Origin of the sequence: Corynebacterium pseudokroppenstedtii (genome assembly GCF_019754945.1) — a bacterium.
In the GTDB taxonomy this organism is placed as follows: domain Bacteria; phylum Actinomycetota; class Actinomycetes; order Mycobacteriales; family Mycobacteriaceae; genus Corynebacterium; species Corynebacterium pseudokroppenstedtii.
Genome location: NZ_JAEUWU010000002.1, coordinates 346,030 through 461,372, shown reverse-complemented (window position 1 = coordinate 461,372; position 115,343 = coordinate 346,030). Strand labels below are relative to the sequence as shown.

Annotated in this window: 106 protein-coding genes, 2 tRNA genes and 1 riboswitch (2 of these 109 only partly in view); of the genes, 55 read left to right on the top strand and 53 right to left on the bottom strand. The window is 56.8% G+C overall.

Going from position 1 to position 115,343, the window contains the following annotated elements; translation table 11 throughout:
• Together JMN36_RS05035 and crgA are read left to right on the top strand one after the other, a co-directional pair.
• Positions 1 to 1,521, top strand: the 3' portion of a protein-coding gene (locus tag JMN36_RS05035) for an LssY C-terminal domain-containing protein (protein WP_204087780.1). The gene continues 126 nt to the left of window position 1, outside the view; only the last 1,521 of its 1,647 coding nucleotides appear in the window; its start codon lies off the left edge, out of view; its stop codon occupies positions 1,519 to 1,521.
• Positions 1,522 to 1,771: 250 nt separating this feature from the next.
• Entirely contained in the window at positions 1,772 to 2,044 is a 273-nt protein-coding gene (gene crgA / locus JMN36_RS05030; protein WP_012730727.1) for a cell division protein CrgA, read from the top strand.
• Between the two features lie 40 nt (positions 2,045 to 2,084).
• On the opposite strand, the gene JMN36_RS05025 is transcribed toward crgA, so the two are convergent.
• From JMN36_RS05025 to JMN36_RS05005, 5 genes are all read right to left on the bottom strand, one after another.
• Positions 2,085 to 2,693 (bottom strand): histidine phosphatase family protein, encoded by a 609-nt coding sequence (locus JMN36_RS05025; protein ID WP_204087779.1) that lies wholly within the window; start codon positions 2,691 to 2,693, stop codon positions 2,085 to 2,087.
• 895 nt (positions 2,694 to 3,588) lie between these two features.
• Positions 3,589 to 4,440 (bottom strand): CbtA family protein, encoded by an 852-nt coding sequence (locus JMN36_RS05020; RefSeq protein WP_204087778.1) that lies wholly within the window; start codon positions 4,438 to 4,440, stop codon positions 3,589 to 3,591.
• A 55-nt stretch (positions 4,441 to 4,495) separates the two neighbouring features.
• Positions 4,496 to 4,741, bottom strand: a complete 246-nt coding sequence (locus JMN36_RS05015) for a CbtB domain-containing protein (RefSeq protein ID WP_204087777.1) — start codon at positions 4,739 to 4,741, stop codon at positions 4,496 to 4,498.
• 265 nt (positions 4,742 to 5,006) lie between these two features.
• A riboswitch (cobalamin riboswitch) is annotated at positions 5,007 to 5,231 on the bottom strand.
• A gap of 55 nt (positions 5,232 to 5,286) precedes the next feature.
• Complete coding sequence (locus JMN36_RS05010; protein ID WP_221923951.1) at positions 5,287 to 6,123, bottom strand: rhomboid family intramembrane serine protease; 837 nt, start codon at positions 6,121 to 6,123, stop codon at positions 5,287 to 5,289.
• 165 nt (positions 6,124 to 6,288) lie between these two features.
• Positions 6,289 to 6,828, bottom strand: a complete 540-nt coding sequence (locus tag JMN36_RS05005; RefSeq protein WP_012730722.1) for a peptidylprolyl isomerase — start codon at positions 6,826 to 6,828, stop codon at positions 6,289 to 6,291.
• A 112-nt stretch (positions 6,829 to 6,940) separates the two neighbouring features.
• Here JMN36_RS05005 and JMN36_RS05000 point away from each other — a divergent pair, with 112 nt between their 5' ends.
• Both JMN36_RS05000 and JMN36_RS04995 read left to right on the top strand, forming a co-directional pair.
• The gene (locus tag JMN36_RS05000) at positions 6,941 to 8,584 is read left to right on the top strand and encodes a hypothetical protein (protein ID WP_221923950.1); all 1,644 of its coding nucleotides are present in this window, start codon (positions 6,941 to 6,943) and stop codon (positions 8,582 to 8,584) included.
• A gap of 496 nt (positions 8,585 to 9,080) precedes the next feature.
• Entirely contained in the window at positions 9,081 to 10,172 is a 1,092-nt protein-coding gene (locus tag JMN36_RS04995; protein WP_204087774.1) for a phosphatase PAP2 family protein, read from the top strand.
• Here JMN36_RS04995 and JMN36_RS04990 read toward each other — a convergent pair.
• The 8 genes from JMN36_RS04990 to JMN36_RS04955 all read right to left on the bottom strand — a co-directional run bounded on the left by JMN36_RS04990 (position 10,169) and on the right by JMN36_RS04955 (position 18,553).
• Positions 10,169 to 11,338, bottom strand: coding sequence for a hydroxymethylglutaryl-CoA synthase (locus JMN36_RS04990; RefSeq protein WP_204088826.1), 1,170 nt, complete (start codon positions 11,336 to 11,338; stop codon positions 10,169 to 10,171). The two genes, JMN36_RS04995 and JMN36_RS04990, sit on opposite strands and share 4 nt — an antisense overlap.
• Before the next feature lie 20 nt (positions 11,339 to 11,358).
• The gene (locus tag JMN36_RS04985) at positions 11,359 to 12,468 is read right to left on the bottom strand and encodes a hydroxymethylglutaryl-CoA reductase (RefSeq protein WP_204087773.1); all 1,110 of its coding nucleotides are present in this window, start codon (positions 12,466 to 12,468) and stop codon (positions 11,359 to 11,361) included.
• A gap of 136 nt (positions 12,469 to 12,604) precedes the next feature.
• Entirely contained in the window at positions 12,605 to 13,870 is a 1,266-nt protein-coding gene (locus tag JMN36_RS04980; RefSeq protein WP_204087772.1) for an alpha-hydroxy-acid oxidizing protein, read from the bottom strand.
• Entirely contained in the window at positions 13,867 to 15,066 is a 1,200-nt protein-coding gene (locus tag JMN36_RS04975) for a phosphomevalonate kinase (protein ID WP_204087771.1), read from the bottom strand. The genes JMN36_RS04980 and JMN36_RS04975 overlap by 4 nt, the downstream gene beginning before the upstream one ends.
• A 5-nt stretch (positions 15,067 to 15,071) precedes the next feature.
• Positions 15,072 to 16,244, bottom strand: coding sequence for a diphosphomevalonate decarboxylase (gene mvaD / locus JMN36_RS04970; RefSeq protein ID WP_236881673.1), 1,173 nt, complete (start codon positions 16,242 to 16,244; stop codon positions 15,072 to 15,074).
• Positions 16,211 to 17,284: a mevalonate kinase gene (gene mvk / locus JMN36_RS04965; protein ID WP_221923949.1), complete on the bottom strand. Its 1,074-nt coding sequence runs from the start codon at positions 17,282 to 17,284 to the stop codon at positions 16,211 to 16,213. The genes mvaD and mvk overlap by 34 nt, the downstream gene beginning before the upstream one ends.
• A 718-nt stretch (positions 17,285 to 18,002) precedes the next feature.
• Entirely contained in the window at positions 18,003 to 18,338 is a 336-nt protein-coding gene (locus JMN36_RS04960; protein WP_204087769.1) for a hypothetical protein, read from the bottom strand.
• Positions 18,335 to 18,553, bottom strand: a complete 219-nt coding sequence (locus JMN36_RS04955) for a CopG family transcriptional regulator (RefSeq protein ID WP_204087768.1) — start codon at positions 18,551 to 18,553, stop codon at positions 18,335 to 18,337. Before JMN36_RS04955 ends, JMN36_RS04960 begins: the two co-directional genes overlap by 4 nt.
• A 179-nt stretch (positions 18,554 to 18,732) precedes the next feature.
• Between JMN36_RS04955 and gyrA the strand changes: the two genes are divergently transcribed.
• From gyrA to JMN36_RS04915, 8 genes are all read left to right on the top strand, one after another.
• Positions 18,733 to 21,306, top strand: a complete 2,574-nt coding sequence (gene gyrA / locus JMN36_RS04950) for a DNA gyrase subunit A (RefSeq protein WP_221923948.1) — start codon at positions 18,733 to 18,735, stop codon at positions 21,304 to 21,306.
• Complete coding sequence (locus JMN36_RS04945; RefSeq protein WP_204087766.1) at positions 21,306 to 21,788, top strand: DUF3566 domain-containing protein; 483 nt, start codon at positions 21,306 to 21,308, stop codon at positions 21,786 to 21,788. The genes gyrA and JMN36_RS04945 overlap by 1 nt, the downstream gene beginning before the upstream one ends.
• A gap of 166 nt (positions 21,789 to 21,954) precedes the next feature.
• Positions 21,955 to 22,031 (top strand) — tRNA-Ile (locus tag JMN36_RS04940).
• 41 nt (positions 22,032 to 22,072) lie between these two features.
• A tRNA-Ala gene (locus JMN36_RS04935) sits at positions 22,073 to 22,145 on the top strand.
• 461 nt (positions 22,146 to 22,606) lie between these two features.
• Positions 22,607 to 24,295, top strand: a complete 1,689-nt coding sequence (locus JMN36_RS04930) for a sodium-dependent transporter (RefSeq protein ID WP_221923947.1) — start codon at positions 22,607 to 22,609, stop codon at positions 24,293 to 24,295.
• A 2-nt stretch (positions 24,296 to 24,297) separates the two neighbouring features.
• On the top strand, positions 24,298 to 24,456 hold the full coding sequence (locus tag JMN36_RS04925; RefSeq protein ID WP_012730707.1) for a methionine/alanine import family NSS transporter small subunit: 159 nt from the start codon (positions 24,298 to 24,300) through the stop codon (positions 24,454 to 24,456).
• Positions 24,457 to 24,875: 419 nt separating this feature from the next.
• Positions 24,876 to 25,082, top strand: a complete 207-nt coding sequence (locus JMN36_RS04920) for a hypothetical protein (RefSeq protein WP_204087764.1) — start codon at positions 24,876 to 24,878, stop codon at positions 25,080 to 25,082.
• Between the two features lie 500 nt (positions 25,083 to 25,582).
• Positions 25,583 to 26,056: a hypothetical protein gene (locus tag JMN36_RS04915; RefSeq protein ID WP_204087763.1), complete on the top strand. Its 474-nt coding sequence runs from the start codon at positions 25,583 to 25,585 to the stop codon at positions 26,054 to 26,056.
• A gap of 64 nt (positions 26,057 to 26,120) precedes the next feature.
• Here the strand turns inward: JMN36_RS04915 and JMN36_RS04910 are convergent, their stop codons facing one another.
• From JMN36_RS04910 to nrdI, 3 genes are all read right to left on the bottom strand, one after another.
• Positions 26,121 to 27,161, bottom strand: a complete 1,041-nt coding sequence (locus JMN36_RS04910) for an ABC transporter substrate-binding protein (protein WP_204087762.1) — start codon at positions 27,159 to 27,161, stop codon at positions 26,121 to 26,123.
• A gap of 285 nt (positions 27,162 to 27,446) precedes the next feature.
• Positions 27,447 to 28,499: a class 1b ribonucleoside-diphosphate reductase subunit beta gene (nrdF, locus tag JMN36_RS04905; protein ID WP_204087761.1), complete on the bottom strand. Its 1,053-nt coding sequence runs from the start codon at positions 28,497 to 28,499 to the stop codon at positions 27,447 to 27,449.
• Positions 28,500 to 28,512: 13 nt separating this feature from the next.
• Complete coding sequence (gene nrdI, locus JMN36_RS04900) at positions 28,513 to 28,956, bottom strand: class Ib ribonucleoside-diphosphate reductase assembly flavoprotein NrdI (protein ID WP_204087760.1); 444 nt, start codon at positions 28,954 to 28,956, stop codon at positions 28,513 to 28,515.
• Between the two features lie 241 nt (positions 28,957 to 29,197).
• Here nrdI and JMN36_RS04895 point away from each other — a divergent pair, with 241 nt between their 5' ends.
• A complete protein-coding gene (locus JMN36_RS04895; RefSeq protein WP_204088824.1) occupies positions 29,198 to 29,626 on the top strand; it encodes a pyridoxamine 5'-phosphate oxidase family protein in 429 nt (142 codons plus the stop codon).
• Positions 29,627 to 29,732: 106 nt separating this feature from the next.
• Here the strand turns inward: JMN36_RS04895 and JMN36_RS04890 are convergent, their stop codons facing one another.
• From JMN36_RS04890 to JMN36_RS04880, 3 genes are all read right to left on the bottom strand, one after another.
• A complete protein-coding gene (locus JMN36_RS04890; protein WP_204087759.1) occupies positions 29,733 to 31,421 on the bottom strand; it encodes an L-lactate permease in 1,689 nt (562 codons plus the stop codon).
• Positions 31,422 to 31,824: 403 nt separating this feature from the next.
• Positions 31,825 to 33,081, bottom strand: coding sequence for an alpha-hydroxy acid oxidase (locus JMN36_RS04885; RefSeq protein WP_204087758.1), 1,257 nt, complete (start codon positions 33,079 to 33,081; stop codon positions 31,825 to 31,827).
• 239 nt (positions 33,082 to 33,320) lie between these two features.
• Positions 33,321 to 34,565, bottom strand: coding sequence for an MFS transporter (locus tag JMN36_RS04880; protein WP_204087757.1), 1,245 nt, complete (start codon positions 34,563 to 34,565; stop codon positions 33,321 to 33,323).
• Positions 34,566 to 35,131: 566 nt separating this feature from the next.
• On the opposite strand from JMN36_RS04880, the gene JMN36_RS04875 reads away from it, so the two are divergent.
• Positions 35,132 to 35,842 carry a serine protease family protein gene (locus JMN36_RS04875; RefSeq protein WP_204087756.1) on the top strand — a complete coding sequence of 237 codons (711 nt, stop codon included), beginning with the start codon at positions 35,132 to 35,134 and terminating at the stop codon, positions 35,840 to 35,842.
• A gap of 87 nt (positions 35,843 to 35,929) precedes the next feature.
• On the opposite strand, the gene JMN36_RS04870 is transcribed toward JMN36_RS04875, so the two are convergent.
• The gene (locus JMN36_RS04870; protein ID WP_204087755.1) at positions 35,930 to 36,733 is read right to left on the bottom strand and encodes an esterase/lipase family protein; all 804 of its coding nucleotides are present in this window, start codon (positions 36,731 to 36,733) and stop codon (positions 35,930 to 35,932) included.
• Between the two features lie 125 nt (positions 36,734 to 36,858).
• Here JMN36_RS04870 and JMN36_RS04865 point away from each other — a divergent pair, with 125 nt between their 5' ends.
• On the top strand, positions 36,859 to 37,710 hold the full coding sequence (locus JMN36_RS04865; RefSeq protein ID WP_204087754.1) for an arginase family protein: 852 nt from the start codon (positions 36,859 to 36,861) through the stop codon (positions 37,708 to 37,710).
• On the opposite strand, the gene JMN36_RS04860 is transcribed toward JMN36_RS04865, so the two are convergent.
• Complete coding sequence (locus JMN36_RS04860) at positions 37,690 to 39,063, bottom strand: M18 family aminopeptidase (RefSeq protein WP_221923946.1); 1,374 nt, start codon at positions 39,061 to 39,063, stop codon at positions 37,690 to 37,692. The genes JMN36_RS04865 and JMN36_RS04860 overlap by 21 nt on opposite strands.
• A gap of 127 nt (positions 39,064 to 39,190) precedes the next feature.
• Here JMN36_RS04860 and JMN36_RS04855 point away from each other — a divergent pair, with 127 nt between their 5' ends.
• Entirely contained in the window at positions 39,191 to 39,637 is a 447-nt protein-coding gene (locus JMN36_RS04855; protein WP_204087752.1) for a DUF6918 family protein, read from the top strand.
• 354 nt (positions 39,638 to 39,991) lie between these two features.
• Here the strand turns inward: JMN36_RS04855 and JMN36_RS04850 are convergent, their stop codons facing one another.
• The 6 genes from JMN36_RS04850 to dnaA form a co-directional block, all read right to left on the bottom strand.
• Positions 39,992 to 41,416 (bottom strand): amino acid permease, encoded by a 1,425-nt coding sequence (locus tag JMN36_RS04850; protein ID WP_204087751.1) that lies wholly within the window; start codon positions 41,414 to 41,416, stop codon positions 39,992 to 39,994.
• A 390-nt stretch (positions 41,417 to 41,806) separates the two neighbouring features.
• Positions 41,807 to 43,855 (bottom strand): DNA topoisomerase (ATP-hydrolyzing) subunit B, encoded by a 2,049-nt coding sequence (gyrB, locus tag JMN36_RS04845; RefSeq protein ID WP_204087750.1) that lies wholly within the window; start codon positions 43,853 to 43,855, stop codon positions 41,807 to 41,809.
• 176 nt (positions 43,856 to 44,031) lie between these two features.
• Positions 44,032 to 44,736, bottom strand: a complete 705-nt coding sequence (locus JMN36_RS04840) for a DciA family protein (protein ID WP_204087749.1) — start codon at positions 44,734 to 44,736, stop codon at positions 44,032 to 44,034.
• Entirely contained in the window at positions 44,729 to 46,003 is a 1,275-nt protein-coding gene (gene recF / locus JMN36_RS04835) for a DNA replication/repair protein RecF (RefSeq protein ID WP_204087748.1), read from the bottom strand. The genes JMN36_RS04840 and recF overlap by 8 nt, the downstream gene beginning before the upstream one ends.
• A gap of 51 nt (positions 46,004 to 46,054) precedes the next feature.
• The gene (gene dnaN, locus JMN36_RS04830) at positions 46,055 to 47,239 is read right to left on the bottom strand and encodes a DNA polymerase III subunit beta (RefSeq protein WP_204087747.1); all 1,185 of its coding nucleotides are present in this window, start codon (positions 47,237 to 47,239) and stop codon (positions 46,055 to 46,057) included.
• 658 nt (positions 47,240 to 47,897) lie between these two features.
• Positions 47,898 to 49,715: a chromosomal replication initiator protein DnaA gene (gene dnaA, locus JMN36_RS04825; protein ID WP_204087746.1), complete on the bottom strand. Its 1,818-nt coding sequence runs from the start codon at positions 49,713 to 49,715 to the stop codon at positions 47,898 to 47,900.
• Between the two features lie 978 nt (positions 49,716 to 50,693).
• Here dnaA and rpmH point away from each other — a divergent pair.
• The 11 genes from rpmH (at position 50,694) to JMN36_RS04770 (ending at position 59,742) form a co-directional block, all read left to right on the top strand.
• The gene (gene rpmH, locus JMN36_RS04820; protein ID WP_012732704.1) at positions 50,694 to 50,837 is read left to right on the top strand and encodes a 50S ribosomal protein L34; all 144 of its coding nucleotides are present in this window, start codon (positions 50,694 to 50,696) and stop codon (positions 50,835 to 50,837) included.
• A 241-nt stretch (positions 50,838 to 51,078) separates the two neighbouring features.
• Positions 51,079 to 51,477: a ribonuclease P protein component gene (gene rnpA, locus JMN36_RS04815; protein WP_221923945.1), complete on the top strand. Its 399-nt coding sequence runs from the start codon at positions 51,079 to 51,081 to the stop codon at positions 51,475 to 51,477.
• 286 nt (positions 51,478 to 51,763) lie between these two features.
• Complete coding sequence (gene yidD / locus JMN36_RS10710; protein WP_236881726.1) at positions 51,764 to 52,114, top strand: membrane protein insertion efficiency factor YidD; 351 nt, start codon at positions 51,764 to 51,766, stop codon at positions 52,112 to 52,114.
• 93 nt (positions 52,115 to 52,207) lie between these two features.
• Complete coding sequence (gene yidC / locus JMN36_RS04805; RefSeq protein WP_046203502.1) at positions 52,208 to 53,182, top strand: membrane protein insertase YidC; 975 nt, start codon at positions 52,208 to 52,210, stop codon at positions 53,180 to 53,182.
• A 258-nt stretch (positions 53,183 to 53,440) separates the two neighbouring features.
• Entirely contained in the window at positions 53,441 to 53,938 is a 498-nt protein-coding gene (locus JMN36_RS04800; RefSeq protein ID WP_204087743.1) for a Jag family protein, read from the top strand.
• Positions 53,939 to 54,020: 82 nt separating this feature from the next.
• Positions 54,021 to 54,782 carry a 16S rRNA (guanine(527)-N(7))-methyltransferase RsmG gene (rsmG, locus tag JMN36_RS04795; RefSeq protein WP_204087742.1) on the top strand — a complete coding sequence of 254 codons (762 nt, stop codon included), beginning with the start codon at positions 54,021 to 54,023 and terminating at the stop codon, positions 54,780 to 54,782.
• Positions 54,783 to 54,917: 135 nt separating this feature from the next.
• Positions 54,918 to 55,862 (top strand): ParA family protein, encoded by a 945-nt coding sequence (locus tag JMN36_RS04790; protein ID WP_046203499.1) that lies wholly within the window; start codon positions 54,918 to 54,920, stop codon positions 55,860 to 55,862.
• Between the two features lie 354 nt (positions 55,863 to 56,216).
• Positions 56,217 to 57,632, top strand: a complete 1,416-nt coding sequence (locus JMN36_RS04785) for a ParB/RepB/Spo0J family partition protein (RefSeq protein ID WP_412728556.1) — start codon at positions 56,217 to 56,219, stop codon at positions 57,630 to 57,632.
• Between the two features lie 4 nt (positions 57,633 to 57,636).
• Complete coding sequence (locus tag JMN36_RS04780; RefSeq protein ID WP_204087740.1) at positions 57,637 to 58,362, top strand: hypothetical protein; 726 nt, start codon at positions 57,637 to 57,639, stop codon at positions 58,360 to 58,362.
• Positions 58,363 to 59,090: 728 nt separating this feature from the next.
• The gene (locus JMN36_RS04775) at positions 59,091 to 59,366 is read left to right on the top strand and encodes a ribbon-helix-helix domain-containing protein (protein ID WP_204087739.1); all 276 of its coding nucleotides are present in this window, start codon (positions 59,091 to 59,093) and stop codon (positions 59,364 to 59,366) included.
• Between the two features lie 208 nt (positions 59,367 to 59,574).
• Positions 59,575 to 59,742: a hypothetical protein gene (locus JMN36_RS04770; RefSeq protein WP_204087738.1), complete on the top strand. Its 168-nt coding sequence runs from the start codon at positions 59,575 to 59,577 to the stop codon at positions 59,740 to 59,742.
• Between the two features lie 109 nt (positions 59,743 to 59,851).
• Here JMN36_RS04770 and JMN36_RS04765 read toward each other — a convergent pair whose 3' ends face one another.
• From JMN36_RS04765 to JMN36_RS04730, 8 genes are all read right to left on the bottom strand, one after another.
• Positions 59,852 to 61,030: an N-acetylmuramoyl-L-alanine amidase gene (locus JMN36_RS04765; protein WP_221923944.1), complete on the bottom strand. Its 1,179-nt coding sequence runs from the start codon at positions 61,028 to 61,030 to the stop codon at positions 59,852 to 59,854.
• Between the two features lie 92 nt (positions 61,031 to 61,122).
• A complete protein-coding gene (trxA, locus tag JMN36_RS04760) occupies positions 61,123 to 61,446 on the bottom strand; it encodes a thioredoxin (protein ID WP_204087736.1) in 324 nt (107 codons plus the stop codon).
• A 199-nt stretch (positions 61,447 to 61,645) separates the two neighbouring features.
• Positions 61,646 to 62,572, bottom strand: coding sequence for a thioredoxin-disulfide reductase (gene trxB, locus JMN36_RS04755; RefSeq protein ID WP_204087735.1), 927 nt, complete (start codon positions 62,570 to 62,572; stop codon positions 61,646 to 61,648).
• A gap of 29 nt (positions 62,573 to 62,601) precedes the next feature.
• Entirely contained in the window at positions 62,602 to 63,426 is an 825-nt protein-coding gene (locus tag JMN36_RS04750) for a hypothetical protein (RefSeq protein ID WP_221923943.1), read from the bottom strand.
• 172 nt (positions 63,427 to 63,598) lie between these two features.
• Positions 63,599 to 64,273 carry an RNA polymerase sigma factor gene (locus JMN36_RS04745; RefSeq protein ID WP_204087732.1) on the bottom strand — a complete coding sequence of 225 codons (675 nt, stop codon included), beginning with the start codon at positions 64,271 to 64,273 and terminating at the stop codon, positions 63,599 to 63,601.
• Positions 64,274 to 64,499: 226 nt separating this feature from the next.
• Positions 64,500 to 68,108 (bottom strand): murein biosynthesis integral membrane protein MurJ, encoded by a 3,609-nt coding sequence (locus JMN36_RS04740; protein ID WP_221923942.1) that lies wholly within the window; start codon positions 68,106 to 68,108, stop codon positions 64,500 to 64,502.
• A gap of 142 nt (positions 68,109 to 68,250) precedes the next feature.
• Positions 68,251 to 70,983, bottom strand: coding sequence for a hypothetical protein (locus JMN36_RS04735; RefSeq protein ID WP_221923941.1), 2,733 nt, complete (start codon positions 70,981 to 70,983; stop codon positions 68,251 to 68,253).
• Positions 70,977 to 71,867 carry an NUDIX hydrolase gene (locus tag JMN36_RS04730; protein ID WP_236881677.1) on the bottom strand — a complete coding sequence of 297 codons (891 nt, stop codon included), beginning with the start codon at positions 71,865 to 71,867 and terminating at the stop codon, positions 70,977 to 70,979. The genes JMN36_RS04735 and JMN36_RS04730 overlap by 7 nt, the downstream gene beginning before the upstream one ends.
• A gap of 151 nt (positions 71,868 to 72,018) precedes the next feature.
• Here JMN36_RS04730 and JMN36_RS04725 point away from each other — a divergent pair, with 151 nt between their 5' ends.
• Genes JMN36_RS04725 through JMN36_RS04710 form a run of 4 tightly spaced genes read left to right on the top strand, consistent with a single transcriptional unit; the run spans position 72,019 to position 75,337 of the window.
• Positions 72,019 to 73,530: a CCA tRNA nucleotidyltransferase gene (locus tag JMN36_RS04725; protein ID WP_412728555.1), complete on the top strand. Its 1,512-nt coding sequence runs from the start codon at positions 72,019 to 72,021 to the stop codon at positions 73,528 to 73,530.
• A complete protein-coding gene (locus JMN36_RS04720; RefSeq protein ID WP_204087728.1) occupies positions 73,527 to 74,132 on the top strand; it encodes a YqgE/AlgH family protein in 606 nt (201 codons plus the stop codon). The genes JMN36_RS04725 and JMN36_RS04720 overlap by 4 nt, the downstream gene beginning before the upstream one ends.
• Before the next feature lie 42 nt (positions 74,133 to 74,174).
• Positions 74,175 to 74,975, top strand: a complete 801-nt coding sequence (locus JMN36_RS04715; protein WP_236881678.1) for an AzlC family ABC transporter permease — start codon at positions 74,175 to 74,177, stop codon at positions 74,973 to 74,975.
• On the top strand, positions 74,972 to 75,337 hold the full coding sequence (locus tag JMN36_RS04710; RefSeq protein ID WP_204087727.1) for a branched-chain amino acid transporter permease: 366 nt from the start codon (positions 74,972 to 74,974) through the stop codon (positions 75,335 to 75,337). The genes JMN36_RS04715 and JMN36_RS04710 overlap by 4 nt, the downstream gene beginning before the upstream one ends.
• Before the next feature lie 24 nt (positions 75,338 to 75,361).
• Here the strand turns inward: JMN36_RS04710 and JMN36_RS04705 are convergent, their stop codons facing one another.
• Entirely contained in the window at positions 75,362 to 76,339 is a 978-nt protein-coding gene (locus JMN36_RS04705; protein ID WP_328145848.1) for a bile acid:sodium symporter family protein, read from the bottom strand.
• Positions 76,340 to 76,616: 277 nt separating this feature from the next.
• On the opposite strand from JMN36_RS04705, the gene JMN36_RS04700 reads away from it, so the two are divergent.
• Positions 76,617 to 77,519 carry an ATP-binding cassette domain-containing protein gene (locus JMN36_RS04700; protein ID WP_204087726.1) on the top strand — a complete coding sequence of 301 codons (903 nt, stop codon included), beginning with the start codon at positions 76,617 to 76,619 and terminating at the stop codon, positions 77,517 to 77,519.
• Positions 77,509 to 79,638, top strand: a complete 2,130-nt coding sequence (locus JMN36_RS04695) for a YhgE/Pip domain-containing protein (protein WP_204087725.1) — start codon at positions 77,509 to 77,511, stop codon at positions 79,636 to 79,638. Before JMN36_RS04700 ends, JMN36_RS04695 begins: the two co-directional genes overlap by 11 nt.
• Before the next feature lie 116 nt (positions 79,639 to 79,754).
• Here the strand turns inward: JMN36_RS04695 and JMN36_RS04690 are convergent, their stop codons facing one another.
• The 4 genes from JMN36_RS04690 to JMN36_RS04675 all read right to left on the bottom strand — a co-directional run bounded on the left by JMN36_RS04690 (position 79,755) and on the right by JMN36_RS04675 (position 82,739).
• Entirely contained in the window at positions 79,755 to 80,279 is a 525-nt protein-coding gene (locus JMN36_RS04690; protein WP_204087724.1) for an NUDIX hydrolase, read from the bottom strand.
• A 70-nt stretch (positions 80,280 to 80,349) separates the two neighbouring features.
• Positions 80,350 to 80,805, bottom strand: a complete 456-nt coding sequence (locus JMN36_RS04685; protein ID WP_204087723.1) for an SdpI family protein — start codon at positions 80,803 to 80,805, stop codon at positions 80,350 to 80,352.
• 23 nt (positions 80,806 to 80,828) lie between these two features.
• Complete coding sequence (locus tag JMN36_RS04680; protein WP_204087722.1) at positions 80,829 to 81,551, bottom strand: SDR family oxidoreductase; 723 nt, start codon at positions 81,549 to 81,551, stop codon at positions 80,829 to 80,831.
• Positions 81,552 to 81,602: 51 nt separating this feature from the next.
• The gene (locus JMN36_RS04675) at positions 81,603 to 82,739 is read right to left on the bottom strand and encodes a hypothetical protein (protein ID WP_221923940.1); all 1,137 of its coding nucleotides are present in this window, start codon (positions 82,737 to 82,739) and stop codon (positions 81,603 to 81,605) included.
• Positions 82,740 to 82,823: 84 nt separating this feature from the next.
• Between JMN36_RS04675 and JMN36_RS04670 the strand changes: the two genes are divergently transcribed.
• Both JMN36_RS04670 and lepB read left to right on the top strand, forming a co-directional pair.
• Positions 82,824 to 85,949 carry a leucine--tRNA ligase gene (locus JMN36_RS04670; protein WP_236881679.1) on the top strand — a complete coding sequence of 1,042 codons (3,126 nt, stop codon included), beginning with the start codon at positions 82,824 to 82,826 and terminating at the stop codon, positions 85,947 to 85,949.
• 24 nt (positions 85,950 to 85,973) lie between these two features.
• Positions 85,974 to 86,732 carry a signal peptidase I gene (gene lepB / locus JMN36_RS04665; protein WP_221923939.1) on the top strand — a complete coding sequence of 253 codons (759 nt, stop codon included), beginning with the start codon at positions 85,974 to 85,976 and terminating at the stop codon, positions 86,730 to 86,732.
• 60 nt (positions 86,733 to 86,792) lie between these two features.
• On the opposite strand, the gene JMN36_RS04660 is transcribed toward lepB, so the two are convergent.
• The 3 genes from JMN36_RS04660 to JMN36_RS04650 are packed head-to-tail and all read right to left on the bottom strand — an operon-like array spanning position 86,793 to position 88,868.
• On the bottom strand, positions 86,793 to 87,281 hold the full coding sequence (locus JMN36_RS04660; RefSeq protein ID WP_012732674.1) for a hypothetical protein: 489 nt from the start codon (positions 87,279 to 87,281) through the stop codon (positions 86,793 to 86,795).
• Positions 87,282 to 87,311: 30 nt separating this feature from the next.
• Positions 87,312 to 88,229, bottom strand: a complete 918-nt coding sequence (locus JMN36_RS10985; RefSeq protein ID WP_204087719.1) for a universal stress protein — start codon at positions 88,227 to 88,229, stop codon at positions 87,312 to 87,314.
• 51 nt (positions 88,230 to 88,280) lie between these two features.
• A complete protein-coding gene (locus tag JMN36_RS04650) occupies positions 88,281 to 88,868 on the bottom strand; it encodes a MarR family winged helix-turn-helix transcriptional regulator (protein ID WP_221923938.1) in 588 nt (195 codons plus the stop codon).
• A gap of 238 nt (positions 88,869 to 89,106) precedes the next feature.
• On the opposite strand from JMN36_RS04650, the gene JMN36_RS04645 reads away from it, so the two are divergent.
• The 11 genes from JMN36_RS04645 (at position 89,107) to JMN36_RS04595 (ending at position 100,252) form a co-directional block, all read left to right on the top strand.
• Entirely contained in the window at positions 89,107 to 89,508 is a 402-nt protein-coding gene (locus JMN36_RS04645; RefSeq protein ID WP_204087717.1) for a DUF5318 family protein, read from the top strand.
• Between the two features lie 5 nt (positions 89,509 to 89,513).
• Complete coding sequence (locus JMN36_RS04640) at positions 89,514 to 91,691, top strand: transglycosylase domain-containing protein (RefSeq protein ID WP_221923937.1); 2,178 nt, start codon at positions 89,514 to 89,516, stop codon at positions 91,689 to 91,691.
• 26 nt (positions 91,692 to 91,717) lie between these two features.
• On the top strand, positions 91,718 to 93,295 hold the full coding sequence (locus JMN36_RS04635) for a glycosyltransferase family 87 protein (RefSeq protein WP_221923936.1): 1,578 nt from the start codon (positions 91,718 to 91,720) through the stop codon (positions 93,293 to 93,295).
• Entirely contained in the window at positions 93,292 to 93,480 is a 189-nt protein-coding gene (locus JMN36_RS04630; RefSeq protein ID WP_204087714.1) for a hypothetical protein, read from the top strand. Before JMN36_RS04635 ends, JMN36_RS04630 begins: the two co-directional genes overlap by 4 nt.
• 184 nt (positions 93,481 to 93,664) lie before the next feature.
• Positions 93,665 to 93,952: a 30S ribosomal protein S6 gene (gene rpsF / locus JMN36_RS04625; protein ID WP_204088819.1), complete on the top strand. Its 288-nt coding sequence runs from the start codon at positions 93,665 to 93,667 to the stop codon at positions 93,950 to 93,952.
• Positions 93,953 to 94,031: 79 nt separating this feature from the next.
• Positions 94,032 to 94,610: a single-stranded DNA-binding protein gene (locus JMN36_RS04620; RefSeq protein ID WP_221923935.1), complete on the top strand. Its 579-nt coding sequence runs from the start codon at positions 94,032 to 94,034 to the stop codon at positions 94,608 to 94,610.
• Between the two features lie 28 nt (positions 94,611 to 94,638).
• Positions 94,639 to 95,091 (top strand): 50S ribosomal protein L9, encoded by a 453-nt coding sequence (rplI, locus tag JMN36_RS04615; protein WP_012732665.1) that lies wholly within the window; start codon positions 94,639 to 94,641, stop codon positions 95,089 to 95,091.
• A 941-nt stretch (positions 95,092 to 96,032) separates the two neighbouring features.
• Positions 96,033 to 97,523, top strand: coding sequence for a replicative DNA helicase (gene dnaB / locus JMN36_RS04610; RefSeq protein WP_204087713.1), 1,491 nt, complete (start codon positions 96,033 to 96,035; stop codon positions 97,521 to 97,523).
• A gap of 332 nt (positions 97,524 to 97,855) precedes the next feature.
• Positions 97,856 to 99,445, top strand: a complete 1,590-nt coding sequence (locus JMN36_RS04605) for a cation:proton antiporter (RefSeq protein WP_204087712.1) — start codon at positions 97,856 to 97,858, stop codon at positions 99,443 to 99,445.
• Between the two features lie 7 nt (positions 99,446 to 99,452).
• Complete coding sequence (locus JMN36_RS04600; protein ID WP_236881680.1) at positions 99,453 to 99,917, top strand: fluoride efflux transporter FluC; 465 nt, start codon at positions 99,453 to 99,455, stop codon at positions 99,915 to 99,917.
• Positions 99,914 to 100,252, top strand: coding sequence for a fluoride efflux transporter FluC (locus JMN36_RS04595; RefSeq protein ID WP_221923934.1), 339 nt, complete (start codon positions 99,914 to 99,916; stop codon positions 100,250 to 100,252). Before JMN36_RS04600 ends, JMN36_RS04595 begins: the two co-directional genes overlap by 4 nt.
• Before the next feature lie 76 nt (positions 100,253 to 100,328).
• Here JMN36_RS04595 and JMN36_RS04590 read toward each other — a convergent pair whose 3' ends face one another.
• Complete coding sequence (locus JMN36_RS04590) at positions 100,329 to 100,529, bottom strand: heavy-metal-associated domain-containing protein (RefSeq protein WP_204087710.1); 201 nt, start codon at positions 100,527 to 100,529, stop codon at positions 100,329 to 100,331.
• A gap of 420 nt (positions 100,530 to 100,949) precedes the next feature.
• On the opposite strand from JMN36_RS04590, the gene JMN36_RS04585 reads away from it, so the two are divergent.
• The 7 genes from JMN36_RS04585 to JMN36_RS04555 all read left to right on the top strand — a co-directional run bounded on the left by JMN36_RS04585 (position 100,950) and on the right by JMN36_RS04555 (position 106,732).
• Positions 100,950 to 101,237 (top strand): hypothetical protein, encoded by a 288-nt coding sequence (locus JMN36_RS04585; protein WP_221923933.1) that lies wholly within the window; start codon positions 100,950 to 100,952, stop codon positions 101,235 to 101,237.
• Complete coding sequence (locus JMN36_RS04580; protein ID WP_221923932.1) at positions 101,215 to 101,574, top strand: hypothetical protein; 360 nt, start codon at positions 101,215 to 101,217, stop codon at positions 101,572 to 101,574. Before JMN36_RS04585 ends, JMN36_RS04580 begins: the two co-directional genes overlap by 23 nt.
• Positions 101,575 to 101,690: 116 nt before the next feature.
• A complete protein-coding gene (locus tag JMN36_RS04575; RefSeq protein WP_221923931.1) occupies positions 101,691 to 101,981 on the top strand; it encodes a hypothetical protein in 291 nt (96 codons plus the stop codon).
• The gene (locus tag JMN36_RS04570) at positions 101,978 to 102,889 is read left to right on the top strand and encodes an ABC transporter ATP-binding protein (protein ID WP_204087707.1); all 912 of its coding nucleotides are present in this window, start codon (positions 101,978 to 101,980) and stop codon (positions 102,887 to 102,889) included. The genes JMN36_RS04575 and JMN36_RS04570 overlap by 4 nt, the downstream gene beginning before the upstream one ends.
• A 227-nt stretch (positions 102,890 to 103,116) precedes the next feature.
• Complete coding sequence (trxA, locus tag JMN36_RS04565) at positions 103,117 to 103,491, top strand: thioredoxin (protein ID WP_204087706.1); 375 nt, start codon at positions 103,117 to 103,119, stop codon at positions 103,489 to 103,491.
• A 600-nt stretch (positions 103,492 to 104,091) separates the two neighbouring features.
• On the top strand, positions 104,092 to 104,889 hold the full coding sequence (locus JMN36_RS04560; RefSeq protein ID WP_221923930.1) for a PspA/IM30 family protein: 798 nt from the start codon (positions 104,092 to 104,094) through the stop codon (positions 104,887 to 104,889).
• 187 nt (positions 104,890 to 105,076) lie between these two features.
• Positions 105,077 to 106,732, top strand: coding sequence for an alpha-keto acid decarboxylase family protein (locus JMN36_RS04555; protein ID WP_221923929.1), 1,656 nt, complete (start codon positions 105,077 to 105,079; stop codon positions 106,730 to 106,732).
• Between the two features lie 56 nt (positions 106,733 to 106,788).
• On the opposite strand, the gene JMN36_RS04550 is transcribed toward JMN36_RS04555, so the two are convergent.
• From JMN36_RS04550 to JMN36_RS04530, 5 genes are all read right to left on the bottom strand, one after another.
• The gene (locus tag JMN36_RS04550; protein WP_204087704.1) at positions 106,789 to 107,550 is read right to left on the bottom strand and encodes a decaprenylphospho-beta-D-erythro-pentofuranosid-2-ulose 2-reductase; all 762 of its coding nucleotides are present in this window, start codon (positions 107,548 to 107,550) and stop codon (positions 106,789 to 106,791) included.
• Between the two features lie 91 nt (positions 107,551 to 107,641).
• Complete coding sequence (locus JMN36_RS04545) at positions 107,642 to 109,075, bottom strand: decaprenylphosphoryl-beta-D-ribose oxidase (RefSeq protein WP_221923928.1); 1,434 nt, start codon at positions 109,073 to 109,075, stop codon at positions 107,642 to 107,644.
• A 214-nt stretch (positions 109,076 to 109,289) separates the two neighbouring features.
• Complete coding sequence (locus tag JMN36_RS04540) at positions 109,290 to 109,526, bottom strand: hypothetical protein (protein ID WP_012732651.1); 237 nt, start codon at positions 109,524 to 109,526, stop codon at positions 109,290 to 109,292.
• Positions 109,527 to 109,647: 121 nt separating this feature from the next.
• Positions 109,648 to 110,235: a DJ-1/PfpI family protein gene (locus tag JMN36_RS04535; RefSeq protein ID WP_041628950.1), complete on the bottom strand. Its 588-nt coding sequence runs from the start codon at positions 110,233 to 110,235 to the stop codon at positions 109,648 to 109,650.
• Between the two features lie 40 nt (positions 110,236 to 110,275).
• Complete coding sequence (locus tag JMN36_RS04530; RefSeq protein ID WP_204087702.1) at positions 110,276 to 111,550, bottom strand: esterase-like activity of phytase family protein; 1,275 nt, start codon at positions 111,548 to 111,550, stop codon at positions 110,276 to 110,278.
• Between the two features lie 29 nt (positions 111,551 to 111,579).
• Here JMN36_RS04530 and JMN36_RS04525 point away from each other — a divergent pair, with 29 nt between their 5' ends.
• Together JMN36_RS04525 and JMN36_RS04520 are read left to right on the top strand one after the other, a co-directional pair.
• The gene (locus tag JMN36_RS04525) at positions 111,580 to 112,047 is read left to right on the top strand and encodes a TetR/AcrR family transcriptional regulator (RefSeq protein ID WP_221923927.1); all 468 of its coding nucleotides are present in this window, start codon (positions 111,580 to 111,582) and stop codon (positions 112,045 to 112,047) included.
• A 177-nt stretch (positions 112,048 to 112,224) separates the two neighbouring features.
• Positions 112,225 to 112,869, top strand: coding sequence for a hypothetical protein (locus tag JMN36_RS04520; protein WP_221923926.1), 645 nt, complete (start codon positions 112,225 to 112,227; stop codon positions 112,867 to 112,869).
• 51 nt (positions 112,870 to 112,920) lie between these two features.
• On the opposite strand, the gene JMN36_RS04515 is transcribed toward JMN36_RS04520, so the two are convergent.
• The 4 genes from JMN36_RS04515 to JMN36_RS04500 form a co-directional block, all read right to left on the bottom strand.
• On the bottom strand, positions 112,921 to 113,835 hold the full coding sequence (locus JMN36_RS04515) for an alpha/beta hydrolase (RefSeq protein ID WP_204087700.1): 915 nt from the start codon (positions 113,833 to 113,835) through the stop codon (positions 112,921 to 112,923).
• Between the two features lie 58 nt (positions 113,836 to 113,893).
• The gene (locus JMN36_RS04510; protein WP_221923925.1) at positions 113,894 to 114,229 is read right to left on the bottom strand and encodes an alpha/beta hydrolase; all 336 of its coding nucleotides are present in this window, start codon (positions 114,227 to 114,229) and stop codon (positions 113,894 to 113,896) included.
• 12 nt (positions 114,230 to 114,241) lie between these two features.
• Positions 114,242 to 114,796 (bottom strand): alpha/beta hydrolase, encoded by a 555-nt coding sequence (locus JMN36_RS04505; protein WP_221923924.1) that lies wholly within the window; start codon positions 114,794 to 114,796, stop codon positions 114,242 to 114,244.
• 97 nt (positions 114,797 to 114,893) lie between these two features.
• Positions 114,894 to 115,343: the 3' portion of an SDR family oxidoreductase gene (locus tag JMN36_RS04500; RefSeq protein ID WP_204087698.1), read on the bottom strand. Its footprint extends 189 nt past the window's final position; the window shows 450 of its 639 coding nt (coding positions 190-639); the start codon falls outside the window, past its right edge; its stop codon occupies positions 114,894 to 114,896.

Here is a 115,343-nt window from a genome sequence, read left to right as displayed (position 1 = left end):
GCTGCCATTTGGTTAGCGGGGGAATACTTCAAACTTAGTTTTGTTTTAGATTTTCGTTTGTTGTTGATCATTCCTGCGTGGGGTGTGATTGCTTATCTCACTCTCCCCCGGCTTCATCGAATTTTGACGCGAATTTACGTCCCCAATTACTTCATCGGGCGCACTCGGACTTCGGATGGATTACTGGGCGATCCGGTCAATATCGCGTTCGACGGCACTGCCGAGCAGCTCCACCGCTCGATGACCGAAGCGGGTTGGACGTTGGCAGATCCGGTGACGTTTCGGTCGTCGGCAAAAATTGTCTGGAGCTCCATTACTCGCGCGTCCTATCCAGCGGCGCCGGTGAGTCCGCTGATCCTCTTCGATCGTGAGCAAGACCTCGCCTACCAGCAGGAAGTGGATGGTTCTCCTTCCCGACGACACCACATTCGGCTCTGGCGATGCCCCAAAGACTGGCCGCTCCCCGGTGGCCACCGCGTGGACTGGGTCGGTTCCGCTAGTTATGACACGGCCGTCGGCGTTAGTTTTTTCACCTTACAAGTAACCCATCGCATTGCTGCCGATATCGATAGGGAACGCGACCACGTCGTCTCGACCGTTCGTTCTTATGTCCCCGAGAGTTCGGTATCCATGATTGAGGATTTCTCGACGGGCTATCACCATGTCAACGGCGGTGGCGACAAAATACACACTGACGGTGATCTTCCCATTGTCGACGTCAGTCGGGTCGGGTTGCGCCCGGGTTCATCCGGTGACGACAGTGCTCGTGCGGAGGAGAAAGCGCCCGAGGAGCTGCCCGACGAGATCGAGGAGGCCACCGCTAAGAGCGACAACCCGTCGGAAATTACCGAGAACGACGCCGAGGAAAACGCCGAAGCGGAAAACACCGTCGAGGAAAGCAGCGATGCTGAGCCGGTCACAGCACACAGTTCGGACAATATGGACTCGACCATTAACGGAACTCGCTACACAGGCCGGGCATCCACGCACTACGACGACGATATTTCCGACGAAGAACGTGCTGCTCGGCGTCCCAAGAACGTGCGACGCACACCGCGGCCACCGAACCTGATGCTGTCCATGGGGATGCTATTCCTCGTCGTTGCATGGCAAAGTGTCGTCCTGCTGTACAAAGCGGATCAGCACCGTTTTATCCCCGGCGCCTTACAGAACATGGGTTTCAGCCACCACACCGCCTACGTCGCGACGCAGTGGTACGTCGGCTTATTAACACTGGGCACCCTGATTCTGGTTCTGCTCACGCTCGGCGGATTTACTCACGCGCGCGACGCTCTGATGCTATTCCTCACCATTGCCATCGTGATCTCAATCCTTGATCGCAATGGGATGCGCATGATCGCAGCTGGCCACAACAACTTGCTGCTCACAACAGCGACCATTATTGCCCTGCTAGCACTGTCTTCCGACGACGTTCGCAACTGGATACGTGGCCACGAACCCGCCGCCGTGTGGGGCCCGGTGAGGAAAATTCATCTGCCGATTGATGATCATTCTCGGTAGACGCGACGACGATTGACGACGGTTATGGCATCGCGGGGCTTCTCAAGCGTCGTCATATCGCCGCTCTACCGGCACCGTGTCAGTGGTTTCACCAGCATTACCGTATTATGGTGACGCTAAAGCTGTTATGTCGAAGTCCATGACATCGTGTAACAGGGCCACATACCGCCGATGTATGCGCTGCCCCTAACCTTGCATGGCAGACAACACCATCGTTCGTGCGCTGCCACGCGGAGTCAGAAAGGTTGATATGCCGAAGTCAAAGGTAACTGAGTCCTCAGAGTCGAGGCCCGCGTCGTCATCGACGTCCACCCGTACCCCGGTCAAGCTCAACAACGCGTCCACCCCGCTGTGGTACCGCATCATCATGTTCGGCTTCATCATTGCTGGGCTTCTATGGCTGGTGGTCAACTACATCGCTGGGCCGCAAATCCCGTTCATGCAGGACCTCAATGCATGGAACTACGCCATCGGTTTCGGGCTCTTCGTCGTCGGACTCTTAATGACTATGGGATGGAAATAGGCACATCTGTTTAACGTCCCCTAACGGATTTATCGCAGCATTATCGCAGCATTCCCGACGACGCCGGATCGACGGATGCAAGGCCGCGGAGAGTCCACATTTCTTTGTCACCGCTGCGCCGACGGTGGAATCGCATCTGCCACTCGGGGGGAATATCGCAGCGCCAAAAGGCGTCGGGCGAGGCGTCCAGGGCATGGACGAGTAGGGCGCGCCCCAGCGATTGGTCGCTGACCGTGACGTATTCCCCTGGTTTCAGCTCGTCAGCCCACTTCGCCACGCGGTCGATATAGGTGCGTAGCGATTCCCCACCGTGCCCGACGTAGTCCGGGTTTTTCCTCCACTGCGCAATCTTCATTGGCGACACAAGAGGCAAAGGCTTTCCCGCCCACTCCCCCACGTCCCAGGGGCCAGGGTTGCCGACGAAAACGCGCGAAGAGGTGGATTCGGCCGCGTCTTCCGTGTCCGGACCCGCGTCGTTAATATCACTGAATTCCTCGTAACGACGCAGCGTGTGCCGGTACTCTGCCCACCGAACTGTGTCTTCTGACGACGCGAACCGCGGCAGATGCGTGCTCGCAAGCGGTGCCGAGACAACGATGAGTCGCACCACGCGGATGGTGGTGCGACTCTGCCGATAAAAACGCCTCATACTAAGGATTATCCCACTGAGAGCGTCCCACCACGAGGCGGCTTCTCCATCGATACAACGTATCCCCAATTGGCGATTGTGGTGGTGGCATGGTCACGCGGTCACTGCATGCTCTCTAGGACCTTGGTGCCGGGCTGGTGGCCCCTGGCGGTGCAGTGAGATTCCTTCATCTCAAGAACGGAAAGTGATCTTCGGCGTACCGCAGCCCAGCGCATGTTAGCGAGCTGGCTAGCGGGCATGTGAAGGCGTATGGGCACACATGCCCTGTTTCCATTGCTGTTCAATCCCACTTCTCATGGCCGGCAATGGGGCGTTCGAATTTGCTATGGTCACTTTCGGCCTTGACGTGTTGTCAAGCCCCCTTTCGTTGCTGCGCGGCTGTCCCGCGTGAAGCACGTGGGGCCTCCTATCAGCGATGAAGGGGACCTCCAATTTAACGGAAGGAGGTGATGGTGTGGATAGGAAACCTGTTCCCAGAGGCCGTGAAGGCTGGCTGGAAGGCATAAGCAAAGCCAGGGCCGTGATCGTACGGATCCTCGCCCTGGCTTTAAAATATGGGCCTTTGGCTGGCCACTTAGCAGCTTTATTCGATTTGAGCGAGAAGCTCTGCTAAGAGGGGTTTGCCCCGAGTAGGTCATCGTGTAGCAGCGCGGTGGCCTACTTTTTAAACCACCACCATACGGTGGTGCTATTTCTCACAATAAGGTCTTCGTCGTTTGTCTGCAAGCTATGTTGGCGCCTAAATAGCTGTGTGCCGGCCGGTATCGGAACAGACAGGTCACAAATCCCGATGATCCCACAGATATACCGGTACACACGATATATCTACCAATATGACAACGCGTAGCTACGCATTGCACTACATAGCTACGCGAAACGGTTGCGGGATCTAATTTTAGGCCGCGACTTTTTCTTTTTCCGCCTGAACAGCGGCTTTATGAATGGCCTTCTTAGACACCAACGCGGTGCCAAATCCGATAACGCCCCAAAGGATGCACTGGGCCATGAATGAGTAGACGCGGAAATAGTACAGGTCATCGGCAGGGAACCCTGGGTACACGATCTTCCCGTCCGGGTCTGTCAGCGGGCGAGGCGTCTCAGAGTTGTGTCGGCCGAACTCGTCGATGTCGGCATGCAAATGTCCCAACGACGGCAGCAACCGGCTAAACGCGTACATGATGACCGCGAAAACAACAGCCGAAATGAGGAAAGCAACCCACGAATCCATGCGCGTGGACAGAACCTTGTGCAGGAAAACTACCCCGATCATGACGACCACAGACGCGATAATCATCGTAAGGAAAAGCCATGTGCGCTGTTTAATTGTGTCCGGGTTACCGACGGCGGGCGGATTCGCCGGATACTTCAAACAGGGCACGACATAGAGGCAGGCAAACATGGCGGCTGCAACGCCGATAGCCGCACCACGAATGTTGGTTGGCTTGGCATACCGAAGGTAAAGGCTGAACACAACCGCGTACAGCAAGCCGAGGGCAAGCCCCATCAAGACCATGCCAGTACCGATTCCCACGGTCGATTGAATTGAGCGGCTGAACAGTTCGGTCTCATCGCCACCCGTGGCGATACCAGCTGCTTTATCGAGGGCCTCTTGGGCCTCGTCACGTCCGCTTTCGTAATCGATGGCTCGGCTGATGATGGGCTCTGCCCACAGCTTGGCGAAAATGAAGGACAAAAGTCCGGCCAGTAAACCGAATCCCCCGCAACGTAGAACGAATTGGCGTTCCATTTTTTAACTCCAAATATGGGCGTGCACCAGGAAAAACCTGGTGATGACGCGAAGATTAGTGGCAGGGGAATCCCAAGAAGTGGCGGGAATCGTGCACCCACTCGTGGATGTGCATGTCGTTACCGAAGACGCTGGTCGCACCCTGGTCAATACCAATGAAGTAGTACACCAACAGACCAATGACCAGTGCAGAGAACAACCACACAAATGACGAAGGAACATCAATGGCCTCTGCAAGTGAACGTGCCGACGTCCGAGATGACGATGCTTGCTGAGCAGCATGAAGTGATGAATCGGTCATAACAAATACTTCCTCTTCCGGAAAATAAACAATGCGTATTCTTACGCGAGTGTAGACCTCAATTATGAAAGTGAAGAAACGCCCTGGCATACGAGACCACGCGCCTGCCTGGGCGTTTCGTTATGGAGTAACAACACTAGAAGAAAAGAATTTTCCTAGTTTGAGAATTTGTGATGGGCGTGAGTTAACCTCCGCCTGCTTTCACAAGAGAAAAGAATATAGTTTAGCCAACAGCAGCAACTCCTTTTGATATGACGCGTAACAAAGAAAGTAAATACAAAACGCGAGTATCTGGCTGCTTCGTTAAGCGCGATCCCAACCTGGAGTTTTCACCCCAGCAGATCCAATAATCGGGCTGTCCCTTCCTGGAACGACCAGGTTGACCAGGCGTACTGCCCAACCGCTAACGAAGTCACAGTGGCGCGACCGCCCCGGATTCTCACCGGGTTCCTCATCGTCTTGTACACAACAACTGTAGACCCCATCCTCACCTTTTGGTAGCCCAGCTGCCGATTTTCGTCGGGAAATACACCCAATTCGAGAATTTATACCCCCAGTGCGGAGTGAACCTGCGCGATGTAGACCACCATCGCTCCACAACCGACCACAAACACAGCTACCGACGCTGACAATCGCGCGATAAGCCTTCGCTGCGATCCACCGGCACCCATCATGGCGCCTCCAGCACCACCGAGCAATGAGGTGCCACTCGACATCGAACCAACACCGTGCGCCATACCCGCGGTGCCTAGACCAGCAGCGACGAACCGTCCCACACGTCGGCCTGGCCCGCGAACGCCGGTCACAATCTGTGCTCCGTAGATCGCGACGGCCATCAGGGCACCCGTCAGCAATCCCCCAATGTGCCCCCACAAGGAGATGCCCGGAGTGATTAATGAATACCCCAAGTTCACCACAATGAGGACGATAAGCGCCCTCATCTGCGGTTTATTGTTCAGATACATGCCTGCGGCAACGGCCATCAGGCCATAGATCACTCCGGATGCCCCCACGGTCAGGGACAGGGGGTCGCGCCACTGGATCATGGCGGCCGATCCGTAGCTTGTGCCCGCAAAAATGATCGCCATCGCCAGCGAACCGTAGGTGCGCTCGATGCCGACCCCGAACACCCACAGCATCACCCCATTGAACAAGAGATGCGTCAAACCGGAGTGGAGAAAACTGAAAGTCAGACCACGGAGGAGAGCTTCGTTGTCGGGCGTCAGCGCGGGTAGATACAGCCACCAGGACGCCGCTAAGGACGATTCACGCGTGTTGCCCTCCAGGGACCCGGATTGCACAACGGTCACCAGGTACACAACGATGCAGGCAATCAGCGCGCCCGAGGTCACAGGGGTTTGGCGAATCGTCCGGGTCAGCACGTCATCACACGTTACACGTACCAACGCAGTACACGTACCGGAACGCTACCGGTACTGACACGGTCGCCGCATTACTCGTCGTTAATCGTCGGTACTAGATAGATCGGTACTAAATAGATTGCCGACGACACACAGCCGGCGGCTCAATCTAGCCGGCGGGACAAACTAGTTCTCGACGATCTCCACGGAGTCAATCACGATGTCGTCCAGCGGACGGTCGAAGCGATCGGTCTTTGTTTCCGCGATCGTGTCGACGACCTTCTGAGAATCCGCATCGGTGACCTCACCAAAAATGGTGTGGTGGTTGTTCAGGTGCGGCGTCGGTGCGACGGTGATGAAGAACTGGGAACCGTTGGTACCCGGGCCGGCGTTCGCCATGGCCAACAGGTACGGGCGGTCAAACTGCAGTTCAGGGTGGAATTCGTCACCAAAGCGGTAACCGGGGCCACCACGGCCTGTTCCCGTCGGATCCCCACCCTGGATCATGAAACCATCGATGACACGGTGGAAAATTGCGCCATCGTAGAACGGGCCCTCTTCTCCACCCGAAGCATTGCGCTCCGAGTAATCCTTCGTGCCCTTAGCCAACCCGACAAAATTATCGACGGTCTGGGGAGCATGATTACCGAAGAGGTCGATAGAAATATCGCCGCGATTAGTGTGCAAAATCGCGGTTGCTGTCTTCTGCGTACTCACGACACTCATTGTACGTAGTTACTAGACGAACCGCCCCCTCACCCCACTACAGTAGTAAAAGACACGTTATAAAGATCCGCCCCTGACCAAGAAACCGGTAAGGAACCGATAAGGAAGAACCATGAACTCCTCGGACACAACCATGTTTTTGCGCGCGGCACGCAACCTCTCCGACGCCCGCAAACAGCGAAAAGACAATAAGGAAGCTCGCGACTTCGACCCCGTCGAGCGCCTTGTTGAATACGCAAAAGCGAAGGAATCCAACCCCGGGAAACCGCGTGGTCAGGGCGATAACGGTAAGGTAGATAAGAACGCCAACGATTCGTCCTCTGATAATTCCTCCGAGGCTAAGGGGAAGAAGGACAAGAAAGCGGCTAAAAAAGCTAAAAAGCAAGAGAAGACGAAGGACAAGAAAGCGTCCTCCCAAAGCTCATCCAAGGAGAACTCGGCCATGTCAAAGAAGAAGTCCACTCTGGAGCAGCTGCGCGCTTCAGCGAACCCCACTGCCGTGGCTGTCGTTGATCGCATCCGCGAAGAGAGCGAACGCGCTTATGACCTTGCATCAGACAAAGCGGATAAAGCTGGCAAGAAGTTAAATAAAGCCCGCGCCAAGGCAGAAAAGAAAGCTAAGAAAGTTCAGAAGAAGGCGGATAAGAAAGCCTCCAAGGCCCGTAAGCAGAACGCTAAGGAGGCCGATGCTCTTCAGAAGCGCGCTGAGGCTTTCCAGAAGAAGGCCGCAGAGTTTGCGGACAAGGCCACTGACAAGGCCAGCGAGTTTGCGGACAAGGCTTCAGACAAAGCGAGCGAGTTCGCCGGAAAAGCCCAGGACACCGCGTCCGACGTGCGGGGCAAAGCTGCAGAGACCGCCAGCAACGTTGCAGCCGCTGCATCAAACAACCTGCCTGATTCCGTCAGCGATCGTCTGCCCGACTCCGTGACCGATTCACTGGATCAAGCGGCTGGGAAGAAGACGAAGCGCAGCAAGAAGCCTTTATTTATCGTCTTGTTCGTTGCACTCGTTGCCGGCGGATGGGCAACGTACAAGTCTCGTTCCTCCAAGAACGTATCGACGGAACCGCCGAAGAACAACGACGAGCCCCGCTTGGTGTACAAGACGGAAACCCCGACGTCGGACTCCTCTGCCGACAGCAAAGAGGACAAAGTGGAGGATGCCAAGGAGAAGGCAGCCGACGCTAAGGACGACGCTCAGGCCGCGGCGGCGGAGAAGGCCGATCAAGCCAAGGAGAAAACCGACGAGGTTAAGAAAGCTGCCCAGAGCAAGGCTGAAGAGCTGAAGGATGCCGCCAAGGACAAGGCGGAGGACCTTAAGGCTGCTGCTTCCGACGTTGCCGACCGGGCTGCAGATAAAGCCGAGCAGGCTAAAGCTGATGCCAAAGACGCCGCTTCCCGCGCCGACGACAAGGCCGACGAGGTCAAGAAAGCCGCTCAGGATAAGGCGGAAGACCTGAAGAAGGAAGCTAAGGACGTCAAGGCTCAGGCGGAGAAGAAGGCCAAGGACGCCAAGAAGTCTGACGGCAAGAAGTCCGCTCCCAAGAACAGTGCGCCGAAGAACAGCGCTCCTCAGGCACCGAGTGCCAAGGCTAAAGCTGGTAAGGGTTCTAGCAAGGGCAATGCGTCCAAGAACAATGGTGCTCAGAAGCCCAGCGCACCGAAGAACAACGGTGGCCAGAAGAAGGGCAACAATGGTAAGGGCAACTCCCAGAATGGAACCGGCCGCCACGCCCTGAAGGACGACAAGAAATAGGGCTATCTTCACGGTCGGGTCTAACCCCTGATCCAATGCCCGATCCATCACCTGATCCACCGTCTAGGAAGGTTTCCTAGGTGGTCGGGTTCCCCGCCATATCGCTCCGGCGTATGGCGGGTTTTTGTGTTATACGACGAAATTGTGTCCGCGTGCGGGAAAACTGCTGGGGCATATAGGGGTCGGTGGTGAAAACTGCGGGGGAATATGGGCGAAAAATGGCCGAAAATTGACCATATTCCCCCGCACTTTTATTTGAGGACGCATATCCCCGCACACTTTTGGGCTCCAGGTGCAGCATTCCCCCGCAGTTTTCCGTCTACCGGCTCCTTGTTCCGTGCGTCGGTGCTTCGCGCCCCAGGAATTGGGTTCTTCCTGGGGTTATACGACAAAAGGCGGTGCGGCACATCACCACCCGCCATTGTTTCCCCCGAGCTTCACTTAGTGTTCATGTTTACGTCAGTGGGACGTTAAAGAAGCTTGATACACCATACGTATGGCACAAGCACCTAGTCTCCCCACTCACCAGGCCGATGACAGCCAGGCCTGGACGTCATCACCGCAGCCGGATGCGGCTCGCACCACTCCCCCGCCAGGCCACAACCCGGGCACGACCCCACGTCGTCAACACGACGGGGGTGGCGTCAATACCACGGCGGTCACCGCGTTACTCGGCGTGGCCACCGTCTTGCTGATTATCTTCACGTTCACTGACAAGCAGGTCAGCGATGCTGTCATCAATCATGACAGCGTGTTCGGCACACTGTTCCAGTCCTATGGCGAGTTCCCTCCGGCGGTGCTGAGTGCGCTGGCTATGCAGGTCCTCGCGGGATGCCTCCTCCGTTCCTCTCTTCCGGGGATCGCGCGGGGGCTGGGCAGCATTTTGCTCACATGGGCGAGTTTCCTGTCGGTCCTTGGCTGGTCAGAGCAGGCTGAGTCGTATCGTCGGTCGTGGAGCGCAAACCTTGCGGCTGGCACCCCGATCGGCGTCGCCAATAATGATGATTCGGACACGATGACCTGGTCGCAATTCGCCCCCGCCATGTTTATGGATATTGTCCTTCTGATCATCATTTCGATCGTGGCGTGGCTACTGGTTCGGAATTTGTCGGCTGAGACTTTGCGCCTGATCGCGATCTCGGCTGTGATTATGCTCGCGATTGTGTGGGCTGGGCACGGGGTGAACGACGGGATGAAGAGCCTGTGGGGTCGGTTCCGCCCCTATGAGGTTGATGCTGGTAAAGGCCCCTATCAGCCGTGGTATCACATCAATTTGCCTAATGGACACCGCTCGTTCCCGTCGGGCCACACTCAAGAGGGCACCACTCTTGCAGCCTTGGCTATCGTGTTGCGCCCGCTCGGTGGCAAAGCCTGGCGGATTGCGCTGTGGGTCGGAACGGTGTGGGGAATTCTCATGGCTGCCAGCCGCGTGATCATCGGTGCCCACTGGGCTACTGACACGGTCGCCAGTTTCATCCTGACCTACGGCCTCATTTTGGTCGGATTGTGGTTGACGACGTGGGTCGCCAGCCGTTTGAATTCCACCACCATTACTAACGACGCTGGTACGCCGGTTCGCACTTCCTAGCGACGCTGGTAAATCCGCGAGTGGTCTTTCACGCCGGCAAAACGGAATGGCGCATCGGTGACCTCCGGTGTGTCGTAATCCGTAATGTCGGCTACACGCGTTCCGGGGTGAAGATCGCGGTAAGCGTCGTAGGTGAGCGGCTCGCGTGAATCCAGCGCTTTCTTGTGCTCATCGGCGTGGAGCCGCTTTTGGTATCCGTCGACAATGGTGCCGGTGAAGAATTCGGCAACCGCACCGGACCCGTAGGACAGGACGCCGACGCGCTTTCCGGCGAGGTCGTCGGATTCGGTCTCGAGCAACGACATTAATGCCAGGAACACGGATGCCGTGTAGGAGTTACCAATCATGCGGTTGTAGTGCATGGTGGTCTCGAGTTCGGCGGCTGTTTCGGCTTTATCCGCTGATAGACCCACATGCTCGCGCAACGCCATGTGCGCTTTTACCGCCATCTTCGTAAACGGCTGGTGGTAGCAGAAGCGGTCAATCGCGGCGAAGTCGGCCCCACCGTGATCGATGAAGTCGTCGTAGGCTCCGCGAACGGCGTCGAGGTAGGCGTCGATGGAAAGTTTGCCGTCAACCAGGGCGGTGTGCCGGTCGTTGGGCCGCCAAAAGTCCTGCACATCGTAGGTGTACACGCCGGATGCCGGCTCGACGGCCAGGATGCCGGGGTTGGCCTGGACCAGGAACGCAGCCGCTGCCGCGCCTTGAGTGGGCTCACCGCCCGAGTTGAGGTCGTAGCGCGCAACGTCGGAGGCGACAACCAGCACTTTTTCCTGCGGGTTACGGGAGACGATCCCCAGCGCGACTTGCAGCGCACCGACACCGGAGTAGCACGCCTGTTTCATTTCGATGGTTCGCACCTGGGCGGGAAGGCCGAGGAGCCCGTGAACGTACACGCCGGCGGATTTGGACTGGTCAACGCCAGATTCGGTAGCGAAGAGAAGAGTACGGATTCCGTCGGTTCCGTTGCGGTCGATAATCCGCTTGGCGGCGGTGGCTGCCATGGTGACGATGTCTTCGTCGGCAGCGGGCTGGCTCATGATCTCTTGGCCGATGCCTTTGTGGAACTTGCCCACGTCGATCCCGTGTTTGTCGGCTAGGGTTTCGAGGGCGAAGCTGTGGTGTCCCGTGGCGAAAGTGATGTCATGGATGCCAATGGGGTTCACAGCTGTGTTCACGGGTGCGTTCACTCGCCTTTCCTTTCAATTTTCACGTGGGCGGCCATCAGTTCGCCCGGATTCGTTTGTGCGGCCAGCAGTGATAGTTCGCCGCAGAAAACAGATGCCGCACACAGTACTGCAAGTCGGCGTGCGTTATCCCCCGCTGGGCGGTCTTCACGGCATCCGAGGCGTCGCAAGTTTTCTTCGACAACCTCCAAGCCCTGGCCTTTGCCGTTCCCTACTGTACCCACAATGAGGTTGGGGAGGTTGCATGAGAAGTAGAGGTCTCCGTCACGCACTTCGGCATGGGTGATGCCCTGCGATCCCTCGACAATGTTGGCCGCGTCTTGCCCAGTTGCCAGGTAAAAGCCCAGGAGCATATTGGCATAGTGCGCGTTCGCGGTGCGCAACCCGCCAGCCAAGGTGGTGCCGACCAGGTTCTTCCGGACGCTGAGGTTCGCGATCTGTTCCGGTGTCGTTTTGAGTCGTTCCTTGACGACGTTGCGCGGGATGAGCATTTCAGTGACGACGTTCTTTCCACGCCCGAGGATGCCGTTGACTGCGGTGGCTTTCTTGTCGGAGCAGTAGTTGCCGGAGATCGATCCGTAGCGCAGTTCCGGGTATTGCTGGAGGATCCACGGCATGAGGTTGTCGGAGGCGAGGGTGACCATGTTGTGGCCGGAGGCGTCCCCGGTGGTGAATTCGAATCGAACGAAGAGGAGGTTTCCGGCGTATTGGACGTGCAGATCGATGAGCTTGGCAAAACGAGATGCCTGAGCGACGACAGCCTGCAGCTCATCGCGACGCCGGTCGAGTTCGGTGGCCACACGAAGGGCGACTCCGGCGTTGGGGGCTTCGAAGTACACGGATCGTGTCATTCGCTCGTCGACGAGTGTGGCGCGGATTCCGCCTTCGACGTAGCGCGATACTTTTGCCCCGCGGCCGACGGATGGCCAGAGTGGCGTTTCGTAGGTCGCCATGGGAATGGAGACGGCTTCGTAGCTGGCACCAGATTCCGGGGTTTGCGTGTCCTCCTCGGAGTTCCATCCCGCTGTCTCCCCCGAAACAACATTGCCTGAGATGTGGACGGGGCCGATCCATGACATGGGGATAGGCGCATATAAATTGTCCCTCATTACGTTTCCTCTTCTTATTCGTAAATGTGTTGTCAGGTGTTTATTTGGGGCCTTATCTGAGCCCTTATTCGTGAATTGTTTTTAAATTGTTGCTCTCGACGGAGCCTGGCTAAAACGTGCGTACCAATCATTAGTTTTATCGACGACGGTTGGCGACGGTGGTGAGATCAATCCCACGCGCGCGAGCCGACTCCGCCAGGGGCCCAGTGATGAGGGCGTCGGTGTTGTGCAGGTCGCTCGTGCTGGTTGCGCCGACCATTTCGTAGAGCGCCTGAAGGTGCTCCGCCCACCGGTTGATTTGGCTGGTCAGCGCGTCGACGGCGGCGTCGACGCCTTGGGCGCGTTCCTGTGGCGAGCGGACGGCGTCCCCCACGCCGGTGCTCAACGCGGTGTGAAGGAACGTTCCAGCGACGCCCACGGCGTCAGCTCCGAGGGCGAGACCTCGGAGGACGTCGTAGGGTTGCCGAACTCCGCCTGAAGCGAAGAGTGTGGGCAACGTGTCGAGGTCCGCGGTGGTCGCGTCGAGAAGGGAGAATGCGGCGGATTGTCCGAACCCGGTGAGGTACGAGAAATCCCGGTCGGATCGTCGGTCATTTTCGATGCGCGCGAAGTTGGTTCCTCCGCGGCCGGAGACGTCGGCGATGGATACGCCCAGGTCATGGAGCTGCTGGAGTGTGTTCCGGGTCATGCCGAAGCCAACTTCTTTAACGATGACCGGCGTGTGGGTGACCTCGAGCGCGTTAACGATGGCTTCGATGTTGCGTGGCCAGGAGGCGTAGCCGCGCGAGCCTTCCGGCATGACGGTTTCTTGCACGGCGTTGACGTGGATTTGGAGGGCGTCGGCCTGGAGGGCGTCGACAACTCGGGCGGCGTCGTCGGGTGTGGCGTCGGCACTGAGGTTTGCCCACACGGTGCCGTGAGGGTTGCGGTCGCGGAGGATGCGGAAGGTGGGGAGGGTGTCGGGTTCGCGCAGGAAGATGGACATGGAGCCGGTGGCGACGGCGATTCCGGTGCGTGCCGCGGTTTCGGCGAGGACGCGGTTGACTCCTGCGGTGAGTTCGGATCCTCCGGTCATCCCGTTGATGTAGAACGGCAGTCCCCAGTGCAGCGGCTGTGCTGTGTGCACGCCGCTGCTCGTGTTTCTACCGCTGCGATCCGTCGGGATGTTGGTGGAAATATCAGCTTGACCTGGGTCTATTCCGGCCAAGGAGTGGTGGAGGATGCGGACGTCGTCCCACGCACAATATGTCGAGTCACTCCCGGCAGGGCGGGGTGAGGATACGGAGGATGCGTCGTCGGGAGCTTGGGATGTGGCGTCGGTGGGCTGTGGAGGTTCGCCGTGAGCCTCGCGTTGTTGCCTGGCGGCTAGGGCCAGGTGGTCGTCTTTCCGGCTGCCACTCATTTCCCATCTCCTTCCGTTGGTGTGTCATCTGGGGCGATGTCTGCTCCGGTGGGCGAAACATGCAAGTTCAGAGGGCGGATTCCTGCCGCCGTCCATCGCTCATGGAGTGCGTGTGCGTCGACGCCCGGCGCGGCGAGCGCGATTCCGCAGTCGCCCCCTCCTGCTCCTGACGATTTCGCCCACCACCCCTCGTCGAGCGCAGTGGTGATCAACGTGCGCAGCGCTGGGGTTTCGATGGCCACCCCTCGTTGCGTTGCGATCTCTCCTAAGACCTGTCGGGCTTGCGCAACGGCGTTCCCGGTTGCCGACGTCGCCCTGTCGTCTGAATCAGCTTCACGTCCACCATTGTCGCTGGTGAGCGCTTCAACAAGACCGCCGACGGCTGCGTCGCTTCGCTGGAGAAGGTCGTCGGGTAACGCGGTTTTCTTGACGACGTGCCCGACGAGCTCGGTGGTGTCGGCGGGGGTTCCTGTCCAGCCGACGCTGAGTTGGATTCCCGGCGCGGCGGGTGTGATGCGGCGGAGTGCTAAACCTGGCCACTCCCCTGTCAGCAGGTCGCTGATTGTTGTCGTGCGGGAACCAGAACCCCAGGCGTGGTCTTCCAGCCATGCTCGATCCGGCGAGCGGTATTCGACCCATCCGCCGAGTGCGCTGGCAGCGACGTCGCCTCCCGATGTTTTTGTCGTAACCCGCACTGTTGCGATGGCCGCGAGTCGGTAGATCTGTTCGGGTGTGGGCTGTAGTCCGTGGTGACGGGCCGCGGCAGCGACGGTCGCGACGGTGACTGCGGCTGACGATCCGAGCCCGAATTTCGCGCCGCTCGTGGCGTCGTCAAGGTGGCTCGAGATGTCAATATCGTATCCGCTGGTGGGAAGGTGTTTTTCTGCTCGCCAGCGTTCGACGGTGAGGACCGCAGCCGCGACGTATTTATGGAATCCGGTCTCGTCGCTGTGGAACCGGGCGGCTGCTGCGAGATCGGAGCTGGCTTCCCAGTGAACTGGTGCTTCGTCGGGTTTCGTGGGGTCGCTCGCGTCGGATCGTAGTGTTCCGACTTCGGTGCCCGTGGGCGTGAGCGTGACGTGCACGTACCTGTCGACGGCGATGAGTAGCGCGGCGTGTCCGGGGTGGACGACCGCGTATTCTCCGGCGATGTACAGCTTTCCGGGTGCCGAGGCGTGGACGGAGGTCTGTGTCACGGCTGTTACTCCTGACGGTTCGCTGCGTCGTGAGCCTGTGCGGGTTGTCCTCCGTCTGCGCTGTTCTGCTCATGTCCGCCCGTCTCCGCGATGGGCGTCAGGTGAGCCCCCGATCCCGCGCGAGCAGGAATGAGCTCGATGTCGGGGAACCGTTCGTGGAGGGCTGCACGGGTTGCGTCGAGGTCCTTAGCCTGACAGAGCGCAACGACGTTGGGCCCGGCGTCCGCGGTACCGTACACTTCCAACCCGTCGTTCCGCAGCTGCGCGATGGCGTCGAAAATGGCGACCGACGTTGGCGCTAAGTACCGGACGGATGGCCGGTTGCCGTTAATCGCCGCGTGCATGCGCAGTGCGTTGGATTCTGTTATTTCTCCGACGCGCGTGTAGTCGCCCTCAACCAGGGCTTGTTGCATATCGACGAGGTCGCGCTGCGTGCTGCTCACCCACCCGTCAAAGAAGGGCGATGTCCGAATGGTATCGGCCATGGCGACGCGGGACGACACGGCTTTTTGTGCGCCCGAGACGACACAGATGACCATGGCAAGGTCGGGGCCGGGGACGCTTTCCGCGTACGACGTGAGGTCAGCGTGTTCATCGTCACCGTCGCCTGGGCGCCAGATGACGAGGTTACCCAGGATGGATCGTGTGGCGGACCCGGAGCCTCGGCGGGCTAGCCGCGAGAGTGATCGCGGGTCGCCGGAAAGTCCGTAGGCTTTCGATGCAGCGGTGGCGAGCGCGGCAAATCCCGATGCCGACGACGCTAGCCCTGCCCCGGTGGGCACGGAGTTGATGGAGTTGACCCGCGCGTACGTGTGCGCAAGTTCGGGCTTCTCCTGGCCGGAGCCCTGTTCCGCACTGCGCTGACGCACCAAATCAAGGAATGCACTAACCCTGTGCGTCGGCGTCCCCGGCGCTGGCTCACCATTGAGCGTGAAAATATCGCTGTTCAGACTCGGATCCGGGTTGACGACGGTATCTGTGGGATAGATATCAAGCGTCAGTGACAAACTACCGGTCGCGGGCAGAACTAAGTCGGCGTTGCGCTTACCCCAGTATTTGACTAGCGCGATATTGGGGTGGGCGGTGGCTCGCGCGGTGTGAGGCGTGATCGGCCCGATATCGCCCATGCTGGGGTGTGTGGCGGTCACCGTTGAAACTCCGAGGGGTGCATAAGCCATGTGCGACGTGCACCCGCGGCGCGGAGTGCGTCGGACAACGCGATCGCGTGGTTTTCGTCTTTAGATAGCGCGATGATGCAACCACCCCGGCCGCCACCGGTGAGCTTCGCACCAAGCGCCCCCGCATTCCGCGCAGCCGAGATAAGGTTTTCGAGCTCAGGACTGGAAACGCCCAGGTCAGCGAGGTGTTCATGGACGGCGTTCATCCGCTCACCCAGGGAGGCCCGGTCGTCGAGAGCGAGGTCAATCCGCGCTTCGACGGTGTGGTGACGGATGGCGTCGACATTCCGGGTAAAACGCTTCTTGTGGGTGCGCCGTAATTCGTCGACACCCCGGACGGCCGAGAGCGTATCGCCTGGTTGTCCGGTATCGGCGACAACGAGCGGCGACCCGAGGCTGACGGTGATGGGTTCGCTGCGTCCGCCCTGGAAGAGCACGGGGTGGGTGTTCAGCACGGTGTGGGCGTCGAGGCCGCTCGCACTACCGTGAGCGACCCGCTCCCCGATCTGCACAAGTTCATATCGGCTGTGGTAGTCGACATCTTTGCCACTGAAATCGATGATGGAATCCACCATCGCTGCCGACGCCGCTGCGCTGGAGCCGAGCCCGCGTGCCGGCGGGACGTTGCCTCGGCACGAAATGTGCATCCCCGACTGCGGGTATTCAAGCAGGTCCAGGCAGGCTTTAATCGTGGCGCCGACTGGGGACAGGAACGTGGGGGCGTCGGCAAGAGGACCGTCGTAATTGTTGGCGGTCAGCCACAATTCCCCATCACACGGCTCGGCCGTGGCGCGCAGAGTCAGGCACTGCATGGGGAACGCGATGGCCGGCTCCCCGAAGACAACGGCGTGCTCGCCAAACAGAATGATCTTGGCGTGAGCGCGGCCGAACCCCCTGGCCTCGTCCGCCAAGGCGGAGTAATGAGGCCCTTCCGCAGGTTGTTTATACCGTTGACTCTCGTTCACACGTGCATAATCGGGAGCCTCGCTGCGACGCGAGGAAGTAATAACGTCTGCGTCGGAATGTCTCAGTGGCTGCACCAGTGCTCCTATACGGAATGAATCAAACCCTGCCGTCGCTCCACCTTAACTACAGCACCCGACAAACCTCCTCAGATCCCGTCGGGCAAATCCCATTGGGCATAGACCCCATCGGGCGTGGCTCAGCCGAGTGTGGCCAACGGCAAACGCTGCTACTCTACCACGACTCAGAGTAGTCCTCGTTTCTTATCGACTACGACGCTCCAGCTGGCCCAGGGCTTTTCTTGGTGGATTCAGGAGGCTAATCGAGCCCGGAGTAACGGGTTTGTCGTGTATATTTTAAACCTAACCGAAGTGTTTTTCAGTGTTTTCAAGGGCGAAATACTCGGCGAGGAACACCCGGCGACGGAGAATAACTCTGGAAGGTCGCGACCATGTCCAAACCTCTCTTCAAGTTCCCCTTAATCGAAGCAATTATTACTGTTATCTCTTTTGTTTTCTTAGCGCGCTCTCCCGGAACAACTGCATTCGTTTTCGCAGCATTTGCACCGGCGATGTTTTACCACTTCGTGCTCATGCTCTTTAAAGTCCAGCACTTAGCTGTGTGGATCGCATTAGCTGGCGTCGTGACTGTTGTTGGCATTATCGACTTCATTGTGGGTCCGATGGGATTTTTAGACGTATATATTCTGCCCGCCGGAATTGGGCTCTTCATTGCGTGCGCGTTGTACGCCGTGTGGCTGAAAATTGGCCGCGATGCGGGAGGGAAGCCAGCGCATCAGCGTCGCATAGTCATAATGTCGACCACTAATTCAGCTAGTTTTCCGTTGGCCTTATTCAATGGCTTCAGCCGCGTAATCGCCTCACCCACGGCATCGAGCATCTCCTTTTCATTCCGGTGCGTCGGAATGCCACCAATACGCCCTTGCCCGGCCGCGACGATCGCCGCACATGCCCACGGGCGCACGAGGTACACACCGGACCCGGCCGCCGCGCGAAATTCGTCGATAATAATAAGGAGTTGTTCTGCGCTTAGTGGTTGGGCACCAAAAGCAGCCCGGACATTCAGTTCATCATCCACCCCATACGGTCCACCCACTCCCGGCGCGGTCATCGTCGAACCTTCTTAGCCCGGACCTTCTTAACTAGTTCCGCATATTCGGGAACTCGGGACCTGGCCAGCTGCCGCACTTCTTCGTTGTCCACCGTTCGCGCCGCCGTCGACACGATTGCGCGCACAGCAGCTTCGTGCTTCGAGGTGCCCGTCATCTCTGCCAGCAGCGTCAGGGCGCGGTCTTGGTCCTCCGTGAGCCGTAGGGTCATTGCCATAATCACTATTCAACCATTGATCCACCGTCAAGTGATACCACAGCGATACCACCAACCAGACGACGTTCCCGGTAAAACGCCTCAGAAAACCCACAGAAGCACTCCGTCGAAAAGATCAGCCCCGAACAGCCCGCCGACGCACAGCTCCCATGTCCACCCTGTGAGGTAAGGTAGAGCGCATGAGTGATGACAGCGGAAATACCGGGGGCAATGACCTTTTCGATCGCGTCAGCCCGATCGACATCCAAGAAGAAATGCAATCGAGCTACATCGATTACGCCATGAGCGTCATCGTTGGACGTGCTCTCCCCGAGGTTCGCGACGGCATGAAACCCGTCCACCGCCGCATCATCTACGCGATGTACGACAACGGCTATCGCCCGGAGCGCAGCTACGTCAAGTCCGCCCGACCCGTCGCAGACACGATGGGTCACTTCCACCCCCACGGCGATAGAGCCATTTATGACACGTTGGTCCGCATGGCCCAGCCGTGGTCCATGCGCTATCCGCTGGTCGATGGCCAGGGTAACTTCGGCTCCCGCGGCAACGACGGCCCCGCCGCCATGCGTTATACAGAGTGCCGCCTCACACCGTTGGCCATGGAGATGGTTCGCGATATCCGCGAAAACACCGTCGACTTTGAACCCAACTATGACGGCAAAACACTAGAGCCGACGATTCTCCCGTCGCGTGTTCCCAACCTGCTGATGAACGGTTCCGGCGGTATTGCCGTCGGCATGGCGACGAATATTCCGCCGCACAATCTCACCGAGCTGGCCCAGGCGATTTTCTGGTGCCTCGACCATTACGACGCGGACGAGGCCACCACGCTCGAAGCCGTCATGGAACGGGTGAAGGGCCCCGACTTCCCCACGGCCGGGCTCATCGTCGGTGATAAGGGTATTAAGGACGCCTACACCACCGGCCGCGGCTCCATCAAAATGCGCGGCGTGACCTCCATTGAGGAAGAGCGCGGGCGCACCATTATCGTCATCACCGAGCTTCCGTACCAGGTAAACCCCGATAACCTTGTCTCCAGCATTGCTGAGCAAGTGCGCGACGGGAAGATCGCCGGCATCTCCAAGATCGACGACGAATCCTCCGACCGCGTCGGCATGCGCATCGTCGTCACACTGAAACGCGACGCCGTGCCGCGCGTTGTGCTCAACAACCTCTACAAGCATTCCCAACTGCAGACCAGCTTCGGCGCGAACATGCTGTCTATTGTCGACGGCGTCCCCCGCACTCTCCGCCTGGACCAGCTGCTGCGTCTGTACGTCGATCACCAAATCGACGTCATCGTCCGACGCACCCAGCACCGCCTGGATGAGGCCGAAAAGCGCGCCCACATCCTGCGCGGATTGGTCAAAGCGCTGGATATGCTCGACGAGGTCATCGCGCTGATTCGCGCGTCCCAGACCCCGGAGATCGCACGAACCGGACTGATGGATCTCCTGGATATCGACGAACTCCAAGCCGACGCCATTCTGCGGATGCGGCTGCGCCAACTCGCGGCCCTCGAGCGGCAGAAGATTATCGACGAGTTGAAGGAACTCGAACTCACCATCGCCGACCTCAAGGACATCCTGGCCCGGCCGGAGCGCCAACGGCAGATTGTGCGCGATGAGCTTGAGGAGATCGTCAACAACTACGGTGATGAGCGCCGCACGAAGATCATCGCAGCTACCGGCGATGTCACTGAAGAAGATCTCATCGCGCGGGAGAACGTCGTCGCCACCATTACCTCAACCGGGTACGCCAAGCGCACCAAGGTAGATCTCTACCGCAACCAGAAGCGTGGCGGGAAGGGTGTCCGCGGGGCTGAACTCAAGCAGGACGACGTCGTCCGACACTTCTTCGTCACCTCGACGCACGATTGGATTTTGTTCTTCACCAACTTCGGGCGCGTGTATCGCCTCAAGGCCTACGAGTTGCCCGAGGCGTCCCGGACCGCGCGCGGGCAGCACGTCGCTAACCTTCTGGAGTTCCAGCCTGGCGAGCACATCGCCCAGGTGATCCAGCTGCAGACCTACGAAGACGCGCCCTACCTGGTACTCGCCACCAAACAAGGCCGCGTGAAGAAGTCGAAGCTGACCGATTATGACTCGGTGCGGTCCGGTGGATTGATCGCCATCAACCTCAACGAGGGCGACTCACTGATCGGCGCACAGCTCTGTTCCGCCGACGATGACCTCCTGCTGGTTTCCGAAGAAGGCCAGGCTATGCGCTTTACTGCCGACGACGACACGTTGCGCCCGATGGGCCGCGCCACTGCCGGCGTCAAAGGCATGCGCTTCCGCGGCGAGGACGCGCTGCTGGCGCTGACTGTCGTCCGCGAGGATTCCTATCTCATGGTCGCCACGGCCGGCGGCTACGCCAAGCGCACGAAGATGGAAGAATACCCGACGAAGGGCCGTGGCGGACTCGGCGTCGCCACGTTCAAGTACAACAAGAAGCGCGGCAAGCTGATCGGCGCACTCGTCGTCGACCAAGATGACGAAATCTTCTGCATTACTACCGATGGTTCCGTCGTCCGGTCCAACGTGAAGGACATCCGGCCCAGCTCGCGGCAGACGATGGGCGTGCGGTTGGTCCACCTGGACAAGGGTTCTGAGCTGCTCGCCATCGACCGCAACGTCGAGGACGAAGGCGAGGAGCACGCGGCGAAGACTGCGGAGAAGGGGAACGCCCCCACCGATCCGGCCGAACCGGACCCGAACGGCCCCTCCTCCGACGCTAAGGATGGCAAGTAATGACGGGGCCGGGACCGCACGGGCTGACGCCCGAGGGAAACCAGGCTGGCCAGGCTGATCAGGATCTGGGCACGCGACACTGGACGGGCAACTTAGCCGACGACGCCACTGCCAGTCCGGCGTCCAACTCCCCCGGGATGCCTCAAGGAGAACGTGTTGTAGAGGTAACCCATATTGACCTCCACCGAGCTGCCCGGATCTCAGGCGCGGTCAGCGCGATCATTGCGCTTGTCTGGGTACTCGCTGCCCTCCTCATATTCGGTCTCCTAGCGGGAATGGGAGCATGGGGAAACATGAACGACGCCCTTAACGACGTCGCAGACACCTCAGTTCCAACAAGCATGGTGATTATTGCGATCATTGCGCTCGCTGTTTTTGAAGCCATCATCGGCACGCTGTTGGGCGTTGTTGCCGCAGCTATTTACAACGGATTGGCTCGGATGGGCGCTGTTGGTGGAGTGAGAGTGGTGGTACGGGACTAACGATCCGCGGTCCGTGCGATCGCGGGGCCGTGTGATCCGGGGCCTGTATGCGGTCACTCGGGCCACCACATCAATCGAGCGGGCAGACTTTTATTCGATCTATTTACACTGTGACCTGCAGATTTGGTAAACCCCATTTTCCTGGGTAAAGTTCTGCACGGTTCATGGGCCTATAGCTCAGGCGGTTAGAGCACTTCGCTGATAACGAAGGGGTCGGAGGTTCAAGTCCTCCTAGGCCCACCACGAAAACCACTTCGGTGGGGTTCGGGTGGTGAAAACCACAGGGGGCGTTAGCTCAATTGGTAGAGCACTTGCTTTGCAAGCAAGAGGTCACGAGTTCGATTCTCGTACGCTCCACAGGAAATCCCTGGTTACACTTCGGTGGCCAGGGATTTTGTCGTATCACAGGTCAGGGCGGATTCGGGTTAAACGACACAAGTGTGTCTGCTCGTCGGCGTGGGTTTCGTCGCAGAAAATGAATGGTACTGCGACTTGGTGTCCATTTAGCCTTGTGAGGTGAGGTAGGCACCTCACCTGACCCTCTCCTAGACCATGCGGTATGCTCTGTACCCGTGAGCGCACAAGTAACCTTCAACCGAATTATTAACTGAGCGTCTGGCTACCCTTTACCAGACGCTCCCCCGGCCTGCGGAAAACAACCGCACCGGGGATTTTTGCTATTCAGACCCGCTAACAGAGGACCGCGGCCTACATCCAGGTTTCACCGGCCCAGTTGGCGTCGGAAAGGAAAATCGAAAACCCTCGCCTGTGACCACCGGAAACCCCGAGGGCCAGGCACGATCATCACGGAGCAACCCATGCCCCAGAACACATCCGTATCCAGCGGGGACGAACCCGCCTCTGCTGCTAACTCCCCAGCAAACAAGCCAGCGAAACGAGCTACCTTCGGCGGCCGGTCCATGTTTATCTTCGCCGCAATCGGTTCCGCCATCGGGCTCGGCAACATCTGGCGATTCCCCTACATTTCCTACGACAACGGCGGAGGGGCCTTCCTTTTCCCCTACGTCATCGCTCTGCTGACCGCAGGGGTGCCGGTCCTGATTCTCGATTACGTCCTCGGCCACCGCTTTCGTGGTTCCGCACCGCTCGTGTGGCGTCGTATTTCCCGGAAAACCGAGGCCATTGGGTGGGTGCAGACCGGCATCACCTACATCATCGCCGTCTACTATTGCGTGATCCTCGCTTGGGCGGCCATGTACACCTGGTTTTCGTTGAAACTGGCATGGGGACAGGACCCGGAGAAGTTCTTTACCGGGGACTTCCTACACGCTGACACCACAAGCCTGACCAGTGCGAATGTGGTGTGGCCGATCGCGATCGTGCTAGCCCTGGTATGGGCAGCGATCACAGCGGTCATGGTACTGGGGGTTCGTAAAGGCACCGGGTTGCTCTCCTCGATCTTTGTCCCGCTGCTCATCATCATGTTCATCATTCTGGTCATTCGTGCACTGTTTTTGCCAGGTGCTGCTGAGGGGCTCGAGGCCTTCTTTACCCCGCAGTGGGGCGCTCTGCTTGATCCCCAAGTCTGGATTGCCGCCTATGGCCAGATCTTCTATTCCCTGGCGATCGCCTTCGGCATCATGATGACCCAGGCTTCCTACCTACAGAAACGAGCAAATCTTTCGGGACTGGGTGCTGTGGTCGGCCTATCCAATAGTGCCTTCGAGGTGCTAGCGGGTATCGGTGTGTTCGCAACCTTGGGTTTTATGGCTGTCACCCAGCATGTGGCCGTCGCCGACGTTGCCACCAACGGCATCGGCCTGGCTTTTATCGCCTTCCCGACGATCATCAACAACATGACCGGCGGCCCGATCTTCGGCATCCTGTTCTTCGGCTCCCTCTTTATCGCGGGCTTTACCTCGCTGGTCACCATCGTGGAAGTTGTTTTGTCCTCGGTGCAGGAAAAATTCGGACTCTCCCGACGTCGCGCTGCCGTTTATGTCTGTGTGGCCTGCGCGGTCCCGTCGCTCGTGTTTTTCCCAGTGTCGACGGGCCTTGCCATGCTGGATATCGTCGATAAGTTCGTGAACGTCATCGGTATTGTTGTCATCGCTGTGGTGGCGATCATTGTCATCGGCTGGGTGCTTCGACGCTTGCCGGAGCTGCGGCAACACGTCAACCAGATCAGCAGTCTGCAGCTTGGCCGATGGTGGGATTTCTGCCTTCTGGTGCTTACCCCGCTGGTTTTGGGGACGACGTTTGTGTTGGAGATCATCACGCTGGTTCGCGACGGATACGAAGGCTATCCGACGACAAAAGTGGCTATCTTTGGCTGGGGTTTGGCCGTGCTCTTCTACGGTGGTGCCCTCCTGATGTCGCGAGTTCCGTGGCCACGCGGAACGATTCTCGACGGCCCGCCGGTCAGCGATTATGGAGTGCCGCTGACCGGGAAGGGAGCGCCCTTCGGCCAGCATCTGGATAATCCCTATGAATCTATTCGCGACCGTGAGCGTCGGCTCGAAGTCGCTGGCCTGAAGGAGGCCTAAACATGGATGCTGTCACTATCATCGTCATGATCCTCTACTTGGCCCTGGTGTGGGGATTGTTGATCATTGCTGCGATTCACTTAACCAAGCACCCGGATGAGAACAGCGGAAAGTTGGGGACGACGGATCTCGACGACTTGCCGCAGTACACCAAGGTGTAGACGATCCCCGCGGGCTTGGTGTGGCCACTCCGGGAACCACCGCTCTAAAAACGCGTCAGTACTCCATGTCGAACAACACTCACGGAGTAGACAGGGGGTAAACGGCACGGATACAGAAGCGTGGCTTCGACTGGTGCAACTGATCATTGCCGGTGGCGGCCTGATTGCTGTTATCTTGACGCTGCAACAAAAGACAAACAGTGACAACCGCAGTGAATGGTCGAGACGATTCACCTGGGCGGTAGAGACCGTAGACAACGATAAAGCTACCGAACAGTGCCGAAGAGCGGCAGAAATTCAATTAGACTGCTTATCAGAAAGCCCGCTAGCCAGCCCATCGGAAAGCGAGCTAATAGTACTTTTCTATAGACAGAGGCCAAACGAGACCGATAATGTGAAAGAAGAGGACGGTGAAAACAATGACAACGTGGACTGATGGCACACCAGAAGCGCGCAATAAACGCAACCTTCAAAAAGCGATCAAAGGCGCTCAAAAGCTGGGAATGACCCCGCCTAGAGAGTTCTACATCGACGCCGGACTCACACCACCCAAAAAAGCCACCGACGAGTTCCAGCAGCCCTCACTATGGAGGAAAATGATCAACTTCTGGCGACCCGTCTGGTAAATACACTCACCACCAACCCCGCCACCACGGCGGGGATTCCTTATCTCCACTCGCATGTATGCGCGCCCGACGGTGAATAGCTCATTGCTAAAATTGCACTGCCTTGCAGTCTCGTGTGGATCCTCAGGCAATTGATGTATTCGGCTAGAGACACTGATGCCATCAAAGATGGTTAAAAGCCAACGCTAAGTGACTCAGCCTTACGGATGCAGTCGAAACTTCTGAAACACACCTTCTACTACTCACTCACATGTCGTCCTACTATCTACCCGTATAAGGGTAACTTTCCTGAGTCTATAGGCATCTGCAATTGAACATGATGAACTATGTTCAGTGTTCTCAACATTTTCGATATTCGTTTCCCTATGTAGGAGGAGTCCAGGTTCCGCCGTAGCATATTTACGGCTTGAGTGATGGGCGCCTACATGGCTATTGCACTCACATAGGTATGGCGGCAAGGGAAAGCTATTTTCCCTAACCCAAGGACAGGAGTTTAATTCGTGAGTTCAGCGACAAAACGAATTCTGGGCGTAGGCGTGGTCGGAATTCTCATGATTATTGTGGCTTTTGTAGGAGGTGTAATCATCGGCACAGATAACGCTACGACTGCATCTTCTGCCTTCTTAGACATGCTCTTTATCGGGGGTCTGGGCGCTATTTTCGGCGCTATCTTTGCCGGCATCTTTAAGAAGACTTCGGCACACGTTAAATCAGTGCTAGGTATTGTGGGGTTAGTTGTAGCGCTCTTTTGTCAGTCCAGTCATGGACCAGCAACGAGACTCGCCAGAGATCTTTGCTCCAGCGCTTCTGATGTATCCAGCTCTGAGTCTAGTGATCATGTGCGCCATACATCCGTTGATCAAATCTCGAAACGACCACTAGCCCGCTTGGCGCACAGAGTCGCATTCTGGTTTAACGCCCTGCAGGCTGGGCAGATGTGCCCTGTCCGCACGCCGAGCTCTACCCTCAACTGAGGATAGAGCCATCGCCTATCGGGTTTTATTTTGTTGCCCGCTTTAAGAGGTTGGGGGAGGCGGACTACTTAGCGGCGTTTTCTAACTCTGGCCGTAGCTCTTTGAGCAACCATTCGCGACTTAATGAACTCGGGACGTTAAGCCCCTGCACAAGAGCACTGTCCCCAACTTTCGTCGCCTTTTTCTTAACCTGGGTCAAATCGGTGTACCCGGGAATCTGTCGCATCTCCTCATCTGAACCAGACTGGGCGTAAATTGCCATGAAGTCTGCATTTAAAGCGCTGATGTTTTCACTTGCCACCATTGCACGCCCTGAGCTGTTTGACGGTAACTTCTGGACTGATTCAGGAACAGACATTCCCAAGTCATAGAAGAAAGCGTTGCCCGGTTCCTTCGGATCTGTCACGACGCCGAACTGATGACTATCCCCAACGAACTGAGCCACAATCCCAGTCTTTCCTTTCAAATCTGGGATAGCTTTTTTCATTTCCTCAAAGCGCTTGTGGTCGGCATCAACAATCTCTTTGGCTTTTGCTTCCTTACCGTAGAGCTTACCTAACTGCTTTAATTGTGATGCCCACCCTATTTCTCCACCCTGGGTACCGGTGGCACCTAGTGTCGGCGCAATATCCTTCAAAACCCCATAACTTTGTTCTGTGATTCGCCAGTAATCACCAACAATGAAATCCGGGTGTATAGCTGCAATCTTCTCGACAGGCAGCTCGCCATCATTTGTTGCATCGATGATTTCAACGCCCTCGAGCTTTTCTTTCTGCCATGGGCGTTCTTTGTCAGTAGGGGTGTGAATAATGGCCGTCGGTTTGATTCCTAGCGCGAGTAAGTTATCTACAGCCGTACCTGTCGCAACTACACGTTCAGGTTTCACTGGGTAGCTCGCTTCGCCCCACGAGTTCTTTAGTGTGATCTCGCCAGACTGTGTGGCTTCGGAGGACGAAGACTGACTTGTCTGGCTTTCGCGATTCGAAGCGTCACTACTGTCACTAGTGCAACCAACTAGCAGGAGCGAAGCGGAAGTAAGCACCGCGAGCCCAAAGGTATACTTCCGCTTATGCTTATTACATGACGGGAAACGTTGAACTTTCATCGTTCTCCTTGGAAAATTTCGGCCTACCACAAATACTCCATCGCCAGTGGCCAGTGACCGGGATTAACTAACGACATTTACATTAAGGCTAGGCTTAGCATAACAAAAAGTAAATACCTTTGGAGTAAGAAATCCGACGATCACTGACTGATGCGATCAAGTGATGAAACCCCCGAAATTCTCCGCTTGAAAACTTTAGATGAAACATGGGGCTACGGCACTTTACTTCACGCTGACTGGAGATAAACAACTGGCCAGCTACCCAATACTTGCCCTACGCATCTGCTAAAAATCCCAGTCTGATTCTTCTGTCGCTTCGGTTTTCCCAATCACATAGGAGGCCCCGGAGCCGCTGAAGAAATCGTGCGTTTCTGATGCCTCAGGCGTGAGTGCGGCCAAAATATCTGGTTCGGTCCGCTCAGCTTCATCTTCATACAGGGCTGGATAACCAAGGTTCATGAGAGCTTTGTTCGCGTTGTAATAGACAAAGGCCATAACACCCGCGAAGTTCGGACGCGAGGTGAATGAGGATTCTGCACTCTTGCGAGAATCATCGGGCGCAGCGATATCGCCATACAACTCACCTGAGTAAGTTTTCTCCAAATTTAGAAGCTCGTCCACCAGAGAATACGTAAACTCTTGGAGCTCATTTTTCCTCTCAGGATGGGCATCGAGCCCCCGCTGAAATTTATATCCGGAATAATAACCGTGAACAGCTTTATCACGAAGAATAAGACGAATCATGTCAGCGGTGTTCATGAGTTTAGCTCGACAACTCAACCACAATGGCAAATAAAAACCGGCGTATAAGAGCAGTGAACTCAGCAGTGTGGCTGCTACTTTCCGCTTTAAAGGATCCCGGCCATAGTAGTGTTTCATCACCGTAGTGGCACGCTGCTGGAGCACACTGTTGCGCGTTGCCCACCTATAGGCTTCCGTGATCTCCGGAGTACTGCACAACGTGCTAAAAACACTGCTATAACTCCTGGCATGTACGGACTGCATGAACGCAATGTTTGTATATACCGCCTGCTCATGCTCGGTTCTGCCATCCGGTATCTGACTCACTTCACCCACCGTCGCCTGAACAGTGTCAAGCAACGTTAATCCGGTGAAAACTTTCACGGTGAGTTGGCGCAGATCTTCAGGTAGCGAATTCCAACTGGAAATATCATTGGACAGAGGCACCTTTTCAGGAAGCCAAAAGTTTCCCGTCAATCGCTGCCACACTTCCAAGTCCTTCGGATCTTGTAAGCGATTCCAATTCACCGGCCGCAATGGCTTTTCGGCACACCTGGGCCATTCAGCCGGGGTTATCGAATCATCGATATAGGACAAACCATTTTCCTCTCTAAAGGGTTTCTATTTCGTTCACGCGTTTCCAGAACTCCGTCAATCCATTCCGGACTTTTTCAACATCACGACTCGTCCCTAATAACTCGAATCGATAGAGCTCCGGAACCTGGCATTTCGACGCAATTACGGGGCCTGCACAACAAAATGCGGCCCCAAAATTCGTGTTCCCGCTGGTTATTACTCCGCGTAACAGGTGTCGGTTCTGTTCGTCGTTGAGAAAGCGAATAACCTGACGCGGAACCGCTCGAGCGATATCCCCTCCCCCATACGTTGGAGTGATAAGCACATACGGTTCCGACACATGAAGCTCGGGAGCTTTCAATCTCATCGGGATTCGGACCGCGGGTAGGTGGAGTTTATCCACGAAACGCGCAGTGTTGCCCGAGGCAGATGAAAAGTAGACAAGGTGGGTTCCAGGCGCACTAGATGAACTCGGCATAGTTCTCCCACGTGGAGGCGGATAGATCTGAAGGGGGCTCGTTCGCCCCTCATCATTCAATGGGTTGAACTTTATCATTCATCATGATGAAATAACAGCCTCAACGACGAACTCACGCGCGGGGACTCGCTCGCGGACCAGCGCATAAGGAGCAACCTCAGCGCCTTCGGCGCTACAGCGTGGGGTTTCGTCGGCAAGCCCCTACCGAGGGCGCGAGTGTTTTCTGTTGAAAGGACGCATGATGGCAACACTGACCGATCCCATGAAGGAAATGATCAGCCAGCAACTTCCGTTTTTGGCGACGGTGACTGACGCTGAAACCCTTCGGCCTAATCTCGGCCCGAAGCGGTCGTTACGCGTGTGGGACGACCACACTTTGGTGTACAACGAGAACACCGGCCGTCAGCATTATGAAAACCTGCGCGAGGGCTCACTTGCCGCCGTCGCGGTGGTGGACTGGGCTGAACTCGATGGGTACAGGTTTATCGGTCCGGCAGAAATCCACCGCACCGGCCCGGTGTGGGATGCGTGCCTTGCTTATGCGGAGGCTCACGGTTACGCCCCACCCAAGGCAGGTGTTTTAATCCATGTTCAGCAGATCTATACGTTAATGATCGGCGCGCATGCCGGGGAACTCATTGATAGCGATGACCCCGACTGTCGCATTTAAATGACCCAGTTCAATGGCCCTGTCGATTGGGAGTGCCCCCTCTCCCCCTCATGAACCTCCCAACCGCCGAGTCTGAGGTTGGCAACGCAGGTTACCGAATCCGAGGTTACGGAATCATCCAGCTCAACACAGTTGCCTGCAACCCGTTGATGATACATAGGGCGATCAGAAGTCCGACGCTCCAGAGAACCACCTTCCGGAGAATCTCGGACTCACGTCCAACCAAGCCGACCGCCGTCGCCACAATGGTCAGATTCTGGGGGCTGACCAGCTTACCGACGACACCACCGGACGTATTCGATGCAACCATGAGAGCAGGATCCACATTCGCTTTGACAGCAGCCGTCTGTTGTAGCGTCGAGAATAATGCGTTTGCACTGGTGTCGGAACCGGTCACCGCAGTGCCCAGCCAGCCGAGAATCGGGGCGAAGAACGCGAAGGCCGCACCCACGCCGGCAATCCATGTACCCATCGTGATCGTCTGACCGGACTGGTTCATGACATACGCCAAGGCAACCACGGAAGCAACTGTCAAAATGGAGAATTTCATCTTCACCAAATTCTCCCAATAAGCCTGGCCCAAAACCTTCAAAGACACCCGGTACACAGCGGCAACAATAAACCCCGAGATGATCAGTAGAGTTCCTGGCGACGAGAGCCACGTGAATTCAAAGATGGTTGCGCCCGACACCTTGCCGCCGGCGGTCAGAATGTGGCCGTCTGAACCTGGCCAGTGAATCGTGACGTCTGTGCTCTTCAGGAAGTGTTTCACCGGATCGCATAGCTCGGCCAGGGAGAAGACCACAAGAACGAGGAGATACGGGAAGAGCGCCATGAACGTCCGGCCGGGGGTGAGCTCACGCTCCTCTGTTTCCTGCGCAACCGTCTCTGCACCAGCGATGTCTTGAGTACCAGCTTCCTGGTCCTCCTTTTGCCGTTCCACGAACAATCGCTCGCGGGCTTCTTCCGTGCCCTTCGGCTTCCACACGCGCAGCATGATCACGGTGGCAGCGACACCCATCAGAGCTGCCGCAATATCAGTCAGTTCCACCGAGATGTAGTTAGAGAACACGAACTTGGTGAGGGAGAATACGAGGCCAATAACGAACGCGATCGGCCAGCACTCTTTCAAACCACGCTTTCCGTCCACCAAAATGCACAGGAAGAGTGGGATAAAGACGGACAAAATAGGGGTCTGTCGGCCGACGATGGCACCGATGTGCTGGTAATCAATACCCGACAACGCACCAGCGGTAATGATCGGCGTTGCCACAGCACCGAAGGCAACCGGAGCAGTGTTAGCCACCATGACCGACACCGCAGCGCGCATACGGGAGAATCCGATGGTCAGGAGCATGACGCCGGTGATGGCCAGGGGCGCACCGAATCCGGCCAACGCTTCCAACATGCCGCCGAAGCAGAAGGCGATAAGAATTGCCTGCACGCGTGGATCGTCGGAAAGTCGATCGATGAGGGCTCGTAAGTCCTGGAAGCGGCCCGAGCGAACCGTGATCTCATAGAACCAGATCGCCGCGATGACGATCCACATGATCGGGAAGATGCCGAACACCGCGCCCTGGGTGGCGGCAAGGCCCGCAAGGTGGGCGGGCATTCCATAGGCTGCGATAGCAATGACGAAGGAGACGGCCAAGGCGGTCAGGCCCGCCCAATGGGCCTTCCACCGCAGTACTCCGAGTGTGACAAAGATTGTGGCCAAGGGGAGGAAAGCTACCAACGCGGAGACAAATAGATTATCTGCCAGCGGAGCCAAATCGGGCTGATAGGTGGAACTCATGACACTGGTTATTCTCACTTTTCAGGGGCATCACTGGGGGATGCCGAGGGACAAACTACGCATCACCCAGACTGCTTCTCACACACCAGCAGAAAATAGTGATGTACAACACATACGTGGTGAAACCACCGTGTTAGTCACATCTTCTACGATCACCCTAAACGGGACAAAATTCGTGATGATGCTACAACTAAAAACCACGGGAAACCGCATGTAGACGTCAGACAGGCCCCGATTTTTACCCCCAAACGGGAACCTAAAGACGCAAACGGTTCACCGTGGCGTCAATCATATTCACTAGCGGCCAGGCGCCCGGCGCGACCAACCGCACCCGTGGCGACGCTGGAGGCTAGCCCTCACACTGGTGAAGGGCTAGTGGGAGAACTAGCCTTCCCGCTGCGAGTTACACAGTTGCATCGTCGCGCGACGAGTCCACACGGTTAAACCGAGTGAGCTGCGTGACGTGATGAGGGCCTAGCTCCTCAATGCTCGTGACCTGCAACAACTTCATGGTCCGCTCGATCTGCGACCGCAAGATTTCGATGGTCCGGTCCACACCGGCACGGCCACCAGCCATCAAGCCGTACAGGTAAGCACGTCCAATCAGGGTAAAGTCTGCACCCAGGGCCAACGCGGCGACGATATCGGCACCGTTCATGATGCCGGTGTCCACCATGATCTCCACGTCCTTGCCGACTTCGCGGGCAACCTCGGGGAGCAGCAAGAATGGCACCGGAGCGCGGTCGAGCTGGCGTCCACCGTGGTTGGACAACACAATGGCGTCGACGCCAAGATCGGCGAGCTTCTTGGAGTCCTCAAGGTTCTGAACGCCCTTGACGGCGAGCTTGCCGGGCCACATCTCACGAATCGTCTTCAGGTCGTCGAAGCTGATCGTGGGGTCCATGGCGTTGTTGAGCAGTTCGCCCACGGTGCCGCCGGTCGAGCTCAGGGAGGCGAACTCCAGCGGAGGCGTCGTTAAGAAGTCGATCCACCACCAGGGGCGCGGGATCGCGTCGACGACGGTCTTCACCGTCAACTGCGGCGGAATGGAAAAACCGTGGCGGACATCGCGCATCCGGTTGCCGGCCACCGGTGTATCGACGGTGAAGAACAAGGTGTCGAAGCCGGCTTGTGCTGCGCGTTCAACCAGTCCATAGGAGATTTCGCGCTTGCGCATCACGTACAGCTGGAACCAGTTACGTCCCGTCGGGTTGGTGGCCTTCACGTCTTCAATCGAAGTGGTGCCCAGCGTCGACAAGCAGAATGGAATGCCCGCTGCACCGGCTGCACCTGCACCCGCGACCTCACCTTCAGTCTGCATGAGGCGAGTGAACCCCGTCGGAGCGATGCCAAATGGCAGGGAGGATGGCCCACCTAGGATCGACGTGCTCATATCGATCTCGGAAGCATCCTTGAGGATGGACGGGTGGAATTCCACGTCCTCAAATGCCTTGCGAGCACGGGCGATAGAAATCTCCCCTTCTGCAGCACCATCCGTGTAATCGAACGCCGATGCCGGAGTGCGACGCTTTGCAATCTTCCGCAAGTCATAAATCGTCAAAGCGTTTTCCAACCGACGCTTCTTCAAATTCAGCTCGGGCTTCTTGAAGTGCAGATATTCCCTAATTTCTTTCGGATTCGGGAACTGACGCTGAACCACGGGGACTCCTATTCACAGGACGTAAATATAGACATGCACAAGGCTCGCTAACCTGGTCCCGATGTCGTCGCAACAGAAGCCCACGACAAGTGGGTCAGGCTCACGAGATTGCGCTAACTACATTGAGCCTAAACAATTGGCGAAAGCATTAACAGTGGGTGTAACCATGAGGGGGTAGGCTAACTGTATTAATAGCAGACGTCACACCAAGTGTTGCCATAATTACTTAACAAGCCTGCTTATTGGGGGTCGTGGGCTTGCGAGCCGAGCGGGCGCCATGCCCACCAGCCCATCACCCCCGCGCACAACACAACACCGAGAACAAGCACCACGACAGCTGTCCACCCAGCCGTCGAATAAAACGAAATCGGTGCTACTCCGCCAAACGCACCACCAACGTAGTAGCCCGTCAGATACAAGCCGACCCCAGTCGACCGAGCGCCCGTGGCCAACCTCCCCACCATCAGCGTTCCGGCGGCCTGACCAGCGAACACACCGACGCAGGACAACGCAAGGCCAACAATCATCGTAGGAATCGTCGGAACTAGAGTGAGAACAAGACCTCCAACGCTCACGCTTTGCGACGCAACAAAGGCCCAGCGAGGACCCCATCTATCCATCAACGCCCCGAACCGAGGCGTCGTCACTGTTGGAATAAGAAATACAACAAAAATTAGGCCAATAGTGCTGGTAGAAAGACTGAACGGTGGACACTCCAATGCCAAGGATGCAAAAGTGAACGACGCAACCTGCTGGAACAACAACGCGAAACCCACCAAGACCGTCATGACAATGCGAGGCTTCCGTAGTAACCGGCCAGCATTAACAAAGAATCCACCGACGCCGCGATCAACCGTCCGGATGAATTGTCGCTCCGGCGGGAGGCCCCAGTACGTCACAGCCAGTGTCACAGCCAAAATAACGGCATTACCCAGGAACGACAACCGCCAGCTTCCAGTCCAATCGGAGAGGATAGCGGCGACCATCCGACCCAAAAAACCACCCAATGCAGTGCCCGCGACATATAAAGCATTCAGAGTGGAGGCCGTCGAGGGTTCATATTCTTCCCCGATATAGGCCACGACGACGGCGAAGACGAACGGACAACACATACCCTGAGCACAACGAAACGCCAAAAGAGCCGGATAGGACCACGACGTCAACGCCGCCGCGGTCAGAACTGCCATCGTGGCCACTGCGACCACTATCACCCGCCGACGGCCAACCCGATCAGATAACATCCCTGCAAAAGGAGCCGTTATGGCAACGCCCGCCGTCGTTGTACTGATCGTCCAGGCTGCATCGGTGGTCGGGATATGCGCCCACGCGGCGATGTCACCCAGGATCGGCTGCGTTGAATAAAGATTGAGAAGTGCGGTCATCCCTAATAAAACAACCGCACTTTTGGTGACGAACGACACGTGGGTGCGTGGAGCACCGCTGACAGGTGCGGAATCGGCACCACCATCCGGAGTAGTGACCATATGACCTCCGCACGGCTATTGACGACCTACATGCACCACTTACAGCCTAATAGACCAGGGAACCAAGAACCCGAAAAGAATCCAGTTACTCTTATCCTGTTGCTATGCGCTTCACCAGTTATGCATTACGAGCTCGACTATTTCTCTTTTACTTTATTCTCTTTTCTTGCCATGAAATTAAAAATGAGTCCATCAGCCCCGCAACAAATGTTCTACGTTTAGGCGGTGCCCCCAATTCCCCCGATCTTTTTATCCACGTCAACAATCTCGATTGACTTCAGGGCCGAGTGATAATTCGTTTTTAATAACTCTAAATATGCTGTTCAAGGCGATTTTTACGCACATCTCATACAAACTCAAGATCGCATCATTCTCCGCTTCCTACCTAAATAAAAGCAGCAGATGTTTTAAACTACCTTTTTTCTTCACAGACAAATATCACACTCACATTCATTTCACAGAAACGCCGTTTATGGCGTATCCTCATTCATTAGCTGCGAGAGAAACTCCAGCTTCCGACATCGCCAGATTTACATAATCTGCACATCATATTTTTTGGGGGGAAAGTGCGCCGTCTACTTCGCGCATCTATTGCCGCATTATCAATCACACTTGCTGCTGTTGGCATGCCCATGGCAGCCAATGAAGCTCACGCCGTTGAGCACCCAACGTACTCGCATCATCCATGGCCTGACGCCTCGAAGGACTTCAAAACCAAGGGCGTCTTTACCACTCCGAACCAACGCACTATCACCGTTCACCAGGGAGCTACTATTCGTTCCGGTAGCGGCGGGACCTGCAGTATCACGTTGATCGGAGACCGCACCGGATACACAGCAGAGCACTGCTCTCACGGTCGATGGACTCGTGGCACTGAGATTTTCGACCAATCCAATCACCGCATCGGGCGGGTAGCGGCGATGAGCCGTGGCCTCGATGCTGTCAAAATTAACCTTGATCCCGCCGTCCGCGTCGACGGGCGCTGGGAAAAACGTGACTACAACTCACTCAACGTGGGAGAACCTGTTCACGTCCTCGGACTCGGCCAGCGTTTCAATGAGTCTCGCGTGACCGACCACCCCCTCATGGGATGGAACGGTCGCCCGAACACTGTGGCTCTCGTTTCACCACTTAACTCAAAGCCCGGCACGTCGGGTGGAGCGATGGTCGACCGGTACAACCGCGTCATCGGAATTAACGTCGGCTACCTGGAGAACTACACCGGGAAATATGGTGCCTATATCCCGTGGAACGTAGTCGATTCAGAACTGCGATAAACACCCGTGCTAGGTGCACCCCAACTCCTGCGGTGCACCGATGCACCACCCAATCTGCACCGGTTTCACGTGAAACAACCGACTAGGTTACAGTCCATCCTGAAAAATCGTATCTTTTGCCTGAATAGAATCAATCGGCTCGTCGACAAACTCACCAGTGCACGTGCCATTCAACGCGGCAAGTACCGTGGCTGAAACCTCAGACTGCAAAGATTCTATCGAGTGGTGAAAACCGCCATTGATTAGTGGCGACGGAGACGCCACCGGCTTCATCCTGCATTGACCGCCATCCAACCGGCCATCCGCCCACTCGTGTTCACCGCGAATAGCGTAATACTCCGTCGGACCAGGAGTATCGTCCCCAGCATTCAACCGGTTCATATACTCCGAGCCTGGACACAAATCCTTCGCAGTACCACCCTGCACACACGCTCCCGGACTCCCATATTGAGGCGACCCGATTGCGATATACCGAGCGATATCCGAGGTCCCTCCCTGGTGCTTCAGATACTCACGGGCACTAATTCCCCCCGCGCTGTGCCCGACCAGCGAGATCTCTGCATCGGGATTGTCCTCACGGACGCGATGAACTTCGTCGGCAATGAGATGAGCATCAGCAACAACATCGGTCCCTTTGAGGTCAAGAATGCGAGTATCGTACCCGCCGGCCTCGAGGTTCGACTTCATCTTGCCGTACGGCAGCGTACCCACCGACTGACCAGGAAGAATAAAGATAATCGGGCGCGAACTTGCACCATGGACATCGCCCGTCGCGGGAAGGGCGTTCACCGCATCCCCCGCATAAGCGGCTGGCGCGACAACCACACCGCACACTCCAGCACACGAGATTCCAGCAGCCGCAACCGCAGCTTTCATTGTTTTAGGTAGCATGGGCTGAAATTACCAAGGATTATTAATTATCTCAACCTAACCTAGTAAGTCAGTTGGCTTCTATCACTGCAGAGCCCAGGGTGACGACATACACTAGCCACTAAACAACAATTGTGGAGGACGTCATGAACACACTTCGGCTCCTATACCCAGATTTTGTTAGTGGTGGACTAGACACTTATTACTTTGGTGCCGAGCTACTGAAGCATTTACTTCCAAAGAATGACAATCAGCCTTGGAAGAAAGTACCCATCGACCCTCCCTCTCACGGCCAGCAGTTACCCACAAAGAACGGCATTTACGGGCTCGAGACCCTGACACAAGGAATTCACTCAGCCCAATCAATCCTGGAAGAAGATCACCCGGACCGGGTTATCACCGTTGGCGGGAGCTGCCTAGTCTCTGTCGCTCCCTTCGATTACCTTCATGGCCTTTACGACGATGTCGGAATCATCTGGATCGACGCTCATCCTGACGTATCCTCGCCGGCTGATGACTATCCCTATGCTCATGCGATGGCATTATCGACTCTTCTCGCTGATGATTCTGTTCCGCTGAGCGCAGAACTTCGGAATAAACCGTTTCCCGGTGATCACATCTTGTACGTCGGTCTGCAAGATATCTTCGATTACCAACGCACATTGCTAGAGAACTACAAGGTGCCCTATACGGTTCAGAGTGGCCGATTTTTGCCCACACAAACTATTTCCGACTTTGCCCGCCAGTTTGACCACCTTGCTGTTCACTTCGACATCGACGTTCTTAACCCACGGAATTTCCATTCCACCTACTTCGCGAACCCCGACCTCACGGGTGACGGTTCCGGCGGCGGCTCGATGACCATGGATCAGCTCCAGGCCATTCTGACGGCCATCGACTCCGCAGGTTCAATAGATGGGCTCACCATCGCCGAATACTTACCGTTTGACGAGGAGCGTCTTCACACGACACTCCAATCACTGTCCATATTCCAGTGATTCCATCGTCCACAGAGCACACATCGCTTCCGAGAGCGCCCAACAGTCGTATTCGTGACTCATTTCCCGCGCGGAATGCATCGAGAGCAGCGGGATGCCGACGTCGACCGTGACCATTCCCAGCCGAGTCGCCGTGATCGGGCCGATTGTCGATCCGCATGGCATAGCGTTATGTGAAACAAACGCTTGATGGCGGATACCCGCGGCCTCACAGGCGCGCTGCCAAATGGCCTCACCCACGGCGTCGGAAACGTAACGCTGGTTAGCATTAATCTTGACCATCGGCCCGCGACCCATCATTGGACGAGTGTCCGGATCATGACGCTCCGCATAATTCGGGTGTACAGAATGCCCGGCATCCGACGATATACACACGGAGCGAGCCATCATTCGCGCCTCGTCGTCGGGGCCATAGCCCAAAGCGACGGCCGTCCGATGCAACACATCCTCGAGGAAGGGGCCTGCCGCACCCGATCGCGTTCCAGACCCGACCTCTTCATGGTCATTCGCGACGAAGACCAGAATGTCGTCGCCGGGAATCGCGTCGGTATCTAAGTGCCGCAAAACGTGAAATCCTGCGAATACCGATGACAAATTATCCTGGCGGCCCGACGCAATGAACTGCGACTGAGCACCAAACTTTGCCGCCTTCTGCGTCGGAACTAATTTGAGATCCCAGCCAAAGATCTCGCGTTTACTCGACAACCCAGCGGACTCCGCGATGACGTCCATAATGTCGGCGCTATCGTCGTCGACCGTCCATATGGGGTGAATATGCTTCTGGGGGTTGAGCTCTAGGCCTTCATTGACCTTGCGGTCTAAATGGATAGCCAACTGCGGGACACGCGCGATCGGTTTCGTCCGAACCAGATGAACGGCGCCATGTTCGTCGACAACTCGCCCGGCTACACACAGCTCACGGTCGAGCCACGAATTTAATAACGCCCCACCGTAGACCTCAACGGCTAACTGCCCCCAGCCGTCGGACGTTGTGGACTGTGGCGTCGGTTTGAGGGCGAGTGCCGGGGAATCAGTGTGAGCACCGATGATGCGATAAGCGGTGTGACGACCGCCGTCGTTTTTGTTCTTCGGGCTGTGCTTTCCGACGCTTTCGCGTTCCGCAGTGCTAGCCGACGTAGTCTGCGGCGGAATGACATAAGCGATCATCGCACCGTCACGAACGACGTAATGTCCGCCAGGTCTAACATCCCACGGGTCGGTTTCCTTCTGAGGGTGGAATCCCGCCTGACGGAGTTCGTCGGCCATCACCGCCACCGCGTGGTAGCTCGTCGGCGATTGATCCATGAAATTCATGTAGGCGTCGATGTACTGGTCTGAGTGGGATGAAGACATATGACGATCATAAGCCCGGGGGTGACGACGCGCGCTAAACGCGTAGGTTCATCTGTGCAGCCGAGGTTGACCTCCCCGTTTAGTGCGATGTCACAACTTGGCGGTTTTTTGGCTAGTCTTAGAGCCTATGTCTGAACTTTCCGATATTTTGACGAAGGATGGTACTCGGGAGCCCGTGGTCTCTGACCTGGCGGAATCCACCGAGAACTCCATCAACAACCTTTCCGGGCTGTCCGGTAAAGCGATTAAGACGGCATTCAGCGGCGCCGTCAAAGCCCGGCCCAATCTGGTCAAAGACATGACTGATCGTCTTTTGCCTCACCTTGCTGATCGTCTGAACCCCTACTGGCAGGCCTACCAAAATGGCAAGCCGGAAGGTGGCTTTGGTAAGTACCTCGAGACGCGATCGGATGAAGTCACGAAGGATTTAGCGGACCTAAGTGATGAGCGCATGGAAAGCATTAATAACTCAGGTGCTCAGAAAATCTACAAAACCTTCCGCGGGAAGCTTGAAGGGATCGTCGAGAAGGGCCTCCCCGACCTCGGTGAGATTATTGAGAAGCACGCTTCTTAAGACTGTTTTCCGCTTCGGTTCATAACCGACGTTGCTAAAGCTGGCGTTGATAAAATGGGCACCGTGTGGGGGCTAGGGTCTCTATAGACGTCACAGTGTTTATAAGCGCCGGAAAATTTAAAACCCAGCCGTTTCCGTTCTGGATCGGCTGGGTTATTTTTTATGTAGTTATTTCTGTGGAGCGCGATTGAGTCGGCAGACTCACCGGACTCGGCGATGTTTCACGTGAAACATTTGCTTCTACTCAGCTCGGTGGGAGGACGTGACAACCATGAGTACCGACGTTGGCTGCGTCGGCCGGCCGGGACGCCGGGAATGATGGGGCATCAGTGAGGACCCGACGCCCACAACGTGTTAAGCCTGAGACTTCTCCGTTTCCTTTGTAGCGAGATAATCCTCATACGTTTGCCGACCTCGGACTACCCACACGACACTCATTAATGCCGTCCAGGCGACACCTACGACCAGAGCTAGCCGTGTATCGTCCGAGAACATCATCATGATAATCGTGATAACGACCATGGCGAGAGCGAAGTACTGACCCCACGGCCACAGCGGAACTGGGTAGGTCAAGTCTTTATTGGATGGTGCTTGGTCCCCCGTCCGGCTGGCGAGGTGGGCCAATAAAATCATGAGCCACACAAAGACGGTCGCGAAGGTTGCCAGAGCAGCGATCACGAGGAACACGCGCTCAGGGATCAAGAAGTTGATGAACACACCTATGACTAGAACTCCGAGCATTACCGTCGTCGTAAAGATCGGCACGCCCTTGGCCGATGTCCGGGCAAATGACCGTGGAGCCAATCCTTCGGCTGCCATTCCGTGAACAACACGGCCTGCGCCGAAGAGATCTGAGTTAATGGCAGACAATGCTGCGGTGATAACCACAACGTTGAGCAACGCCGCAGCCCAATTCACACCTAGATCGTTAAAGATTTGTACGAACGGTGAGGACTCGCCATTGATCGAGGACCACGGGTTAATGGTGACAATCACCGCGATGGCCAACACGTAAAACAGCAAAATACGTATCGGCACCGAGTGAATGGCCTTCGGAATTGTTTTTGCCGGATCCTCTGCGTCGCCAGCGGTTACTCCGATGATCTCTGAACCACCAAAGGCGAACATGACGACCACGAGGGCCATAGCCATTCCCCACGCCCCGTGAGGGAAAAACCCGCCATGCGACCACAAGTTGTGAACGCCGGAATCAGCATGGTTGCCTAAACCGAAGATTAGGATGATCGCACCACCGGCGATCATGGCTACCACGGCGGATACTTTGATGATGGTGAGGCCGAATTCTAACTCCCCGAAGAGCCGGGAACTCGTCACGTTGACAGCACCGACGATGAGTAAGGTCACCGCCACCCATACCCATTGAGGCGAGTCGGGGAACCAAAATCTCATATACGTTCCGATAGCGGTCAGGTCCGCAAGGCACACGATCACCATTTCAAACGCGTACATCCACCCTGTAATGTACCCTGACCACGGACCGAGGAAGATGCGGCAATATTCGGCGAAAGATCCTGACACAGGCATTCGCACTGCCATTTCACCTAGGGCGCGCAACATGAAATACACCACCGCGCCGCCCAGGAGATAAACCAAGAGCACGGCAGGTCCCGCGGACTGAATGGCATCAGCCGAACCATAAAACAGGCCTGTTCCAATGGCCGAACCTAGGGCGATGAAGTGAACGTGCCGAGCACTCAGTCCCCTTTTTAATCCTTTATCACCGGATGATGACGTTTCTATTTTTGCGTTACTGCCCATACATAAAAATCCTTTACCGTTACGCAGTAGACTTTCTTGAATTTCATCCAGCGAATGGACGATGTTTCACGTGAAACATTATTCCGTTTCCACACAAGAACTACGTGGTGGCAACCAGTAGTTCCTCGCTCCTCATAAGTTAACCACCTCGACGACGTTGAACTGACTAGAGGTCTCATATTGAGTTCTTGAACAGAAACGGTTCCCTGTACCCTCTCCCCGCCAATGTTTCACGTGAAACATTCGACGCCACCCCACCCCACCGAACCTCCCGAAACCACCCCGTAATTATTTCGTCACACTGACTTAAATACACCAAAGCGGCTGATCACTACAATCAGCCGCTTAAGGTCGATATTTTTGTTTCCGGAGCCGAGTCCGACCCACAAACTAAATATCCAAGAAGCGAACATCCTTCGCGTTACGCGTAATGAAGCTGCGGCGGGCGATGACGTCGTCACCCATGAGGACCGAGAAAATCTCGTCCGCCTTAGCCGCATCCTCCAGCTGAACCTGACGAAGAATACGGATCGAGGGATCCATCGTCGTTTCCCACAGCTCCTTGGGGTTCATTTCGCCCAAACCCTTGTACCGCTGGATGCCGTCGTCCTTGTTGATCTTCCGGCCTTGCTCCAGACCTTCCGCCAACAATTCATCACGTTCGGCGTCGGAGTACGCAAAGCCTGGAGCACCTTTGCCCCACTTCAACTTGTACAGCGGCGGTTGCGCCAGATAAACGTGGCCCACTTCCACCAGCGGACGCATAAACCGGAAAAGCAGGGTCAACAGAAGGGTCGCAATGTGCGAACCGTCAACATCAGCATCGGCCATCAGGATGATCTTGTGATAGCGCAGTTTCTTGATGTCGAACTCGTCGTGAATTCCGGTGCCCAATGCGGTGATGATCGCCTGAACCTCGTTGTTCTTCAGCACGCGATCCAGCCGCGCCTTCTCGACGTTCAGAATCTTCCCTCGAAGAGGAAGAATGGCCTGGTACATCGAATCGCGGCCTGATTTAGCCGAACCACCAGCGGAATCACCCTCCACAATGTAGAGCTCAGAGAGCGTCGGGTCTTTGGATCGGCAATCGGCTAACTTACCTGGCAGGCCGCCCAAATCTGTTGCGGACTTACGACGAACCAAGTCACGAGCCTTGCGCGCCGCCACGCGCGCCTGAGAAGACGACACCGCTTTGTTGACAATAATCTTCGCTTCGGCCGGGTTTGATTCAAACCAGTGGCTAACGTTCTCAAAGACCTGCTTCTGAACGAAGCTCTTGACCTCGGTGTTCCCCAGTTTCGTCTTCGTCTGGCCCTCGAACTGCGGGTCGGCCACTCGGACAGAAATGACGGCAGCGAGACCTTCGCGGCAATCGTCGCCACTCAAGTTAGGTTCTTTGTCCTTGAGTAGCTTGTGCTCGCGCGCGTACCTGTTCATTAACGACGTCAGCGCGGCGCGGAAACCTTCCTCGTGGGTTCCGCCTTCAATGGTGTTGATCGTGTTGGCGAAGGTGTGGACGCTCTGGGCGTAGCCAGAGTTCCACTGCAACGCGACCTCGACCTCGTGTTCGTCACCCTTGGCGTCGAATGTGATGATCGTCGGGTGTATCGCGGTCTTGGTCTTGTTAATGGAGGCAACGTAGTCCTTTAACCCGTCGGGGTAATGGAACGTCTCCGTCCGCTCTTTAGGCTTCTTGGCTTTTTGCTCCGCGTCAGCGGCCGCTTCCTCAGCGGATTTCGCCGCAGCTGCTTCCTCGACAGTGTCGTCGGCATCCTCGGGTGTCTCGGTTGCCTGGCTACGCTTGTCAGTCAGCGTGATGTAGAGACCCTTATTAAGGAACGCCATCTCCTGCAGGCGCCGAGCAATCGTCTCGAACTTAAACTCGGTTGTTTCGAAAACATCCGGATCCGGCCAGAATCGGATGGTTGTCCCTGTTCCGCGGGCTTTTTTGCCTTGGACAAGTTCGTCGGGAATCGCGTCGGTGAAGTTCTGGTACCAGCGGTAGCCATCACGTTTGATTTCCGCTTCAACCCGGGTGGACAGGGCATTGACGACGGAAATACCGACGCCGTGCAGACCACCGGACACAGCGTACGAGTCGTTGTCGAACTTACCGCCGGCGTGGAGTTGCGTCATGACCACTTGGACGGTGGGTGCTCCCGAGGGGTGCATCGAAACGGGGATGCCACGTCCGTCGTCGACAACTTCGATGCCCCCATCTTTCATAATGGTGACATCGACATGCGTGGCGTACCCGGCCATGGCTTCATCGACGGAGTTATCGACAACCTCCCACACGAGGTGGTGTAGGCCTCTTTCTCCGGTCGATCCGATGTACATTCCGGGTCGCTTGCGGACGGCTTCGAGCCCCTCGAGAATGGTAATCGATGAGGCGTCGTAGTCGTGCCTTGTGTTATTTTCGGCAGCATTTTCGGCCACGATGTAGCAGCGCTCCTTTACTTTTCACAGTTGCCCACCATCATACCCGGTATCCCCCCTCAGTTGAACGCCTACCGGGCGTGTAGGGCCCGTATGACGCGATTTTCGGGCTCATATGTCGCGGGGACTATTCCGGAAATCGCTTACCAGTGGAATTTCCCCGCGCGTGTGTCCCGCTATCCGTAGGTATCACGTGGTCCCCGACCCTTGACATGTAGCGGTCCATGCCGCCACGACGGTGGCCGTGGACCAAAGATTTTCACCGCAGTTATCACGTCGGGACCGACATGTTGTGCAATTCTGCTCAGCAATTCTGTCTGTAAATATCGCAGTTCAGATGCTTTAGCGGTGGAATCACACTCAAGAAACAGCGTCGTGTCTTTGATCATCCTGATACTCGAGTGCGCCGCTAAATAGTCGCCTGCGACCGTCGACCAGTTCGCAGTAATCCACCCGTGGGAAATTTTCTCCGTCCACCCGCGCCGCACGACTTCCCGATTGACAATGCTGCCCAGGGACTCGTACCGACGAGTATTTTTCCGACGGTGACCATCCGGCCCCGTGGGATACACCCGAGATGTGCGCGAAAACTCACGAAAAACCGACGTTGCGCTGGGAGTTTTCGCTCGCGGTAGGTCCTTGGAATTCTTCGAATTGTCGTCCTTATCGAATTTCTTGCCGACGTTTCCTTCGTCGGATTTATCGACGGTTTTGTGATTTACACCGTCTTTGTCGGCAGCACCATTTGTGTGCGTGGTGTTCTGATCGGCGTTTTGGCCTGTCGGTGTCGTGGACTCGAGGACTTTCCGCATGTTGGGAGGCATGGGGACACGGCCATGCGAATAGATGCGGGCGAGCGCTTCAGCGACGGGATCATTCATGAGCGTCGCCTCCTTCGTCGTCGGTCTCCGCCACTCCAGCTTCGGCAGAATCGTGAGTGATCCGGGACGACCTGATGTCTGAATCATCAACCGTCGACGCTTCCACTGTCAGCACACGGATATCACTATTCACCAGGTCCTGAGGTAAATCGTCCCCGACGGCCGCGGTAACCAATGTTTGTTCAGCATCTTTGGCAACGCCGGCCAGCGCACGTCGCCGGGCCGCGTCTAACTCCGCGAAGACGTCGTCGAGAATAAGAATGGGGTCCGTGCCCTGCTCACGTTGCCATTCAAAGGAAGCTAAGCGCAGTGCCAGCGCAAATGACCACGATTCGCCGTGGCTGGCGTAACCTCGCGCTGACTGGGTCCCTAACAACAATTCGACGTCGTCGCGGTGAGGACCACACGTACTTGTCCCCCGCTGAATGTCAGTATCCCGCCGCCGTGCCAGCTCCGATAACAACACTGCCTCAATGACCGGTGTCGCTCCTGCAACATCATTGGCGACGGTCTCTGGCGTTATACCCGCCTCAACAAGGGCCTTGTCGACGGTGGACCGGTAGGTGATTTGTGCAGGTCGAGACTCTGGCGCCAGACGCTGGTACGCATTTTTTACGTAGGGCGAGAGCACGTGTGCCAAGACAATCCGCTGCGCCATGACCTGTGCGCCGGCCGCTGCCAGATGAGAATCCCATGTATCCAGTGTGTCCAGGGCGGAATCAGAGTCATTACCTCCTCCATATCCCTGTCGGAGGGTCCTTGATGCCCGTTTAAGCAGCGTATTGCGCTGACGAAGGATCTTATCGTAGTCGGAGCGAGTGCCTGCCCAGCGAGGAAACCGCCCGATGAGGAGATCGTCAAGAAAACGCCGCCGGTGTTCCGGTTCCCCACGTACTAATGCCAAATCTTCCGGCGAAAAAAGAACAGTTTTGACAATTCCAAGCAGCTGACGTGGGCTTTTACACGGGGCACGGTTAATTTGTGCTTTGTTCGATCCGCGCGCCTTGATCAGCATATGGGCGGTGAGTTCCCGGCCACTATTGATGGCCGTTGCCGAGACCGTCGTGTACTCGTGCCCCTCGCGGACCAGTGGCGCATCCGTCGAAACGCGATGCGAACCCAGATGGGCAACATAGTCAAGCGCTTCCACCACGTTGGTCTTTCCATGACCATTCGGCCCTGAAAACACAGTAATTCCCGGGCCGAGGTGAAGATCCAGCTCTGGCCACGACCGGAAATTACGTAATTGCAGCGCACGAATATACACAGGTGGGATGCCTCGTGGGAATGGGAACAGCGTCGAACAGAAAATGTGCCTTTAGCCTGGTAGCCGGACTGGCATCAGGAGGTAGGTGAAGTATGTCGATGGCGTCGGGAATTGGCCATCACTGTCCTGCTCAGGCATGGTTTCGGGCTCGGGAATCAAGATCGCCGGGCGGGAAGGCTGAGTAAACCCAAATACCACATTCTTGGTATCAATCGAGGCTAAGCCTTCTTTCAGGTAATTCGCGTTGAACGCGATGAGAAGTGGCTCGCCGGCAAATTGAGCGGGCAGGGTCTCCTCCGCGGTTCCTGCCTCGGAGCCCCCGGCAGACAAAACGAGCTGATCTTCCGAAAACTCCAGTTTGACCTGCGCATTTCGTTCAGCGACCAGGCTGACACGTCGGATAGCGTCCAATAATGGCGCGATTTCCACGATCGCCATGGATGAGTGGCTCTTCGGCAAGAGCGGCCTGAACTTGGGGAAGTCGGCGTCGATCAGCCGTGTTGTCGTTTGCCGATTCTCCGACACAATGCCCAAAAGTCCATCTTTGCCGACGTCCTGGGCAGCGCCCATCGCCAGTTGGATGGGATCATTCAGGCGGGTATCGAGCGTACGGGCAGAATCCGCCAAGGTACGTGCCGGGATAAGGATCTCCGCGTCGACGTCGGGTGACGACGGTTCCCACGTGAATTCACGAACGGCCAAGCGGAATCGGTCAGTCGCGGCGAGCACAACGTTATCCCCTTTGACCTCCATTTTTATGCCCGTAAGCATAGGCATGGAGTCATCTTTGCCCGCTGCCGACGCAACCTGACCAATGGCAGCAGTGAAAACATGCGGATCAATATGCCCGGTCTCTTCCGGCAATGCCGGGAGTTCCGGATAATCCTCGATGGTCATGGCAGGTAATTCGAAGTTCGATTGCCCGCATGTCACATGAACTTTGGTGCCGTCGACAGAGATAGCGACATCTTTGTGTGGAAGTGACCCAATAATGTCATTCGCTAATTTACCGGCGACGAGGACCTGCCCGGGTTCAAGCACCTCGGCCGAAATTCGCACGCGAGTGGAGACTTCGTAGTCGAATCCGGCAAGGAGCAAGCCGTCGTCATCGGCGGTCATCATGACACCGCGAAGAATCGGCTGAGTAGGTTTGCTCGCTAAACTACGCGCTACCCAGCTGAGGGCTGCGGATAAGTCATCTTTCGCTACCCGAAAAGAAACACCATTGGGTTCCATTGTTACTCCGTGTTCATTGAGTTAGTCGTGGTTGTGATCGTTGTCGTCATCGTGGAGTGATGCACGTTTGGATGTTACCTACTCCTGGTGACAAACCCGAGTCACTTTTTGTTATTTCAGTTCGCAATTGATTCTTCATGTCACTAGCGCATCTGCTGTTAAGTACTCTCAGCCTAGGGCTGCAAATGTGCTTTGATCTGGGTTATCCCCACAGAAGGCCGGGCCCTATTTCTTTAACTCATTTCCCTGAAAGAAAAAGCGGTAATAGCAGTAGGGGCTGTGGAAACAGTGGATAACCGGGATTGTCGCTTGTCGTTGTCGATATTGGGTTGTGGATAAATTGGGGATAATGCTGTGGATAAACTGGGATGGTCTGTGGAGAACTGGGGTGGGTGTCAGTTTATTCACAGTGACGGGCTAGTTATCCCCTGTTATATCCACCGTTTTGGGGCAGTTATCCACAGGAGTATGCGCCTAAAATTCGTGGCCACCGAGCCTATTTTAGCAACAGTGCTACAAAGTGAGTTGTGATCGAAATCATGAAATAACAAAGTTGTAATTACACAGGTGTGGATAACATTGTGGATAAGACGAAATTTCGACAAACACCCAGGTCAACGTGCCAAGTTATCCACAACAGGCCTAAAACACCAGGAAGCTACCGAGCCTGATCTTTGATGCGCGCGGTGATTTCTTGGATGGCCTCATTCGTCGAGCGCTTCTCGCTCATTTCTTTTCGGATCTTGCGCTCGGCATACATCGCGGTGGTGTGGTCACGTCCACCGAACTTGTTGCCTACCTTGGGCAGCGAGAGGTCCGTCAACTCCCTGCACAAGTACATCGCGACCTGTCGCGCGTGGGCAATGGGCCGCGCTTTACCAGGACCGGTCAGGTCAGCCGTCGTCAAGTTAAAGTATTCCGCGGTCACGGACATGATCGTCGGCGCCGTAATTTCCACTACCTCAGGGGCGACCAGGTCTTGAAGCTGGTCGCGGGCCATCTCGAGGGTGACAGGTGTGTGCTGGATCGATGAGACGATGAGCACCTTATTCAGCGCGCCCTCCAGCTCACGCACCGATTCGGCCTTCTGTTCCGCGATAAATGACAACACTTCGCTGGGGACCTGCGCATTTTCCCGCTCCGCTTTGAGTCGTAAGATGGCAATGCGCGTTTCCAGGTCAGGTTTCTGAATGTCCTGCGTGAACCCCCACTGGAAACGGGTCCGGAGCCGAGGTTCTAGCTCTGTCAGCTCCTTGGGTGACCGGTCCGAGCACAGGACAATCTGTTTTTGGGCCCCATGGAGAGCATTGAAGTTGTGGAAGAACTCGATCTGAGTCTCGGGTTTCCCAGCCAGGAATTGAATATCGTCCACCAGCAGGATATCGAAGCTCCGGTATTTCCGTTTGAAGTCCTCACCTCGGTTGTTGCGAATCGAGTTGATCCACTCATTCGTGTATTCCTCGATCGACACATACCGGACACGCAGATTGGGCCGCAGCTCAAGGGCTCGATGCCCAATGGCGTGAAGAATGTGGGTCTTCCCCAGCCCCGATCCTCCCCAAATAAAGAGCGGATTATAGGCCTGAGCAGGGTTTTCCGCGACAGCGATGGCCGCAGCCCGAACTACTCGGTTCCCCTCACCAGCGACAAGATTATCGAAGGTGTAGTTCTCGTTTAACCATGATCGCTCGGAGTCAGGCTTTTGTTCTTGCCGACGCTGGGGCCGCGCATTGTTGATGTACCCCTCGTTCCACGGCTGCGGGGCTGTTTCCGCAGGTGTGTCATAGGAATTGCCGACGTGGGCATCTTTGCTGTTGGAGTAAGCGGGTTCGGTGGGGGTGGCGTCGGGATAGGTGGATGGACGCTCCTCCTGTGGGGAGCTATCGGGGTACTGAAGAACGTAGGGATCGTCCTCATATGAGGTGGGCCGGGGCATCTCACGCGACGGTTGCGTGTTCTCTTGTGCGACGTTTTCGCTGGGTGCGCCGGTTTTAGGGCCTGTGTTGAGTTGTGAAAAATCGCGGTACGACCCTGCAGGGCGAGTTTCCGCGGGGCGAGACTGCGTTGTGCGTGGCTGTGCGGGAGGAGTTTCCGCACGAGGCGGCTCTGTGCGGGGAGGTTCTGCAGAGGAATCGTCGGATTCCGTAGCAGCAGAGTTAATCGAGATAGCCAGTTTTATTGGCTCACCAATAGCTGCGGTGAGTTCGGCGGAGATGATATCGCCGAGTTTGCGCTCGAAGACGCTTTTGGCCGTTCGGTTAGGGGTGGAGATCACGGCGACACCGCCGATAAGACCGACGGGAGCAGCTTGCTTTAACCAGGCCTTATCTTGAGGAGTAATTCGCGTTCCAGGCGCTTGACCTGGGATATCCTCGCGTGGGTTCATTGCCATCAGCTGTGCGACAACGTTATTCCACGTGTTGAAAAAGTCCTCGCTCGCCTGTCCAAATTGGTGAGGGCTGCCCCCAAGGTCCATCGGTCATCCTTTGTGTTGCTGTTGTCGTATTGCTGCTGTGTTGTGCACGGGTACCCGTAGCGAACGTGGAAAACACCGGCGTTCGTGGTCATGTGTGTTTGAGTTTTACACCGTAATGCGGGGTATCGCTCATGAAAAATGACATTGTGGCGGTCTCTAGTGTGGGTTGATGGTCAGATTTTGTTACTAAATTGGGCAGAGCATAATTCCACATTTGTAATTTACGTTCTCCCCAGAGATTCGCTTACTTGTGAATAAGCTGTGAATAACATAATACAGACGTCAGAGGCGTTTTCCACAATGTTATCCACAACCTGGGGATAAACAGGGCTTGAGTTTATCCCCAAGGCGCCTTGAACCTGTGGATTAATTGTGTTGGGGAAGATTTGGCCGTGACCTGGGGAAATTAACCTCAAGTAAAGGTTGAGGTCACAAATGTGGACAACTTATCCACACCCCCTGTGGAATGTGGAGGGACACGCGATGCGACCTGGACTTTCTATTCTGGCAGGTTTATCCACAGGCTCATCGATGTGTCTTTAACCACTGTGGAGTTTTCGTGGAGTTTATAGATGAATTACAACTGTGCAATTTAGGGGTAAAGTGAACACACTGATCGCTGATTTGTGACTCGTGTGGTAAAACCCGTAGTCTTATAAGGTCATTCGTAATAGATCCGTGACGCCTGCGCTTTTCGGTGGCGTCCGATCTTTCACGAGCATGGCAATACACAGCGATTCTGGCTTTGGCTCCATGCTGTTGCCGTCGAAAAGCTGCTCGCCCCGTGTGTGTCGCATGGGAAGTACTAGCGGGTCTGGAAGTACCGCGTAGTAATCGAGATGTCCTAGCGGATTTCTGTATTGCCGTTGAAATAATCTGTTACATGGCAAGCTCTCGGCATGTCGGTACATGGTTGGTGCAACCTGCTACGGCATCGCTGGGTGTAGCGAGCCCGAGTGTATTGAGGAGTTGAGTACCGTGGCCAAAGGCAAGCGGACTTTTCAGCCGAACAACCGCCGTCGTTCCCGTGTTCACGGCTTCCGTAGCCGCATGAGCACGCGGGCCGGTCGTGCCATTGTGTCGGCACGTCGTCGTAAAGGACGTAAGTCGCTGACGGCGTAAGTGCGTAGAGCTACGCACTTCCCCAGCTGGTTGTAAAGCTGGTGTCGTTTTGCGAACGTAGTGGAGTTTCCTCGGTTCTCGGTAAATGTCGTCCGGGGAAGCTCCACTTTTGTCTATACATGTCTATGTACGTCTATATATGAGGCCATCTGTGTAGGGCGATCCGTATAGATGCGCTTATCCATTTCGTAGCGACAGAATCCATTCTTGGCCCATTTCCCAAGTCCATCACGTAGAGGATGTGAATAACGTGCTCCCGGCATCGCAACGGTTGCGTCACAGGTCGGATTTCCGTGCGGCCATTCGAGGTGCTACGTCGGGTACCAAGCTGGTCGTGGTTCATGTCGTCATACGTTCTACCGACCCAGCCACAGCTGATCTCATCAATGGTCCGCGTGTTGGTGTCGTGTGTTCAAAAAGTGTGGGGAATTCAGTTGTTCGGCACACAGTGGCACGGCATCTGCGCCACGTCGCTAAAGAGGTGGTGGACGATCTTCCGCGGAGTGTTGATGTAGTTATTCGCGCTCGCCCTGCCGCTGCGGATGCTTCGCACCGTGCCCTGGCCGAAGCAGTGACATACTGTACGAATAAGGCTTACGGTAAAGCGCGACGTCGGGAAGCTAAGAAGGCGGAAAGTTGAGAAGGCCGGAAGGCGAGAACGCTGGAACCTGAGAAAGGTCACGCATAAGAGCATGGCCAATCATGAACAATGCCGCCGACGTTAATAACCTCACACGGTAGACAGGCACGGGATGCAGATGTTTCACGTGAAACATTCGGAACTGCCACCTCACGGTGGTGACGTTCGTGATGCCTCCACGAGTTCAGCGCACCGTCGTGATTCAACCGTCTGCCATCATGCTTCTACTCCCCCAGTTCGCGACGAGCCCAGCGGTGACCCGATAAACCAGCGTGACGTCGGCCAGATAGACCAACACGAAAACAGCCGTGAGGACCGTCGTCGGCAATCGTGGGCTGAAAAAGCGATACTCTTTTACCAATATGGAATAAGCCCGCTGAAACCTGGACCCTCGTGCCGATTTGAGCCCACGTGTAGCAATTACGCTCTGACCGCCATCCGCAGGTACGGTGTTGTACGAGGTGTGCTCATGGCCGCAATTCGATTGTCGAAATGTGGACCATGGCATCCAGGTGGGTGGGATCCTGTTCCCCCGCGACGAACACCTCGTGAACGTGTTCACGATGCGCACGTGCACGATGACAAAGACCATCGTGAGGGCACAACCGATACTGCTGGCGGGCGAAACAACCGCTAGTGACTCGGTATGGCGCGCAGTCATGACAACGTCCACGGAACAGTCACGGCCCCACAGTCCCAAAACGTAAACGATTAGGAGCGACGCACCCCCGTGCTTAACTTCATCTACTACCCCGTGTCCTGGGTCATGCTGGCCTGGTACAAATTCTTCGGATTATTCCTTAATCCGGACTCCGGCGTGACATGGGCGTTGTCCATTATCTTCCTGGTCTTCACCATCCGCATTTTCTTGTTCAAGCCAATGGCGAACCAGATGCGGTCCGGTCGGAAGATGCAGGAACTGCAGCCGAAAATGCAGGAAATTCGGGCTAAATATAAGAACGACCAGCAGACTCAAGCCATTGAGATGCGCAAACTCCAAAAGGAGATGGGCGTTAATCCCCTGGCTTCGTGCCTGCCGGCTCTAGTTCAGATGCCCATCTTTATTTCGCTGTACCACGTACTTCGGTCCTTTAACCGTACGGGTACCGGCCATGGCGAACTAGGAATGACCGTCGAACAAACCCGCAACACTCCTAACTACGGCTTCGGTGCCACCGAGGTGCAGTCCTTCCTCGACGCGCGACTGTTCGGCGCTCCCCTGTCGGCTTACATCCGGATGCCGGAAAAGGCGTTCGACGCGTTCTCCGCGAGCGGAAGCGTTGATTTCACACGGACCAACATTCTCGTGGTGGCCATCCCGCTGATGATTATTTCCGCGTTGGCCACGCACTTTAACGCCCGGAATATGGTTCGGCGGAATAAGGCGCGTCAGGCGGCCGATCCGAAGAAGAACGCTCAGAACCCGCAGATGGCCATGCAAGCCAACATGATGAACAACATGATGTTGTGGCTTTTCCCGGCCATGATTCTGATCACCGGTATGTTCTGGCAGATCGGACTGTTGACCTACATGTTGGCAAACAACGTCTGGACCCTGGGCCAGCAAATTGTTCTCTTCAACAAGATGGACCGCGAAGAGGAAGAGGAAAAGAAGGCGAAGGCTGAAGCTCAGAGGGCCACTGCACCGAAGGTTGGGCAGAAGCCGAAGAATAATAAGAAAAAGGGCGGCAAGAAGAAGAAATAACAACCGCACCGAGCGTCGCGCGAAGGGACGCTATGTGCCGTGAGGCGTGAAGGAGGGCTTGCAGGCCCTCCTTTTTTCATGCTGTGGTGAGGTTAATGCGACGCCGTGGTTAACGTGGCGGCTTACTTCACGTAGTGGTTTGCTTCAATTACCGACGCCGTCGTCGGCCTTTCATGTGAACTCTCGGACACGTGATTATGGGGGTTGAAAACACCCTTACCCCTACCGCACTCCCCTTTCGGCGCGCATAATTGAGGCATGAACGAAGGCCCTGTGAACAATACCGACCGTGCTGCAGAGTCAGCTGCCGATTACATCGAAGAGCTTTTAGACGCCGCCGATCTCGATGGCGATATTGACTATGGCGTTACTCAAGGTCGACCGTTTGTGGAACTTCCGGGTGGCGATTGCGCCCAACTTATCGGCCGGCACGGTGAAGGTATCGATGCTTTGCAGATGCTGATGCGATTGGCAGTTCGCGCTTCAGGGTTTAAGGACGTTCCGGGGGTTGTTCTGGATATCGACGGTTATCGCGATGCGCAACGTCAGGGTCTTTTTGTCGAGGCAGAAGAAGCATTAGATCGAGTGCGCGAAACGGGCGAACCTGTGGTCCTCCGGCCGATGAATCCGTTTGAGCGCGCTGCTGTGCATAGCCGGGTGGCGGAAGAGGAAGGCTTTACCTCCGAGAGCGCGGGGCTACCTCCGATGCGCTCTGTCGTGGTTTCACGTGAAACATCTGACGGCGCTGTACGCTAGCATCGGTGAGCGATCAGATCCGATCCAGCAGCAGAGTACCGAACAGCAAAGCACCCAGTAGCAAGGTAATAACAACAAGGTAATGACTGACCGAGACAATGTTTCACGTGAAACATCCATCGAGCACGGTGACCACGATCGTGCTCCAGGTGTGAGCGATGCTCCAGACACCAATGAAGCCCACGGCGTAGATAGCGATCTCCGGGCCAATGAAGCTCCAGCCACTCCCCCAGAAGCTGCGACGGTCTTTGGTGATCGCCTCCCCCTCGCCGTTGCCTACCACGAGTCGTTACGCAATGACGCGACAGTCCGCGGGCTCATCGGGCCTCGCGAAGCACCACGTCTGTGGGAACGCCATATTCTCAACTGCGCTGTGATTGGTGAACTGATGGACCGCGACTCGCGTGTCGTCGATATCGGAAGCGGCGCCGGGCTTCCGGGCATTCCCCTCGCGATCGCACGACCAGACTTAGACATTACGCTCATCGAGCCACAGCTACGACGCGTGAATTACCTTAAGGAAATCGTCGGCAAGCTTGAATTGGATAATGTGTCAGTGCTTCGTGGCCGTGCCGAAGAGAAGACGATAAAGCGACAGAATCGCGGGGCCGATTACGTGACGAGCCGAGCAGTCGCGCCACTGGGGAAACTCATGGGATGGTCTCTGCCATTAACCAAGCGGCACGGCTTGGTCTTGGCCATGAAGGGCGCAAGCGCTCACGAAGAAATTGAGCGCGATCAAAGGGCTATCAGCTCAGCCGGGGGCGGGGAATGTTCAGTCGTCGAGGCGGGGGTAGATCTCTTGCCCGACGCAACCATCGTCGTGCGTTGCGAACGTCGCTGACACTCGGCATGTGGCGTCGGTTGCTCGACCAGGAATGCTAGTTTGTTCCCGTGAATCCGGCTAGGATAAGCCAGGTTACGAAAACGTCGGACAGCCACACGGAAGTTTTACAACACGGACACAAAGGACGGGAACATGGGCAGGGTTTCGTCGGACGGGTATGACTATGACGACGACAACAGCATAGAAGAACAAGCCCGACGGGCCGCGCGGTTTCAATCGGGGACGATGAAGCCCCTTCCACGACCTCGCCACACCCGGAAAATCGCCTTGGCGAACCAGAAAGGTGGCGTCGGGAAGACCACGTCGACTGTTAATTTAGCGTGGGCACTGTCGCTGAGGGGCCAAAAAGTGCTGGTGGTGGACCTTGATCCACAGGGAAACGCGTCCACTGCTCTCAGCGCCGAGCACCGGGCGGAAGGCACTCCGTCCACCTATGAGGTCATTATTGGTGAAATTGAGCCGAAGGATGCCGTTCAAGCTCACCCGTCGAACCCCAATATGTTCACTATTCCGGCCACCATCGATCTGGCCGGTGCGGAAATGGAACTGGCTAACGGGTACAACCGTGAGTATCGCGTAGCGCAAATGCTGGGCGATGAGGGTATCGACGATATGGGGTTCGATTACATCTTCATCGACTGTCCACCGTCATTGGGCCTTCTGACGATTAACGGGCTGACCGGTGCGAATGAAATTATCATTCCGATTCAGTGTGAGTTTTATGCTCTTGAGGGCGTGACGCAGCTGACCGAAAACGTCCGCCTGATACGGGAGGCTCTCAACCCTAATTTGGACATCACCGGTGTCTTGCTCACCATGTACGACAGTCGCACGAATCTTTCGCATGATGTCGAGAACGATGTCCGCGAGTCGTTCGGTTCGTTGGTGTTTGATCGCGTCATTCCTCGGAATGTTCGTGTGTCCGAGGCGCCGAGCTATGGGCAGACTGTGATCGAGCACGATGCAGGTTCCCCTGGGTCGGCAGCGTACATGGCGGCTGTTGAGGAACTCGCCCGCCGAGAGCCGGAGTCGCCATTGCAGAACGCGGACCCCCGTCGTGGCCGTCATACTGCGTAATACTCGGCGCCCGAGACTCAGCGTCGGAAACGCGCCGCCCGGAACTCGGAGTGTGAAGCTCGGAGCCCGAAATGCGCGGGTGTCATGTCGGGCAGAATCGACGGGCATGGTTCCACAATGTTTCACGTGAAACATTCGGGTCGCGCTCGGATCGGGCGGTACACGAATCGCTGAGTTTCCCTACAACGATAAAAAACTGACTAGGCTACGGGGCACAATGTAATTTGGTCGCCAGACGCCCGTAACCCTCACTATTTAATAATTTCTTCATAATCGACGATCGATCGATGAACCTGCACTCGGTGGTCCCTCGGGCTCCAGCGCAGATTCTCCACAACGATAAGGATGAACGTCATGGCAGAAGCCAAACGCAAGAGTGGCCTCGGTAAAGGACTCGCCTCCTTGATCCCCACGGGACCGGCAAAACCACAAATTGGCAACGACGCAGCCGACGTCATCTTTGGGGCGAACCGAGGTAGTAACAGCGCTCCGGAACCGTCTTGGTATTCACTGACGAAGAGTCCGCGTCGTGGTCAGAACGTGGACCGCTCAGCCGACGGCACGAAGTCTGACAGCGCTACGTCATCTGAGGATGCAGATGCTCAGACAAGTAGTAGCGCGAAGAACGGTAAGAGTGCCAACAATAAGGGCACTACCTCGGCGGACACCCACCACGGACGGACGAAAGCGGGGTTGCCGAAAAACCGGTCAAGCTTGGGACAGCGGGCAGCGGCGGAGAGAAAAGAAGCCGCAGGTGATAAAAACCGGACCGCATCGTCGACTGCTAAAAAGGCAAAGGCTCAGGGAGCCGCTGATTCAGCATCAGCCGCCCAAGCTGAAGGACAGAGTGAAGATACGCCGCAGAAACCGCTCATTAGCGATGAGACCGCGACATATCGCGAGCTTCCGATCAACGCGATCATCAGGAACGAAAAAAATCCGCGCCAGGACTTCGATCAAGAAGCACTGCGTGAATTGGCTCATTCGATCCGTGAGTTTGGCCTCCTTCAGCCGATCGTCGTGCGTCAGGCGTCGGAACCTGGAAAATTTGAACTCATCATGGGCGAACGCCGCCTGCGTGCCGCTCAATTAGCAGATCTAGAAGCCATCCCCTCTATCGTCCGCGAAGCCGACGATGACACCATGCTGAGGGATGCGCTGCTGGAAAATATCCACCGTGTGCAGCTCAACCCTTTGGAGGAAGGTGCGGCCTACCAGCAACTGCTCGAAGAGTTTGGTGTCACCCAGGCAGAGTTAGCCACACGACTAGGGCGTTCCCGGCCAGTTATTTCAAACACCATTCGTCTTCTTCAACTTCCGCTGCCCGTTCAACGTCGAGTAGCTGCAGGAGTGTTGTCCGCAGGTCATGCCCGTGCTCTCATGGGAGTGACCCAAGGCCCTGACGCTCAAATCAAGCTTGCTGAACGCATTGTGGCGGAAGGTCTGTCGGTGCGTGCGACAGAGGAAGCCGTCACGCTTATCAACCGAGGAGAGAACGAACCTAAGAAGAAGGAGCCGCGTGCTCCCCGCCCGCAGCCCGAAAAAATGACTCACTGGGCAGACACGTTCGGCGACTACTTAGATACCAACGTCAAGGTCCAGATGGGGGCTAAGAAAGGCAAGATTGTTGTCGAGTTCGCGGGTATGGAGGATTTCGACCGCATTATCGCAATGCTAAAAGCCCAGGAACCCAGCAATGGGGCAGATAGTGGCCCGCACTCCCCTAGTGGACATCACGATGCTTCTCGTACGGAGGAAGAACGCCACTAGACCCATGCGAATAGTTGTACATCCGCTCACCCTTGACACCCTGGGGGACCTGGCCGGGACGGCTGCGACCAACACTTTTTGGACAACCCAGCCGGGCACACAAAGTCACAATGACACCGCGTCGCAGCCCTCAGGGCCAGCTGGTCAGCCGCGAAACGCGGATTCTGGGAACCCTCGGCTGGATAAAGAATTGTGGATGCACAACACCCTCACCACGTGGGGGCCATGCGCCTTCACCGCGTACGTGACGTCCGGAGCAGACGCGGATTTAGCAGTCCCTGCTGCCACCGTGGTCTTCGCACCGCCGGCCAGCCTGCCTGGGCGCCTAGCTTTCCCAACCGGACCAGTCAGTGATGACGCAGTGCTCATTTCTACAGTGCATGTGCCACCGCCCTACCAGGGACTCTTCTTAGAACACCGACTTATCGACGCTGCCGTCGACGAATTATCCCGCCGCGGAGTACGAGCCGTGGAATGCTTTGCTGTTCGCCCCACCGCGTCACCAGCCGATAAGGCCACCAGCCCCCTTATTCCCCGCCATGCTCCGATCCTATGTTCTGACGTGCTGGAAGAGCGGGGTTTTGAGGTCGCTGCCGACGATCCGGCTTTCCCGCGATACCGGATGGAGCTCCCCGACACGGGAAACCTTTTCGCAGCTGTCGAAGAGAGTCTGTGGGAAGCGACTGTCACCATGGGATTCCGGATCAAAGTCGGCATGGGAGCCCACTAGTCCGGGCACGGATATGAGTTCTAAAAAGAATGCCCACAAACCCTAGTGCAGCGGGACACCTCACATCGCTCCGTAGGACCCACTATCCTCGGGGCTAATTGCCTTAGTAACGGCTGAGATGGCTCCGTTGCTGTCTGCAGCTCCAGAGGTAGCAGCGTTTATTAATGTGACAAGCGCGGTTCCCACGCACATAGAGTAGAAAATGCGCAAATACGTGCAGCTTAGAACTATTTACTTTGTATATTTCCTTCTTCTCTTCTTCGGTCTTGGTGCTATAGCTACTGAACTTGATGGGTCGCCTTTAGCAAAACCGATGATGACTATTGCTCTTATTGCGTCACTGGTTTTCTCTTTTGTCGTCATCCACGATAAACGAAAGAAAATGGATCGCTAAAGAACGAAAATTGCATGATGGGTGTTTGACCACCGCCATCGGCGTTTTGTATTCCAGGAATTACTGCAGCGGCAATCGGCCCGCTAACAGGTCAGTTATCCTCCACCCGGCTACGGTGTACGCGGCTAACATCAGGGAGTCGCTTTTGATCCAGTGGTCGAGGTAGCTCCTCTTGAACGCACAGTTGCGCCTCCCCCTCCAATCGACTGATTTTCAGGTGCCGGCTCTGCTCGTAATTTTGGTCGCCCGCTTGAGTAGAACTCAAGCACGACGATTGAATGTAAGTATTAAAAACCGAAACTAAATGACACCATTTTTGCATTATGATACTTGCATGCCTGTCCGTCTTACTGATGACCAATTAGCCACTTACGTTGCTGAAGCGGAAGACGGCTACGACCTCGATAGACTCAGCACCCGTGGGCGTGGCCGCCTTGGACAAGACATACATCGCACCCACGTCGTAACGGTGCATCTGACAGCTGCGGAGCTAGCCGCACTCGATCAGCTCACCGACCGACTTAATATGAACCGCTCTGAGGCCATTCGTTACGCCATCACTCATTCAAATCCCGATGCATACGGTAATCCTCTCGGCGACTACGCATGAGATTCGATCCTCACGCCCGTTCCCTTGAAACCGTTGTGTTTGTCGCAAATGACAGGGATGAGTCACTTCCAATGCCATAAAGATTCGACCTATTCGTCGGAGCGCTACGAAGTATTGAAAAACAGTCGGAACCAGCACTCGAACAAGGATGGTTACCGTGACCTACACCGCTGATATCACTCGTGAGAGAAAGAACTGATTAGCAACCGTGACTGACCTCGATGGGGTTTCCACCTGGGCTCCTAATTTCAGGCAACTCGATTTTTATGCCCGCGAGCCTATCGCGCTGGCCGAGGACCTGCCTGATGGCGCTGAAAACACACTAGAAATTACTTGGCGTATGACAGACGCTTCCCCAGATAACGCTGTGGGATAAGAGGAATTACACTTCATGAAGCTCCGGGGCACTATTCCAGCCCACAAAACAGCAACAATAGCTCCCGCCCATTTACGTCACCGTGGTTAAAACAGTTAGCTCTGCGTCGTTAACCTTGTGACTCGAGTTCGAGGAGTTCCGAGAAAGTAAAAGTACCCGTCGGCTGATCATCATTATCAGCAAGGTACAACCGCTTCACCGCGATCAACATGGCCTCCGTGATGACATCACGGTAGTTCGGGTCCACCAGCACAGCAGTATCGTGCGGATTGGAAAGATAACCTAAAACGATCTCAACCGTCGGCATGGACGTGAGGCGCAACACATCCCACGTACGCGCATGGTTGCGGCAGTTCTGCAGCGGAGTCCGGGCTACGATTTCACGCTGTATATAGCCCGACAATAACTCGCCAGTGATCGACGAATGCCCGCGAGGGGATCCGAAATAAAACGACGCGCACCCTTCAGCCCGCTCGTTGTGATACCAATCACATCGCAGGCTAATGACCAGATCCGCACCGAAAGCATTGGCAATATCGGCCCGCTCCGAATCAGTCGAATTAGTCTGACGCGGGCGCGAAATAATCGTCTCAATACCCGTCGCGACCATGCGGCCCTCTAACCGCGTCGCGATGTCCCACAGAATCTCTTCTTCGGTCAGCTCACCATAAGGGCCACGCAGGACATGACCAGGTGTGGAAAGCCCCAGGCCCGGATCAATCACAATGCGCTTACCCGACAGCTGTGGACCTGCAGCACGAACGGTCTCGCGCTCCTGGATAGCCGCGCGTGAGCCACCCGTGATGCTCCGCCCCAGATAGGACAGCGCCTTCAGTGTGTCCGGCCCGCAGACACCGTCGACAGTAAGACCATAATCACGCTGATAGTTTTTCAGCGCACTATATGTGTCACGGGAAAACTGCCCATCGATCTGCGAGGAATAGAAACCAAGTTCCTGCAGGTGAGATTGCAGCTGGGCAACATCATCACCCTGCATCGGCGACGACGGGTCATACAGCAGAACGCGAGCCCCCAGTGAATAGGTGGCCTCACGCAAGAGGCGAAGGGTGTGGTCGTTAATAACGCCGTCGGCAAGAACTCCTCGCTGCTGCTGAAAAGCTCGCAACGCTGATTGGAGTTCATAGTCGAAGTCGTCGTCACCATCAGCCCACTGGTCGGTGCTGGTGTGCTCCGCCACTGGGTGCTTAAGAAGACCAACCTTCGTGAGGATCGTGCGAACCTCCGCGACGCGAGGGCTCTTATCCCCCACTTGCAGGTTTTCCTCCACGATCGTCTCAGCCCCTTTAACCCAATTTCTGCCGATATAACAATGTCAGTGAGTCAGTCTATCAGTGAACAGTGTTGTGTTAGTGAATAGAGTTAAAGAAGTTTCTCAAGTGCGGTAGTGATGTGAGATTTGGGGTGAGCCCCGTGGATTTCTTCAACTTTCTTGCCGTCCTTGAACAGCAACATCGTCGGGATGGACATGACCTGGAACATGGAGGCCAAGGGTGCGTTCTCGTCCACGTTGACCTTGGCGATCACGGCCTTGCCGTCGTATTCGTCGGCGATCTCTTCCAGGACGGGGTTCATTTTCCGACACGGACCACACCAGGTTGCCCAGAAATCGACGAGAACAGGCTTGTCGGAGTCCACGACGGTGGAACGGAACGAGTCCGTGGTGACGTTTACTGGGGAAGTCATGGGGGTGTGAAATCCTTTCCGGCTGGAGTTAATTCCGACTGGAATTAGTGGTGTAGGTACAAGCGTTGGTTAGAAGGTTTTATGCGACCCTCTATGTACGTAGAACGCTCTATGTATGTAGAACGCGGGATGCAGGTTTTCTATTCACTATCCCGCATATGTCGTGGTCCTAAGGGTAGGGTGAGGGGCCGCAGTCATCTTATCCGCGCAGGTCAACGAGATAATGTTCGACGTCGAGTGCAGCGCGACAACCCGATCCCGCAGCGGTGATGGCCTGCTGGTAGTGGCTATCGACGACGTCGCCGGCGGCGAACACTCCCGGAATCGACGTCCGTGTGGAGGGCTCCTGTACCAGGATGTATCCCTTATCGTCCGTGTCGATGACATCGCGAACCATCTCAGAGCGGGGATCGTGTCCGATAGCGACAAACAGTGCCGACGCAGTCAGCGTGCGCTGCTCACCTGTCTGAGTGTCTTCGAGAATGAGGTGATCGACGGGACCGTCGCCACACACTTCGGTGACGACGGCGTTCATCTCGAAATCAATCTTCGGATTGTCCTTCGCGCGCTGAACCATGATGTTTGAGGCACGGAATTCGCCACGTCGGTGAACGATGGTGACTGAGGAACCAAACTTGGTAAGGAAGTCTGCCTCCTCCATGGCGGAGTCCCCTCCCCCGACGACAACGATGGGTTTGTCTTTGAAGAAGAAGCCGTCGCAGGTGGCGCAGGCGGATACGCCGAGACCCAGGTGCTCTTGTTCACCCTTGACACCAAGGTAGCGAGGGGCTGCACCCGTCGCGATAATGACTGCTCGCGCTTGGTATTCCTCACCCTCCGAACGGACGATCTTGATGTCGCCGGTCAGGTCCATGCTCTCGACCATGTCCTGTTTGAGTTCGGCACCGAAGCGCTCGGCCTGCTGGCGCATCTCCTCCATGAGTGACGGGCCCATAATCCCATCGTGGAAGCCAGGGTAGTTTTCGACCTCGGTAGTCTGCATGAGTAGACCACCGTATTCGATGCCTTCGAACACAAGGGGCTTGAGATTTGCCCGAGCAGCATAAATGGCTGCGGTGTAGCCGGCAGGGCCAGATCCGACAATGATGACATCGTGAACACTCATGCGAGCAATGCTACATGGCATGTCAAAGCCTAACCTGTCCTCTCCCCGTGACTCAGGGTCGAGCGGAAGAGAACGCTCGATTCTCCGTGAGAACACGTGTGCTCTACGACGACAATGCGCAGTGGCGCACCAAGGATGAGCAGCTGAGATTTAGTACGGGGGGATGCCGGCTGGGCTGTTTCAGCTGGCTGAGCTGTTTCGACGGGAGCAGCTCCGAGCACCGGTGAATGAGCCATGTTGGTGGTGGACAAGCATTGCGACACGGGAACATCGAGATTGCTGAGGTCTGTTGACCCCGCAAAAGCTTTCTTCGCCGCTGTTTGTTGCTCGCTTGTCATAGCGATCAAGTCCACGTTGGACCGCTTGATGCTAGGTGGTTGCGAGTGTGGAGTAACCGCGGTGTTTGAGCGATTCGCGTCCGAATGAGCTGAATTCGAGTTATGCGTGGATACATGTCCGAACAAGCCGGGGATGAAGAACGACGATCCGACGCCACCCACGATGAGCACCACTACTGCAGCCATTCGCCACCAGGAGAATCGAGTGGGGAAAGGAATTACCTGGCCTGGTCCGTCAGCGGTGGCAGTGTTTTGTGTCGTTTCGTTTCTTGCTTCACGACGATCCTCGCCCGGAGCGGTGCTAGACGCAGGAGTGGCGCTAGACGCTGGTGTCGTGCTGGCCGTCGCTGATGCGTTAGACACTGGCATGACGCCGGAAGAATCCTCGCCCGGCTCGTCGTCGGAAGACAATAAACGGGAGACCAAAAAGTCCAGGTCATCGTCGGAAAGGTCAGAGACGGTAGGTGGATGGGGTGGCCAAGCCGAAGGCTCCGGCTCATGAGAAAACGTAGGCATGACACACTCCAGTGGTTTCAACAGGTGGGCGGTTAGTGAATTAGACGCGCAATCAGGCTGCAGGTTCCCCGCTGGTCAGAGCGCGTTTTGGGAGGCTGGGACGTACGGCAGCGCTATAAGGCAACCCCTAGGTACAAAAGCTCTCGGCGTTGCGGATCGCACCTCGGACCGGTCACGCCTCCTCACTCAGAGCAGTACGAAGAGCTTGCCGTGCCCGTGAACACCGCGACTTCACCGTTCCCGGTGAGATATCCAGCTTCGCAGCGGTCTCTTTCACCGAGAACCCGTAGAGATCAACAAGCAAAAACGTCGTCCGGAACGGCTCGTCCAGGCCGGCCAGCGCGGTCTTTAACGCGGCTCGCAATCCACCTTCATTGGCGCGAAAGAATTCGGGGGGAAGTGTGGCGTCGTCAAGAACAACCATCCGAGCATTCCCTCGTCGACGGAGGTAGTCCTTCGTCGTATTCACTGCGATCCGGTGGAGCCACGTGCCCGGGGCACAGCGCCCGCGAAACATCGTGGCTGCGCGCTGAGCTTTGAACAGCGTGTCCTGCCACAGATCGTCGACGTCCTCCGGGCAATCGACCCAGCGCGAAATAGCGAAGCGGATCGATTTTTCGTGCCGACGGGCCAGCACCGCCATCGCATCCGTCTGACCTCCGCTGACCGCGTCGAAAAGCTCCCGGTCGCTCATCGTCTCCAGCTCGCGGGGCCGTGGGCGTCGTGAGTCATAACCGCGGCCAGGGCCGTCATCGGCATGGGTGTTCGCCACATGAGTATCCGCTGCGTGATGAGTATCTAGAGCAGGACGGAATTCGACATGAGAGCCGTCAGCATCCCCCAGCACGACAGTATTCTGAGATTGATTTGGCAGCGGACCGTCCCCCGACGAAATCCGCGCTCTCCCCCCGATGAGCACCACACTAGATTCTCATATCCGACGCCTGATGTCACCACCCGGCGCGGTAGGGGGCCCGCCAGGCCCCACATGTATGCTTCCATGTAGACCCCGGGTGCTAGAGCACCCGAGGCCTACGTCGTCACCCCTGGTAGCGAACAGATCACGCTACCGATCACGCCATAGCATGTGCCGCAGCCCGTGCCATCGACCGCGCCGACGTCGGCTTCACCGTGCTGGATTGGGGCTTATCCACCACACCAGTCACGCCAATCTCCGAAATCTCGGCAGCATCCGGGACCGGCAACGCCGTAATCCAGACCAATACATACTGCGTGTGGGCGGGAACCGTCGACGCCGAGCCCTCCGCACCCGGCGCGGCAGACTGCCGTGCAGCCTTGGGAATATCAATTGTTGTGGAACCATCCTCAAGGTCGGCCGACGCCAGCTCCGTCGTCTCGTCCACGGTCGCCGGCGTAGCTGAACCAGCGGCACGAATTTCCACATGCGTCCCGCTCTTCGCACCATCGATACGTAGCGAGGTCACCGTCGCGGGTTCCGGCAACGTCATCATGATTCCCATGCCGGACTTCACCGAGGTGGCGGAGGACCCCAACTGCGCCTGGTATTCATCCGAACGCCACTCCGTCGTCCCATTTCCGTCGATAACCAAAGGAACCATGTCGGGGTTATCAGGAGTTCCCCGCCCATTCTCCGGAGCCCAATACGCGGCCGCCGTCGGGGTAATCGCTTTCGCGCCATCGCCCTGAGTGATCGACGACCCGGCGCGCCCCAACGAACCCGAGTTCAGGGGCCCGTTATCGCTGCGGTTGATCTTGCCCACCAAATACGTGGCGATCAACGCGGCTGCCAGGACCACAACAATGGCCAGCGCGCCGATGCCCGCAATGCCCGTGGGCCGGCGCGATGCCTCACCGAAACCAGGGCGAGCCTCAGGGTTCGGGGTGGATTCGTCGGCAGCATGGAGCTCCGCATCGCCCAAACCGGTACGACGCAGCCGATCCGCCAGCGTCTCCGCATCCGCCGACCGGGCGTGCAACGCCTCATCCTGCAACTCCGCGATCTCCGTCGGCACCGGATTCACATTCTCCAGCAGCAAGCTCAGGGCGACGCCGACGCCGTGCACATCCTGGCCGTACGAGTTATGCGGCATAACTCCAGGGAAAGCCAGCACCGCTTCGCCCGATGAACTAATCCGCAAGCGATCACGGTGGTCAATCCCCAACGCCGTGTCCAGGCGATGCGCCGTCACCGCGGCCTCAGCCAGACCGGCACACGCAAATGCCGCCGCATAAGGATCCGGACGCCCTTGACCAACAGCCGCCAATGCGGAACCCGGGGTCCAGTCCGCCACCACAATCGCCCCCGCCGAGTCGCGGATAATGTGGCGGATCTGCGCCAGACCAGCGCATTTCGCCTCGTAGAGGGCGGAGGTGCGGTCAATAATACGGTCCGTCGTATCGCGCGCCGTGCGGTAATCGTCGATACCCGGAATGCGCATGGTATCGATGATCGTCAGCGCGACTTCCCTGCCCGACGCCTGCTCGCGGGCGTGCCACAAGCGCATGGCATTCGTGCCGCCATGGTCGGCTAACAAGCGGTAGCGGCCATTCGCAACAGCCGCCCCCGGCACGAGCTTCGGCCCGCGCACAAAGCCGGCCGACATCGGAGGCAGACCAGGTGACGCCGTCGACAAGGCGGTCACGTTGTACGTATCCGCAGCATCTGCCGCGTTCGGAACACCGACCATGTCTTCCGGCGCGGACTGCCGCACCGATACGAACCGGCGCAGCCCCGGAATGCGCGCCAACGCGCGGCCGAAAATGGCGATCTCCTCCAGGCCAGACTTCGCCAGGATCAAGCCCGCGACAGCCACCAAAACGATGCCGTCCAAACCAGTGCGCATCAAGGTGGCCAACTTCGGGAATTGCATCAACCAATCGCCGCGCAGTACCAGATCCAGCAGCCAGCCGGCGAGAGCACCAGCTAAGGACGCAACAAGCACCCACGTCGTCGACCGCATAACCTCACGGCCACGTAAGGACCCCAACGAACGATGCAGCAGCACCGCGCCGACGATCGCACCCGTGATGAAGCCGAACCCGTTAGCAGCCGCCAACAACACGACCACAAAATCAGAGCGGGTGGCCAGGAACGGCGCCAAGTAGGACAGAATGACCTTGGTCAGGGTGATCGCGATGATGATGAACGTCGGGGTCCACGCCTGCTCGCGGGCATAGAACACGCGTAAGTGCAGAAGAACAATCGAGTACGGAACCAGGGTGAACGCACCGAAACTCAGCGTCCAGCCCAACGTTTCCGCCGACGTCGCGTCGAAACGGCCCCACGCGAACAATGCGCTCGAAATAGTGGTGCCAAACACCGTGAAATAGACGATGACCGGGATCAACGCCATCAGCGTGATCTTCGTGGCCATCGTTAAATCACGGACAACGCCCTGGTTGTCGCCATCGGCGGCATTGCGCGACAAACGTGGCATGATCGCCGTCAACAATGTCACACCGATCACGCCATAGGGCACCTGCAGCAACAACCAATGCTGCTGGTAGATGAACAGGGCACCCGGATCGGCCGCCGACGCAATACGGTTAGTAAAGAAATACCCTGCCTGGGAAATAGCGACATAGACGACGATGGCCAAACCCATGCCGGCGAACTGCTTGACTCGATCGTCGATGCCCCACAGCGGGCGAAGGTCAACCCCGGCCATCCGGAGATACGGGAACAGCATGAGAGCCTGAACCACAACACCGAGCGTGGTGCCCGCGCCCAACAAAAGGATGTGAGGATCGGTGATCGCCACGTGCTGGGTTGGGTCCAACGATCCCGGGAGGAACCAGTACGCCAGAAGGACGACCAGCACAATGACGTTGTTGATCACCGGAGCCCACGCGCCGGGCCCGAAAATCCCCTTCGTGTTCAGTACCGCCATGAGCAGCGCAAAAAGGCCGTAGAACAGGATTTGCGGCAACAGGAGATAAGCAAAGACCGTCGCCATTGTGACATTGACTTTGCCGTTCGCGTCCAAGGACAACTGCACAAGCCACGGCGCCCCAAGGACGGCGAGCACGGTCACACCAACTAACAGTGCCGACGCGACCGTTAGCAAGCGTCGGATGAATGCGGCACCGTGGTCCGCGTCCTCTTTCTCTGCGCGCACGAGAACGGGAATGACGAGCGACGTCAAAATCGCGCCCAGGACGATTTCCGTAATGAGGTTCGGCAGAGTGTTCGCACTGGTGTAGGCCGACGCGGCGCCAGCACCCATAGTGGAACCGATGAGGAGGTTACGGAAGAACCCCGTGATGCGGGACAGCAACGTGGCGACGGCCATCGTCCCGCCGGCCCGGACAACCTCGGTGTCGGTACTTGTGGGCGGCTTGTCCTCACCATCACTGGTGCCTGCCTGGGACGATGTGTCCCCACTTCCGCCCTGGCCCTGGTTGGGCTTCACGGCGGTGGCCGTCGCCGTCGATGACGAGGCGCGATCGGCGGATGCTTCTGTGCTTCCCCGTGCTCCTTGCTCACCGGACCGGTCGGCGCGTGGTCGCTCACTGAGCGCAGAGAGGTCGGGGCCAGACTGCTGGGTCGGTTTCTTCCTCGGCTCCGGTACTGGAGCAGGGGGCCTGGGGGTGACGATCCGGCCACGTTGTCCAGCACGCGCCCGAGGAGACACCGCGGTATGACGCGGTTGGTGCTCGGGCTGCTCTGGGGAGCTTGGGTTCTCGTCGGTTGAACTCACCTTGCCCATTGTTGCCGACTTGCTTAACGAAGTGGAATCGACATGCCCGTTAGCGCTGTGAATTGGGAATACTGAGGCGGTGGGGTGGCACTTAGTGCTGGGAAAACAGGGAGTTCATCGGGCAGATCGTAACGCCGACAACCTACATGCGTGTTCGCCGTTCCCGCAGGATAAGGCCGATTCCAGCGATCGTGACCAGGATTCCCCCCACAGTTAGGACACCTTTCCAGGAGATACCTGGGGCAGATTGAATGGCGACCGTGGTGGGCTCAGATAGCGCTTGGTTATGGTCGCCGGCTAGCCACAGTTTGAGTTTCGTTTGTTTACTCCGTGCCGCAATATCAGCATGTACCTGGAGAGTCACTGAACCACGGGCAGGCAACGTTTGTTTCAGCTCGTCAAGCTGGACGTTCGATGGACCTTGCCATTGGAGCGACGCCTTGACCGGGAGCGGTAAACCATTGCGCACCACGATCAGAATGGGCGAGGAATCCGACGTCCGCGTATACACATTGCCCGGCGGGACGAGCTTCACCGAGGTCAACAGGTTGTGAAGCATCGCCTGGCTTTTGTCCAACAGCCTGTCCGAATACTGGGTGACCGTGTCGTACTTCTTCTCACTCCGTCGGCCGTCGTCAGTCAGCGCCCGAAGGAGATCCGTACGAAGAGGCGCTGTGAAATTAAACCGCGTGAGCTCAATCCGGTCATCATTGCTCATCATGGTGGTGAGCCGTGTGATTGACGACGCCTGCGTCGCCACCCGATGCACATCGTCGCTGCTTACCGCGCCGGGATCCTCATACGGGCGGTTCACGCTCCCCGTGGAATGTGGGGTTTGGGACGTGATCGCGGATAGCGCGGTGGGTGTGGCCTCACCACCGAGGAGCGTGGCCACCGCGTCTAAGAAGGCGGTGGCGTCCTCGCTACTGGCGGTCCACTGCGCGGGGGGCGTGGCAAGGACAGGAGTGCGCGATTGGATCGTTTGCCACATGACGGCAATGGCGTCCTGCATTCGCGCGTGCGGTGAATCAAGCGTCTCGTGATAGCGCGTCAGCGGTGTGGAATACGCCGCCGTCTCCGGAGTCCCCCCGGTTGCCGCAAGGGTGGCCCCCACATCCGCATTAAACGGAATGGCTGTCACGCCATGGCCAACGTCGACAAGTTTGTTCTCCCACGCGGATTGGTCATGTGCGGCTGAGTCGTCATCGCGGGAACGGGCCGCGGAGTCCTCACCAGCGGAGTCATCGTTGTCAGAGGACGAACCATCGCCCGCTGCTGTATCAGACTTGTTTCCCTTGTCCGCTTCAGGGCCGGTAGACAGCGAATTACCTGCGACAAGCGTCGTAACATGCGGATCCCGAGGAGGCCACGAGGCTGGCCGCACTGTATTCGTCGACGCCTCGTCGGAAGTGAGAGTAACCGGATTGACCTGCGGTTCCTCAGTAGTGGGCGCGCCGGCAGATTTATCGGTATTTGCCACTCCCTCTTCGAACTGCGAGTTAAGGTCGACGGGCTCCCCATTGGTATATGCGTTGGCCAATGACGGTATGGCCTCTTGGTTGAGGTACCCCGCGCCGGGAATGGCGATGTTGCTGAGCGTGCTTGTGCCAAGAATGGCTTGAATGTTCGTATCCCCGGTGGAGAGCGTTTGCGCAGCTAGCCACGGGTTTTTGGTGGCTGCAACGGCATTAAGATTGGCCCCCGAGGTGGGCAGCGACACGACACATCCCCCGGATGCCGTGTCTTTAAGTTTCTTCAGCCACCTCTCTGCATCGCCCGTGCCCTTGCCATCGCGCGTCTTCGTTCCCTTGGAGGATCCCCAACTATCCCGCAGGCGAGTCGTTTCGCTCACGGCGCTCAGCCGCTCATTGGTCACCGAGTACCCGTGAGTCATTCTCTCCACCGTGGTGAGCAGGTCGGGGTCGATGGCCAGACAGCTCGCCTCTTTAATGCCGTTATTCTTGCTGGCCGCGTTGGCGTAGGCCGACAACAGGCCGTCGAGCCGACCTCCTCGAGCGAGCTCATGGGCGAGCGTTTCGTCGGTGAGCAAGAGGGGAGCTGAGTCAGGAGCTTCACTAGTTTCACCTGGGACGATGGCCGACCGACTAGCAAGCGGCCACAGGAAAGTAAGCGGTACAGGCTGATTTTCACTGGCCTGTTTATTGTCAGCGTCCGGTTTGGCCTTATCCCGGACGGGGAGCAAGAACCTAGAGGAACCCTCATATGACCCCGACTGAGCACTGATCACGATGGGGTAGGTTCCCGGCTCAGTGATGCCCAATGGCGTGGCTTTGCCATTCCCCTCCGTGATCGGAAGATCAAAAGTCAGATTGGTGGATTCACCCGGTTTGAGAGTGACAGCGGAGTTACCACCCGAGGACGCGGTGGTTTTACTGCTCTTAGCCGACGTGCTTTTCTTACCCGATTCGCGTGCCGACGTTGACCCCGTGGATTGTGAATCATTGGCCTGATCGTGGTCCACAGACCCGTTGATCAGGTCGTGATTAAAAACATCTTTGTTATCCGCCAACCGGAGACGGGCAGAGGCGGTGTCGACGACGGCGTCGGAGCGCGACAAAGAATACGTAATGGAATCGAGGGTGCTTGATGTGGAGTTCGTCAGCTTCACGGTGAACGCAACATGCCCATCGATCGTGGCGATCGTCGGGTTAATCTGCGAAATCGAGACATCAATATCGTTCTTGGAGTGCCCATCCCGCGCCGAGGGGTTGGTCCATTGCGTCGATTCCGCAGCCTGAGCCGTAGGGCCCTGATGTCCCGTTTCGGTGAGCGTCGCTGGGAGAATTCCGACGGCACAAGCTACAGCACTAGCGCTGCACATGCCTAGGATGCGTGTTCTCCACGGTTTCACCATGGCGTCATCCTCCCCTCCGCATGGGCTTGACGTGCCAGATCCGGCAGAATCTCGTGTGCGCGCCGGGCTAATTTCCGTTCATCCCCGTAGGCTAGCCGTTCAACGAGCTCAGAGGCAGGGGCCCACATGACCTCGGTGACTTCAGGATCATCATCATTAAAGATGCCGTCAACATATTCCAACAGATGGTGATGGACCGTTTTGTGGATGCGGATTCCGTCGGACACGAACCAATAATCAATAGTTCCTAAGTCCTCGAAAACACGCCCGGTGAGCCCGGTTTCTTCCCACACTTCACGTTCGGCGGTCGTGGTATGGTCTTCGCCCTGTTCAACATGGCCTTTGGGGATGGACCACAGTAGCCGCCCACGACGGTCAAGCCGCCCAATCAGGCATACATAAATGCGATCCATATTCACAATCCCGGCGTCGTCCACGGCTTCGGCTAATCCAGAGACGACGAGTCCACCGGCGGAGGTCTCTTCCGAGGTAGGCATGTAGACCGAAGCGAGGGCGCGGGATTTATTCCGCCGCGAGTTTCGTGACGATCCCCGGCCGGAGCGCTGGTCACGTGGCCTACCAGGCCTCGAGCGCTTCCCACCGTTGCGCGAGTTATTGCGCGAACCAGCATTGCGCGAGCTGTTTCGTCGCGACGTCGTCGAACGCTTCTGATGTGGCCTATTTTTATCCCGCGACGACCCGCTGCCCTGAGTGTGGTTACCCTTCTTCTTGTCGCCACCCTGGCGGTTATTTTTCGAGCTAGAGGTACTGCGTCGGCGTCGGCCCCCGTTTGTGCGCCGCGTGCGCCGTGGCGACCCGCCCCCCGTGTGGCCAGCGTCGGACGAGTCTTGGCTCGCTGACTGTGGCCGTGTGCTCCTACTCATTCTTTTCAGGATAGAGGCCGACGAACCCATGTGGGTAGATAGGCCAGTCACATCGCGCGTTCCCTGTGGATAAATGGTCACTTGTGGATAACTCGCGTCATAACGATCGGTGGGGACTAGACACGCCTTGACGACCGGTACGATATTTGACATGGCTGGTTCGTCCTCACTCTCCCACTCGCGTCCGTCCGATTCGAGCTCCTCGCATGACACCTCCGTTATGGAGGCAGAATATTTGGCACGTGCGCACAGAGACTTGGCCTCCTTAGTCCCCGTGATGACACCCCTTGCCCGGGCTTTTAACGATGATGATTGTGACCTCTACTTGGTCGGAGGTTCGGTCCGTGACGCCCTTTTAGGGCGTTTGAGCAGTGATCTTGACTTTACGACGAATGCCAGGCCGCATGATATCCATCGGCTGTTGGAGAGCACGTGCGACGCCGTGTGGGATACGGGCATTGACTACGGCACAGTTTCGGGCCAACGCAGCGGCCAAGATATAGAGGTGACGACATTCCGCGCCGACACCTATGACGGCGAATCACGAAACCCCGAGGTCACCTTTGGTGATTCCTTAGACAAAGACCTAACCCGCAGGGATTTCACCGTCAACGCGATGGCTGTCGAGGTTCGTGGCGACGGCTCGCAGGTGTTTCACGATCCACTCCACGGATTAACTGACCTCGTCCGCGGTTATCTTGATACACCGGACGATCCGGCGATTTCGTTTCACGACGACCCCCTCCGCATGCTCCGGGCCTGCCGTTTTGTGTCCCAACTGGGGCTTCGTGTGGCTCCACGTGTGCGTGAGGCCATGGAGAGGATGGCGGGGGACATTCAGCGGATCACAGCGGAGCGAATCCACGCTGAGCTGGACAAATTAATCCTCGGGGACCACCCGACCGACGGTATTGAACTCATGGTGGACACCGGTTTGGCGGACTACATCATTCCCGAAATCCCGGCGATGCGCATGACCCGTGACGAGCACATGCAACACAAGGATGTATATGCCCATTCGCTGCAGGTGCTGCGCCAAGCTATTGACCGTGAACCTGACGGTCCGGATTTAGTCCTGCGGTGGGCGGCGCTGCTCCACGACTGTGGAAAGCCCAGCACTCGCGCCCCCAAACCCGGTGGAGGTGTCACTTTTTATCACCACGACGTGGTGGGTGCGAAAATGGCCCGCAAGCGATTCCGAGCATTGAAATACAGTAAGCAGTTCATCAAAGACGTCTCGGGATTGATTTATCTGCACCAGCGCTTCCACGGCTATACCGAAAAAGCGTGGAATGATTCTGCTGTTCGCCGCTATGTGGCCGATGCGGGGCCCCTTTTACCTCGGCTTCATCGGCTCGTACGGGCGGACTGTACAACTAGGAACAAGGCGAAAGCCCGGCGTTTGCAACGCTTGTATGACGATCTTGAACGTCGTATTGAGGAGATTCAGCATAAAGAGGATCTCGCTCGTATCCGTCCGGATCTTGACGGGAACGACATTATGACGATCCTAGGTATTGAACCAGGACCGATGGTAGGAAAAGCCTGGAAGCACATGAAAGATGTTCGCCTGGATCAGGGGCCTTTAGAGCGCGAAGACGCCATCCTAGAGCTGAAGAAATGGTGGACTGAGGAACAGGAGTCAGAGGAGCAACGTTCATGAGTGATATCTACAGCGATCGCCTGTTCAATGGGCTGAGTAAAACACCCCCTGAGGCGGGAATGTTGCTGGTCTCTGCACCTGGAACGGTGTCTGCAGAGCTGACTCGCTCCGTCATTTTCCTTCTCGACGTTGGTCCCGACGGTGCCGTCGGCGTTGATCTGACAGAACGCACAGAGATGGCAACACACAACGTCCTGCCGCAGTGGACGCCGCTCATTACTACACCTCAGGTGATTTATCTCGGCGGACCCGTAGGGCACAACACGGTTCTTGCCGTCGGGGTAGCGAAGCCAGATACCGCCATCGACGACAGCACGTTGTTCTCCACCACGGCACACCGATTTGTGACAGTTAACTTAGATGCCGACCCCAACGACGTGAAAGGGAAGCTGCACGGTCTTCGCATGTTCGGCGGGTATGCCGGGTGGGGGCCAGGCCAACTTAACGCCGAGATTGAGCGCGGAAATTGGTACGTGGCGCCGGCATTAACCGAAGATGTCCTCGCCCCCGCCAATGTCGATGTGTGGGGGCAGGTGATGCGTCGCCAAGAGCAGCCACTCCCCCTCTTTGCTACCTATCCCGTCGATCCGAACGAGAATTAAACCGAGAATTAACCGTCACCTCGCACCCGTAGAGAACACGTTATGGACACACCACCACACCGCGGATCATCGCAGAACAACCCCGCACACGGCGGTTCTTTAGGCCCCGACATCCGGCAAGGTTTAGCTGAAACCTGGGCAATTGGGCTGGGACTGATCCCGCTTGGACTTTCCTTTGGCCTTCTGGTCGTCCAATCAGGTTTTGCCTGGTGGTGGGCACCAATACTCTCCACCATCATTTACGCGGGATCAATGGAGTTCCTGGCCATCAGCTTAATCAGTAGCGGGATAGGGCTGTTTTCTGCCGGGTTAACGGCGTTGATGGTGAACTTCCGGCACGCGTTTTACGGCCTGACCTTCCCTCGGCACGCGATCAAGGGCCGCGCCTGGCGTGCCTACTCCACCTACGCATTGACCGATGAATCTTATGCCATCGCATCGACGTCCATGGCGAAGAACAGCTCGATCAGTGGGGTTCACGTCCTGACAATCCAGGTTGTTGTGCAAGCCTTGTGGTTGGCGTCGGGAATAGTTGGTGCTCTCGTCGGGCAGTACATTCCCACCATCGACGGGATGTCCTTCGCCCTCGTCGCTCTGTTCATTGTTCTCACCATGGAGTCATTTTCCGCGAATCCCGACTGGTCACTACCCGGCCTCGCTCTGGTCTGCGCGGCCGTCGGATGGGTCGTGTCAGAACAGTCTCTCATGGTTATTGGGCTGGGTCTCTACCTCGCTGTCCTCCTCGTGCGGTTTTGGTCCCCCACTGTCGACGAGACACTTACGCTGCGGTCTGGCCGTGGCCACTCCGACCCCACCGACGCTGAAGGGGGAACACCACGATGAATCACACGCTGGCTTATGGCGATTACGGGTTGCCCGAAGGTGTGTCACTGTCCCACACGCTCGCGATGCTGTGCGTGATCGGTGCCGTCACCGTTGCCCTGCGCGCGTTTCCATTTCCGTTTATTGCGCGCTTGCGGGGGTCGGATTTCGTCGCCCATCTCAGCCGAACCATGCCGGTGGGCGTAACTATGGTGCTCATTGTCTACACCGCTGTGGAAACCTCGCATGACAGTGGCGGATGGTGGCCCGCCCTCGTCGCTATTGCGGGAACGTGCCTGCTTCATGCGTGGCGACACAGCGTGACGCTCTCCATTTTCGGTGGAACCGCACTCTACGTTCTGCTGCTCAACGTTGTGGCGTAGCGACGTCGGCCCCGGGTGATTCGTCTAGTTAGCGTGCTCGTCCAACTGGCGTGCGTATCGGCTCGCGCGCACAGAGCACACCATCAGCTGGATCTGGTGGAACACCATCAGCGGCAAAATGATCACCGCAGCGCTCTGGGGGAAAATGACGGCGGCCATGGGGAGGCCCGTAGCCAAGGACTTTTTAGTTCCGCAGAATTGAATGGCCACGCGGTCGCCGTAATCGAAGCCGAAACGGCTCGCGGCAGTCCACGTTAACCACAGCATCAGCTCCACCAAGATAAGGGACAGCAGGACGACGATCACCAGCTGCCACCACGCAATCGAGGTCCACACCCCCAACACGATTCCCTCCGAAAATGCTCCGTACATGACGAACGCGATGGACAGCCGGTCCACATTCTTCGTCACAGGACTTGCCGACATTTTCGCAATCGGACGCCACAAACGCGCAATCTGGCCAAGAATGAACGGCACAAGTAGCTGCAGCGCAACGTCGATAAATACACTGCCGGACACATGGAAACCGGAACCCGACATGAAGAACATCACGAGAACAGGCGTGATTACGACACCTAACAGATTTGACGTCGATGCACTGACGATGGCGCCCGCCACGTTTCCCCTGGCAACGGATGTGAACGCCACCGACGACTGGACCGTCGACGGCACGAGGCAGAGAAACAGAAAGCCGGCATACAGGTTGTGGCCCACCAGGTGCTGAAGTGGGAAGAGCGCGATACCGATGATCGGGAAGACGACGTAGGTAAAAGCCAGAATGAGGGTGTGAAGGCGCCAATGCTTGAGACCCTCGAAAGCCTCCGCGGGTGAGAGACGCGCGCCGTAGAGGAAAAACAGAAATGCAATCGCCCCGGTGGTGACGGTGTCCCACGCGCTGGCGAAACCTCCGCGAGCAGGGAAAAGGATAGCGATCGCCACTGCTGAGAGGATCATGACGATCAACGTATCGGGCCGCCAGGAGGCAATTTTGCGAATATTCACGTCACTATTCTAAAAACCTTCACGCTGGGGCGGGGGTATGTAGGAAACTTGCCATCACAGCCGGAGAAAGTACCACCCGTGCTAAACAGACCTTTACCTGCATAAAAAGCGATTCGTTTGGGTCGTTTAGGTGCATGCCGCGGGTGAGTGAGAACGACATGTGAAACTCAAACACACTTTTGTACGAAAAATAGTTAGTGGGTGAAAACCGTTGTGTTATTATTTCGCTCACACGTTTTTCAGTACAAAAGTAAATGTTAAGATGATAAGGAGCTGCGTGGTGCGAAGTAGCTTCATGCCTGTGGACATTTCGGCACAGGACGTCGAGCTGTCGACAAAAAGGGGCCCGGTGTACGGGCCGCTAAGTTTCACTGTCCAACCTGGAGAAACGGTCGCGCTCGTCGCTGGCCAGTCCAACGGATTGTCGAGCCTGCTACTCACCCTGGTAGGCCGCATGAAGCCCTCGGGCGGAACAGTTACCGTGGGTGGAATTACCATTCCCCAACACATGCGGAAAGTCCAAAAGATCGCGACATTCGCTGGCTTCGATAACCTGGATGATTTGGATCCCGCACTGACCGTCGCAGAAACAGCTTACGAGCGCATTTCACTCGAATCACCAATCATTGCGCGCCGACCGGGATGGGACGGCGATCACATGACGTCATGCCTCCACGCAGCTTTCGGTTCCGAACCTCCGGGACCGGACGTCCCCATCGAAGACCTCACGGTGTTGGGGCAGGCGCAGGCGAGGCTCTTCGTTGCTCTTGTGTGTCGCCCCTCTGTGATCAGCTATAACGATGTCGATTCCCTCCGCAATCCGAACGATCAAGCTGCGCTATGGGAGTCGCTGCAGCGTGCCTCTGCTCTAGGAATAACTATCGTCGCGAACACCGCGAACGTTGGCGCTATCCCTGACGGCGTGCGACAGATCTTCGCCGAGCGCCCCGACAATCGGGATGAAAACCGTGTTGTTGATGAGCCCGCAGATGAACTCGCGGATGAGCAGACGCGCATCGATATCCCCCGCTCCCCCATGGCGTCGTCCCAGCACGACGCCAGCCTAGGGGACATGCAGGACACCACTCTCACCACCACGACCCGCCACAGAGCGGGTAGCGCACCTGCTTATCAGCACACCCATGCTCTCGCCGCCGAGGAGGCCAACCATGGCGAATAATAAGCCTAACCACAGTAAATCCGCGGGTTCGTCGCCTGCTCGGCCGAAACGACGAGGCCTTACCGCACGCGGGAAAGGCGCTTCCGGTTACCGCGAGCGCATCATGCCTCGCATGATGATCGGACGGAACTCGGAGATTCACCGCCTGCGTATTTTTCCCGTAGCTCTCGCGATCCTGGCAACAATTCCACTACTCGTCGGCGCGTTCTTCTTATGGGCCAACGAGAATCCGACTGAGCACCTCAGCGACATGAAGGTAGCTGTTGTCAATAATGATAAGCCAGCAGAAAAAGACGGACAACAAGTCAATGTTGGCCCGGAAATCATTCAGAATGTCAAAGCCAACCCCACTTTTGATTGGCAATTTCCTTCAGAATCTGAAGCTAAAAAAGGTCTGCAGGACGGTAAATACTTCGCCACCGTCGTTATTCCCCAAGATTTTTCATCTTCTGTGGTCTCCATTGGTACACAGGAGCCGCACCAAGCTGTGCTGAACTTCGACTATAACGACGCGAATGGAAAATCAGCGTCTGTGCTGTTGAAAGCAGCAGCCGAGCGTCTGCACTCGACCATTAATGAGTCGATCACCAATACAGCCAGTGCCAAGGTGTTTTCGTCACTCAATGAAATCCATGATGGAATGGGTAAAGCTGCCGACGGTTCCGGCCAGCTCGCTAACGGTGCGAAGACCGCTAATAGTGGAGCGACCCAGCTGGACAACGGCGCTAGTAAGCTTCTTGATGGATCATCGCAGTTGAAAGACGGAGCCGGGACACTCACGTCGAAACTCGGGGAAGCCCGCGACGGTGCACAAAAAATTAATGACGGATCGGCGCAGTTACAAGCCGGCGCACAACAACTCACTGACAAATTAGGTCTTGCCCACCAGAAATCGACGGAACTAGCTAGTGGCGCTCAACAGGTCGCTGACGGTAATGCGCAGCTAGCAAATGGCAATGCCCAGTTGGCGGCCGGGCTTGATGAAATGAAAGCGAAGCTCGCGGCTATAGAGGGAATCCCCGGAATCAACCAGCTACCGCAAGTACGGCAACTCCTCGACGGTGTTAATCAAGCAAATTCGGCAGCCCACCAATTAGCTGACGGCGCCCAGAAAGCCTCTGATGGTTCTCGTCGAGTGGCAGATGGTAGCAGCCAAATAAGTGGTGCACTACAACAATTCCAAACCGGAAGCCAGACCATCGCCTCAAAACTGGGTGAGGCTCACGCTGGTGCAGGGCAACTCACTAGTGGTTTTGGCCAATTGCAAGGTGGTGCGAGTCGGCTTCAGGATGGCGCGACCACTCTCAACAATGGTCATAAAGATTTAAAGAACGGAACGACCCAATTAGCCGGTGGCACTGGGAAACTATCAGATGGTGCAGGCACACTGCACGATAGCTTGGCATCCTCGCAGGGGCGAGTACCAGCATTTACGACGCAGATGGTTGCCCACAACGCGGACACCATGGCGGGGCCGTCGGAACTGAACGAGAGCTGGATACACAAGGTGTCATCAATGGGTGAAGGCCTAGCCCCCTTCCTCGCTGGCTTCGGAATTTTCTTGGGTGGATTGTTCGTATGGCAAGTTATTCGTCCACTTCCGCGCCGGAATCTCGCTGCCTCGGTGTCCTCACTGCGCTTGGCCTTCCGAACCACTACCCCTGCCCTGTTAATCAGTGTTCTCCAGGTCGCACTGTTAGTCGGCGTCACTTGGTTTGCATTGGACATCCGCCCCCAAAATCTCCTCGGGTGGACCGCCCTCATGCTGCTTGGTGGATTCGGATTCTTAATTTTCCAGCAAGCACTGATCATCTGGTTCGGTGAAGGGAAAGGACAGCTACTGGGCATAGTCGCTTTGGTGGTCCAGTTAGCATCCTCGGGTGGGCTATACCCGGTCGAAACCTCGCCCAAGTTTTTCCAAGTTCTTCACCCGTTTATGCCGCTGAGTTGGCTAATCAAAGGGATGAGACAGGCCGGAGTTGGTGACTTGAACGATCAATTCTGGAGTTCTGCCGTAGTATTGGCCTTCGTTGTGGTGCTCACCATGATGTTTATGGTGTGGGGAGTATCGCGTAAACGGATATACACGATGTCCACCCTGTACCCAGCTGTAGTGTAAGACCACCATTGCCCGGCAGTGAGCTTTCACGTCAGTTGGGCACCATGATCCTCCCGGACCAACTCGGACGGGAGGATCTTCTACGTTTGTGCCTGGGCAACGGGAGTTTTGTCTTACTAGCCAGATTTTTCTGTTCCGGGAAGTGGCCCCCATGATGCTGCGCCGCCGTGATCTGCGTCGTCGCATGCCCGAGCAATAATGGCTCGGAACCGTGGTTTCATATCAGGCAATTCGTTCACATTGCACCAGACAACGGCTTGAGATTCGTCGTCGCCAATGCCAATCTCCGGTGAATCGTCCTGAAGCGAGGCGCGAAATGCGGTGTCCACGTATGACGTCACATCGCCATTGGGGTACGTCACAGGACCCACCGCTTGGACATTCAAAAGAGATTCGATCTCGATGAGCGCCCTCGTTTCTTCTTGGGCTTCCCGGATAGCCGCAACATGAGGATGCTCACCTGGGTCAACGATGCCCGTAACAGGTGTCCACTGTCCATTATCGACGCGCCGAACCAGAAGAACTTCCCGCGCGCCGGGAACGGGACCGTCGCGAAGGATAACGACGGTCACCCCGGGCAGCCAGAGGGGATCGTGGCCAATTTTTGAGCGGAGATCAATGATGAAGGGCGGTGTAGCCATTAGTAGTTTTCCTCCGCAGTGTGGGCGAACAGTTAGTTAAAATCCGTAGAGGCCTGCGTAGAAAACCAAATTAGGAATCTGCAGCCTGTGCGGCGCGTCGCGCGGCATCGATATCGACGGCCACGGGCTTGCTGGGTTGCTGTGAAGCTTCCCCGCCACCACAGGAGCATGATGCGTTGCTTTCTTCGGCTTGCCGTTGAGCATCAAGCACCGCGACAGTGTGTGCGCCCATGGCGGCACCCACACCGATGAGAGCCACCGATGCGATGACAGCTACGGCAACCCACAGCCATGCCCATCCGGAAGCACCAAAAGCGACAACTCCCCCGAGCAGCAGGGCCAGCCCACCGACTGTCCAACTCGGCGCGGCCACCTTGTGCGCAAGTTCCCACATGGCGGGATCACGTCGAACCTCGGGGACACGAATGCCTACCCAACTGTTACCGGGAAGTTTTCCTCCCCATGCGGCCAGGCCCACGCCACCCAGTGCAATAGCGAGAATAACCAGAATGATGCCGACAATCATGGTTCTAGTGTAAGCCCGCCGCGTTATGCGATCACAGGCCGGACGCGGATCTCTTCCACGGTGCATTCGGGTGTGGCATCGATGGCTGTGCGCACCGCGGCCGCGATGGATTCCGGCTGCACATAAATTGCTCCATCGTAGTCCTCGGGCGCCATTCCTTTCTCTGCCTGGATTTCGCGTTGCATATCAGTATCGACGCGACCTGGGTGGACCGAAGTCACGCGCACAACACCGCGCTCTTCCTCGCGGAGTGCGTCGGTAATAGCGCGGAGGGCAAATTTCGAGGCGCAGTACGGTGCGCTCCCGGGGCGGGACCTGTGCCCGGAGCCGGAGTTAATGGCCACAATGTCGCCGTGGGTAGCGCGCAACTTCGGCAAGAGCTGCCGGATGAGGTCCACCTGCGCAATAACGTTGAGGTCAAGCACCCGAACCCAGTCTTCGCGGGAGACATCGGCAATCGCGCCGCCGACCGATATCCCGGCACTGAGAACAAGCACATCCAGCGCTGGTTCGGGGAAAGCTTCTAGAGCCTTGCCGACGGATGACGGGTCGGTGAGATCTGCGACGAATGGTCGCGCATCGGGAACGGTCTGTTGGGCCTTCTTGACGCTCTCTTCGCTGGTCCCGCCGATGTAGACGGTGTGTGTGGTGGCGAGGTCGTGGGCGATAGCTAGCCCGATACCGCGGGTCCCTCCTGTGATGAGGGCTACCGGGCGTTCGGAGGATGAAGTGGGCGGTGTGGTCATGGGGTGTGGTTCCTCGGTAGCATGTGGCCAAATGAGGCCGCTGATCTGGGTTTAGCTAGTAGTAATATCGACGCCGCTCAGCCCGTGGAGGCGTTTATCGGCGGAACGTTGAGATTTAGCTCCGTCGCCGATACAGGCGTCGAGAAGGTTGTCGATGGAGAGATCACGAGTGTCGGAATACAACAGTTGCTTCTTCGTGAAACGATCAAGCAACTGGTCAACATTGTCATGGTCCGCGGCCTGTGCGGTTCCCCGAATAGCGTCTGCCCACTCTTCAGGGTTAGCCACGACGAAAAGAAGATCATTAGCGTCATCGTCAAGGCGATCCAGAATGTTAATAATTACAGACGCAGCTTTGCTTACTGACGGTGGTACGTCACCCTCCGCAATCTTTTCTTTGATCCATTCCGGAATGACACCTCGCTGGAGACTACGCCACGGATAGAGCTCGAGCCGGCCAATTTCGCTGGATGTAGGCAGGTTATCTCCGGAAATATGCAGCACGCCATCTGTGGTCATCCGGTTTCCTGGCCATTTATCCATGAGTACATGGCGAAGCTCCCACGCTGGAATAAGCGGGAATTCATTGTCCCCAACAGAGAGATCATCCCGGCCGGTCATCATCGCATTCTGCTGATCGTTGAGGTCCAGAATTTCAGCCAATGCTTGGGCTGTACGAGTCAGTGAGTGACCAAGCTGTTCCCCACGTTGACGTCGAACTAGTGGCAAGGAGTGATCAATTTTTTGAAGCAGAGCATCGAAATACTTAATAGGTTCTTCAGCGGAGCCTTGATGGCCTTCTGCATTTTTAGCTTGGATTAACCCATCGGCTAAGTATCCAGAAACTTTATTTTTAAAAATCGCGTTATCACCAAGAACCATGAGCTTAATTCGGTTCGAGGCGGGACGGTCCACGATATGCGGGAACGTGCGGTTAATAATCCCGTCGTCGACCTCAGACAGAAGGCCATAAAAAGGTTCATCCCCAAGATAAACGATGGAACCTTTCTTAATGCTTGCTTCTTTGTTGTGTTCAGCGAACCACTTCTGGTCAGCCGGGTGAATAACGTCATTGATGGAAAAAGACTCAGTCTTTTTAGCGAAAATGTCTGATGCGGAGAGCGCTTCCGGTGAATACATGTCGCGATAGAAATTGACGAAGTCAGAAAAAACAGTGGGGTTAGGCATATGTGCTCCTTTTTGTGAGGGGTTCGTTTGTCTGAGATGACCGGGCAGTTGCCCTCATCACAGGCCCAACTAGACTATGTGACCATGACAAATCCGAGAGAAAAGAGCCCGAATGGGGGCCAGTCAACTGATCATCTCACTACTTCAGTGTCCTCCTCCTCCCACCATACTTCGTCAGGCTCTGTTCCCTCGCGGTCGAGTGCGCCGTCAATAACTAATAACGAACCACGTTTCCGCTACACCGCCGGCCTGGCTGCGGAGATCGAAAATGCCTGGCACCAGCGGTGGTCCCAAGAGGGAATATTCAATGCTCCCAACCCAGTTGGGGATTTAGCGCCCCGCGATGGTGGTTCGGATCTTCCCGACGATCGGATCTTTGTCCAAGATATGTTCCCCTACCCATCGGGCGTGGGCCTGCACGTTGGGCACCCTCTGGGCTACATTGCGACGGACGTCTACGCACGTTTCCACCGCATGTTGGGCAAGAACGTCCTGCACACGCTGGGATATGACGCCTATGGCCTGCCCGCGGAACAGTATGCGGTCCAGACAGGAACGCACCCACGGACCACCACCGAGGCGAATATCGCAAACATGAAGCGCCAGCTGGGCCGCCTGGGCCTGGGGCACGATCCTCGTCGGTCATTTGCTACGACTGACCAAGATTTCTACCGCTGGACCCAGTGGATTTTCCTCCAGATTTTCAACTCGTGGTTTGACCCCGAGGCCAACGCAGCCCGGCCGGTTTCGGAATTGCGGGAAAAGCTGGCCTCGGGCGCGGTCGATGTGACCTCCGGCCCCGGCTACCAGAGTGTTGATCCCGACACGGGCGCGGCAGTCGAAGCCGCTGAACAAGCCGGTAAGAGTTCCGCGCAACTATGGGAAGCGCTGGATGATGCCCAGCGTGAGCATATCGTTGAAACCTTCCGTTTGGTCTATCGGTCCAGGTCAACAGTGAATTGGGCCCCCGGGCTCGGCACGGTCTTGGCCAATGAAGAAGTCACCGCCGACGGCCGCTCGGAACGTGGCAACTTCCCTGTTTTCCGCAAGAAGCTGACCCAGTGGATGATGCGGATCACTCAGTACTCGGATCGCCTGCTCGACGACCTCGACCTGTTGGATTGGCCCGACAAGGTGAAGTCCATGCAGCGCAACTGGATCGGCCGGTCTAGGGGTGCGGAAGTAACCTTCACCATCCCGACGAACGGCCCCGACCACAGCGCCGCCACGTGCCCCGTGTTCACCACCCGCCCCGACACCCTCTTCGGCGCGGAATACCTTGTCTTGGCGCCAGAACACGAGCTTGTCGACGAGGTCGTCGCAGATCAGTGGCCGGATCTCCGCGCTGAGCGCTCTCTGTCCGACGACGCCATCGACCGCTGGACCGGCGGCGCGGCCACCCCTGCCGAGGCGGTGAAGGAGTACCGCGCGTCCATCGTCGCGAAGTCCGATTTGGAGCGCCAAGAGAACAAAGAAAAGACCGGTGTGTTCCTGGGCGTGTACGCCACGAACCCCGTGAATGGCCGTCGCATCCCCGTGTTCATCGCCGACTATGTCCTGTCCGGCTACGGCACGGGCGCGATCATGGCTGTTCCCGCGCACGATGAGCGCGACTACGACTTCGCCCGCGTCTTCGAATTGCCTATCACCGAGGTCATTTCCGGCGGCGACGTCACCGTTGAGGCTTTCACGGGCGCCGGCACCGCAGTGAACTCCGCCAACGACGACGGCCTAGACATCAATGGCCTCCACTTGCAGGACGCGAAAGTCCGCACTATTGATTGGCTCGCGCAGCGTGGCGTCGGCAAGGAAAAAATCCAGTACAAGCTGCGTGATTGGCTCTTCGCTCGGCAGCGCTACTGGGGTGAACCCTTCCCCATTGTGTACGACGACAACGACGTTGCCCATCCGCTCCCGGAGTCCATGTTGCCCGTTGTGCTCCCGGATGTTGACGACTACCGGCCGGTGTCCTTCGATCCCGATGACGCGGAGTCCGAGCCGCACCCGCCGCTGGCCAAGGCGACGGACTGGGTCAATGTCGAGCTGGATTTGGGCGATGGCCCCAAGAAGTACCGACGCGATACGAATGTGATGCCACAATGGGCGGGAAGTTCCTGGTACGAGCTCCGCTATGTGGATCCGACCAACCAGGACGCGCTCTGCGACCCCGAGAACGAAAAGTATTGGATGGGGCCCACGGATCAGAAGAAATCCGGTGGTGTGGACCTGTATGTCGGCGGCGTCGAGCACGCCGTGCTGCACCTGCTGTACTCCCGGTTCTGGCACAAGGTGCTGTTTGACCTCGGATACGTGTCCTCCTGCGAGCCGTACCATCGCCTCTTCAACCAGGGTTACATCCAGGCCTTCGCGTACACCGACGACCGCGGTGTGTACATCCCCGCTGCGGAGGTCGTCGAGCGCGATGGCTCCTTCTGGTGGGTCCCCAGCGACGGGCGGAACATGGACGGTGTTCAGACCAATGAGCACGGCGAAATCCAGGTCCACCAGGAGTACGGCAAGATGGGTAAGTCCCTGAAGAATGCCGTCTCCCCCGAGGACATCTGTGACAACTACGGCGCGGATACGCTGCGCATTTACGAAATGTCGATGGGCCCGTTGGACACATCGCGCCCCTGGGCGACGAAGGACGTCGTGGGTTCGCAGCGCTTCTTGCAGCGTCTGTGGCGGCTGGTGGTCAACGAATCCACCGGTGACCTCGTCGTCACGGATGCGACCCCCACCGATGACGACCGCCGTGCCCTGCACCGCACGATTGCCGCGGTCCGTGAGGACTACGCCCAGCTGATGGATAACACCGCGGTGGCGAAACTCATTGAGTACGTCAACTACGTGACCAAGACGTATGCGGGCGGCGCTCCCCGCGAGATCGTTGAACCGGCGGTGCTGCTCGTCGCCCCGCTGGCCCCGCACATCGCGGAAGAGTTGTGGTCGCGGTTGGGCCACACCGAGTCCTTGGCTCACGGTCCCTTCCCGACGTTCGAGGAGAAGTGGCTTGTCGACGACACCGTCGAGATTCCTGTTCAGGTGCAGGGGAAAGTCCGTAGCCGTATTAATGTAGCGACGGACGCCTCGCGCGAAGATATTGAAGCTGCGGCACTTGATGACGCCAAGGTGAAAGAGCACGTGGGCGATCATGAGATTAAGAAAGTGATCGTTGTCCCTGGCCGTATGGTCAACGTGGTGATCTAGGCCCGACCCGGAACGGAAAACAGCATGTTTGGAAAATCAAAGGGGTCAACCCCTGCCGCGGCCACGGTGAAGAAGGAACGCCCCTGGTATATCGAAATCCCGATCATTATCCTTTGCGCGCTCCTCGTGGCTGTGCTGTTCCAGGTCTTTATCGGGCGCGTCTACGTTATTCCCTCGGAATCGATGGAGCCGACGCTCAATGGGTGCACGGGCTGCAATAACGACCGCGTTTTCGTCAATAAACTCGCCTACGATTTCAGTTCCCCCAAGCCGGGCGACGTCGTCGTGTTCCAAGGCCCCGAGTCCTGGGACGAAGGGGAATTCGGCGAGAGCACATCGGATGAGAGCAGCGGCTTCAGCAAGGTGTTGCGTACTGGTGCGTCGTATATTGGGCTGGCTACTCCCCCGGAGAATGACGTCGTGAAGCGGGTCATCGCGACGGGCGGGCAAACTGTTGAGTGCAAACCCGGGGACGACGGCATCAAGGTGAATGGGAAGACGATTGATTCGTCGTACACTCTGCAGCCCCCGCAGCGGGAGGTCGATACTGAGCATGGCTCAGAAGCGTGCGGTGGCGGGTACTTTGGCCCGATCACTGTGCCCGATGGGAATGTGTGGTTGATGGGCGATAACCGCACGAATTCTGCGGATTCCCGCTACCACATGGAGGACCAGTACCAGGGCACGGTGCCTGAGAAGAACATTATTGGCCGGGTGGATGCCCGTATTTTGCCGTTCAATCGGATCGGTACTGTGGGCCACCCGGACATTCAGAAGGACTAACCGACGCGCGTTACCGGCGGCGCAAGCGGCATATCACCGACAACCTATCGCCCGTCGCGCCTACCGGTAATCAAGCCCGGCAATAGCCATCCACCCGGTGCTGGTGATCCACCCGAGCGCGAAGGGAATAAGCACCCAACAAATGGCGAGCCATGGGCGCCAGCGGTCATACCGTGCCCACTTGATATAGGTGGTCCACACTCCCCCGAGCGCGCCGATGAGGGCGATCGCCCCCGGCACCACCGGGAATAGAATTTCGTAGGTACGCGAACATATCCATGCCGACTCCCCCGCGTCGCAATCGGGGCCACCCTGGTTGTGCGAAATGAACAGGATGATCCCGGCCGCGAGCAGCGTAATTAGCGGCACCACGATGACATACACAATGGCTTGGTGAGTGGACCGAGTATGTTGCTCTAGACGTAGTAATGGGTCGAGTTCGTAATCCAGCTGGGATGGTTTGGATGGTGTGGAGTCTGCTTTATCGACGGTGACGTGCTGGTCGGGGTCATCGGAGCGGTGAGAATGAGATTTCCCGTGGCTATCCACTCGAACCTCCTCTACAGCGAAAATGTTGGTTTAGACGGGAACAATAACAGTGGGGACGGGCGAATTCCGCACAATCTGGTTTGTCGACGAACCAAGGAACGTATGCCCGAAGACGCCCAGCGTGGAACTGCCCACGACTAGGAGGTCCCCTTTCTTCCAATCTAGGTCGGTGATGGAACTTTCCCAGTCCTCGCCGGATCCGATGGCAAGATCGACGCGAAGATCGTCGAAGCGCGCGAGCGCGCGTTCTTGGCCACGCTCGAGGATGCTCTGGGCTTGGTCACGCCATTGCCGGGTGGCCTCTTTGGCGTGCTTGTACGGGGTTTCGGTGGGGTACATCGACGGCCCGTGGGGGGTAAATGCCACCAGGCGGAGGGGAACATCCCAGCGGTGCGCGTAGTCGCACGCTTTCCGCAGTGCCTCCTGCGATTGTTCAGTGTCGACGTAGGCACAATTGACCCGTGTGACGCCTTTTTTGGATGTCCGTAGGTCACGCGGAGCAAGGCCCAGGGAAACAGGTGCGCAGTGAAGCAGCGCATCTGCTGTGGATCCGGCGACGAATCGGCCTTCGGGCGCAGACGCGTGGGAACCGAGCAGGACAATTGTTGCGTTGAACTCAGTGGCAGCGTCGTTGAGGGCGTCTGTTTCAGAGGTGGCGGTGATGAACTCAAAGGGATGAGCATCCAGGGAATCGTCAGGAACGTGAGCATTCTTCAGGGCTTCACGTGCCGTGCGTTCACATTTTTTGGTCTCTTTGCGGATCCAACGTTGGTAGTCCTCCCCTAGTTCGTCGGGAGCCTCGGAGGGCCATATGGATGGCAGGACAGTAACAGTCCGAATGACAGCTGGTGAGGTACGGGCCAACCATGCGGCGAATTCCTCGGCGCTGGATTCGGCCGGATGGGGGCGTCGGGCGATAAGAATGCGAACCGGGGATTCGTTAGTCACGGTAGTGCTCCGTTTGTCGGAAGGCGGAGATTGAGGATGCTGTTACCCAGGTTAGTTGTGTACTGGTTGCTCGTCGTCTGGGCCACCCTCATGGTCATCAAGAAGACGTTCGAGGAGATCAGTCAGCTCCATAACTAGTCCTTTGCCCTCCTCGGTGTAATTCGCTATGAAACGTGCGAACTCAAGATTTCGTTGGGCATTAACGTGATCGAGCTTCTGTTGGCCGTGCTCGGTGAGGGCAACGGTAACTCCCCGCCGATCGTGTTTATCACGTTCCCGGGTGACGAGACCGTCTGATTCCAACTGGTGAATCGCGTTCGATGCGGTCGGCATGCGGATGGATTCATATTTGGCGATGTCGCTAATCCGCATGGATCCATGTTGTTCAAGAATAGACAGTATGGAGATTTGACTAGTCGTGAGATCAGTGTGAACTGACTGGCGGTAGTAAATCAGAACTAGTCTATTGAAGAGTGGCCGTAGTTTTGCCGCAATGTCCTCAATAGAGACGTCTTCCGGGGATTGATTTGAGGATGAGTTGGAGGTCTCGTGAGGAGACTGTGCGCCGAGGGTGTCGGTAGCGTTAACCGTACGGGTATCGCCTAAATCGTTATTGGTGGTTTTATCAGTTGAGGTCATTGTCACCAGGTGCGTTAGTCAGTAGTGTACTTCTCTCATTATATGGGGATTTTTACCCGCGCTAAAGCTGCTTGTGTGCAGCGTAGAGATTGGGAATGCATCTCAACATATCGCCCGAGTTCGATACGTTGGCTCACGAGGAAAGTGGAAGTCCACATATTGGTATAGACGACGATAGAAGATACCGGTTTTGCGGGCGTCAGTGTAGAGCTATACACGTGAGGCTATTGTGCCTATAGTGACCGGGGTGAGCTGGACAGAGACGAGGAATCATCAGCTTGATCGTCAACGGTTATTGGCTGAATACCGCCGGGGAGAAATCTCTGCGGAAGAATTACGGCAGTCGTCGCGTCGCCTGATTGATGCCGCTGATTTTCATGGTGAACCGCAAGTTCGTCCGTGTCCGCTGTGTGGAAAAAGGACGTTAAAAAATGTCATCTGGATATTCGGCGACAACTTGGGGAAAATAGCAGGGACCGCGCGTAGTCGTCGAGAGGTTGAGGCCCTGGCGGAAACCTATGGTGACATTACCGCCCACATCGTGGAGGTATGCGTGCATTGCCGGTGGAATGTGCTGCTTCGTGAGATGCTTGTCCGTGTAGGAAGTGGTACGTCCAAACCTCGCGTAGAGGAGAAATAGGAATAGTGAGTAACAAACAACCACAAAGGCAGGCCAAGATGTCTACCTGGAAAAAGGTGCTGCTATGGACAGGTGTGATTCTCCTTGTCCTCATTCTTGCGCCTGTTGTGGCATTCTTTTCCGCCTACGCGGTGACGAAGGTCCCGGAGCCTCAAGAGCTACAGACTAATCAGATTGCGACGATTTATGCGTCGGATTCCTCCACACAGTTGGCACGGATCGTGCCGCCCGATGGTAACCGCACCGATGTTGACCTGTCGGAGATTCCTCAACCGGTGCGTCAATCCGTGTTGGCTGCAGAGGACCGTTCTTTCTATTCCAACCCCGGCTTCTCTATTAAAGGTTTCGGACGTGCTGCGCTGGGGCTTGTGACGGGTAAGGAATCCTCTGGTGGCGGTTCCACCATCACTCAGCAATATGTCAAGAACGCTCTGGTGGGCAACGAGCACTCCTACACCCGTAAGGCTAAGGAGCTCGTTATTTCCGCGAAGATGGCCCGTGAGTGGTCGAAAGACGAAATCCTCGGCGCGTATCTGAACACTATTTATTTTGGACGTAACGCGTATGGCATCGCTGCGGCGTCGAAGGCATTTTTCAACAAGGACGTGAAGGACCTCACGCCGGAGGAAGGCGCTGTGTTGGCTGCATCCATCCAGCGTCCGTCGGAATTGGATCCCTGGACTAACCGCCAGGCAGCCGAAGAGCGATGGAATTACGTCATGGACGGTATGGTCGATATGGGTGCCATCAACGGGGACGAGCGCGCACACGCGGCTTACCCGCAGGTTATTGATCCGAATACTATCGATACGGGTTCTGAAGTTGAGGGCACGAATGGCCTGATTAAATCGCAGGTTATGTCTGAACTTGAGGCATCAGGAATTAGTGAGCAGGATGTCAACACCCAAGGGTTGAAGATCACGACGACGATTGACCCCAAGGTTCAGAAGTCTGTGACGGATACGGTGAAGAACCGTATGCAGGGTTACCCGGATGATTACCGCACCGCAGTGGTCTCGGTTGATCCCCGCAATGGCGCAGTGAAGGGTTATTACGGTGGCGATGATCCTAATGGTTGGGACTTCGCTAATACCAGCCTCCAGACCGGTTCGACGTTCAAGATTTTCGGTTTGGCCGCAGGCCTGGAACAGGGAATGTCGCTGTCCCGCGTGTACTCCTCTGCCCCAGTAACTATCAATAACCTGACGATCCAGAACTCTGAGGGCGAATCCTGTGGTTCGTGTAGTTTGGCCACGGCGCTGAAAATGTCGTTGAATACAAGCTTCGTCCGTATGCAGCATGATTTGAAGCATGGTGCGAAGGACACGGCCGATATGGCACACCGCTTGGGTATCCCCACCGAAGTCAATGGCGAAAAGACATTGCAGGAAAAGGATGGCCAGGTGTACGACGGCGTCATCTTGGGCCAGTACTTAACCCGCCCGATTGACATGGCGACGGGCCTGTCCACCTTGGCGGATAACGGCATGTACCACCAGACGCACTTTGTTCAGAAGGTGGAGACGTCGTCGGGCAAGGTTCTGCTGGACCGGTCGAATGTCGAGGGCGACCAGCGCATTGACAAGGACGTTGCCAATAACGTCATCTCGGCGATGGAACCGATCGCATCGTATTCGCGTAATCATGGCCTGGCTGGTGGCCGGACCTCGGCGGCGAAGTCCGGTACGGCACAGCTGGGCGATACCGGCAACAACAAGGACGCCTGGTTTGTTGGTGCAACCCCGCAATTAGCGACGGTGGTCTGGGTCGGTACGAACGACGGCCAGCCCATCTTCTACTCGGGTCGCCCGATGTATGGTGCCGGACTCCCCGCCGATATCTGGAAGCAAACCATGGATAGCGCCTTGCAGGGCGACGACTACATGGCCTTTGGTGATTCCAGCTCATCGGGTTCCAAGCAGGCGAATACGAACTCGGGTGGGTCGAAGAAGACCTATACCCAAACGACGACGGTTCAACAGCAGCAGCCGCAGCGTACGCGCGCACCCCAGACGCAGGCGCCACAGCAGCAGTACGCGCCGGAGACGCAGGAGACTCCTGCCCCGACGCCGCAAGCGCCCGACAATGGTGGTCTGAACATTCCGACGCGGACGCAGGAAATTGTCCCCGGTGTGGAAGTTCCCGTTCCGGACTTGGGCAATAACGATCAGCCAGCCCCGTAGGTCATCGACGAGTCGGCCCGTACAGAGTGAAGAAGGACATAGTGGCGTTGGGTGCAGGTAGAGGAATAGAACAGCAGGACACCGACGTGTTGAGGGTTCAGCCGAGCCTGACGGAGCCCGCAGCGCAACGGTGGACTCATTTCCTTGGGGGGCCTATCGCGCGCCACGGTCTCGTCGGGCGAGCAGTGTGGGCCACTCCCCTCCGCATCCTGATGGGCCTGGCCCTGGGCATGATGTCACTGGGTTGGCTGTCGAAAGCGAATTGCCTTCGTGGCGACGGTGACGGGGTGAATTGGACCGCGAACCGTCAGTACATCTCGGGGTGCTACGCGGATTCCATCCCGCTGTACAGCATTGAAGGCCTGAAAGACGGGCACTTTCCGTATGTCTACTCCTGGGCCGGTGATGGCGGCACCCGCCATATGGAGTACCCGGTTCTCACCGGGCTCTACCAGTGGTTATGCGCACAGTTGGCAGCCCCCTTGCACTGGCTTGCGGACCTCATCGGATGGTCGGTGCCTCGCGTCGATTTCTATTTCGGCGTGAACGCGGTGTTCCTCGCGATTGCATGGATCGGGACACTGTGGTTCACCTACCAACTGGCCGGTCACCGCGTGTGGGACGTCATTCTGGTTGCCGCCAGCCCGATCGTGGGTGTGCATATCTTCACCAATTTCGACTCTCTAGCGACAGTGTGCGCGATGGGTGCCATCTTCCTGTGGACCCGGAAGAAGTACGCAGGAGCTGGGGTGCTCATTGGCTTGGGCACGGCCGCGAAGCTTTGGCCAGCGTATATCTTGGGCGCTTTCCTGGTTCTCGTCATCCGTCACCGTTGGCGGGAGCGCACCGAATTCATTAACACCGTGGTCTCGGCAGTGGTCACCTGGCTTGTCGTGAATATTCCGATCATGATCGCCTCGCCTGCTGGATGGGCGGAATTCTTCACCCGGAATGGGAAGCGAGCAGCTGAAGATTCGACGATCTACAGCGTTCTTTCCTGGCTGACTGGCTTTAGTTACTCCACCACTGTTCCGGTGAAGGCGCAGTCGATCATCTCATTTGTGCTGTTCGGACTGTGCTGTGTCGGAATCTTGATTCTCGGGCTGAAGGTCAAACGCGAGCCTGCAGTGTGGGAACTCTCGTTGTTGATCATCGCTGCGTTCGTGTTGACCAGTAAGGTGTGGAGCCCGCAATACTCGTTATGGCTCGTGCCGCTGGTCGCATTGTCTCTCCCCCGCTGGCGTCTGGTGTTCGCCTGGATGTGGGTGGAAGCTATTTACTGGTTCGTGCGCATGTGGTGGTTCACCGGGGCGGATAATAAAGGCGCGCCAGACTGGCTGTTTAACTCCTTCGTGATCGCGCGGGATGCGCTTCTTGTGGCCATCCTTGTGCTGGTGATCCAGCAGATGCGTGGTACACGTCCCGACGCTCCACGCACGATGCTCCAGGCGGAGGTTCCTGGGCAGCAGGAAATGGATGCGGGGACGGTGGCGTCGCGGCGCAGTCCGTCGTCGGAAATAAGTAGTCGGGCGGTAACTAGCGACGTAGTAAATAGCCGGGCGGGCGCCGTCGGTACACGATCGAACGTGGGGACTACAGCATGACTCCGCAAGTAACGTTAACGATTATCAGCGTTTTTATCGGGTTCTTCTTATTCACGGCCTCGTTTGCCAGTTTCATGTACAAGAAGCCGGCCAAGGTGACGTGGACGCTGTTCGGCATCGCCGTTTTCTTCATCACTGTTGTGCCGGTGACCGTTGCTGTCTTTTGGGCAACGCTCATGAATTAGCCGGGCTGCTCACCACCGAGCCAACTGCCCGTGTTGTCATGTGGTTCTTTTCGTGTGGTTCCGGGTTTTGCCTCTGGCCAGCGGTTTGGTAATCTCGGGGGGTTGCTTGACGCAACGAACCCTCCTGTCGCGCTAACGATGGCGCGGCCGAAATACGACTAGACCATAGGAGGTGATGAGGTCCGTGCGTCACTACGAAATCATGATCATTCTCGATCCCGCGCAGGATGAGCGCACTGTAGCCCCGTCCCTGGATAAGTATCTCGATGTTGTCCGCAAAGAGAAGGGCAACGTTGACAAGGTTGATATTTGGGGCAAGCGCCGTTTGGCCTATCCCATTCAGAAGAAAGAGGAAGGCATCTACGTTGTCGTGGACACCACGTGTGAGTCCGCGACTGTGCTGGAAGTCGACCGTCTGCTCAACCTGAATGATTCGGTGCTGCGGACGAAAGTTCTGCGGACCGACGCCTAAAAAGGCACACTGGTAGAAACACCAGTGTCAGGTTTTATCTGACCATCAAACCGGTTGTCCTGCAGAGAGAGGATTCATCATGGCACAAGGAGAGACGCCCATCACGGTTGTCGGCAATCTTGTTGCTGACCCAGAACTTCGTTACACCCCGTCGGGTGCTCCTGTGGCTAATTTCCGCGTGGCATCGACGCCACGCCGTTACGATTCCCAAACCAACCAGTGGGTTGATGGGGATGCGATGTTCCTTACCTGCAATGTGTGGCGCCAGGCCGCCGAGAACGCTGCCGAATCGCTAAAAAAAGGCATGCGCGTGATCGTCAATGGCCGTTTGCGTCAACGGAGTTTTGAGACTCGGGACGGCGAACAGCGTCGCGTTTTTGAAGTCGAGGTCGACGAGGTCGGCCCGTCGTTGAAGTACGCCACGGCAAACGTTGAAAAGACGAGTGGCGGAGGCAACGGATTCAACCAAGGCGGCGGTGGCTTCGGTGGAAACCGAGGCGGAGGTTTTAACTCCAATCGCGGTCAGCAGTCTCAAGGCAACCAGGGCTTCGGCGGTTCCGGAGGGAACTCGGGCGCGGATCAGGATCCGTGGAATTCCGCCCCTAGTCAAGGCTCCAGCCAAGGGTTTGGTGGGGCAGATGATGAGCCACCCTTCTAACTAATCAACGTAAGAAAGGCTAGGGATCATGAAGCTGATCCTCACCGCCGCCATTGACAATCTCGGTGTTCCTGGTGACATCGTCGAGGTCAAGGCCGGCTATGGAAGAAACTACCTGCTCCCGCGCGGGTACGCGGTCCCCGCTACTCGTGGTGCAGAGAAGCAGGTTCAGGATTTGAAGCGTGCGCAGGAAGCGCGTGCTATTCGCGACGCCGATCGTGCTCGTGAGGTCAAAGAGCAGTTGGCAAACCTGGAAGGCGTCTCTGTCGCCGTCCGCACTGCCAACAATGGCAAGCTGTTCGGGTCTGTTAAGCCTAACGACGTTGCTCAGGCCGTCGTAGCTGCTGGTGGTCCGGAGCTGGATAAGCACAGCATTGACATGACCAAGGGTTTTGTGAAGTCGACGGGTAAGTACTCGGTGGACGTGAAACTCCACGAGGATATCCACGGCACCATTAACTTCGAGGTCGTATCCCAGTAGTTTCTGGTTTTACACTTTCTTGAATTCCTTCCGGGGACTCGACACCCCCGGTCGACGACAGCGTGTAGGCCCCGGCCGCGGGGTATTGCCGTATAAGACGGGTAACTCAGTGGTTGTTGGGGCTTGGTAAGGGATGTGCCGCGTTGTGTGGCCATTCTGTGATACATAAGGCGCGACTCGACACCGCGCCGTGTTCTTCACTCCACGCTGGGTGTGCTTCGACACCACGCCCTGCGTGAAATAGAGACGGGTCTGGCAGGCTATGCCGGGCCCGTTTTTCGTATGCGCGGACCGTCCACGCGAAGGCCGTCATTTGTCCACGAGTATCACCATTCACCTCCTGTTAATGGTGATAGAGATGTTGTCGAATGTCGTGGATGGGGCTGGGGATAACACGCACAGGTTAGGTGCTTGACAATGGGCTTTTTACTCCATTTTGCTCGGATATTTCCCCAGTTCACGATAAAAAGACCCAGCGTAGGAGCGGTTTTCCACCGGTACTGTGAGATTCGTCAAATCAAAATTTCACAGGGCTGACCTGCATAAACGCTCGTTTCCGCAGGTCGCTATAAAAACTTGTCCACAGCAAATTCCACAAGCCGACGTGGGAAACAGTGAATTCTCCACATTTTATCCACAGGTCGCGTGTGAAACCTGTGGATAACTTCGTCGGGGAGGAGCTATTGAGATTTGCATCCTAGCCGTCTGGGCTTTATGAAAAGCAGTAAAGAGTCACTCAGAGCAAGTCCCTCCGGCGAGTTTCGGTGAGATCCAGCGAGATCCGGTGGGCCCAGCAGGGTTAGCGAGATTCGGTGGGCTCCAGAAGACCGAGCGAGGTCTAGTGAAGGCTAGTGAGGGATAGAGCGGTGCGTTCGAACCTCCGCGTACCTCTCATGATTGTGTTCAGTGTTTATGTCGGCGGCAGACGATAGGGTATTCCCATGGCATCACGTTCCGCGGTATCAGCGTCTTCTTTTGATAATTCGTATGACTCGTATGAGTCTGGTTTTGGTTCGGGCGGGGACTATGAGGATGCGTCGTTTGGGCCCTCCGGCGGCCCCGATCCGCGGGATTATGAGGAGTTTGGTCGGAAGTCCCCCCAGGATATCGAGGCTGAGCAGGCTGTTTTGGGCGGTATGCTGCAGTCCCAAGACGCCATTACGGATGTCGTAGAAATACTTCGCGCGGATGATTTCTATGATCCGCGCCACCAGACCATTTTTAACGCCATTCTCGATCTCTACAGTGAGTCTGCGGATGCCCAGTTGCAGATCGACCCGGTGTTAGTGAGCAATCGCCTTAACAGGGACGGCGACCTGGAGCGCGTCGGTGGTGCGCCATACATCCACACCCTTATGACTAAAGTGCCGACGGCGGCGAACGCGAGTTACTATGCGCGGATTGTTGCCGAAAAAGCGGTGCTTCGTGGGCTTGTATCAGTGGGGACGGAGATCGCCAAGCTGGGGTACAACGGCATCGATGGCCAGGACGTGGATAAGGTGGTCGACTACGCCCAGTCCCAGGTGTTCGGGGTCGGTCGTCGTGACGCCAGCACGGATTATGTCGAGTTGGCCGACACGTTTGAAGAAGTCAATGATCTTCTTAACGAGTATGAAATGCACGGTGGGGCAGCCAGTGGTGTGCCAACGGGTTTCCTTGATCTCGACAAAACGATTAACGGTCTTCACCCCGGCCAGATGGTCATCATCGCCGCTCGGCCGGGCGTGGGGAAGTCCACCTTAGCCATGGATTTCATGCGGTCTGCGTCGGTAGAAAATGACACACCGTCAGCACTCTTTAGCCTCGAGATGTCCAAAATGGAGATCGTTTTGAGGCTGTTATCGGCCGAGGCCGAGGTGAAACTCACCAATATGCGCAGCGGCAAAATGGATGAGTCCGAGTGGACCCGGCTGGCTCAAACGATGGGGAAGCTCGAGAAAGCGCCCATTTTTATCGACGATTCACCCAACCTGACGATGATGGAGATCCGGACCAAAGCCCGGCAGATCAAACAGAAGCACGGCCTAGGTCTGATCGTTGTGGACTATCTGCAGCTGATGACGTCGGGCCGCAAGGTCGAGTCGCGCCAGCAGGAAGTCTCGGAGTTTTCCCGTCAGCTGAAGCTGTTGGCGAAGGAAGTGGAAGTTCCGCTGATCGCTATTTCGCAGCTCAACCGTGGCCCGGAGTCCCGTACTGACAAGAAACCCCAGCTGGCTGATCTGCGTGAATCGGGGTCCCTCGAGCAGGATGCGGACATGGTAATGCTGTTGTACCGGCCGGATTCTCAGCCGGGAGCGTTGGATAATGCTCGCGAGGGAGAAGCAGACATTATTTTGGCTAAGCACCGCGGGGGACCGGTGGGCACCATCCCGATTGCCGAGCAATTGAAGTACTCGAGGTTCGCTAACCTGGCCACCGATAACTTCTCATAAGGCTAGGAGAATGCCGCTCACGGGCGGTTTCTGGTCTGCTTTCGGTGCCCGCACACCGGCCATCGCAGCATCTGTAGTGTCGCGAAATCGCGCCGAGCCGACGTTTTCCTCTATTTTGGATAGTGAGTAGTAATTCCCGATCGCTGAGTGATGCGCCCGCGCGGGGTTCCCATCTGTTACGGACCCGCGTGTGACGTGCCCCTGGTGCTCATTCGGCAATTGGTGAGCTGGCCCCAGACCTCCGAAAAGTACGCGGTACACGTAGCGGTTAAGCACTCGTACACGCGGGAGTGACTGGGGCAGCATGTAGGCAGTAATGAAAGGTGGCGGGCATGGAGACCCTCATTGTGATTGTGGGTCTGATGTTTGCGACGGTCATCGTCGTGTCCATCGGCGAGCGAACCAACCTCCCGTGGCCCGTGTTGTTAACTCTCTTAACGACGGCCACGATGGTGTTCCCCGCGATTCCGGATATTTCATTACCGCCCGATCTGATTCTGCCGTTATTCCTCCCGCCATTGATTTGGGCGATGGCCCGACGGTTGTCGTGGCCGCTGATTCGTTCGCAGTGGCGGACGCTGTTGTCGTTATCGGTGTTGTTGGTCGTGGTCACGATCCTGGCGGTGGCCGGTACGTCGATGGTGTTGATCCCCGGTTTGTCAGTGGCGGGCGCGATTGCTCTGGGCGCGGCGGTAGCCCCGTCGGACCCTGTGGCCGTGGAGGCCGTCGCGGAGCCAGCGGGAATTCCTCGGCGCGTGATCGGCACCCTGCAGACCGAGGGCCTGTTTAATGACGCCGTAGCATTGGTGGCATTCCAGTTGGCGCTCAATTCCTTGTATAACGACGATCCGATCCATGTTGGTTCGGCGCTGCTGCGGTTTGGATATACGGCTGTGGCGTCGATTGCGCTGGGGTGGGTCATTGGCCATGTTGCTGGCCGGGCGGTGGAGTACACCGCGGGGTCGACCACGGTCAATGCCCTGAGTTGGGTGGTTCCGTTTGCGGTGTATATCGCTGCGGAAGAGATTCACGCGTCGGGTGTTATTGCGGTGGTCGTTGCTGCTGTAGAAATGACGTCGCGTGTGTCGGCGACGGCGGCGGAAGATCGATTGACAGGATCGGCATTTTGGGAGACTGCTGAACTGTTGGTGACAGGGTTGGCGTTTGGCCTCATTGGTTTATCGGTGCGTAATGCGGTGGAACAGACGTCGACGCGTATTGGCCAAGGTATTGTCTGGGGTCTAGTTATTTCCGCGGTACTGTTTGTCGTGCGCTTTGTCTGGATGTATGACCAGTATTTGATCAATAAGCATCGCGACAAGAAGAACGTGTCTCCGTTGCGTTTGCAAGAAGTTTTGGTTTTGACCTGGTCGGGGATGCGTGGTTTGGTCACGCTGGCGTTGGTTATGTCGGTGCCCGCGGGCTATATCAATGTCTACAACGAAATGCCGTTGATTGCGATCACGGTGTTGTTCTGCACGATGGTAGTCCCGGGGTTGACACTGCCGTGGTTGATGCAGAAGTTGAATGTGGGGGAGGGCAACGACGCGATTGCCGACGCCACGATGGATCGCCTACTGCGGCGTGCGCACAATGCAGCGATGGACGTGTTGCAGAAAAAGGGTGAGGACCTCCCCCCAGAGGCCACGCAGGCTATCGCGCGTCGTTTCCGCGACATGACGGGCGTTCCGAAGGACGATGAGCCGGAGAATTATGAGGATGCGGTGCGGCGCCTACGCGAGGTCCGTCGAAAAGTCACCGCGGTCCGCCTGGAGGCCATCGAGGCCGCCCAGGTCGAGGTCATGTCGGCTCGCTTCGAGCCGGGTGCGGATCCGTTCATTATCGACGAAGTGCTGGCGCAATTGGACCGCATGACGCTGGCGAGCGGCGAGAACTCTGTGATGGGGCTTCGGGAAAGGTAGGCGTGTCGTGTCTCGTGTGAGAAGGCCTGTGGTGCCGAAGCGCTTTGCCAGGTCGGCTGCGCTGGTGTTCGTTGGCGGTGCCGTGGGGACGCTAGTGCGTGATGTGTTGACTTCGAGTCCCGTGGTGAGCGCCGTGGTGCCCACAATGTGGTGGGTGTTCGCGGTGAACGTGGTGGGCGCCGCTCTACTTGGTTTTTTGGGTGCCCGCTTCGCCCGCTTGGGCCGTGTGAACGCGAAACTGCTGCTGGGAACCGGTTTCTGTGGCGGTTTAACAACCTATTCGACGCTCGCCGTGGACATTGCCCGATGGTTCCCGGGGGTCGGAGCTGCCGGCGTGCAGGGGACAGGGTCCCTGATGGGCATGAGTTTCGCGGTGTACTACGCGTTATTCAGCGTGATCTGTGGCGCGATCGCGGCGTTTGCCGGGGCGTGGTGGGAACGCGTCGGCCGTAGAGAGGTGGCGCAACGATGATGGTGCTTGTTGCGCTCGGCGGTGGACTTGGTGCCTGCCTGCGGTACGCGGTGGATGCATGGATCCGTGCGCGGTGGCCGGCGGAGTTCCCGTGGGCCACGTTTGTGATTAACGTGACGGGTTCGTTTGTCCTCGGGCTCTGTGTGGCCGGCCTGTCCGGCGGAGCACTGTTAGGCTTCCTTGGCACCGGGATGATGGGCGGCTACACCACGTTCTCCACGGCGTCTGTCGACGCAGTCACTCAAGGTAGTGCTCGCCGTGGCGCTATATACGCATTATCGACGCTGGTGGTTGCGGTTTTCGCGGCATGGCTCGGGTTGGTCATCGCCGGGTAGGCCGCGTCGCGTAAGGCGCGCCGGGTAAATTGCGCCGGGGGAGTTGTGCTGCGGCGTCGCGAGGAGAAGTCGAGGCCTACTTGGGCTCGAGCGCGTACCCAGCTTCCGTGACGGCCTCGTTGATGTCGGCATCACCGAAGTCTTCACCTTCGACGGTCATATGTCCGTCGTCGAAAATAGTGACGTTTTGTACTCCGCGTGCCTGAGATACCGCGTTTTTGATGGTGGCGGCTCCTTCGTTGGAGCTCATGCCGGTGATGGTGTAGTTCTTCATCATGGGGGTATCTCCTTGTGGGGTACTGTCGTGTTGATGGCCACCGATAGTTGGTCGGTGCTAGCTGGTGCCTCACAGGCGAGTGTGTGCTCCATGGGCTATACCGCGGGGCGCACAATAGCCCCGTTCGGAACGAGACTTTAGTTATTGTTGTTAATTTGCACTAGTGACAATTTCTATATTGCACATGTTTAGGGGTATTTCAGGGGGTGCTCGTTCGTCACCTATGGCCGTGTAGCGGCTGTGGAGGAGCCTTTTCGGCTGGTCCGACGGTTCGTTGGGGAAGGTACGCCCATCATGATCCCTTCCACCCGCAAAACCGACGCGACCATCGGATCTCCCTAATGTTAAGGTAAAGGTCACCTATTGAGCCAAACTAAGTACACCGCATAGCGCACCTCGACAGGGTATACAGAGGGCAGAGTGGAGAAGCAAGTGGACGGTCTTATAGCCGCCGTCGTAGGGGTAACGTGCATCGCACTTCAGTATCTATTACCCAGGTATCTTCCCGACTGGACTGGGGTTTTCATCCTCATTCCCTATGTAGCTGTAATCGCCTTCATTGTGTTTACGGTTGGCTTGCATAGTTTTCGGGACTTTATTATGCCGCTCGCTGGTTTTTTTGGGTTAATGGGTGTCTGGGGTCAGGGAATAGAAAAGAAAAAACGGGTGAAGAAAGAGGCGGCACATGGCACAGAGTCAGCCACATAGTAAAACTGGTTTTGTATCCAATGGTATTAAGTCCGAATTAACGACGTTCATACACACCTCTTCACTGAAGACCTCGCTGGTTGTGATGGTCATATTCACAGTCGGATTAGCCGTAGGGGTGTCGCGCCACAATAACAGGTCAATCGGTTTTTCAGGTGGCTTAGCTAATGTATCGGAGCTAGCTTTTTTCTTCGTTGCCTTCATATTATCCCTGTATATTGCTGGTAGCTACACAAAGGGATCCGTGAACTACACCCTTCTTTCCATTCCTTCCCGTTTCAGCGCTTATCTCGCTAGCCTCGTCACCTGCGCCATTTTTCTCTGCCCTTTTGGCTAGTGTTCGCCTTAATCTTTGTTGTCCTTTTACTCGTTTTATCCGCCCTAACCGGTTTTAGTCTCACCACTGATTCTGTCGCGAGGGAATTGATTCTCGGCATCTCATGGGCAGTATGCATGGTGGCTATTGGACTGGTCGCTGGTGGGATCTCTCATCTAGCTCGAAATGTAACCCTGTCATTCACGTTGATCATCGTTATCATGCTCATTCTCCCGATAACGGGTGCCATCTTGATGGCGATGGGTCATGACCAGGGTGATCTCCTTCTCCATCACAGCTTCCCGTTCGCTGTGGACAAACTAACGCAAGCTAATGCGACGTTGTTGGAAGGCCTGCTTGAAGTCGGGTTGTGGTGTGTCGTGGCCGTTGCGTGTGGTGCAGCACGTTTGTGGAGGTATAAGGCATGAGTTCGTCGGCAATTTCTGTTGACCAGATTAATAAGTTGTTTGGTAAAAGAGTCCCGGTTTTGGAAAATGTGACGTTCGACGTGCCGAGGGGCAAGGTCACGGGGTTATTGGGGCCAAACGGGTCGGGTAAGTCGACAATAATGAAGATCATTGCGGGGCTCACGCATGCCGATTCCGGGAATGTCACGATCGATCTAGGGTGTCCGGGCTCTTCCGAGCACGCCGTCGGGATTGATCACTGCCGGGCATCGATTGGTTATCTTCTCGATCCCGAATGGATAGATACGAGGGTGTCGATACTTACCTTTCTTCGCAGTCAAATGCAGTTGAAGGGCATTTCAGATACTAAGAAGAATGCCATCCACATTCTCGACGAATACGGTCTCGCTCATGCTCGTAACCGTAAGCTTGCGAAGGTGTCGCTGGGGATGAGGCAACGTGTTTGCCTCGCGGTGGCTTTTCTCAATGATCCTGAGATCGTGATTTTGGATGAGCCGCACAATGGTGTGGACGCAGATGGCTCGATCGCATTCCAGAATAAATTGAAAGAATATATCAGTTCCGGCGGAACGGCCTTGATTTCGTCACACTTGCTGAATGAGGTTCAGCAGTTTTCGGACTATGTGGTCATGATTAAAAACGGGCGAACGATAGTTCAAAAGCCGCTCGACCAGCTACGAACGACGAATAGTGTTCTTTTAACAGTCCGAGGGGATATCGAGTCTGCCCAGCGAGCCATGCTCAACAATGGTGGGCATATTGATGGTGTCTCCGGGCAGACCCTTTCTATTAGTGGTCTCGATACAGCGACGATCGCGGAAGTCGCGGTCGGCAATGGTGTCAAAATTGAAGGCCTCACTAAGGAAAGTAAGTCATTGGAGAGCATCTACTTAGAACTGAATGAATAGCCGTCCTCGGTTTCGTCATTTCTGCATCCGCCATATCCACATCCGCATGTAAAGGCACCCATCCCCGCTGCGGTCGTAGACTGTCTGGTCTATGATGGTCCGCCTAAAGGCCCCTGCTTCATATAGTGCAGGTAGACGGCGTGATGACCATGTGCGTCGGCCCCTTAAAGTGGCCTAGTTAAAGTGGCTAGGCGCGTCGTCTTTTTAAAACTAAGTGAAAGGAATTTATGGCTACAGTTACTGTGACGAAGGACAATTTCACCGACACCGTCTCTAACGGCGTTGTTGCACTGGACTTTTGGGCTGAATGGTGTGGCCCCTGCCGCATGTTCGGACCGATCTTCGAGGAAGTCTCCGAGCAGTTCCCCGATGTGACTTTTGGCAAGGTAGACACGGAATCCAACCAGGAGATCGCGGGCTCGCTGGGCATCCAGTCCATCCCGACGCTCATGGTTTTTAGGGACAACGTTCTGGTCTACCGCCATGCGGGTGTACATTCTGCTGGTCAGGTTAAGGACGTCATTGAGCAGACGAAGAACCTGGACATGGATGAGGTGCGGAAGCAGATCGCGGAGCAAGAGGCTAAAGAGTCGGGGGAGTAGCTACGACGTACGACTAGCCGCATAGCATCATGCACATAACACGACGCGCCCCAACCGTCGATATATCGGTGGGGCGCGTTGTCGCACGTCACGGGGCTACCGCGAGAGTCAGCCGCCATGCAAAGTGCATGCTTGCACGTCGCAGGGACACTCCCGTCGCAGACTAACTCGCCACAGCAGACTTACCCGCGACGGCAGACTCGCAATGAAGGAGCCACGTGCAACGTCGTTACTTACTCGATGGTGGTGCCATCGGGAATGACGGGGCCGGGGTTGCCGGAAATAGCAAGAAGATGCTCGGCAAGTGCGAGGATGCTGTTCAGAACGTCCATGAGTTCTCCATTCTTTCTGTGGCACGGTTGCGGGGAGATGCCGGTCCTGCCGACGTCACATCGCCTGAAACCTATTGATGTTCAGGCTGGATGGGTAATGTCGGTATGGATTGTGTGGTGGACCCGCCATCTGACACGGACACGTGCTTCAGGATTGCTTACGATTGCGATCAATGGTGTTCACAGTGCACTGTACGCCTGAACTTCAGAGCGCGCGTGAACCGCACAGTAGGTCCGACGGATGCTGACAGATGCTAAGGAGATTGTGATGGCTAACCCCTTTTCAAAAGGGTGGAAATACGCGATGGCTAAGTTTGATAGCACCATTGATGAGAAAGCAGACCCGATGGTGCAGATAAAGCAGGCCACGGAGGCGGCGAAGAAACAGCACCAAGCTGTTGTGGAACAGGCCTCGTCTGTGTTGGGGAACCAGCGGCAGATTGAGATGAAACTCAACCGGCTGATTAAGGACCAAGAGAGCCTCCAGTCGCAGGCGCAGAAAGCAGTGCAGCTTGCGGACAAAGCGTCGCAGGAGGGGGATACCCAGCAGGCGAGCGAGTGGAATAGCACGGCTGAGGTGGTCGCGTCGCAGCTGGTCAGTGTCGAACAGCAAATTGAGGAGACGAAGCAGCTTCATCAGAGTAATGCTCAGGCCGCGGAGCAGGCCAAAGCGCAGGTGAAGAAGTCCGAGGCCCACCTGAAGGAGCAGCTGGGGCAGATTGATCAGCTTCGGGCGCAGGTCAACCAGACGAAGATGCAGGAAGAGTCGGCAAACGCCGCGGAGTCGATGAATGCGCTGAGCGCGAAGGACGATTCTGTTCCGAGCCTGGACTCGGTGCGAGACAAGATTGAGCGTCGCTATGCGGATGCGCTCGGTAAGCAGGAGCTCACGGAGAGTTCGGTGGACACCCGCATGGCGGAGATCGAAACCGCTGGTCGTGATATCAAGGCGTCGGCTCGGTTGGAAGAGATTCGGGCACAGATGCACGGTGGGCAGGCTGGCGACCGTTCATTGGATGCGGAGGATGCGCCGCAGGGTGAGCTCGATTCCGGTGAGCATAAGTAATTCACCGACAATTTTTACCTCCCCGCAACCTACTTAATACGTTTTCCTGACAGTATGGGTGGGGTGCCGCGAACCCAGCGGCATCGATGTCGTCACATGTTCACGTGGCCAACCCGCCACGTCGAGCACACGTGATGAACCCCTCGCCATACGATGCTGGCCCCACCGAGCCATGCGAAGGAGAACTATGTACACGGTTGCTGATTACATTGCAGATCGCCTAGCTGAACTGCACATTAAGGATGTTTTTGGGGTTCCGGGTGATTTCAACCTAGAGTTCCTGGATCACATTACGGGGCATGATGCGCTGCACTGGGTCGGCAACGCCAATGAGCTGAACGCGGGCTACGCGGCCGACGGGTACGCGCGCATGAACGGCATCGGTGCCGTCGTCACGACTTTCGGTGTGGGTGAGCTCTCGGCTATCAACGCGATCGCCGGTTCGTTCTCGGAGAATGTCCCGGTGGTACACATTGTCGGCGCACCGTCGAAGGATGCGCAGGCGTCCCGACGTCTGCTGCACCACAGCCTCGGTGATGGTGACTTTTCTCATTTCCGACGCATGGCTAGTGAAGTAACGTGCGCCGTCGCTGATCTGACCCCGGCTGATGCGGTTGAGGAAGTGGACCGTGTGCTCCGCGCAGTACAGACACATCGGCGGCCCGGATACATTGTGGTGCCAACCGACGTTGCCCGCGTCGAGGTTGAGCCACCGTCGTCCCCCTTGGGTGGTGCCCGATCGTATACGTCGGACCGCGCTCTGGCGGAATTCCGCGCCGCCGCCTCTGAATTCTTGGAGGGCCGCGATGTGACAGTGCTGGCGGACCTCCTGGTTCACCGGATGGGTGCGACGGACAACCTGAACCGTCTGCTCAGTGGTGGTATTCCCCACGCCACATTGATGTGGGGGAAAACGCTGGTTAATGAGGAAGACTCGTTCTTCTTGGGCGTTTACGCGGGTGCAGCATCCGAGCCTGACGTTCGCAAAGCTGTGGAGGGTTCGGACCGCTTGGTCATGGCCGGTGTTCGGTTTACCGATACGACGACGGCCAGCTTCAGCCAGAAGATTGACCCGGCACGCTGTGTGGATATCGCCACTAATTATGCGAAAGTAGGCGATAAAACGTTTGCGCCACTGAACATCGCCGATGCGTTGGATGCGCTTGCTGAACTTGTTCCGTCATTTGCCGATCGCACGCCGGGGGCTGTTCCGGAACCGGAGCCGCACCATTGGGTTGCGGGCGCTGATGAACCATTGGTTCAGGACGATGTGTGGCCGACGTTAGCCGGGGTACTGACCGAGGGAAACATTGTTGTTGCTGACCAGGGAACCAGTTTCTTTGGCCTGGCGAAGATGCGTTTCCCGGCTGATACGACCTTTATTGGCCAACCGTTGTGGGGGTCGATCGGATACACACTTCCCGCCGCGATGGGCGCTGGTCTCGCCTGCCCGGGGCGTCGTCCGGTGCTCGTTATTGGCGACGGCTCCGCGCAGCTGACGGTCCAGGAGCTGGGTACCTGGATGCGGGAAGGCGTCAACGGCGTCGTCATTGTGGTGAATAACGACGGCTACGCCGTGGAGCGCTCGATTCACGGCGAGGACGCCGAGTACAACGACATCACGGCATGGGATTGGCGGATGATTCCGCAGGCTCTCGGCGGCACCGACGACAAGGTCGTGACGCTGAAGGCCACCACGCGCGCAGAACTCAATGACGCCTTTGCGAAGGCGCAGGACAACCAGGATCGGCTGGTGCTTATTGAGGTGTGCACTGCGCCGAAGGACTACCCGACGTTGCTGAAGAAAATCGGGAAGGCCATTAACGACGCCAACTCGAAGTAGACGCTCTGACGCCCGATCCCGGTCATTCGCGCCGGGATCTGCGTCGCTAACTCCCCTTAAATGGGCAGTTTCCGCAGGATAGCAGCCGGCGTGTGAGCCAGGGCCATCATGACGTAGCGGAACAGCGGGTGGACCCAGATCACGGACTTGTTGTCGTCGACAGCTTTCGCGACGGCGGCCGCTACGTCTTCCTTATTGACGGTCAGCGGTGCGTCGTCAAGGCCTTCGGTCATCTGTGTGCGCACCTGGCCTGGGCGAACGACGAGGACGCGGACGCCACTGTCACGCAGCGCCTCGCCCAGCTGGCGGTAGAAACCGTCGAACCCGGCCTTGGTGGAGCCGTACACGAAGTTGGAGCGTCGGACGACCTCACCGGCGACGGACGAGATTGCCACGATCTGCCCGTGGCCCTGCTTCTTCAAGGCCTGGCCCAGCAGAACACCGACGGACACGGAGCCCGTGTAGTTGATCTCTGCAGCTTGAACGGCTTTTTCTTGGTTCTGCCACAACTCTTCTTGGTCGCCCAAAATGCCGAATGCAACGATTGCGAGGTCGATATCGCCGTGGCTGAAGGCCTCATCAATGACGGCCTTGTGTGACTCGGTGTCGAGAGCATCGAAGTCGATGGTGCGAACCTCGGACGCCCCTGCTTTCTCCATCCGGTCAATCGCGGCGGGGAGGTCTTTGCTGTTCTTCCTGGCTGCGAGGGTGACGGTGGCGGAGCCTCGGGAGAGGAATTCCTCGACAATGGCGAGGCCCATGTCCGACGTTCCCCCGAGGAGAAGGATGGATTGTGCGTGCCCAACGGCGTTAAGCATAAAGAAAGGACCCTTTCTGTGTGCCGAGCCCGTCACAGGACCCGGCGGAGTAATGCAATTCGTGCAGTGAGTGTGGATTGGCCAGATCGGATTAGTACAGTTCCAGACGGCGGGACATGTCCGAAGCGAACACGCCGCTGGGGTCGATGGTGTTGCGGGTCTTCAACCAGCTGTCCATCTTGGGGTACATCTTGTGGAAGTTTTCGGCCGAGGTACGCGATTCCTTCGCCAGGTAGAGGCGCCCACCGAATTCCATGACTCGTTTATCTAGATCATCCAGGAAGTCGCCGAGGCCGGGCTTGATGGGGAAGTCGACGCAGACGTTCCAGCCGGGCATCGGGTAGGAGAGAGGTGCACGGTTGCCTTCACCGAACAGCTTGAAGACGTTGAGAGCAGAGTAGTGCCCGGAGCGCTGAATGTCGCGGACAATCTCTTTGAAGGGCTCGACGGCTTCGCGGGGGACCACAAACTGGTACTGCAGGAAGCCCTTGGAGCCGTACCCGCGGTTCCACTCGCCGATGAGGTCGAGCGGCTGGTAGAACTGCGTCAGGTTCTGCACCTTGTTGCGGTACGTTCCGGACTTCAGCCACCACAGCTCACCGATGGACATCATGGTCAGCTTGTTCATGGTGAAGTTCGGGAAGATGTCCGGGACGGTCATCAGCTGGGGTGCGTTGAACTTCAACGGCTTTTTCGCCAGCTTGGGGGCGTATTCCTTCAACTGGTCCAGCGTGGCCAGGGATCCGCGGGAGATGGCGGCACGGCCCAGTTTCGGTTCGGGAGAAATAGCGTCGAACCATGCCGACGAGTAGGTGTAGTTCTTCTCCGAACCGTCGGAGTGGAATTCGATGGTTTCGTCCAGCGACGCGGTCATGTCGCCGTCGGCAATGAAGTAGGCCGTTTCGGTACGAGTCATCGCGATGCGTGCGCGCACAATGATGCCGGTGAGGCCCATGCCGCCGACGGTTGCCCAGAAGAGTTCGCCATCGGGGTCATCGGCGCTGCCCTCTGGCTCGAGGTGCAGGATGCGGCCGTCGGCAACCAGAAGCTCCATGGAAGCGACGTGGTTACCGAAGGAACCGGCGGAGTGGTGGTTCTTGCCGTGAATATCGGGGCCGATAGCTCCACCGATGGTGACCTGCCGGGTGCCGGGAAGCACCGGAACCCACAGCCCGTAGGGGAGTGCGGCTTTCATGAGTTGGTCGAGGGTGACGCCACCGTCGACGTCGGCAATAGCCGTGTCCGGGTCAATGGAGTGGATTTCATTGAGCGCAGCCATGTCGACGACAAGACCACCGCTGTTCTGGGCCGGGTCGCCGTAGGAACGGCCCAGACCACGGGCGATCACGCCACGCTTGAGGTAGTCGGGCTTGTCCTCGTTTTGCTCGGCAACCTCCCGCACTGCGCGGGCAATCAGGTCCAGGTCGGGCGTGGACAGGACTTCACTCGAAGCCGGCTGAGTGCGCCCCCACCCTGTGAGACGACGGTGCTCTAGCGGTAGTTGATCTGTCGTGGTTGAGCTCACTTCTAACTCTTTCTCCTTGGTACGTCAGATTGGTTGTGCGCGATCACACGAGCGTGGGAGCCTCTGTGGCGATCTCGGCTGGAGCCGTGAGCGGCCACAAAGCTTCCCGCGCTACCACCCGTATAGTTCTACGCCATAGTTTTACGCCTGTCGCAGTGATAGGCGAGTATCGACTTGATGGGAGCCGACACTGGAAAGACGGGTAAAGGCGGGTTTAGTAGAGGTTCATGATGTCGCGTATCTCTTCGGGCAACATGTCCACGCTGGTAATGAGCGGCCCATCATATTCCCTGAGCAGGTCATTGACCCGTTGCCGGGACGAACTATCCAGGATCGGTAGCTCTTCGGCCATCATCCGCGTCATGGGCACGTCCAGCGGGACTGTGGTGCGTTCCGCAGCTTCATAGGTAGCGGCCGCAGCTTTGTCAGCCGCTGATTTTCGTCCGAACATGCCCTCTAGTGTACGGGGTGACGCTGAAATTTCAGCGTTGCTGTGACCGGGATTTCATTATCGACGCTGCGCTGGGGTCTTTTCGGTCGTCATCGCTCTGGTCGAATCGCGTAGCGGTTGCTTAGCGTGGGCCCTGGAAGCGTGCAAAAGGATCGATAGTGCTATCGGTCTGTGGTTGGTATTCAACGCGCTTGGTTACTTCCGTTTGAATCTCTTGCCCAAACAGGTGTCCAATCAGCGCGGCGGCCATGTCCATGCCGGCTGCAACGCCCGAGGATGTCCATCGACAACCGTCGTGGATCCACCGCGCTTGATACTCCCAAGAAACATCGTTGCCAAATGAGGACGCCCATTCAAAAGCTAGTTTGTTGCTCGTCGCTCGATGGCTTTCGAGGAGACTAGCCGCGGCCAACAGTGCTGATTCCGTGCAAACTGATGCCACTATCTCTGATCGGGTTCCGATATCTGTTAGCCAAGACAAGAACGATTTGTCGCGAGCCAACGTCCGTGTTCCCATACCTCCGGGGACCAAGATGATATCGGGATCGTTAAGCTCGCCGTACTCTAATTCTGCAATCACTTCAACGCCTTGAGCGCTTCGGACGGCGCCAGTTCGCTGAGCTACCAGTTGAATTTTTACATCGGGGATTGCGCTGAAGAGCTCTATAGGGCCGAACGCATCAAGCAACTCGAACCCGTCAAAAAGTATTACCGCGAGGTGCCTTTGAGTATCCGCTGGTGGCGGGCCACTAGCGAGGAGCGATGTCCAGGGAATGGACTACCGTGCGTTGCGAATCGCTGAAGTTATTGTCCGAGATGAGGTAAACACGATTGTCCCCCACTGGCGTTTTAGATACTCCAGTGCCTCGGCCGTTGGAACGGGAGCCAGTGGACAGGGAATTGGTAGCCGGGGCTCCGGCTGGCGGGGCTGCGAAGGTCATGCCTTCCACGTTTTCGGGAGACTCCGGAACGCCTCTGGCACCCGGATGTGCACTATTACCGAGTTTCGAATCAACGAAATCGAAGACCTTCTCGCGCTTGATTGCTACTTCGGTACCGTTGAGGTGTTCCCGGCCGAGAACGTTGGTAGCTCCTTTTACATCTAATCGGTAGATCTCTGCGCGGTTTCCTTGTTTGGGGATATATCCGCGTTGTAGGGCGTAAAGGTTTCCATCCGGGGACGTAGCTAGGGAAGCATATCCGCGGTCGGCTTCGGGGGCATACGTGGGATCTACGTCAACCACATATTCCGCGCTGGGCTTTCCTGTCGCAGTGTTGTAGACGGTTAGTCGCGTTTTGGATCCCGACTGGGGAGTATTGCTTGGTCCATCCTGCGCCAGAGAGTTTTCGTTGATCGTGTAAATGGTTTCTCCATCAGGAGAAATGGTCATCCCTTCTGGCCCCTTATTGGGGCTTATGCCTTTAGCTTCTTTAGTGTCCGGCGCATCTTCAGGGCTGGGGACGTGGTACTGCGGGGGATGAATACGGCGAATCTCACGTCCGGTTCTATCGGATTCGATGATAAGGGAGGAACGATTCTCTGCACCTTGTGACCCACCCTCTGTCGTCCACAACAGGTGCCCATTGGGCAATTGGCGGATCTCTTCGGCGTCGAATTCCTTAGGGTTGTACGCACTTCCATCTGGGTTGGTGAAAACCACCCGGCCGATGACTTGTGCCCGGCCACTGTTATCGATGTTCAATCGGTATGCGCGGGTGGGGCCATGATCGCCTTTGTCATCTGAGATGGCTAGATAGGAACCATCAGCAAGAGAGGTCAGTCCGGATAATCCGCCGACGCTAGGATCTTGAGTCGCCTTGCCGAGGTCGAACATGCCGTTATAACGGGTTTGGTTTGTCGCGCCAAGGCTTGGAGCACTAGAAGATGGGACAGCCGAACCTGCGGTGGTTGGGGTTGCGGAGATGGCAACTGCGGACCCGGTAATGAGGGTGGTGACAATAAGTGGGGGAGCAATCAGAGGGGTGATCCTCCGGTTGTGATTGGAACGAATACGTATTTTCATACCCACTATGAAAACAGGTGGTATGCGTAGTGACGGTGGTCGCTAGCTATGCTGCTGCAGAATTTGCGGAAGGTTCGCCGGAAGTTTGGTTGTTGTTCATTTGCCCCTACACCCTTCTTTCCAAACTGCATCGTGGAAACGGACACAGGCGGGGTCTGCCGAGGGAAGAGGCATCCCGGGTGTTGGCTCGGTACGAAAGAAAAGTGGCGGCAGAAGCAGACCTAAATATTGGGTCAGTACGGCACTTTTTCGGCGGCCACGAGGATTTACTTGCCGCGGCAGCCCAAGAAGCCGGAGACCGTATGGGCCGACGCCTCGAACATCATCCAGTCGAACAACTAAGGGGACTCACGGGCGAAAAAGCATTAAATGCTCTACAGGATCTTCTGGAACAGGTTCTTCCTGTTGATGAACCCCGAAAGGTAGAAGCTATCGTGGTGCTCGAATTTATTCGTGCGTCCCGGACGCAAGCGGTCTTTGCATCATCTGCTGCATAGATGGCGAAGGATCTGCACGACGTTATTACGGACGCTTTAGTGTGCTTAGAGGTGGCGAACCCTAGTGCGGTGGCACGGCAGGTCTCAGCGCTAGTCGGCGATCGGTTGACTGTGCAGCTTTATTCCGTTGCAGAAAAACAAGGAGGCAGTGAGTAACGCCTTGTTAGTCTGGGGGCCATGCACCTAAGCAGGAGAGATCAGTTTCCCCACGGAGCCACACGACGTCTCAGCGAAGCGAAAGACCGTATTGACTCACTGCCTCCGGACAAACGGGGTGCGCCCGGCTTTGCCCAACGAGTATTGGTATCTTCCCTGATCGGAGGTTGGTACGCCTCAGGTGGTATTGAATCGAAGCCGCGCCGGGTGGCTACGAAGGTAGGGATACTAGGATCCGCGTTCGCGGTGATATGGATGACGACAGAGTCGTCGGAAGACTCGGCAGACACGGATAATAATTCTCTTGAGGCCGCCGTGTCTGAGGACCCTGGGCTGGAAGCCGCCGAGGGGGCGGGAACTTCGCCGTCGGAAAGCGAGTTACCGCAGGCCACACCGTCGAAAATTGATGAAAATAGAGCCCCAAGCCCGTGGGGCTGGGCACGATTGGGTCTCGCTATCAGCGCCGTGGTGGGCTACTTCGTGGGATCGTTTTATTTTTCCCGCTTCATCAGGAGAAAAGCACTGGCGTTCATCCGCGCGCACATCACTGAGTCGCGACCGTGGACGGTGTACGGAATCCTTGTCGGTATTGTCTGCTTTGCGTTGAGCTTCAACGAGGATAAGCGCACCGCCAACCTCGACGCCAGGTTGAAGGCGCTAGCCTAAGTTTCCGCTGGTTGCGGTGCTATTCCCTCCGGGATCTTATAGCCTGGGGGCTTAGAGCTTGTCGCTGAAGAATGGCCCGAGCTTACTGACGGCCTCAGCCACCTCTTTCTCGCCATCGTAAAGATCCATGTGATTCGCACCTTCAACTACGTGAAAGGATTTGTCTGTACTGGCAGCTCGTTCGTAGAGATCATCGCTCATCCACTTCGACCCAGCTTCGCTCCCGGCAACGATCAACAGCGGTTGAGCGAGATAAGTCTCGGCCTTGTGGAAGGCGTCGTATGTGATGATCTGCGACAGACTACGGGTAGTCATCCAACCTGGAGCGTTGGGATGCTCGCAGCGGGGGGTGTGGTAGTACTCCCACGCCTGGCGTAGCTCCTCATTGGGGGCATCGTCCTCGTTCATCGGTGCCAGGGGGAACTCATTATCCTGACCAGCGGCATCAGTGGTCCGCGCCTGTGCTGCCTGCTCGAGAATCGGTGCCGCCTCGGCATCGGTAACTGATCCGTCCCACCCGTTGCGGAACATCTGACCGATATTAACCATGCTCACGGTGCCCACAGCCTTGATTCGAGGGTCATTGATCGCGGCGTTGGCGGTATAGCCAGCCCCGGCACAAATCCCCATGGCACCTATTCGTTCGTTATCGACGTAGTCCAGAGTGGTGAGATAGTCGACCACAGCGCTAACATCCTCGGTCCTGATATGTGGATTCTCCAGTTGACGGGGTTCACCAGAACTGGCGCCCTGGAAGGACGCATCGTAGACGACGGTGACAAATTCGTATTCGGCGACTTTTTTGGCGTAGAGTCCTGCGGTTTGCTCCTTCACGCCACCACCGGGGTGGGAAACGACGATGGCGGGATAGGTCTGTGAGGCATCGAACTCTGGAGGGAAATTGATAACTGCAGAGAGTATTGTGTCATAACCGTTGAGAGTCTTGATGCTGATGTCTTTGCTCATGCTTGCTCCTTTACAGGTCGCGGGTCAGTTCGCCTTGAGGAATCAGTTCGTTAAATAATCAGTTCGTCGCGAGGTTCTCATGAAAGAAGGAGCTCATCTTGGCGACAGCCGGATCGACGTATTCGGGCTTGTCGTAGAGGTCGACGTGTGACGCGCCGTCGACAATGAACAATTCCTTTGGTTCTTGCGCCTTCTCAATCGAGTTCTGCGAATACGGCAGCGTGTCCGCGTCACTTCCGGCAATCATGAGCAATGGACGTGGCGAGATCTGATCGATGAAACCGTAGGCGTCGAATACGGCGATGCGGTCGAAGCTCGTCGGATCGACGGTATTCGGTGCTCGGTCATCTTTGGCACGGTCCGTGCGGTAATAGTCGTAGGCTTCCTTGTACATCGAACGATCGGGCTACTCGTTTGCCTGATCCTGTGTCATCGGGATCATCGGCTGTGCTTCGACGTCCTTACCCGCTGCACGATCGGTGCGAGCCTGTGCTGAGGCTTTGAGGAGTTTCGGCAGCGTCTCGGTCTGGGACCTGTACACGTCACCTAGATCGGCACCGCTGACAGTGGCGACCGCCTTGATCCGGATATCACTGGACGCCGCGAACGGTACGAACCCGCCGGAGGCGCAAATGCCGAGAGCACCGATCCGATCGGCGTCGACCTCCTCACGCGTCGCCAGATAGCTAACTGCGTCCTTGATGTTTTCAACCCGAATGAAGGGGTCTTCGAGCTGGCGAGGTTCGCCGGTGCTTTCTCCCTGGTAGGCGGCGTCGAACGTTAATGTGACGAAGCCTTCCTTGGTCAGCCGTGTTGCGTAATTGATCGGCGATTGTTGGCGGACACTGCCGAATGGGTGGCTAATGACAATCGCGGGGCTTGCACCCTGCGCCTCGTCGGGAATGAACAATGTGCCCGCGATGGTTTGGTTTCCGCTGGAAAACTTAACGTCAGTCTGCATTACAGGTTCCTTCCTTGAAATTTCTTTTCTTGAAATGAGCCGGTAGTGACTTACGCCACCCATGATAAGGACGGGCGGAATCCGCAACCAGGGGTTCTCAGTACCAGGCAGGCTTGTCGCCGTCGGTACCCGGCTTGTCGATTCCGACGTTGGCGCGCGAGTGTTGGGTTGGGTCAGCGACGACGGACGCGATGAACGCAGCGACGGCCTTGCGCGACACCTCGGTTCCCTTGAACTGCTCATCACGCTGGGTGAGCTCGTAATCGGTCTCGTCCTTATTAGTCAGCCACGCTGGGCGAACGATCGTGTAGTCCAGGTCCGAGGCCTCAATAATGTCCGCTGCACGGCGGTAAATGGTCAGCGCCTCGTCGCCGATGGCGTCCCGGTTCCAGGTGTTGAATTTTTCGGGCAGCTCATCGTAAATTCCGAGAGCATCGACGAAAATCAGGCGCGCGACCCCGGCCGTTTTCATGGCATCGACAAGTGCGCGTGCCTGCTCGTCGAGGTTTCCTGCAAGGTTGGCATAGACAATGTCCTGGCCCTCGAG

Bases quoted from the DNA above. Each gene is read 5' to 3' on its own strand.
- crgA (WP_012730727.1), top strand. From the start codon at position 1,772: ATGCCGAAGTCAAAGGTAACTGAGTCCTCAGAGTCGAGGCCCGCGTCG.
- JMN36_RS05025 (WP_204087779.1), bottom strand. From the start codon at position 2,693: ATGAGGCGTTTTTATCGGCAGAGTCGCACCACCATCCGCGTGGTGCGA.
- JMN36_RS05020 (WP_204087778.1), bottom strand. From the start codon at position 4,440: ATGGAACGCCAATTCGTTCTACGTTGCGGGGGATTCGGTTTACTGGCC.
- JMN36_RS05015 (WP_204087777.1), bottom strand. From the start codon at position 4,741: ATGACCGATTCATCACTTCATGCTGCTCAGCAAGCATCGTCATCTCGG.
- JMN36_RS05005 (WP_012730722.1), bottom strand. From the start codon at position 6,828: ATGAGTGTCGTGAGTACGCAGAAGACAGCAACCGCGATTTTGCACACT.
- JMN36_RS05000 (WP_221923950.1), top strand. From the start codon at position 6,941: ATGAACTCCTCGGACACAACCATGTTTTTGCGCGCGGCACGCAACCTC.
- JMN36_RS04995 (WP_204087774.1), top strand. From the start codon at position 9,081: ATGGCACAAGCACCTAGTCTCCCCACTCACCAGGCCGATGACAGCCAG.
- JMN36_RS04985 (WP_204087773.1), bottom strand. From the start codon at position 12,468: ATGAGGGACAATTTATATGCGCCTATCCCCATGTCATGGATCGGCCCC.
- JMN36_RS04980 (WP_204087772.1), bottom strand. From the start codon at position 13,870: ATGAGTGGCAGCCGGAAAGACGACCACCTGGCCCTAGCCGCCAGGCAA.
- mvaD (WP_236881673.1), bottom strand. From the start codon at position 16,244: ATGGCTTATGCACCCCTCGGAGTTTCAACGGTGACCGCCACACACCCC.
- JMN36_RS04960 (WP_204087769.1), bottom strand. From the start codon at position 18,338: ATGACCGCGCCGGGAGTGGGTGGACCGTATGGGGTGGATGATGAACTG.
- JMN36_RS04955 (WP_204087768.1), bottom strand. From the start codon at position 18,553: ATGGCAATGACCCTACGGCTCACGGAGGACCAAGACCGCGCCCTGACG.
- gyrA (WP_221923948.1), top strand. From the start codon at position 18,733: ATGAGTGATGACAGCGGAAATACCGGGGGCAATGACCTTTTCGATCGC.
- JMN36_RS04945 (WP_204087766.1), top strand. From the start codon at position 21,306: ATGACGGGGCCGGGACCGCACGGGCTGACGCCCGAGGGAAACCAGGCT.
- JMN36_RS04930 (WP_221923947.1), top strand. From the start codon at position 22,607: ATGCCCCAGAACACATCCGTATCCAGCGGGGACGAACCCGCCTCTGCT.
- JMN36_RS04925 (WP_012730707.1), top strand. From the start codon at position 24,298: ATGGATGCTGTCACTATCATCGTCATGATCCTCTACTTGGCCCTGGTG.
- JMN36_RS04920 (WP_204087764.1), top strand. From the start codon at position 24,876: ATGACAACGTGGACTGATGGCACACCAGAAGCGCGCAATAAACGCAAC.
- JMN36_RS04910 (WP_204087762.1), bottom strand. From the start codon at position 27,161: ATGAAAGTTCAACGTTTCCCGTCATGTAATAAGCATAAGCGGAAGTAT.
- nrdI (WP_204087760.1), bottom strand. From the start codon at position 28,956: ATGCCGAGTTCATCTAGTGCGCCTGGAACCCACCTTGTCTACTTTTCA.
- JMN36_RS04895 (WP_204088824.1), top strand. From the start codon at position 29,198: ATGGCAACACTGACCGATCCCATGAAGGAAATGATCAGCCAGCAACTT.
- JMN36_RS04890 (WP_204087759.1), bottom strand. From the start codon at position 31,421: ATGAGTTCCACCTATCAGCCCGATTTGGCTCCGCTGGCAGATAATCTA.
- JMN36_RS04880 (WP_204087757.1), bottom strand. From the start codon at position 34,565: ATGGTCACTACTCCGGATGGTGGTGCCGATTCCGCACCTGTCAGCGGT.
- JMN36_RS04870 (WP_204087755.1), bottom strand. From the start codon at position 36,733: ATGCTACCTAAAACAATGAAAGCTGCGGTTGCGGCTGCTGGAATCTCG.
- JMN36_RS04865 (WP_204087754.1), top strand. From the start codon at position 36,859: ATGAACACACTTCGGCTCCTATACCCAGATTTTGTTAGTGGTGGACTA.
- JMN36_RS04860 (WP_221923946.1), bottom strand. From the start codon at position 39,063: ATGTCTTCATCCCACTCAGACCAGTACATCGACGCCTACATGAATTTC.
- JMN36_RS04855 (WP_204087752.1), top strand. From the start codon at position 39,191: ATGTCTGAACTTTCCGATATTTTGACGAAGGATGGTACTCGGGAGCCC.
- JMN36_RS04850 (WP_204087751.1), bottom strand. From the start codon at position 41,416: ATGGGCAGTAACGCAAAAATAGAAACGTCATCATCCGGTGATAAAGGA.
- JMN36_RS04840 (WP_204087749.1), bottom strand. From the start codon at position 44,736: ATGAATGATCCCGTCGCTGAAGCGCTCGCCCGCATCTATTCGCATGGC.
- dnaN (WP_204087747.1), bottom strand. From the start codon at position 47,239: ATGGAACCCAATGGTGTTTCTTTTCGGGTAGCGAAAGATGACTTATCC.
- dnaA (WP_204087746.1), bottom strand. From the start codon at position 49,715: ATGGACCTTGGGGGCAGCCCTCACCAATTTGGACAGGCGAGCGAGGAC.
- JMN36_RS04800 (WP_204087743.1), top strand. From the start codon at position 53,441: ATGAACGAAGGCCCTGTGAACAATACCGACCGTGCTGCAGAGTCAGCT.
- rsmG (WP_204087742.1), top strand. From the start codon at position 54,021: ATGACTGACCGAGACAATGTTTCACGTGAAACATCCATCGAGCACGGT.
- JMN36_RS04790 (WP_046203499.1), top strand. From the start codon at position 54,918: ATGGGCAGGGTTTCGTCGGACGGGTATGACTATGACGACGACAACAGC.
- JMN36_RS04785 (WP_412728556.1), top strand. From the start codon at position 56,217: ATGGCAGAAGCCAAACGCAAGAGTGGCCTCGGTAAAGGACTCGCCTCC.
- JMN36_RS04780 (WP_204087740.1), top strand. From the start codon at position 57,637: ATGCGAATAGTTGTACATCCGCTCACCCTTGACACCCTGGGGGACCTG.
- JMN36_RS04775 (WP_204087739.1), top strand. From the start codon at position 59,091: ATGCCTGTCCGTCTTACTGATGACCAATTAGCCACTTACGTTGCTGAA.
- trxA (WP_204087736.1), bottom strand. From the start codon at position 61,446: ATGACTTCCCCAGTAAACGTCACCACGGACTCGTTCCGTTCCACCGTC.
- trxB (WP_204087735.1), bottom strand. From the start codon at position 62,572: ATGAGTGTTCACGATGTCATCATTGTCGGATCTGGCCCTGCCGGCTAC.
- JMN36_RS04750 (WP_221923943.1), bottom strand. From the start codon at position 63,426: ATGCCTACGTTTTCTCATGAGCCGGAGCCTTCGGCTTGGCCACCCCAT.
- JMN36_RS04735 (WP_221923941.1), bottom strand. From the start codon at position 70,983: ATGGTGAAACCGTGGAGAACACGCATCCTAGGCATGTGCAGCGCTAGT.
- JMN36_RS04730 (WP_236881677.1), bottom strand. From the start codon at position 71,867: ATGAGTAGGAGCACACGGCCACAGTCAGCGAGCCAAGACTCGTCCGAC.
- JMN36_RS04725 (WP_412728555.1), top strand. From the start codon at position 72,019: ATGGCTGGTTCGTCCTCACTCTCCCACTCGCGTCCGTCCGATTCGAGC.
- JMN36_RS04720 (WP_204087728.1), top strand. From the start codon at position 73,527: ATGAGTGATATCTACAGCGATCGCCTGTTCAATGGGCTGAGTAAAACA.
- JMN36_RS04715 (WP_236881678.1), top strand. From the start codon at position 74,175: ATGGACACACCACCACACCGCGGATCATCGCAGAACAACCCCGCACAC.
- JMN36_RS04710 (WP_204087727.1), top strand. From the start codon at position 74,972: ATGAATCACACGCTGGCTTATGGCGATTACGGGTTGCCCGAAGGTGTG.
- JMN36_RS04695 (WP_204087725.1), top strand. From the start codon at position 77,509: ATGGCGAATAATAAGCCTAACCACAGTAAATCCGCGGGTTCGTCGCCT.
- JMN36_RS04690 (WP_204087724.1), bottom strand. From the start codon at position 80,279: ATGGCTACACCGCCCTTCATCATTGATCTCCGCTCAAAAATTGGCCAC.
- JMN36_RS04685 (WP_204087723.1), bottom strand. From the start codon at position 80,805: ATGATTGTCGGCATCATTCTGGTTATTCTCGCTATTGCACTGGGTGGC.
- JMN36_RS04680 (WP_204087722.1), bottom strand. From the start codon at position 81,551: ATGACCACACCGCCCACTTCATCCTCCGAACGCCCGGTAGCCCTCATC.
- JMN36_RS04675 (WP_221923940.1), bottom strand. From the start codon at position 82,739: ATGCCTAACCCCACTGTTTTTTCTGACTTCGTCAATTTCTATCGCGAC.
- JMN36_RS04670 (WP_236881679.1), top strand. From the start codon at position 82,824: ATGACAAATCCGAGAGAAAAGAGCCCGAATGGGGGCCAGTCAACTGAT.
- lepB (WP_221923939.1), top strand. From the start codon at position 85,974: ATGTTTGGAAAATCAAAGGGGTCAACCCCTGCCGCGGCCACGGTGAAG.
- JMN36_RS04650 (WP_221923938.1), bottom strand. From the start codon at position 88,868: ATGACCTCAACTGATAAAACCACCAATAACGATTTAGGCGATACCCGT.
- JMN36_RS04630 (WP_204087714.1), top strand. From the start codon at position 93,292: ATGACTCCGCAAGTAACGTTAACGATTATCAGCGTTTTTATCGGGTTC.
- JMN36_RS04620 (WP_221923935.1), top strand. From the start codon at position 94,032: ATGGCACAAGGAGAGACGCCCATCACGGTTGTCGGCAATCTTGTTGCT.
- rplI (WP_012732665.1), top strand. From the start codon at position 94,639: ATGAAGCTGATCCTCACCGCCGCCATTGACAATCTCGGTGTTCCTGGT.
- dnaB (WP_204087713.1), top strand. From the start codon at position 96,033: ATGGCATCACGTTCCGCGGTATCAGCGTCTTCTTTTGATAATTCGTAT.
- JMN36_RS04605 (WP_204087712.1), top strand. From the start codon at position 97,856: ATGGAGACCCTCATTGTGATTGTGGGTCTGATGTTTGCGACGGTCATC.
- JMN36_RS04595 (WP_221923934.1), top strand. From the start codon at position 99,914: ATGATGGTGCTTGTTGCGCTCGGCGGTGGACTTGGTGCCTGCCTGCGG.
- JMN36_RS04590 (WP_204087710.1), bottom strand. From the start codon at position 100,529: ATGATGAAGAACTACACCATCACCGGCATGAGCTCCAACGAAGGAGCC.
- JMN36_RS04580 (WP_221923932.1), top strand. From the start codon at position 101,215: ATGGCACAGAGTCAGCCACATAGTAAAACTGGTTTTGTATCCAATGGT.
- JMN36_RS04575 (WP_221923931.1), top strand. From the start codon at position 101,691: ATGGTGGCTATTGGACTGGTCGCTGGTGGGATCTCTCATCTAGCTCGA.
- JMN36_RS04570 (WP_204087707.1), top strand. From the start codon at position 101,978: ATGAGTTCGTCGGCAATTTCTGTTGACCAGATTAATAAGTTGTTTGGT.
- trxA (WP_204087706.1), top strand. From the start codon at position 103,117: ATGGCTACAGTTACTGTGACGAAGGACAATTTCACCGACACCGTCTCT.
- JMN36_RS04560 (WP_221923930.1), top strand. From the start codon at position 104,092: ATGGCTAACCCCTTTTCAAAAGGGTGGAAATACGCGATGGCTAAGTTT.
- JMN36_RS04555 (WP_221923929.1), top strand. From the start codon at position 105,077: ATGTACACGGTTGCTGATTACATTGCAGATCGCCTAGCTGAACTGCAC.
- JMN36_RS04550 (WP_204087704.1), bottom strand. From the start codon at position 107,550: ATGCTTAACGCCGTTGGGCACGCACAATCCATCCTTCTCCTCGGGGGA.
- JMN36_RS04540 (WP_012732651.1), bottom strand. From the start codon at position 109,526: ATGTTCGGACGAAAATCAGCGGCTGACAAAGCTGCGGCCGCTACCTAT.
- JMN36_RS04530 (WP_204087702.1), bottom strand. From the start codon at position 111,550: ATGAAAATACGTATTCGTTCCAATCACAACCGGAGGATCACCCCTCTG.
- JMN36_RS04520 (WP_221923926.1), top strand. From the start codon at position 112,225: ATGCACCTAAGCAGGAGAGATCAGTTTCCCCACGGAGCCACACGACGT.
- JMN36_RS04515 (WP_204087700.1), bottom strand. From the start codon at position 113,835: ATGAGCAAAGACATCAGCATCAAGACTCTCAACGGTTATGACACAATA.
- JMN36_RS04510 (WP_221923925.1), bottom strand. From the start codon at position 114,229: ATGTACAAGGAAGCCTACGACTATTACCGCACGGACCGTGCCAAAGAT.
- JMN36_RS04505 (WP_221923924.1), bottom strand. From the start codon at position 114,796: ATGCAGACTGACGTTAAGTTTTCCAGCGGAAACCAAACCATCGCGGGC.